General features: G+C 64.3%; 103 protein-coding genes (2 of these 103 cut by a window edge). 43 read left to right on the top strand and 60 right to left on the bottom strand.

All coding sequences use genetic code 11. The features are described from left to right. The 3 genes from QA645_RS20545 to QA645_RS20535 all read right to left on the bottom strand — a co-directional run. A protein-coding gene (locus QA645_RS20545) for an MFS transporter (RefSeq protein WP_283052647.1) crosses the window boundary here: on the bottom strand, positions 1-781 show its 5' portion. The gene continues 431 nt to the left of window position 1, outside the view; the window shows 781 of its 1212 coding nt (coding positions 1-781); its start codon is at positions 779-781; its stop codon lies off the left edge, out of view. Beyond that, entirely contained in the window at positions 781-1632 is an 852-nt protein-coding gene (gene kdsA, locus QA645_RS20540; RefSeq protein WP_283052645.1) for a 3-deoxy-8-phosphooctulonate synthase, read from the bottom strand. The genes QA645_RS20545 and kdsA overlap by 1 nt, the downstream gene beginning before the upstream one ends. A gap of 126 nt (positions 1633-1758) precedes the next feature. Beyond that, positions 1759-2085, bottom strand: coding sequence for an NIPSNAP family protein (locus QA645_RS20535; protein WP_254131747.1), 327 nt, complete (start codon positions 2083-2085; stop codon positions 1759-1761). 173 nt (positions 2086-2258) lie between these two features. Between QA645_RS20535 and QA645_RS20530 the strand changes: the two genes are divergently transcribed. From QA645_RS20530 to QA645_RS20515, 4 genes are all read left to right on the top strand, one after another. After that, positions 2259-2933, top strand: coding sequence for a response regulator transcription factor (locus QA645_RS20530; RefSeq protein ID WP_254131748.1), 675 nt, complete (start codon positions 2259-2261; stop codon positions 2931-2933). Next, entirely contained in the window at positions 2930-4306 is a 1377-nt protein-coding gene (locus QA645_RS20525; protein WP_283052643.1) for a HAMP domain-containing sensor histidine kinase, read from the top strand. Before QA645_RS20530 ends, QA645_RS20525 begins: the two co-directional genes overlap by 4 nt. Before the next feature lie 111 nt (positions 4307-4417). Next, complete coding sequence (locus tag QA645_RS20520) at positions 4418-5053, top strand: rRNA adenine N-6-methyltransferase family protein (protein ID WP_254131750.1); 636 nt, start codon at positions 4418-4420, stop codon at positions 5051-5053. A 206-nt stretch (positions 5054-5259) separates the two neighbouring features. Continuing rightward, on the top strand, positions 5260-6918 hold the full coding sequence (locus QA645_RS20515) for a hypothetical protein (RefSeq protein WP_283052641.1): 1659 nt from the start codon (positions 5260-5262) through the stop codon (positions 6916-6918). A gap of 45 nt (positions 6919-6963) precedes the next feature. Here the strand turns inward: QA645_RS20515 and QA645_RS20510 are convergent, their stop codons facing one another. The 3 genes from QA645_RS20510 to tpiA all read right to left on the bottom strand — a co-directional run bounded on the left by QA645_RS20510 (position 6964) and on the right by tpiA (position 10045). Continuing rightward, on the bottom strand, positions 6964-8595 hold the full coding sequence (locus QA645_RS20510; protein ID WP_254131752.1) for a CTP synthase: 1632 nt from the start codon (positions 8593-8595) through the stop codon (positions 6964-6966). 166 nt (positions 8596-8761) lie between these two features. Further along, complete coding sequence (gene secG / locus QA645_RS20505; protein WP_254131753.1) at positions 8762-9151, bottom strand: preprotein translocase subunit SecG; 390 nt, start codon at positions 9149-9151, stop codon at positions 8762-8764. A 138-nt stretch (positions 9152-9289) separates the two neighbouring features. Next, positions 9290-10045 (bottom strand): triose-phosphate isomerase, encoded by a 756-nt coding sequence (tpiA, locus tag QA645_RS20500; protein ID WP_283052636.1) that lies wholly within the window; start codon positions 10043-10045, stop codon positions 9290-9292. A 222-nt stretch (positions 10046-10267) separates the two neighbouring features. Between tpiA and QA645_RS20495 the strand changes: the two genes are divergently transcribed. Genes QA645_RS20495 through moaC form a run of 4 tightly spaced genes read left to right on the top strand, consistent with a single transcriptional unit; the run spans position 10268 to position 14564 of the window. Continuing rightward, positions 10268-12166 carry a SurA N-terminal domain-containing protein gene (locus QA645_RS20495; RefSeq protein ID WP_283052634.1) on the top strand — a complete coding sequence of 633 codons (1899 nt, stop codon included), beginning with the start codon at positions 10268-10270 and terminating at the stop codon, positions 12164-12166. Positions 12167-12180: 14 nt separating this feature from the next. Then, a complete protein-coding gene (trpD, locus tag QA645_RS20490) occupies positions 12181-13194 on the top strand; it encodes an anthranilate phosphoribosyltransferase (RefSeq protein ID WP_283052632.1) in 1014 nt (337 codons plus the stop codon). A 7-nt stretch (positions 13195-13201) separates the two neighbouring features. Then, a complete protein-coding gene (trpC, locus tag QA645_RS20485) occupies positions 13202-14023 on the top strand; it encodes an indole-3-glycerol phosphate synthase TrpC (RefSeq protein ID WP_283052630.1) in 822 nt (273 codons plus the stop codon). 1 nt (position 14024) lies between these two features. Continuing rightward, complete coding sequence (gene moaC / locus QA645_RS20480; RefSeq protein WP_283052628.1) at positions 14025-14564, top strand: cyclic pyranopterin monophosphate synthase MoaC; 540 nt, start codon at positions 14025-14027, stop codon at positions 14562-14564. Between the two features lie 9 nt (positions 14565-14573). Here moaC and QA645_RS20475 read toward each other — a convergent pair whose 3' ends face one another. Continuing rightward, positions 14574-14738 carry a Flp family type IVb pilin gene (locus QA645_RS20475; protein ID WP_283052627.1) on the bottom strand — a complete coding sequence of 55 codons (165 nt, stop codon included), beginning with the start codon at positions 14736-14738 and terminating at the stop codon, positions 14574-14576. 320 nt (positions 14739-15058) lie between these two features. Between QA645_RS20475 and QA645_RS20470 the strand changes: the two genes are divergently transcribed. Continuing rightward, positions 15059-17779, top strand: a complete 2721-nt coding sequence (locus tag QA645_RS20470; protein WP_283052625.1) for an EAL domain-containing protein — start codon at positions 15059-15061, stop codon at positions 17777-17779. A 44-nt stretch (positions 17780-17823) separates the two neighbouring features. Here QA645_RS20470 and QA645_RS20465 read toward each other — a convergent pair whose 3' ends face one another. Both QA645_RS20465 and QA645_RS20460 read right to left on the bottom strand, forming a co-directional pair. Then, on the bottom strand, positions 17824-18189 hold the full coding sequence (locus tag QA645_RS20465; RefSeq protein WP_283052623.1) for a hypothetical protein: 366 nt from the start codon (positions 18187-18189) through the stop codon (positions 17824-17826). Between the two features lie 68 nt (positions 18190-18257). Then, positions 18258-19850: a tyrosinase family protein gene (locus QA645_RS20460; RefSeq protein ID WP_283052620.1), complete on the bottom strand. Its 1593-nt coding sequence runs from the start codon at positions 19848-19850 to the stop codon at positions 18258-18260. A 430-nt stretch (positions 19851-20280) separates the two neighbouring features. Here QA645_RS20460 and QA645_RS20455 point away from each other — a divergent pair, with 430 nt between their 5' ends. Then, on the top strand, positions 20281-21036 hold the full coding sequence (locus QA645_RS20455) for an SDR family NAD(P)-dependent oxidoreductase (protein ID WP_283052615.1): 756 nt from the start codon (positions 20281-20283) through the stop codon (positions 21034-21036). Between the two features lie 80 nt (positions 21037-21116). Here the strand turns inward: QA645_RS20455 and QA645_RS20450 are convergent, their stop codons facing one another. Beyond that, on the bottom strand, positions 21117-22451 hold the full coding sequence (locus QA645_RS20450; protein ID WP_254131764.1) for a S41 family peptidase: 1335 nt from the start codon (positions 22449-22451) through the stop codon (positions 21117-21119). Positions 22452-22741: 290 nt separating this feature from the next. On the opposite strand from QA645_RS20450, the gene QA645_RS20445 reads away from it, so the two are divergent. The 8 genes from QA645_RS20445 to QA645_RS20410 all read left to right on the top strand — a co-directional run bounded on the left by QA645_RS20445 (position 22742) and on the right by QA645_RS20410 (position 29306). Further along, the gene (locus QA645_RS20445; protein WP_283052612.1) at positions 22742-23869 is read left to right on the top strand and encodes an alpha-hydroxy acid oxidase; all 1128 of its coding nucleotides are present in this window, start codon (positions 22742-22744) and stop codon (positions 23867-23869) included. Positions 23870-23873: 4 nt separating this feature from the next. Further along, positions 23874-24500 (top strand): HAD family phosphatase, encoded by a 627-nt coding sequence (locus QA645_RS20440; protein WP_283052610.1) that lies wholly within the window; start codon positions 23874-23876, stop codon positions 24498-24500. 135 nt (positions 24501-24635) lie between these two features. After that, positions 24636-24821 (top strand): hypothetical protein, encoded by a 186-nt coding sequence (locus QA645_RS20435; protein WP_254131767.1) that lies wholly within the window; start codon positions 24636-24638, stop codon positions 24819-24821. A 230-nt stretch (positions 24822-25051) separates the two neighbouring features. Further along, positions 25052-26263 (top strand): gephyrin-like molybdotransferase Glp, encoded by a 1212-nt coding sequence (gene glp, locus QA645_RS20430; RefSeq protein ID WP_283052607.1) that lies wholly within the window; start codon positions 25052-25054, stop codon positions 26261-26263. Between the two features lie 176 nt (positions 26264-26439). Next, positions 26440-27141 (top strand): transcriptional repressor LexA, encoded by a 702-nt coding sequence (lexA, locus tag QA645_RS20425; protein WP_014494969.1) that lies wholly within the window; start codon positions 26440-26442, stop codon positions 27139-27141. A gap of 177 nt (positions 27142-27318) precedes the next feature. Further along, positions 27319-27522, top strand: a complete 204-nt coding sequence (locus QA645_RS20420; RefSeq protein ID WP_283052604.1) for a hypothetical protein — start codon at positions 27319-27321, stop codon at positions 27520-27522. Positions 27523-27716: 194 nt separating this feature from the next. Then, positions 27717-28151, top strand: a complete 435-nt coding sequence (locus tag QA645_RS20415) for a hypothetical protein (RefSeq protein WP_254131770.1) — start codon at positions 27717-27719, stop codon at positions 28149-28151. A gap of 213 nt (positions 28152-28364) precedes the next feature. Continuing rightward, positions 28365-29306 carry a GAF domain-containing protein gene (locus QA645_RS20410; protein ID WP_283052602.1) on the top strand — a complete coding sequence of 314 codons (942 nt, stop codon included), beginning with the start codon at positions 28365-28367 and terminating at the stop codon, positions 29304-29306. A gap of 9 nt (positions 29307-29315) precedes the next feature. Here QA645_RS20410 and QA645_RS20405 read toward each other — a convergent pair whose 3' ends face one another. The 4 genes from QA645_RS20405 to QA645_RS20390 form a co-directional block, all read right to left on the bottom strand. After that, entirely contained in the window at positions 29316-31616 is a 2301-nt protein-coding gene (locus QA645_RS20405; protein ID WP_283052600.1) for a ComEC/Rec2 family competence protein, read from the bottom strand. A 98-nt stretch (positions 31617-31714) separates the two neighbouring features. Next, complete coding sequence (locus QA645_RS20400) at positions 31715-31948, bottom strand: DUF2171 domain-containing protein (protein WP_015685840.1); 234 nt, start codon at positions 31946-31948, stop codon at positions 31715-31717. Positions 31949-32036: 88 nt separating this feature from the next. After that, the gene (locus QA645_RS20395) at positions 32037-32423 is read right to left on the bottom strand and encodes a nuclear transport factor 2 family protein (RefSeq protein WP_283052599.1); all 387 of its coding nucleotides are present in this window, start codon (positions 32421-32423) and stop codon (positions 32037-32039) included. A 26-nt stretch (positions 32424-32449) separates the two neighbouring features. Further along, entirely contained in the window at positions 32450-34126 is a 1677-nt protein-coding gene (locus tag QA645_RS20390) for a glutamine--tRNA ligase/YqeY domain fusion protein (protein WP_283052597.1), read from the bottom strand. Positions 34127-34281: 155 nt separating this feature from the next. On the opposite strand from QA645_RS20390, the gene gltX reads away from it, so the two are divergent. Next, positions 34282-35721, top strand: a complete 1440-nt coding sequence (gene gltX, locus QA645_RS20385) for a glutamate--tRNA ligase (protein ID WP_283052595.1) — start codon at positions 34282-34284, stop codon at positions 35719-35721. 156 nt (positions 35722-35877) lie between these two features. Beyond that, the gene (gene gltA, locus QA645_RS20380; RefSeq protein WP_254131792.1) at positions 35878-37182 is read left to right on the top strand and encodes a citrate synthase; all 1305 of its coding nucleotides are present in this window, start codon (positions 35878-35880) and stop codon (positions 37180-37182) included. Between the two features lie 63 nt (positions 37183-37245). On the opposite strand, the gene QA645_RS20375 is transcribed toward gltA, so the two are convergent. Next, positions 37246-37722, bottom strand: coding sequence for an SgcJ/EcaC family oxidoreductase (locus tag QA645_RS20375; protein ID WP_283052592.1), 477 nt, complete (start codon positions 37720-37722; stop codon positions 37246-37248). Between the two features lie 200 nt (positions 37723-37922). Here QA645_RS20375 and QA645_RS20370 point away from each other — a divergent pair, with 200 nt between their 5' ends. From QA645_RS20370 to QA645_RS20340, 7 genes are all read left to right on the top strand, one after another. Next, positions 37923-38333, top strand: coding sequence for a GFA family protein (locus tag QA645_RS20370; protein ID WP_283052590.1), 411 nt, complete (start codon positions 37923-37925; stop codon positions 38331-38333). 107 nt (positions 38334-38440) lie between these two features. Beyond that, a complete protein-coding gene (locus QA645_RS20365) occupies positions 38441-39619 on the top strand; it encodes an ROK family transcriptional regulator (protein ID WP_283053273.1) in 1179 nt (392 codons plus the stop codon). 94 nt (positions 39620-39713) lie between these two features. After that, positions 39714-41000 carry an ABC transporter substrate-binding protein gene (locus tag QA645_RS20360; RefSeq protein WP_254131795.1) on the top strand — a complete coding sequence of 429 codons (1287 nt, stop codon included), beginning with the start codon at positions 39714-39716 and terminating at the stop codon, positions 40998-41000. Continuing rightward, entirely contained in the window at positions 40997-41926 is a 930-nt protein-coding gene (locus QA645_RS20355) for a sugar ABC transporter permease (RefSeq protein WP_283052586.1), read from the top strand. The genes QA645_RS20360 and QA645_RS20355 overlap by 4 nt, the downstream gene beginning before the upstream one ends. Then, entirely contained in the window at positions 41919-42776 is an 858-nt protein-coding gene (locus tag QA645_RS20350; protein WP_254131797.1) for a carbohydrate ABC transporter permease, read from the top strand. The genes QA645_RS20355 and QA645_RS20350 overlap by 8 nt, the downstream gene beginning before the upstream one ends. Before the next feature lie 10 nt (positions 42777-42786). Further along, positions 42787-43902 (top strand): ABC transporter ATP-binding protein, encoded by a 1116-nt coding sequence (locus tag QA645_RS20345; protein WP_283052583.1) that lies wholly within the window; start codon positions 42787-42789, stop codon positions 43900-43902. Next, a complete protein-coding gene (locus tag QA645_RS20340) occupies positions 43899-44666 on the top strand; it encodes an SDR family oxidoreductase (protein ID WP_283052582.1) in 768 nt (255 codons plus the stop codon). The genes QA645_RS20345 and QA645_RS20340 overlap by 4 nt, the downstream gene beginning before the upstream one ends. Before the next feature lie 37 nt (positions 44667-44703). Here QA645_RS20340 and QA645_RS20335 read toward each other — a convergent pair whose 3' ends face one another. Next, positions 44704-45255 carry a TetR/AcrR family transcriptional regulator gene (locus QA645_RS20335; protein WP_254131800.1) on the bottom strand — a complete coding sequence of 184 codons (552 nt, stop codon included), beginning with the start codon at positions 45253-45255 and terminating at the stop codon, positions 44704-44706. Between the two features lie 171 nt (positions 45256-45426). Between QA645_RS20335 and QA645_RS20330 the strand changes: the two genes are divergently transcribed. Both QA645_RS20330 and QA645_RS20325 read left to right on the top strand, forming a co-directional pair. Then, the gene (locus tag QA645_RS20330; protein WP_283052579.1) at positions 45427-46281 is read left to right on the top strand and encodes an oxidoreductase; all 855 of its coding nucleotides are present in this window, start codon (positions 45427-45429) and stop codon (positions 46279-46281) included. Positions 46282-46342: 61 nt separating this feature from the next. Continuing rightward, complete coding sequence (locus QA645_RS20325) at positions 46343-47347, top strand: NADP-dependent oxidoreductase (protein WP_283053271.1); 1005 nt, start codon at positions 46343-46345, stop codon at positions 47345-47347. 14 nt (positions 47348-47361) lie between these two features. Here QA645_RS20325 and lpxB read toward each other — a convergent pair whose 3' ends face one another. From lpxB to QA645_RS20225, 20 genes are all read right to left on the bottom strand, one after another. Then, on the bottom strand, positions 47362-48552 hold the full coding sequence (gene lpxB, locus QA645_RS20320) for a lipid-A-disaccharide synthase (RefSeq protein WP_283052577.1): 1191 nt from the start codon (positions 48550-48552) through the stop codon (positions 47362-47364). Then, positions 48549-49406: a UDP-2,3-diacylglucosamine diphosphatase LpxI gene (gene lpxI, locus QA645_RS20315; protein WP_283052575.1), complete on the bottom strand. Its 858-nt coding sequence runs from the start codon at positions 49404-49406 to the stop codon at positions 48549-48551. Before lpxI ends, lpxB begins: the two co-directional genes overlap by 4 nt. Positions 49407-49425: 19 nt before the next feature. Then, on the bottom strand, positions 49426-50217 hold the full coding sequence (lpxA, locus tag QA645_RS20310; protein WP_254193942.1) for an acyl-ACP--UDP-N-acetylglucosamine O-acyltransferase: 792 nt from the start codon (positions 50215-50217) through the stop codon (positions 49426-49428). A gap of 187 nt (positions 50218-50404) precedes the next feature. Next, a complete protein-coding gene (gene fabZ, locus QA645_RS20305; protein ID WP_018320213.1) occupies positions 50405-50866 on the bottom strand; it encodes a 3-hydroxyacyl-ACP dehydratase FabZ in 462 nt (153 codons plus the stop codon). Then, positions 50863-51930: a UDP-3-O-(3-hydroxymyristoyl)glucosamine N-acyltransferase gene (gene lpxD / locus QA645_RS20300; protein WP_254131805.1), complete on the bottom strand. Its 1068-nt coding sequence runs from the start codon at positions 51928-51930 to the stop codon at positions 50863-50865. Before lpxD ends, fabZ begins: the two co-directional genes overlap by 4 nt. A gap of 151 nt (positions 51931-52081) precedes the next feature. Further along, the gene (bamA, locus tag QA645_RS20295) at positions 52082-54640 is read right to left on the bottom strand and encodes an outer membrane protein assembly factor BamA (protein ID WP_283052570.1); all 2559 of its coding nucleotides are present in this window, start codon (positions 54638-54640) and stop codon (positions 52082-52084) included. Positions 54641-54814: 174 nt separating this feature from the next. After that, entirely contained in the window at positions 54815-55966 is a 1152-nt protein-coding gene (rseP, locus tag QA645_RS20290) for an RIP metalloprotease RseP (protein WP_283052568.1), read from the bottom strand. A gap of 44 nt (positions 55967-56010) precedes the next feature. Then, entirely contained in the window at positions 56011-57234 is a 1224-nt protein-coding gene (gene dxr, locus QA645_RS20285; protein WP_254193944.1) for a 1-deoxy-D-xylulose-5-phosphate reductoisomerase, read from the bottom strand. Positions 57235-57238: 4 nt separating this feature from the next. After that, positions 57239-58024: a phosphatidate cytidylyltransferase gene (locus tag QA645_RS20280; protein WP_283053269.1), complete on the bottom strand. Its 786-nt coding sequence runs from the start codon at positions 58022-58024 to the stop codon at positions 57239-57241. A gap of 53 nt (positions 58025-58077) precedes the next feature. Then, entirely contained in the window at positions 58078-58836 is a 759-nt protein-coding gene (locus QA645_RS20275) for an isoprenyl transferase (RefSeq protein ID WP_254131809.1), read from the bottom strand. Between the two features lie 12 nt (positions 58837-58848). Continuing rightward, the gene (gene frr / locus QA645_RS20270) at positions 58849-59412 is read right to left on the bottom strand and encodes a ribosome recycling factor (RefSeq protein ID WP_092229539.1); all 564 of its coding nucleotides are present in this window, start codon (positions 59410-59412) and stop codon (positions 58849-58851) included. Positions 59413-59480: 68 nt separating this feature from the next. After that, positions 59481-60197, bottom strand: coding sequence for a UMP kinase (pyrH, locus tag QA645_RS20265; RefSeq protein WP_283052566.1), 717 nt, complete (start codon positions 60195-60197; stop codon positions 59481-59483). 60 nt (positions 60198-60257) lie between these two features. Further along, complete coding sequence (gene tsf / locus QA645_RS20260; protein WP_254131811.1) at positions 60258-61181, bottom strand: translation elongation factor Ts; 924 nt, start codon at positions 61179-61181, stop codon at positions 60258-60260. Positions 61182-61318: 137 nt separating this feature from the next. Then, entirely contained in the window at positions 61319-62308 is a 990-nt protein-coding gene (locus tag QA645_RS20255; protein ID WP_254131812.1) for a 30S ribosomal protein S2, read from the bottom strand. A 209-nt stretch (positions 62309-62517) separates the two neighbouring features. Beyond that, entirely contained in the window at positions 62518-64926 is a 2409-nt protein-coding gene (locus QA645_RS20250) for a caspase domain-containing protein (protein ID WP_283052564.1), read from the bottom strand. Between the two features lie 195 nt (positions 64927-65121). After that, positions 65122-65892 (bottom strand): carbonic anhydrase, encoded by a 771-nt coding sequence (locus tag QA645_RS20245; protein WP_283052563.1) that lies wholly within the window; start codon positions 65890-65892, stop codon positions 65122-65124. Positions 65893-65991: 99 nt separating this feature from the next. Continuing rightward, a complete protein-coding gene (locus QA645_RS20240) occupies positions 65992-66525 on the bottom strand; it encodes a hypothetical protein (protein ID WP_283052562.1) in 534 nt (177 codons plus the stop codon). 108 nt (positions 66526-66633) lie between these two features. Continuing rightward, positions 66634-70137: a DNA polymerase III subunit alpha gene (gene dnaE / locus QA645_RS20235; RefSeq protein WP_254193948.1), complete on the bottom strand. Its 3504-nt coding sequence runs from the start codon at positions 70135-70137 to the stop codon at positions 66634-66636. Between the two features lie 489 nt (positions 70138-70626). After that, complete coding sequence (locus tag QA645_RS20230) at positions 70627-71346, bottom strand: outer membrane beta-barrel protein (protein ID WP_254193949.1); 720 nt, start codon at positions 71344-71346, stop codon at positions 70627-70629. Positions 71347-71704: 358 nt separating this feature from the next. Continuing rightward, a complete protein-coding gene (locus tag QA645_RS20225; protein WP_283052561.1) occupies positions 71705-72523 on the bottom strand; it encodes a transglutaminase-like domain-containing protein in 819 nt (272 codons plus the stop codon). A gap of 172 nt (positions 72524-72695) precedes the next feature. On the opposite strand from QA645_RS20225, the gene QA645_RS20220 reads away from it, so the two are divergent. Then, a complete protein-coding gene (locus QA645_RS20220) occupies positions 72696-73931 on the top strand; it encodes a hypothetical protein (protein WP_283052558.1) in 1236 nt (411 codons plus the stop codon). 70 nt (positions 73932-74001) lie between these two features. On the opposite strand, the gene QA645_RS20215 is transcribed toward QA645_RS20220, so the two are convergent. The 4 genes from QA645_RS20215 to QA645_RS20200 form a co-directional block, all read right to left on the bottom strand. Beyond that, entirely contained in the window at positions 74002-74934 is a 933-nt protein-coding gene (locus QA645_RS20215) for a dihydrodipicolinate synthase family protein (protein WP_254131819.1), read from the bottom strand. Positions 74935-75050: 116 nt separating this feature from the next. Next, complete coding sequence (locus QA645_RS20210) at positions 75051-76448, bottom strand: ABC transporter substrate-binding protein (protein ID WP_283052555.1); 1398 nt, start codon at positions 76446-76448, stop codon at positions 75051-75053. A gap of 211 nt (positions 76449-76659) precedes the next feature. Next, complete coding sequence (locus tag QA645_RS20205) at positions 76660-77718, bottom strand: LacI family DNA-binding transcriptional regulator (protein WP_283052554.1); 1059 nt, start codon at positions 77716-77718, stop codon at positions 76660-76662. A gap of 78 nt (positions 77719-77796) precedes the next feature. Next, a complete protein-coding gene (locus QA645_RS20200; RefSeq protein WP_283052552.1) occupies positions 77797-78570 on the bottom strand; it encodes a helix-turn-helix transcriptional regulator in 774 nt (257 codons plus the stop codon). A 109-nt stretch (positions 78571-78679) separates the two neighbouring features. On the opposite strand from QA645_RS20200, the gene QA645_RS20195 reads away from it, so the two are divergent. The 3 genes from QA645_RS20195 (at position 78680) to QA645_RS20185 (ending at position 81702) form a co-directional block, all read left to right on the top strand. Beyond that, positions 78680-79759 carry a zinc-binding alcohol dehydrogenase family protein gene (locus tag QA645_RS20195; RefSeq protein ID WP_283052550.1) on the top strand — a complete coding sequence of 360 codons (1080 nt, stop codon included), beginning with the start codon at positions 78680-78682 and terminating at the stop codon, positions 79757-79759. Positions 79760-79978: 219 nt separating this feature from the next. Next, positions 79979-80743, top strand: a complete 765-nt coding sequence (locus tag QA645_RS20190) for an aspartate/glutamate racemase family protein (protein WP_283052548.1) — start codon at positions 79979-79981, stop codon at positions 80741-80743. Beyond that, positions 80740-81702, top strand: a complete 963-nt coding sequence (locus QA645_RS20185) for an asparaginase domain-containing protein (protein WP_283052547.1) — start codon at positions 80740-80742, stop codon at positions 81700-81702. The genes QA645_RS20190 and QA645_RS20185 overlap by 4 nt, the downstream gene beginning before the upstream one ends. A 63-nt stretch (positions 81703-81765) precedes the next feature. Here QA645_RS20185 and QA645_RS20180 read toward each other — a convergent pair whose 3' ends face one another. Next, on the bottom strand, positions 81766-82626 hold the full coding sequence (locus tag QA645_RS20180; protein WP_283052545.1) for a helix-turn-helix transcriptional regulator: 861 nt from the start codon (positions 82624-82626) through the stop codon (positions 81766-81768). A gap of 550 nt (positions 82627-83176) precedes the next feature. Between QA645_RS20180 and QA645_RS20175 the strand changes: the two genes are divergently transcribed. The 5 genes from QA645_RS20175 to QA645_RS20155 all read left to right on the top strand — a co-directional run bounded on the left by QA645_RS20175 (position 83177) and on the right by QA645_RS20155 (position 88268). Beyond that, on the top strand, positions 83177-84361 hold the full coding sequence (locus QA645_RS20175) for a branched-chain amino acid ABC transporter substrate-binding protein (RefSeq protein ID WP_283052543.1): 1185 nt from the start codon (positions 83177-83179) through the stop codon (positions 84359-84361). Positions 84362-84478: 117 nt separating this feature from the next. Continuing rightward, a complete protein-coding gene (locus QA645_RS20170) occupies positions 84479-85444 on the top strand; it encodes a branched-chain amino acid ABC transporter permease (RefSeq protein ID WP_283052542.1) in 966 nt (321 codons plus the stop codon). 3 nt (positions 85445-85447) lie between these two features. Next, the gene (locus tag QA645_RS20165) at positions 85448-86722 is read left to right on the top strand and encodes a branched-chain amino acid ABC transporter permease (RefSeq protein WP_283052541.1); all 1275 of its coding nucleotides are present in this window, start codon (positions 85448-85450) and stop codon (positions 86720-86722) included. After that, entirely contained in the window at positions 86719-87531 is an 813-nt protein-coding gene (locus tag QA645_RS20160; protein ID WP_283052540.1) for an ABC transporter ATP-binding protein, read from the top strand. Before QA645_RS20165 ends, QA645_RS20160 begins: the two co-directional genes overlap by 4 nt. Beyond that, positions 87528-88268, top strand: a complete 741-nt coding sequence (locus QA645_RS20155) for an ABC transporter ATP-binding protein (protein WP_254131831.1) — start codon at positions 87528-87530, stop codon at positions 88266-88268. The genes QA645_RS20160 and QA645_RS20155 overlap by 4 nt, the downstream gene beginning before the upstream one ends. A gap of 47 nt (positions 88269-88315) precedes the next feature. Here the strand turns inward: QA645_RS20155 and QA645_RS20150 are convergent, their stop codons facing one another. The 11 genes from QA645_RS20150 to QA645_RS20100 form a co-directional block, all read right to left on the bottom strand. After that, positions 88316-89020 carry an ABC transporter ATP-binding protein gene (locus QA645_RS20150; protein ID WP_148773668.1) on the bottom strand — a complete coding sequence of 235 codons (705 nt, stop codon included), beginning with the start codon at positions 89018-89020 and terminating at the stop codon, positions 88316-88318. Between the two features lie 7 nt (positions 89021-89027). Then, positions 89028-90308 (bottom strand): lipoprotein-releasing ABC transporter permease subunit, encoded by a 1281-nt coding sequence (locus tag QA645_RS20145; protein ID WP_200467568.1) that lies wholly within the window; start codon positions 90306-90308, stop codon positions 89028-89030. A 73-nt stretch (positions 90309-90381) separates the two neighbouring features. Beyond that, the gene (gene proS, locus QA645_RS20140; protein WP_254193962.1) at positions 90382-91701 is read right to left on the bottom strand and encodes a proline--tRNA ligase; all 1320 of its coding nucleotides are present in this window, start codon (positions 91699-91701) and stop codon (positions 90382-90384) included. Between the two features lie 147 nt (positions 91702-91848). Next, complete coding sequence (locus QA645_RS20135; protein ID WP_283052537.1) at positions 91849-93411, bottom strand: CopD family protein; 1563 nt, start codon at positions 93409-93411, stop codon at positions 91849-91851. Further along, the gene (locus QA645_RS20130) at positions 93411-93929 is read right to left on the bottom strand and encodes a YcnI family protein (protein WP_283052535.1); all 519 of its coding nucleotides are present in this window, start codon (positions 93927-93929) and stop codon (positions 93411-93413) included. The genes QA645_RS20135 and QA645_RS20130 overlap by 1 nt, the downstream gene beginning before the upstream one ends. Before the next feature lie 20 nt (positions 93930-93949). Then, complete coding sequence (locus QA645_RS20125) at positions 93950-94384, bottom strand: hypothetical protein (RefSeq protein ID WP_283052533.1); 435 nt, start codon at positions 94382-94384, stop codon at positions 93950-93952. After that, a complete protein-coding gene (locus QA645_RS20120; protein WP_283052532.1) occupies positions 94384-94908 on the bottom strand; it encodes a copper chaperone PCu(A)C in 525 nt (174 codons plus the stop codon). Before QA645_RS20120 ends, QA645_RS20125 begins: the two co-directional genes overlap by 1 nt. Before the next feature lie 28 nt (positions 94909-94936). Next, the gene (locus QA645_RS20115; RefSeq protein ID WP_283052531.1) at positions 94937-95434 is read right to left on the bottom strand and encodes a TlpA disulfide reductase family protein; all 498 of its coding nucleotides are present in this window, start codon (positions 95432-95434) and stop codon (positions 94937-94939) included. Next, positions 95431-96642 carry a sialidase family protein gene (locus tag QA645_RS20110; protein WP_283052529.1) on the bottom strand — a complete coding sequence of 404 codons (1212 nt, stop codon included), beginning with the start codon at positions 96640-96642 and terminating at the stop codon, positions 95431-95433. The genes QA645_RS20115 and QA645_RS20110 overlap by 4 nt, the downstream gene beginning before the upstream one ends. Positions 96643-96668: 26 nt before the next feature. Continuing rightward, entirely contained in the window at positions 96669-99068 is a 2400-nt protein-coding gene (locus QA645_RS20105; RefSeq protein ID WP_283052526.1) for a TonB-dependent receptor, read from the bottom strand. Between the two features lie 94 nt (positions 99069-99162). Continuing rightward, positions 99163-99549 (bottom strand): DUF2946 family protein, encoded by a 387-nt coding sequence (locus tag QA645_RS20100; protein ID WP_283052524.1) that lies wholly within the window; start codon positions 99547-99549, stop codon positions 99163-99165. A 470-nt stretch (positions 99550-100019) separates the two neighbouring features. Between QA645_RS20100 and QA645_RS20095 the strand changes: the two genes are divergently transcribed. The 4 genes from QA645_RS20095 (at position 100020) to QA645_RS20080 (ending at position 104153) form a co-directional block, all read left to right on the top strand. Then, positions 100020-100424: a globin gene (locus QA645_RS20095; RefSeq protein ID WP_283052522.1), complete on the top strand. Its 405-nt coding sequence runs from the start codon at positions 100020-100022 to the stop codon at positions 100422-100424. Between the two features lie 139 nt (positions 100425-100563). Further along, a complete protein-coding gene (locus QA645_RS20090) occupies positions 100564-101586 on the top strand; it encodes a sugar ABC transporter substrate-binding protein (RefSeq protein ID WP_148753658.1) in 1023 nt (340 codons plus the stop codon). 23 nt (positions 101587-101609) lie between these two features. After that, complete coding sequence (locus tag QA645_RS20085; RefSeq protein WP_283052516.1) at positions 101610-103112, top strand: sugar ABC transporter ATP-binding protein; 1503 nt, start codon at positions 101610-101612, stop codon at positions 103110-103112. A gap of 12 nt (positions 103113-103124) precedes the next feature. Then, a complete protein-coding gene (locus QA645_RS20080) occupies positions 103125-104153 on the top strand; it encodes an ABC transporter permease (RefSeq protein ID WP_283052514.1) in 1029 nt (342 codons plus the stop codon). Between the two features lie 237 nt (positions 104154-104390). Here the strand turns inward: QA645_RS20080 and QA645_RS20075 are convergent, their stop codons facing one another. The 3 genes from QA645_RS20075 to QA645_RS43355 form a co-directional block, all read right to left on the bottom strand. Beyond that, positions 104391-104825, bottom strand: coding sequence for a hypothetical protein (locus QA645_RS20075; protein ID WP_283052512.1), 435 nt, complete (start codon positions 104823-104825; stop codon positions 104391-104393). A gap of 111 nt (positions 104826-104936) precedes the next feature. Further along, the gene (locus QA645_RS20070) at positions 104937-106163 is read right to left on the bottom strand and encodes an HlyD family secretion protein (protein ID WP_283052510.1); all 1227 of its coding nucleotides are present in this window, start codon (positions 106161-106163) and stop codon (positions 104937-104939) included. Next, entirely contained in the window at positions 106120-106572 is a 453-nt protein-coding gene (locus QA645_RS43355) for a DUF3302 domain-containing protein (RefSeq protein ID WP_349253186.1), read from the bottom strand. Before QA645_RS43355 ends, QA645_RS20070 begins: the two co-directional genes overlap by 44 nt. Before the next feature lie 635 nt (positions 106573-107207). On the opposite strand from QA645_RS43355, the gene QA645_RS20060 reads away from it, so the two are divergent. Further along, the gene (locus QA645_RS20060) at positions 107208-109997 is read left to right on the top strand and encodes a UPF0182 family protein (protein WP_283053268.1); all 2790 of its coding nucleotides are present in this window, start codon (positions 107208-107210) and stop codon (positions 109995-109997) included. Between the two features lie 55 nt (positions 109998-110052). Here the strand turns inward: QA645_RS20060 and QA645_RS20055 are convergent, their stop codons facing one another. The 5 genes in view from QA645_RS20055 to QA645_RS20035 are tightly spaced (at most 59 nt apart) and all read right to left on the bottom strand, a layout consistent with a single transcriptional unit that may run on beyond the window. After that, positions 110053-111102, bottom strand: a complete 1050-nt coding sequence (locus tag QA645_RS20055; protein ID WP_283052509.1) for an oligopeptide/dipeptide ABC transporter ATP-binding protein — start codon at positions 111100-111102, stop codon at positions 110053-110055. Then, entirely contained in the window at positions 111095-112075 is a 981-nt protein-coding gene (locus QA645_RS20050) for an ABC transporter ATP-binding protein (RefSeq protein ID WP_283052507.1), read from the bottom strand. The genes QA645_RS20055 and QA645_RS20050 overlap by 8 nt, the downstream gene beginning before the upstream one ends. After that, entirely contained in the window at positions 112072-112893 is an 822-nt protein-coding gene (locus QA645_RS20045) for an ABC transporter permease (protein ID WP_254193973.1), read from the bottom strand. Before QA645_RS20045 ends, QA645_RS20050 begins: the two co-directional genes overlap by 4 nt. Further along, the gene (locus QA645_RS20040) at positions 112890-113813 is read right to left on the bottom strand and encodes an ABC transporter permease (RefSeq protein WP_254196257.1); all 924 of its coding nucleotides are present in this window, start codon (positions 113811-113813) and stop codon (positions 112890-112892) included. The genes QA645_RS20045 and QA645_RS20040 overlap by 4 nt, the downstream gene beginning before the upstream one ends. A gap of 59 nt (positions 113814-113872) precedes the next feature. Further along, positions 113873-114116, bottom strand: partial view of an ABC transporter substrate-binding protein gene (locus QA645_RS20035; protein ID WP_283052505.1) — the 3' portion only. 1346 nt of this gene lie beyond the right edge of the window; the window shows 244 of its 1590 coding nt (coding positions 1347-1590); its start codon lies off the right edge, out of view — the gene reads right to left on this strand; its stop codon occupies positions 113873-113875.

Genomic DNA, 114116 nt, shown 5'->3' with positions numbered 1-114116 from the left:
CGATCACGATGCCCGCGATCGACAGCGAGGTCTCGCCGAGATCGAATAGCAAGGCGGCGATGAAGGGAAACAGGCCGAACACGCAGCAGCCCTCGACGAACACGGCCGAATAGCAATAGCGCGCGTTGGGATTGGCGAGGATGGTGCGATAACCCTGCCGCAAGGTCTTCAGATCGCTCTTCGGCGGCGCCGTCAGGGCGGCGCCACGAAAGCCCGCCGCGACCGCGACGGCGGCGATCAGCCCGAGCGCGCCGATGATCACGAGCACGCCGCGCCAGCCGACGAGATCGCCGATGATGCCCGAGGCGGTCGCGCCGAGCAGATTGCCGGTCATCGAACCCGCCAGCGTGCGCCCGATCGCCACCTGTCGCTTCGCCGGCGCGACGAGGTCCGCGGTGAGGCCGAGCGCAACCGGAAACACGCCGCCCGAGGCAATGCCGGCGAGCATGCGGCTCGCGAACAGGCCCGAGAAGGATGTCGAGAGCGCGCCCAGAATGCAGGCGACACCGAGCAGCGCCAGGCACAACGTCATCAGCCGCGCCTTGCCGAACAAATCGGCCGCAGCGCCGACGAGCGGCTGGATCAGCGCGTAGATCAGGGCATAGCCGGCCGCGATGCTCGCCGCGGTCGTGATGCTGATCGAAAATTCCTCCGCGACATGCGGCAGCACCGGATCGAGCGCGCGCGTGGACAACGCCGCCGAGAAGCTCGCAAGCGCGATGATGTTGATCGCGGGTGGAAACTTCTGGTCGGACGACGGCCTGGCCACGGGCTCGTGCATCAGTGCGCTTGGCCCTTGCTCACCGCATCGAACGCCATCAGCTTAGCGATGAGCCCTTCGAACTCGCGCAGCGGCACCATGTTCGGACCGTCGGAAGGCGCGCGATCGGGATCGGGGTGAGTCTCGATGAAGACGCCGGCGACGCCGACGGCGACGGCCGCGCGCGCCAGCACCGGTACGAATTCGCGTTCGCCGCCGGAGGAGGCGCCCTTCCCGCCCGGCTGCTGCACCGAATGGGTCGCGTCGAAGATCACCGGCGCACCGGTCGTGCGGGCCATGATCGGCAGCGCGCGCATGTCGGAGACCAGCGTGTTGTAGCCGAAGGAGGCGCCGCGCTCGGTGACGAGCACGTTGGGATTGTTGGCGCTGGTGATCTTGGCGACGACATTCGTCATGTCCCAGGGGGCGAGGAATTGCCCCTTCTTGACGTTGACGACCTTGCCGGTTGCGGCCGCGGCCAGCAGCAGATCGGTCTGCCGGCACAGGAAGGCCGGGATCTGCAGGATGTCGACGGCCTGTGCGACGTCGGCGCATTGCGCGGCATCGTGCACATCGGTCAGCACCGGCAGGCCGAGCGAGGACCGGATCTCGGCGAAGATCGGGAGCGACTGCACCAGGCCGAGGCCGCGCTGCGCCGAGGCGCTGGTGCGGTTGGCCTTGTCGAAGGAGGTCTTGTAGACGAGGCCGATCTTCAGCCGCGCGGCGATCTCCTTCAGCGCGGAGGCGACCTCGAGCGCGTGCTGACGGCTTTCGAGCTGACACGGCCCGGCAATGATCGAGATTGGCAGATCGTTGCCGAATTTGACCGTGCCGACGCTGACGACCGGAGCCGCGGATGATGAAGAGTTCAAGGCCAATTCCCTCGTTTCGCCGCGACCATAGCGGTGATGAGGGGCCGATCAACCCCATTCGGCCCGGGCTATCAGAATATCAGGGTTGCGCGGGAAGTCCCCGTCGCAACCCATGCCGGACGGGCGCTATTTCACCGACGAGAAGGCGGTCGGCGTCAGCAGCTGGCTGACGATATTGTCGATGATCTGGCCGTCCGCTTCGCTCTCGGCGCGGGCTTTCATCCAGTCGGGGTCCGTCATGAACTTGCCCCACTTCGCCTCACGGTCGGCAAGCGACTCCCAGGCCAGGAAATAGGTCAGCTGCTGGTTGGATGCACCGATCAGCGTCGTAAAGAAGCCGGCCTGCTTGATACCGTGCTTTTCCCACAGCTTCAGCGTCACCGTCTCAAACCGCTTCAGCAGCGCCGGCAGGCGGCCGGGCAGGCAGTGATAGACGCGCATCTCGTAGATCATTGTTGTTTTGCTCCCTGAACAGGTGCGGCGGTTATAGCGGCCGGCCCTGAGGCTGTCTTGGGCCCTGCCCAGCCGCCCCCCGCGGCGTTTCGCGCATGGCTGGATCATTTCCCGCAATGCTGCCGTAATGATCGGGCCGCTAGAAGGGCTCAATGCGGTTGAGGTGCCGGATCATGCGGATTTTGCTCGTCGAGGATGAGGCGGAGATGGCCACAGCGCTTTCGTCGGCGCTGCGGCGCTACGACATGGTGGTGGATCACGCCCCCACGCTTGCGGACGCCGAGGAAGCGATTTCCGCCGACGTCCATGCCGCCGTCCTGCTTGACCGCCAGTTGCCCGACGGCGACGGCCTCGCCCTGATCCCGAAGCTGCGGGCACGCGCCGACGGCGTGCCGATCATCGTCTTGACCGCACGCGGCGAGCTTGCCGACCGCATCGCCGGGCTCGACAGCGGCGCCGACGACTATCTCGCCAAGCCGTTCGCCGTCGAGGAATTGCTGGCGCGGCTTCGTGCCGTGCTGCGGCGGCCCGCGGGTCTGTCTCCCGACGTGATCCGTGCCGGCCGCATCGCCTTCGATGTCGGCCACCGCGAGGCCAGCATCGACGGCCAGCCGTTCGAGCTGCCACGTCGCGAGCTGCTGGTGCTCGAAGCCCTGATCCGCCGAATGGGCCGCACGGTGCTGCGCTCGGCGCTCGAAGAGGCCGTCTACAATTTTGACGACGAGATCCAATCGAATGCGCTGGACACGCATATCTCGCGGTTGCGGCGCAAGCTCAGCGATGCCGATGCCGGCGTGGAGATCCACGGCATTCGCGGCGTCGGCTATCTCCTGAAGAAGTTGCCATGAGCAGGCACGACGATCCCTATTGCCTGCGCTCGCGATTGAGCTGGCGCCTGCTTGCGCTCCAGGCCGCACTGTTGCTGGCGCTGGTTACCGTCGTCGTCGGTGCGCTCTGCGCCTCGGGCTTCGTGCTCGCCGAGCGCGACGAGGATCGCGTCATCGATGTCGTGCAGCGCGCGCTCGCGCATAATGCGGACGGCGACCTGATCCTGCGGTCGACGCCCGATTTGAAGCAGCTGCGTGCTGAAACGTCGGACCTCTGGTTTCTGGTCCGCGACCGGCAAGGACATTCCCTGACCGAAGGCGCCGTGCCGCCGGAATTCGCGGCGATCGGCGGCGGCCTCGACCAGATCAGCCAGGCGCGGCTCGGCTGGCAGATGTTCGAGGACGATCCACGCAAGCCGGCGGCGCGGCTGAAGCGCGTCGAGACCGACGCCGGCAATGTGCAGATCATCACGGCGACGCAGGGCCGGCTGACCGGGGCCAAGGCGCTGTTGATGACCTCGCTGGCGTTTCTCGGCATCGCCCTGCCCGGTCTGCTCGTGATGGGTACCGCGACCTTCATTGCGACGCCGATGATCGTGCAACGGGCCTTCAGGGGGTTGGATACCACCGCGGATCAGGCGCGGCGCATCGACATCCATCAGCGCGGCGCGCGGCTGTCGGTGGAACGAATTCCGCTGGAGGTCGTGCCGCTGGTCACTGCGGTCAACGACGCGCTGGCGCGGCTCGACCAGGGCTATGCCCGTCACAAGCGCTTTGTTGCGGATGCCGCGCACGAATTGCGCACGCCGATCGCGATCCTGAACACGCGGCTGGAATCGCTCCCCTCCGGTCCGGACAAGACCCGGCTGCTGGAGGACGCCGCGCGGCTGGCGACGCTTGCCGAGCAATTGCTCGACATCCAGCGGCTCGACCGCTGCGGTCATCCCTTCACGCGCATCGATCTCGTCGCGATGGCGCAAAGCGCGGCAGCCGACCTCGCGCCGCTCGCGATCGCCGCAGGCTACGAGCTGGCGCTCGATGCGCCCTCATCACCGATCGAGACGATCGGCGATGCCGCCGCGCTGGAGCGCGCGCTGACCAATCTCGTGCAGAACGCGATCCAGCACGGCCCTCGCCGCGGCACGATCGGCATCCGCGTGAGCAAGCCTGCCTGCATCGAGGTCACCGACGAAGGCGCCGGCATTCCACGCGATCAACGCGAGCAGATCTTCGAGCCGTTCTATCGCCTCTCGCCGCTCGATCGCGGCGCCGGCCTTGGTCTCAACATGGTGCGCGAGATCGTGCTCCTGCATGGCGGGCAGATCTCGGTCACCGATGGCATCGACGGCGGCACCTGCTTCAGAATGACGCTGCGGCCAGGCCCGCAGATTTGATTCAATCCGCGTTCGCGGCTCACTGCGCAATGCTGTCGCAATCTGCTCCCGCGACAGTGCATCCGCCTCACCTCTGATCCCAGGAGGCGCCATCGAGATGCCGGAGTGCGCATGCCCAACGATTTCCTCTCCTTCTTCCTGTCCTGGATGTCTTCCCCGCGTCGGGTCGGCGCCATCGCGCCATCGGGTGCGGCGCTCGCCGATCTCATCACGCGCGAGATCACCGAGAAGACCGGCCCGATCCTCGAACTCGGTCCAGGCACCGGCGCGTTCACCTACAAGCTCCTGAAGCGCGGCGTCAGGCCACAGGATCTCACGCTGATCGAATACGGCTCGGACTTCATGAAGCTCTTGCAGATGCGCTTCCCCGGCGCGCGCGTGCTGTGGATGGATGCGGCGCGGCTGGCGACGGAGCGGCTCTATGACGGCGCGCCCGTCGGCGCGGTCGTGAGCGGACTGCCGCTGCTCAACATGTCGACGCGCAAGGTCATTTCGATTCTCGGCGGCGCATTCAGCTATGTCCGCCCTGGCGGCGCCTTCTACCAGTTCACCTACGGAATGAGCTGCCCGATCCCGCGACCGGTGCTCGATCGTCTCGGCCTGCGCGCAACGCTGGTGGACCGCGCCTTCCTGAACGTGCCGCCCGCCGCCGTCTACAAGCTGACGCGTCGGCCGCAGATGACGCTCGTTGCGGGATCGCTGGCGCCGGCGATTTCACCGCCGGTCTCAGCGGAAGCGGATTGTTAAACCGGCCGCCTCCCCGATCGCAACGCTTCGCGCAGAGCTTACCCGGACGTGGGCGCGAAAGACGCAAGGCAAGCACGGGCTCAATAGCGCCCGGCCACTGTTCTTGATATTGTCGCGGCGCGGTCTTCCGTCGGCCGGCGCGGACGCCCAAGGTACGCCCAAGGCAAACGGCGGCGCGGCCGACACGATCAAGGGAGGCAAAACCAATGACCTATTTTGATCTCGGACCGTACAGCCGCAAAATCACCACGTCGTCCCCCGATGCCCAACTCTGGTTCGACCGGGGGCTCAACTGGGTGTTCGGTTTCAACCACGGCGAAGCGATCAAGTGTTTTCGCAAAGCGCTCGAATCCGACGGAAACTGTGCGATGGCGCATTGGGGCATCGGCTACGCCGCCGGCCCCAACTACAACCTGCCCTGGGTTCGCTATGACGCACACGGCCGGCAACTGGCACTCGCGGCATCTTACGACGCGACGCAGGGGGCGCTCGCGCATGCGGGCAAGGCAAGCGCGATCGAGCAAGCACTGATCCGTGCCTTGTCTGCGCGCTATCCCCAGCGCGATGCAATCGACGACATGGCGCCGTGGGACAAGGCCTTCACGCACGAGATGCGCAAGGTCTTCAAGACATATTCCGATGATCTCGATGTCAGAGCCATCCTCGCCGAAGCGATCATGAACGAGACGCCATGGCTGATGTGGGACCTCGCCACCGGAAAGCCCACCGCGGGAGCGGGCACCGAGGAATGCAGGGCGGTTCTCGAACAGGCTTTCGACAGGATGCCGGCTGCGTGGGATCACCCAGGGCTGCTGCATCTCTACGTTCATCTCATGGAGATGTCGCCGGTCCCGCAACGGGCGATGCGGGCCGGTGACCGGCTGCGTGCGATCATGCCCGACAGCGGGCATCTGATCCACATGCCGACGCATCTCGATGTGCTGTGCGGGCAGTATAACGACGTACTGCTCTATAACCAGAAGGCGCTGGCGACGGATCGAAAATTCCTCGCTTATTCGGACGATCCGGGTGTCTATCTGGTCTACGTCATTCACAATTTCCACTTCGCAATCTACGGTGCGATGTTCCTGGGCCAGTACGCTCCCGCCATTGCGGCAGCCGAGGAACTCATTGCGAGCGTGCCCGAGCCGGTGCTGCGCGTTCAGTCGCCGCCGATGGCGGACTTCCTGGAAGGCTATCTGACGATGAAGCAGCACGTTCTCGTGCGCTTCGGCAAATGGAACGACATCATTGCTCAAAAGCTGCCGGAGGATCGCGAGTTGTACTGCTCGGTGACCGCCATGATCCACTACGCCAAGGCGGTGGCTCACTCGGCGCTTGGCCACGTCACTGAGGCCGAAAACGAAAAGGCACTGTTCACGCAGGCGAAGACGCGGGTGCCGGAGAGCCGGCTCGTGCACAACAACAAGGTCGTGAACCTGCTCGCCGTGGCCGAAGCCATGCTGAATGGCGAGCTGGAATATCGCAAAGGCAACTACGACATGGCATTCGCGGAGCTGCGCAGTTCGGTCGCGCTCAGCGACGCCCTGCCCTATGACGAGCCCTGGGGATGGATGCAGCCGCCGCGCCACGCACTCGGCGCGCTGCTTCTGGAGCAGGGCCGGATCGAGGAAGCCGAAGCGGTGTACCGTTCCGACCTTGGCCTCGATGGAAAGCTAAGCCGTGCCTGTCAGCATCCGGACAATCTGTGGTCGCTTCACGGATTGCACGAGTGCCTAGTGCGGCGCGGCGACAAGGCCGAGACACCGCTGATCAGGCAGCGGCTTGATCTCGCTCAGGCGCGGGCGGAGTTCCCGATCAAGGCGTCCTGCTTCTGTCGCAGGATGGACATCGCGGCTGCGTAGCGCGACCGCGCGAGTCAGAATGGTTTTTGGGAACAGCGGAGCCGGCTACACCAGCCGGCTCTGCTTCGCCGCCGCTGCGATGAACGAGGCGAACAGCGGGTGCGGCTCGAACGGCCGCGACTTCAGTTCGGGGTGGAACTGGACGCCGATGAACCAGGGGTGATCCTCGTACTCGACGATCTCCGGCAGCACGCCGTCGGGCGAGAGCCCGGAGAATTTCAGGCCGTGCTGCTCGAGGCGGTCCTTGTAGGCGGTGTTGACCTCGTAGCGATGGCGATGGCGTTCCGAAATCTCGGTCGCGCCGCCATAGACCTGCGAGACGCGGCTGCCGCGATTGAGCGCGGCGGGATATGCGCCAAGCCGCATCGTGCCGCCGAGATCGCCGGCCTGCGAGCGCTTCTCGAGCTCATTGCCGCGCAGCCATTCCGTCATCAGGCCGACCAGCGGCTCCTTGGTCGGACCGAACTCGGTGGAGTTGGCCTCCTCGATGCCGACGAGGTTTCGCGCCGCCTCGATGACAGCCATCTGCATGCCGAAGCAGATGCCGAAATACGGCACGTCGCGCTCGCGCGCGAACTGCGCCGCCTTGATCTTGCCTTCCGCGCCGCGCTGGCCGAAGCCGCCCGGCACCAGGATGCCGTTGACGTGCTCGAGGAACGGCGCCGGATCTTCCTTCTCGAAGATCTCGCTCTCGATCCAGTCGAGATTGACCTTCACCTTGTTGGCGATGCCGCCATGCGAGAGCGCCTCGATCAGCGACTTGTACGCATCCTTCATGCCGGTGTATTTGCCGACGATGGCGATGGTGACATCGCCCTCGGGATTACGGATACGCTCGTTGATCTGGTGCCAGCTCTTGAGCACCGGCGGGATGCGCGATTCGATGCCGAAGGCGGCGAGCACTTCGTCGTCGAGGCCTGCCGCGTGATAGGCTTCGGGCACGGCGTAGATGCTGTCGGCGTCGCGCGCCTCGATCACGGCACTCTCGCGCACGTTACAGAACAGGCCGAGCTTGCGCCGCTCTTCCTTCGGAATCTCGCGATCGGTGCGGCAGAGCAGGATGTCCGGCTGGATGCCGATCGAACGCAGCTCCTTCACCGAGTGCTGCGTCGGCTTGGTCTTCAGTTCGCCCGCGCTCGGGATGTAAGGCAGCAGCGTGAGATGGATGTAGATGGCGTGATCGCGCGGCAGCTCGTTCTTGAGCTGGCGGATCGCCTCGAAGAACGGCAGGCCTTCGATGTCGCCGACGGTGCCGCCGATCTCGACCAGTACGAAATCGTAATCGTCATTGCCGGAGAGGACGAATTCCTTGATCGCGTTGGTGACGTGCGGCACCACCTGGATGGTCGCGCCGAGATAATCGCCGCGGCGCTCCTTCGAGATGATGTCCTGGTAGATGCGCCCCGTCGTGATGTTGTCCTGCTTTGTCGCAGGCCGCCCGGTGAAGCGCTCATAGTGACCGAGATCGAGATCGGTCTCCGCGCCGTCATCGGTCACGAACACTTCGCCGTGCTGATACGGCGACATCGTTCCGGGATCGAGGTTGAGATAGGGGTCGAGCTTGCGGAGGCGGACCTTGTAGCCCCGGGCCTGCAGCAGGGCACCGAGTGCCGCTGAAGCCAAACCCTTGCCGAGCGAAGAAACCACGCCGCCGGTGATGAATATGTACCGCGCCATGGGACCTAACCTCTAATCCCTCGAATCCGATTCGCCAAAGCGATTCGTATTCCGCCCCAAAGAATCTGCGGGCCTGTGGGTGAGCCAAAACTAAGTGTGGTGACAGTGCCTTGATGGGGATTGTTGATGCAGGACGGTAGCCTCCGCCCTGCATGGCCCCCCTGCTTTATTGCGAGCGAGGCACCTGCGGGCCGCTCGGCGCTGCCGGGGCCTGCTGCTGCTCGTCCGCCTTCTTCAGCGTATCCAGAATACCGCCCGACGTCGGCGCGGTGATCGGGTTGGCGCCGCCCGGCTGGGTCTGCGACGCCGGTGTGCCGATGATCGAGGACGGCGCGCGGTTGTAGCCGGCGTACCAGGACAGGAACAGGCTGGTCAGGAAGAACCCGGCAGCCAGGATCGCGGTGGTGCGCGACAACAGATTCGCGGTGCCACGGCTCGACATGAAGCCTGCGCCTCCGCCCATGCCGAGGCCGCCGCCTTCCGACTTCTGGAGCAGCACGGCACCGATCATGACAGCAACGATCATGAGGTGGATGACGATGACAACAGTCTGCATAGTATCCTTCCGTCACAAGCCGACAGCGCCGAGACGGCGGCCGATCGCGCTTCGCGGGTTTTCCTGAAGTTGCGCGGTGTTACACGATCGGAAGTGGCTTTGCCACCCCCGATCGGACACGGCCGCGCTTTCACTTAGCTAGGGGCAACCTTTGGCGATCGCAAGGAAATCGGCTGCTTTCAGGCTGGCACCGCCGACCAGCGCGCCGTTGACGTTTTTGACCGCCATCAGTTCGGCCGCGTTCGACGGCTTGACCGAGCCGCCGTAAAGAATCCGCATCGCCGCCCCATCCGCCCTAAACCGGGAGGTCAGGAGTTCCCGGATAAAGCCATGAATCTGCTCGACATCCTTGGCCGTGGGGGTCAGGCCCGTGCCGATCGCCCAGACCGGCTCATAGGCCACGACCAGGTTGGCGGCCGTGGAGCCGTCGGGAAGCGAGCCGTTGAGCTGGCCGCGGACGATGTCCAGGGTCTGGCCGGCATCGCGCTGGGCCTGCGTCTCGCCGATGCAGACGATTGCGACCGCTCCGGCACGCCAGGCCGCTTCCGCCTTCTGCCGGATCAGCGCGTCGCCCTCGCCGTGGTCGGCGCGACGCTCCGAATGGCCGACGATGATGGCGGTCGCACCCGCATCCGCCAGCATTTCGGCCGCGATATCGCCGGTATGGGCGCCGGAGGCCTTGGGATGGCAATCCTGGGCCCCTACGGCCACTTTCTTGCCGCGCGCCTTGTCCGCAAAAGCCGCGATCAGGGTCGCCGGCGGGCAGACCAGCAGGTCGGCCTTGCCGGCCACCTCTGCCGCGCCATTGAGCATGGCGTCGAATTCGGCGGCCGCGGCCTTCAGGCCGTTCATTTTCCAGTTGCCGGCAATCAGCGGTCGGATGGCGTCGGTCATGTCAATGTCCAGCAAATTGAGGTTTGTGCATGCGCTAGCAGAGGTACTGCCGCAGTTCCAGAGACCAGGGACCTTTAACCGCAGATTCGAAGGCCGGCCTGACCTGAGGTTGCGGGGGGAAAGGTGCCACTTTATGATGGCATATCAATTTGGTGACGCGCTTCTGCGGAATCTGCATTAAGACGCGCTCCCGTTCCCCTCCTGCCAAACAAGTTGGACCAAATGCTTCGAGGAATGCGCAAGGCCTCATCAAACTGGGTCGGCAAGACCATCATGGCCGTCGTGATGGGCGTGTTGATCATCAGCTTCGGCATTTGGGGTATCGCCGACATCTTCAAGGGCTTCGGCCAGTCCACGGTGGCCAAGGTCGGCCACACCGAGATTTCGCTGAACGAGTTCCGCCAGATCTACACCGACCGGCTCCAGCAGATCGGGCGCCAGTTCGGCCGCCCGCTGACGCCCGAACAGGCGCGTGCATTCGGCCTTGACCGCCAGGTGCTCCAGCAGACGATCGCGGAAGCCGCCCTCGACGAAAACGCGCGGCGGCTCGGGCTCGGCCAATCCGATGAGCAGATCCGCGAACTCATCATGAACGACCCGAACTTCAAGGGCGTCGACGGCAAATTCGATCCGAACCGCTTCCAGGGCCTGATCCGCAATTTCGGCTACACCGAGCAGCGCTACGTCGCCGAGCAGCGCAAGGTGGCGCTGCGCCGGCAGATCACCGGCACGATCGGCGCCGGCCTCGAGCCGCCGAAGGCCATGCTCGACGTCGCAACCCGCTTCCAGAACGAGCAGCGCGCGATCGAATTCGTCCGGCTCGACACCGCGCAGGCAGGCACGATCGACCCGCCCTCGCCCGAGGCCCTCGCCGCCTATTTCGAGGACCACAAGGTCCAGTTCCGCGCGCCCGAATATCGCAAGGTCGTCTTCGCCGTGATCTCGCCCGAGGAGATCGCCAAGTGGAGCGACGTCTCCGATGACGACGCGAAGAAACTGTTCGATCAGCGCAAGGACCAGCTCTCCACGCCGGAGAAGCGCCAGATCCACCAGATCGTGTTCCCGAACGTTGCCGACGCGCAGGCCGCGCGCGAACGCCTTTCCGGCGGCCTCTCCTTCGAGGACCTCGGCAAGGAGCGCGGATTGAGTGCCACCGACGTCGATCTCGGGCTCGTAGCCAAATCCGCACTCGAACCCGCCGTCGGCGATGCCGCCTTCGCGCTTCCCGCAGGCGAGATCAGCCAGCCGATCCAGGGCCGTCTCGGCGTCTCGATCGTCAAGGTCGACAAGATCGAGCCGGGTGCCGAGGCCGACTACGCCAAATTTGCCGCCGACGTGAAGCGCCAGATCGCGGCCGAGCGCGCGCGCGTCAAGGTCGGCGAGCTCCGCGACAAGATGGAAGACGAGCGCGGCGCCGGCACCAGCGTCGCCGATGCTGCGCAGAAGCTCGGGCTCACAGCCGTGACCATCGATGCCGTCGACCGCTCCGGCCGTGCGCCGAACGGGCAGACCGTTGCCAACATTCCGCAGGGCCTCGACGTGGTGTCGCAGGCCTTCAACAGCGACGTCGGCGTCGACAACGATCCGATCTCGTTCAAGAACGGCTATGTCTGGTACGACGTGCTCGCCATCACGCCGTCGCGCGACCGCAACCTCGACGAGGTTCGCGACCAGGTCGAGGCGCGCTGGCGCCAGGACCAGATCGCCACCAAGCTGAAGGCCAAGGCGACCGAGATGGTGCAGAAGCTCGAACAGGGCGGCAAGCTCGCTGACGAGGCGGCTGCGATCAACGCCAAGGTCGAGACCGCGAGCGGCTTCAAGCGCGACGACGCACCGGCCGGCGTGCCCGCGAACATCGTCGCGGCCGCTTTCCGCACCGCCAAGGATGGCGTCGGACAGGCGCCCGTGACCGGTGGCAGCGAAGTCATCGTCTTCCGCGTGACCGACATCGTCGATCCCGCGGTCGATACCGCCTCCGACGCCGTCAAGAAGATGAAGGACGGCATTGACCGCTCGCTGACCGACGAGCAGGTTGCCTCCTACGTCAACAAGCTTCAAACCGACATCGGGACCAGCATTAATCAGGCCGCCTTCGCGCAGGTGACCGGCGCGAACCAGTGAGTTGAAAGCACGCGATGGACGACCTGAAATCGATCATTGGAAAAGTGGCGACCGGCGCCAGCCTGTCGCGTGACGAAGCCGCATCCGCCTTCGACGCCGTGATGTCCGGCGAGGCCACGCCCTCGCAGATGGGCGGCCTGTTGATGGCGCTGCGCGTGCGCGGCGAGACCGTGGAGGAGATCACCGGCGCGGTCGCGGCGATGCGCTCCAAGATGCTCACAGTCGACGCGCCCGCGGACGCCGTCGACATCGTCGGCACCGGCGGCGACGGCTCCGGCTCGGTCAACGTCTCGACCTGCGCGTCGTTCATCGTCTCGGGCACCGGCCTGCCGGTCGCCAAGCACGGCAACCGCGCGCTGTCCTCGCGCTCGGGCGCGGCCGACGTGCTGGCCTCGCTCGGTGTGAAGATCGACCTCAAACCCGAGCAGGTCGGGCGCTGCGTGCGCGAATGCGGCATCGGCTTCATGTTCGCGCCAGCTCATCATCCTGCGATGAAGAACGTCGGCCCGACCCGGGTCGAGCTCGCCACCCGCACGATCTTCAACCTGCTCGGACCCCTGTCCAACCCGGCGGGCGTGAAGCGGCAGATGGTCGGTGTGTTCTCGCGGCAATGGGTGCAGCCGCTGGCGCAGGTGCTGAAGAATCTCGGCTCCGAATCCGCCTGGGTGGTGCACGGCTCCGACGGGCTGGACGAGATCACTCTCACCGGCCCGACTTTCGTCTCCGCGCTCCACAATGGCGAGATCCGGAACTTCGAGGTGACGCCCGAGGATGCCGGCCTGCCGCGCTGCGAGCCCGGTGCGCTGAAGGGCGGTGACGCCGATGTCAATGCGGTCGCGCTGCAAAGCGTGCTCGACGGCAAGCCGAGCCCCTATCGCGACGTCGCACTCCTCAACGCCGCTGCCGCACTCATCGTCGCGGGCCGCGCCAAGGACCTCAAGGAGGGCGTCGCCATCGGTGCGAAATCGCTCGACAGCGGCGCGGCAAGCGCGCGGCTGAAGCATCTGATCGCGGTCTCGAACAGCTGAGCCTGTCATGTCTGATATCCTGACCAAGATCGAAGCCTACAAGCGCGAGGAGATTGCCGCAGCCAAGCGTGCTCAGCCGCTCGCGGCAGTGGAGGCAAAGGCCAAGGCGCAAGGCGCGCCGCGCGGCTTCGTGCGCGCGATCAAGGCCAAGCATGCCAATGGCGACTACGCGCTGATCGCCGAGGTGAAGAAGGCCTCGCCGTCCAAGGGGCTGATCCGCGCCGATTTCGATCCGCCCCTGCTCGCCAAGGCCTACGAGGCAGGCGGCGCGGCTTGCCTGTCGGTGCTGACCGACGCGCCGTCGTTCCAGGGCCATCTCGACTTCATGGTGACGGCGCGCGCGGCGACCTCGCTGCCGGTGCTGCGCAAGGACTTTCTGTTCGACACCTATCAGGTCGTCGAAGCGCGTGCCCACGGCGCCGATTGCATCCTCATCATCATGGCTGCGCTCGACGACGCCACCGCCAAGGACCTCGAGGACGCCGCAATCGCCTACGGCATGGACGTGCTGATCGAGATCCACGATCGCGCCGAGCTCGAGCGGGCGTTGAAGCTGCGCTCGCCGATGATCGGCGTCAACAACCGCAATCTGCGCACCTTCGAGACGACGCTCGCGACCAGCGAGACGCTGGCGCCGCTGATCCCTGCGGACCGGCTGATGGTCGGCGAGAGCGGCATCTTCACGCCGGCCGATCTCGCCCGGCTCGAAAGCGTCGGCATGTCGACCTTCCTGGTCGGCGAGAGCCTGATGCGGCAGGCCGACGTCACCGCGGCGACGCGCACGCTGCTCGCGCGCGAGACCAAGGCCCGCGCCACGGGCACGCGCTGATATGGCGCGCAAGCCGTCCAAGACCAAACCGAAGACCAAACCGAAGGCCAAGCCGTCGGACAAGGCGAGCCCTGCCCTCACCCATATCAGCGCCTCCGGCGAGGCGCGGATGGTCGACGTCTCGGACAAGGCCGCGACCGAGCGGCTGGCCGTCGCCGAAGGGCGTGTCGTCATGGAAAAGGCGACGCTCGACCTGATCGTCTCCGGCAATGCCAAGAAGGGCGACGTGCTCGGCACCGCGCGTATCGCCGGAATCATGGCGGCGAAGCGCACTTCGGAGCTGATCCCGCTGTGTCATCCGCTCGCGCTGTCCAAGGTCACCGTCGACATCGAGCCCGACGCCAGGCTGCCGGGCTGCGTGGTGCGTGCCAGCGTCAAGGTGACCGGCCCCACAGGCGTCGAGATGGAAGCCCTGACGGCGGTCTCCGTCGCCTGCCTCACCATCTACGACATGATCAAGGCGGTGGAGCGCGGCGTCCGCATCGAGGGCATCCAGCTCATCGAGAAGCTCGGCGGCAAGTCGGGCCACTACCGCGCCTGACCAAGGTTGCTACTTCAGCGACGAGCTGATCGAGCCGAATTTTGCACTGAGCTTGCTGCCCATGCCGTTGACGACGGTGATGATGGCGAGCGCGATGCCGGCGGCGATCAGGCCGTACTCGATCGCGGTCGCGCCGGATTCGTCGGCCCAGAAAATGTTCAAAGTCTTTTTCATGATCGTATCCTCTCCGCGTCGCTGTGAGCGCGGTTCGCCGGTCAGTTTGCAAATCGCGCGCCAGCGCGGCAGCGAGGACCGTCAACACGTTAGATGGTTAAGCACGGGTTGACGTCGCCGTGACCGGCAAGAACTGTCCGGCATCCCGATCGGCGCAGGCAAAACCTGCACACCTCTCGCCGTGCGCATCGATCGCATTTGTATGTTGCGGTTTATGTCGCGTTAACCGCGCTTCCTAACGTCGCCTCCACATCGATCCCGTAAACCGACGGATGTTACGGGGGTCGTGAATTGACCCTGACGTGTGTACGGCAATCGACATGATAACGAGATACGGCAGTCGCCTCCTCGACCAGGCCTTCGTCCGCAGCGGACCGATCCGCTGGCTGGTGGTGGGCGGTACACTCCTGATCGCTGCGATCGCCGTCGGCGCGGTGCTGATGGCGCAGAATTTCCGCGAGCGCGCGCTACGCAATTCCGGCCGCGAGCTGGAAAACACCGTGCTGCTGCTCGCCCACCATTTCGATCAGCAATTGCAGGATTTCGCGGTCATCCAGAAGGATTTCGTCGGCCATGTGCGCGCGACCGGAATCACGACCGCGGAGGACTATCGCAGGCGCCTCGCCGGCCAGGATGTGCACCAGATGCTGCGTTCGAAGATCGAGGCGCTGCCTTACATCGGCGGCGTCAACATCATCGACGCCGATGGCAATGTGATCAACTCCTCGACGACATGGCCGGCCCCGAAGGTCAACGTGGCCGATCGGGCCTATTTCCGCACTTTCCGCTACGATCCGCAGGCGCCCGACGTGCTGATCGAACCGGTGTACAGCCGCATCTCCGGCGCCTGGACCATCCTGATCGTGCGCAAGGTCATGGGAGCGCACGGCGAATTCATGGGTGTTGTCGGGCGCGGCATCGAGCCGGCCAATTTCGAGAAGTTCTTCGGGTCCGTCGCGCTCGGCGAAAGTGCCACGATCTCGATGCTGCACCGGGACGGCACCCTGCTTGCCCGCTTCCCGCATTCCAACGAAATGATGGGGCACAATTTCAGGAACGGCACGTTCGAGCAGCAGAAGGTTTTCGCGCTCGATCACTTCGCCGGACGCTTCGTGAGCCCGGTCGACGGCGAGGACCGGCTGGTCTCGGCGCGGGCCCTGCCACACTTCCCGATCCTGATGATGGCGACGACCACGCGCGCAGCGGCGCTTGCCGACTGGCGCGAGCAGATCGGCATCCTGATTTCGGTCGCCGGCGCGTCTGCGCTCGCGATCGCCGGCCTCTTGATCGCGATCGTGCGCAAGCTGCTGGCACAGCACCGCATGTCCCGTGAGCGGCTGACGCTGGAGAAGCAGCGCCTCGACCGCGCCGTCAACAACATGACCCAGGGCCTGCTGCTGTTCGACGCCTCGCAAAAGCTCGTGATCTGCAACCAGCGCTACATCGAGATGTACGGCTTGTCGCCCGAGATCGTGAAGCCCGGCTACAGCTTCCGCGACATCATCCTGCACCGCAAGGCCACCGGTTCATTCCCGGGCGACGTGGAGCAGTATGTCGCGCGGGTGCTGCGTGACATCCACGTGCGCAACTCCATGGTGGTCGAGACCGGCGATGGCCGCGCGATCCAGATCGTCAACGAGCCGCTCGGCGACGGCGGCTGGGTCGCGACCCACGAAGACATCACCGAACGTCGCCGTATCGAGGAGCGCATCACCCATCTCGCGCACTACGACGCGCTGACCGACCTGCCGAACCGCGCCATGTTCCACGAACATCTGCGCGGAGAGCTTCTCGCCATCGTCGACGGCGAAGAGCTCGCAGTGCACTACATCGACATCGACGAATTCAAGGGCGTCAACGACGCGCTCGGCCATCTCGTCGGCGACGAGCTGTTGAGGTCGGTGGCGGAGAGCCTGCGCGCCTGCGCCGGCCCCTCCGATTTCGTGGCGCGGCTCGGCGGCGACGAATTTGCGATCGTGCAGAGCGCCGTGACCTCGCAGGACCAGGTCAACGAGCTCGTTGCCCGCGTCTTCGCGGCGATCCGCACGCCGTTCGACTGCATGGGCCATCATCTCACTACCGACGCCAGCATCGGCATTGCGCTGGCACCGGGACACGGCACCGCGCTGGACCAGATCCTGAAGAACGCCGACATGGCGATGTACGCCGCCAAGTCCGCCGGACGTCGCACCTTCCGCTTCTTCGAGCCGGAGATGGACGCCAAGGTGCGCGAGCGGCGCCAGTTGGAGATCGATCTGCGCCACGCCATCGCTTACGGCGGCCTCGAGGTCTATTACCAGCCCTGTCTCAGCCTCAAGGACGACCGCATCACCGGCTGCGAGGCGCTGGTGCGCTGGCACCACCCCGAGCGCGGCATGGTTTCGCCGGCTGAGTTCATCCCGATCGCCGAGGATACCGGGCTGGTCAACGAGATCGGCGAATGGGTGCTGGCGACTGCCTGCCGCGACGCCGCCGGTTGGCCCGACGATATCCGCCTCGCCGTCAACGTCTCACCGGTCCAGTTCAAGAGCGGCACGCTGGCGCTGAAGATCATGGCGGCGCTGGCCGCCTCCAATCTGCCGGCGAGCCGGCTCGAGCTCGAGATCACCGAAGCCGTGCTGATCCGCGACGACGAGACCGCACTTGCGATCCTGCACCAGCTCCGCGCCATCGGCGTCCGCATCGCGCTCGACGATTTCGGCACCGGCTACTCCTCGCTGAGCTATCTGCACCGCTTCCCGTTCGACAAGATCAAGATCGACCGCTGCTTCGTCAACGACATCGCCGGTCCCGACGGCTCCGCCAGCATCGTCCAGGCCGTGGTCAATCTCGCCAGCGCCCGCCGCATGGCGACCACGGCCGAAGGCGTCGAGACCGAGGAGCAGCAGCGGCTGCTGCGCACGCTCGGCTGCACCGAGATGCAGGGCTATCTGTTCAGCGCCGCAAAGCCCGCCGACAAGGTCATGGAGCTGTTCGCGCTCCATCGCAGCCGCCTCGCCCAGCGCGACGGCAACGAAGCCCGCCGCCGCGAGGCAAGCTAGCCGACCGGCGTGCCGCGGCGACCGCCGCAATTGCCGTCAGGCCATCAGGATATCTGCCTCATCGTCCCGTGGAATTTCGAGAAGTCAGGGCGAGCTTTGGCGTCTTTGGCATCCTTGGCGGGTTGCGTGATGTTCGTGATGATCGTGTTCAGCCTGTAGTCCTCGAGATGAACCACGGTCGTGCCATCGCGCTCCTGCCAGGTGACGAGGAAAAGCAGGTCGCGAATGGGTTCGACCGTTATGTCGACCGTCTCCGAACTGTCCGGGATCGGATTCCCGTTCGCGTCGAGGCCGACATAGGCCATCGACGTCTCGGACGTGAAGTCGAGTTGCACGCGAAAGTGACCACCGCTCGCCGAACTGAAGTCGACGATATACTTGTGACCAACCGCGGGAAAAACATCCGGCATCGTTCAATCCTCCGCAATGAGACATCGAGGCAATACCGCGATGTCTAAGCTGCCACGAAACCCGATAGCTATCGCAGCTCGACCTTGAAGGGCTTCTTCCCCGGAGCGGCCGTCAGCGATGCCATCGCGCGCGTCTGGGGACCGCTGCCAAGCAAGCCGTCGCGGGTGCGGACCTGAACCTCGATGTCGTCGGCGGTGATACGGGCTGCCGCCACGCCGAGCGACTGCGTGCTGATCGCCGCCCTGCCCTCGATATGGGTCTGGCAATTCGCGCAACCGTCGACGTGCCAGCGGCTCAGCACCGCTTCGGTCCCGATATGCTGCCGCTGTCCATCGACATTGGCGAATGCGCTGATCAGAAACGAGCCGCGGATGCGCGCACGATTGAGGCCGCGCACACTGATCGTTCTGCCGCTGCCGGCGGCGCTGGCGGCGGCCGCGAGCAAGGCATGCGGATCGAGCGAACCGGGGCCGTAAGTATATCCCAGCTGCGTCTCGATATTGATGCAGTCCTGCGACGTGTAGGGACGCTCCTTGCCGCGCTCGGTCAGCTTGAACGGATCCAGCGGGGATTCCAGCGTCAGCCAGGAATTGGCCGCCGTGCCCGGCGTCGGCCCCTGGCTGTCGACGGAATTGGTGCCGGGATATTGCGGGATGATCTCGAGTTTGTCGGTGAACCCGTTCTTCTTCTGCCACAGCCAGAACACGCGATCGACAAAGCAGTGATGGAAGAAGAAGATCGGATCGAGACCGGCGGTGTCGTTCTCGCCCATGTCGCCATTCGCCCCGTCGATCGGAGAGGCGTCGAAAATCTTCGGCAGATCGAAACCACCGACGGCGAGATGGATGCTGTTGTGCGGGCTCTCGATCGGAACGATGCGCTGCCCGTGGTCGTCGAACCATTGCGCCGCGGACGTCGTGTTGGAAAACACCGTGTAGTTCGGTGCGTTCAGACACGCCGTGTATTTGTCCTTCACATGCCCGCCGCCGACGGGCTTGCCATCGACGATGACGGTCTCGGACAGCCAATTGCGGACGTTGTCGTTGAGCAATCCCACATTGGTGTCGTAGTTGGGAAACTGCGCGTTGTGAGCCGCCGTCGCCGCCTTATCCGCGTCCGTCCCGACCAGCCCCGACAGCGGATAGCGCACCGTCTCGTATCCCTCGGGCTTGCTGTAATCCGCGTCAGGGATCGGACTGAGATGATCGACGATGCCTCGCGGAAACACGAACGAGCGCAACGGGTTTGGAATCGTCTGGCCGTCCAGGACGAAGTCCTTCTGGGTGAGCGCGCTCGGAATCCCGTTGGTCGTCGACGCGGTGCTGGTCTCGTCCCAGAACGGCAGCGTCACGTCGGCGCAGCCCGGAATGCTTCTCAGCGCCTCTTCCAGTTTCACCAGGTAGACACGGTGCCAGGTCGGAAACAGGATGTTGCCGTGATTGCAGTAGCCGCCCCAGTACTGCGAGTTGCCCCAGCCCGCGCCGCGAAACGGCTCGCCGTGATAGCCACCGAGCACGAAGAATGATCTGGGATCGTCGGGCGGCAGCTCCTTGATGCCCTTCCAGGCCCGCATCACGTCTTCAAGCGGCTTCTTGTTACCGTTGTTGTACTCGTCCTGGAGATCCTGGATCGAACGACGGACTCGCAGCGTGGCGCTCATGGCTTTTGCTCCCCAGACAGGCCAAGCGTTATCCTCGCACCTCGGATTGCATCGTAAATCATCTACTGAAGGTTGAATAGTAAATACTTCTCGACCAGAGAGCCGACGCGCCGTTCTGTCGCATCCGGCCTTCCCGCTTGACGACGAGGACCGGCCCGGATACGTCCGTCCCTGCAGCTGCCATCATGGTGCTGCCGTAGGCGTTACCGTCATCCAACGCGTCCTTTGTCGAGAGGATCCCAGCAGGGAGATCTCGATTCACGAGACGCCACGGTCATGCCATCACTTCCCCGCCTTGCGGTCGCTCAACCGTCCACGACGTCCCATCCTGCAGGGCTTGCCCGCGCCGGGATGTTTGCCGTCGTGCCGGGATCGTCCGCACGCGCACTTGCTGGATTGCCGTGGTCCTCAACTCCATTGAGAGGCAACCATGAAGATGACTGGCAATACGATCCTCGTCACCGGCGGCACCAGCGGCATCGGCCGCGCGCTTGCCGAAGCTTTCTACGACCGCGGCAATCGCGTCATCGTCGCGGGACGGCGACGGTCTCTGCTCGATCAGATCACGGCCGACCGTTCGGGAATTGTCGCCTTGCCGCTCGACCTCGACGATCCCGCGACGCCGTCGCGCCTTGCGGCTGAAGTTCGCGCGCGCTTCCCCGAGCTCAACATGCTGATCGCCAATGCCGGTATCTCCAAGGCGGAGGATATGACCGCCGATGACTGGAACGCTTCCGACGCCGAGGCGATGGTGGAGACCAACATCCTGGGCGTGCTGCGCGTGGCGGCGGCGTTTTTGCCGATCCTGAAGGCGCAGCGGAATGCGACGATCATGGTGACGAGCTCGAACCTCGCCTTCGTGCCGCGCGCCGACTTTCCGACCTACTGCGCCAGCAAGGCGTTCCTGCATTCCTGGCTCCAATCGCTGCGCCATCAGCTGCGCAACATCCCCGTCGATGTGCTGGAGCTTGCACCGCCCTATGTGCAGACCGAGCTCACCGGCGCGCAGCAGGCGAGCGACCCGCGCGCGATGCCGCTTCCCGCCTATGTCGCGGAGGTGATGCAGCTCCTCGAGCTCGCGGTTCATCCCCGCGGCGAAGTGCTGGTCGAACGCGATCGCGCGCGGCGCTGGGCCGAGCGCGAGGGCCGCTACGAGGCGACCTTTGCCGCGATGAACCCGAGCTGAGACGACGTCCCGAAACGAAATCGCCCGGGAGCGGCATCCGCTCCCGGGCGATCTCTGAAGGTCGCAAGGACCGTGAGAGATTAGTTCGGCACCGTGGCCTTCGGCGCCGGCTTCGCGGCCGCCGCGTTCACGGTGACGCCATGCAGGAAGTCATAGGCCGCGTGCAGCGCCTTGTCGTCCTTTTCTTCCGGCGGGACATAGGACTGCGATCCGGTCTGCTCGGTGCCGTCGGCGGCCTGCAGATGGCCGCGCATCTGCGACTCCGCGATAGTGTCGACGCGGCCTTTCAACTCGGGCGGCACGTCCTGGAGGATCTCGATGTCAGGCGCGATGCCCTGGGCCTGGATCGAGCGGCCCGACGGCGTGTAGTAGCGCGCCGTGGTCAGCGCCAGCGCGCCGTTGCCGGCGCCGAGCGGAATGATGGTCTGCACCGAGCCCTTGCCGAACGAGCGCGTGCCGATGATGGTGGCGCGCTTGTGATCATGCAGCGCGCCGGCCACGATCTCCGAGGCCGAGGCCGAGCCGCCGTTGACCAGCACCACAAGCGGCTTGCCCTTGGTGAGGTCGCCGCCATGCGCGGTGAAGCGCTGGGTCTCTTCCGGATTGCGGCCGCGGGTCGAGACGACCTCGCCGCGCTGCAGGAACGCACTCGACACCGACACGGCCTGGTCGAGCAAGCCGCCGGGATTGTTGCGCAGGTCCATCACATAGCCGGCCAGCTTCTCCTGCGGGATGTCCTTGGAGATCGAGGCGATCGCCTTCTTCAAGCCGTCGGTGGTCTGCTCGTTGAACGAGGTGACGCGGATGTAGCCGATGTCGCCTTCGACGTGGAAGCGGACCGGGCGGACATGGATGATCTCACGCGTGATCGCGACATCCATCGGCGCATCGGCGCCCTTGCGGATGATGGTCAGCTTGGTCTTGGTGTCGACCGGGCCCTTCATCTTGTTGACGGCCTGCTCGAGCGTCATGCCCTGCACGTTCTCGCCGTCGATCTTGCTGACGAGGTCGCCGGACATGAGGCCGGCCTTGGACGCCGGCGTGTCGTCGATTGGGGAAACGACCTTGACCAGGCCCTCCTCCATCGTGACCTCGATGCCGAGCCCGCCGAACTCGCCGGAGGTGGTCTCCTGCATCTCGGTCCAGGCCTTGTCGTTCATGTAGCGGGAATGCGGATCGAGCGAGGTCACCATGCCCGTGATCGCGCCTTCGATCAGCTTGGAATTGTCGGGCTTCTCGACGTAGCTCGCCTTCACCCGCTCGAAGACCTCTCCAAACAGGTTGAGCTGGGAGTAGGCATCGTCCGCGCCGGCTGCCGCCCGTGCCGCCCATAGTCCGCCCTGCGGACCGGATACGAGAAGGGTCAGGCATACTCCGGTAAGCGCGCCCAGGGGGAACAGCAGGGTTTTCCGCATGGAATGGTTGGCCTTTTCGCTTGGGACGGGACGCCACGCAAATGGCGATCCAGCCCGGTTCTCACAATACCATTCAGGTTTCTTCAAGGCCGGGCTGCCACGCCCGCGGGTATATCGCAAAAATCCCTTCGCCCTGGCCTAAACTTTTGGCAACGTTCCGAAACCATCGCCCGCCAAGCGGGAATCGATCGGCCGAGCCACGCTTCGCAGCTATGCGATTTTAGGATGGTTTTGGAGGGCCGAACGAGATACCCGATGACATAACGCTTCAAATTCTCGGGAGGATAACAATGAACGAAGCACTCCGGCCGGAACGGAATGTCGAACTCGGCGCCAGCAGCGAGCCGTTCCAGAACCTGCACGAATTCATCCGGAAGGCACGTTCCAACCTCAACCAGAACGCCTGGGACTACATCGTCGGCGCGGCCGAAACCGAAACCACGATGCGCCGCAACCGCATGGCCCTGGACGAGATCGCTTTCCGTCCGCGTGTGCTGCGCGACGTGCGCAAGGTCGACGGCTCGGTCGAGCAGTTCGGCCGCAAGATGCGCCTGCCCGTGGTGCTTGCGCCAGTCGGCGCGCTGGAAATCTTCGACCCGCACGGAGCCGCCAGCGTCGCGCGCGCGGCCGGCACCTTCGGGGCGTCGCACATGCTGAGCTCGGTCTCCGAGCCCGGGCTGGAGAAGACCGCCGAAGCCGCCCCCGACGCACTGCGCATGTACCAGCTCTACGTTCGCGGCGACGACGCATTCGTCGCCGACGTGGTCAGCCGCGCCGAGAAGGCCAAATACGCCGCCTTCTGCCTGACCGTCGACACCGCCCATTACAGCCGTCGTGAGCGCGACATCGCCAAGCGCTACGTTCGCGAGAGCCGGCTGCGCGCCACCGGCGGCGATTTCCAGAAGGGGCTGGAGTGGCGGACCGTGAAGATGGTCAAGGACAAGTTCAAGATACCGCTGATCCTCAAGGGCATCGCCACCGCCGAGGACGCGCAGATCGCGGTCGATCACGGCGTCGAGTGGATCTACGTCTCCAACCATGGCGGCCGCCAGCTCGATCACGGCCGCGGCGCCATGCATGTGCTGCCCGAGATCGTCGACGCCGTGAAGGGCCGCGCCAAGATCATGGTGGATGGCGGCATCTGCCGCGGCACCGACATCGTCAAGGCGATCGCGGCGGGCGCCGACCTCGTCGGCATCGGCCGGCTGCAATGCTGGGCCCTGGCGGCGGCCGGCGAGACCGGCGTGACGCGGATGCTCGAACTGCTCGAGGACGAGGTGCTGCGCTGCCTTGGGCTGCTTGGCGCCACCTCGTTCGCCGAGGTCAACAAATCCTGTCTGCACCAGGCCACCGCAACCAATGCACCGAGTGTGTTCAGCGCATTCCCGCTATTCGACCATGAACCCTACCGATACTGATAGAATGACATCGCTCTCACCCGGCAGCGCGGATGCGCTTCTGTTCGATCTCGGGCGCGTTGTGCTCGACATCGATTTCTCCAAGGCGATCGCCTGCTGGGCGGGACATGCAGGCCTCGAGCCCGAAGCCATCGTGACGCGCTATGAGCGCGACAGCGAGGCCTACCGGCTGCACGAGGTCGGCAGGATCAGCGACGAGGACTATTTCCAGTCGCTGCGCTCCTCGCTCGGCATCGGCATTTCAGATGCGCAATTCCTGGAAGGATGGAACGCGATCTTCGCCGGCGAGATGCCCGACATCGCGGAATTGCTGCCGCGCGCGGCGAAGCAGATGCCGCTCTACGCCTTCTCCAACACCAACCGCCCGCATGTCGACCATTTCTCGAAAGAGTATGCCGATCTGCTCGGTCATTTCCGCGCGCTGTACCTCTCCTCCAGCATCGGCCTGCGCAAACCTGATGCGGAAGCCTTCGACCACGTCGTCACCGCGATGGGGGTGCCCGCCAACCGGATCGTGTTCTTCGATGACCTCGCCGCGAACGTCGAAGGCGCCCGCGCCCGCGGGCTGAAGGCCGTGCATGTCACCTCGCCCCGCGACGTCGGCATGGCACTGAAGGCGCTGGGGATCTGACCGCCGTTTCCGGAGCAATTTCACCCGGACGAGGAACCAAACGGCTCTGTGCATTTTTATACGAAGTTCCGGGAACGGAATGCCCCCTTCCGGACTCTAGAGTCGGTTGGGAATTCTACGAACGGACGTATCATCGTGTTGGGCAAAACCTACCTCACCAAGCAGGCCTCCCTGCTGGTCAAATTCGCCAGGACCACCTCTGATTCCGAGCTTTCCGCCAAGCTGATGAGCAAGGCGGCTGATCTGAAGGCCCAGGCCGATCCGATGCCCGACAGGGATCAAGGGCCTCAAGCGCCCGACGTCAGTCCGGAGGGGACCTGAGGATGCTGGCCGTGGCTTCCATCATCCTCGTGCTTGCCATGGCTATCCTCCTGCCCGTCTATCTCGCCTTCCGGACCATGCCCCGGCGGACCTGATGCTCTCACTCCATCGCCGCGCGGGTGATGCAGGATCAATCATCCTGCGCGACCGTCGTTTTGCCTCCTTGCCTGCACTCGGCTAGAACTCTCGCCGCTGATTTGCCCGAACGGGCGTAGCTGGAGTTTTTCACCGTGGCCCTCATGCCGGTTTCTGACGCGCTCGCCGCGGTGCTCGCCGGTGCGGAGCCACTGCCTGAAGAGACGGTCGCGCTCGAGGCGGCCTTTCATCGCGTGCTCGCACGCGACGTCGCGGCGCGGCGGACGCAGCCGCCCCAGGCGATGTCGGCGATGGATGGCTATGCCGTCCGCGCAGCCGATGCGGCGAAGATTGACACGCAGCTTACCGTCGTTGGCGAGGTCGCTGCAGGACGGCCGTTTGCAGGAATGGTCGGCGCCGGTGAAGCCGTGCGGATCTTCACCGGTGGCGTCGTTCCCGAGGGCGCAGATGCGGTCGTGATCCAGGAAGACACTGTCGCTGACGGCAGGCACATCGCGATCAAGGAGGCAGCCCTCACCGGGCGGCACATCCGCCCGGCCGGCATCGATTTCTCCGAGGGCGACGTGCTCCTGCGCAAGGGCGCCAGGCTCACCGAGCGCGACCTCGCGCTCGCCGCCGGCATGAACCACCCGCAATTGGCCGTCCGCCGCCGCCCGAAGGTCGCGATTCTCGCGACCGGCGACGAGTTGGTGATGCCGGGCAGCACGCCGGGCCACGGCCAGATCGTCTATTCCAACGGCTACGCCCTGCATGCGCTCGCCCGCAGCGAGGGTGCCGACACCATCGACCTCGGCATTGCGGCCGACACGCTCGCCGCCACCACGGCCGGCATCCGCCGCGCGCGCGACTCCGGTGCCGACATCCTGATCACGACCGGCGGCGCCTCGGTCGGCGACCACGATCTGGTGCAGCAGGCGCTGAAGGACGAAGGCACCTCGATGGCGTTCTGGAAGATCGCGATGCGGCCGGGCAAACCGATGATGAATGGACAGCTCGGGGCGATGCGCGTGATCGGCCTGCCAGGCAATCCCGTGTCATCCTACGTGTGCGGCTTCCTGTTCATGGTGCCGCTGATTCGCGCGTTGTCCGGCCGTTCGATGGTTCATCACCGCCGCGAACGCGCCGTGCTCGGCCGCGACGTCGCCGCCAATGACCAGCGCGAGGATTATCTGCGCGCGCGCCTCGATCTGCGTGATGACGGCACGCTCGTCGCGCTTCCCGTCAACCACCAGGACTCCTCGCTGCTTGCAAATCTCGCTGCGGCACAGGCACTTCTCGTGCGCGCGCCGTTCGCGCCGAAGGCCGAAGCGGGCGCGCCTTGCGAGGTGCTGCGACTGCCCGCCTGAGCGCATCGTTCGCAACCGTTCCGCGAACTTTGCCGCGTTCACGGTAAATTAAGCAGTTGCGGAACATGTATCGAACATATAGTGTCCGTTCATGATTTGTTTCGAGCATGTAGCGGCTTATCGCTGAATTCAGCGTCTCGGAATCGAACGACATCAACCGGGGGATTTTGGTCGAGATGTTAACGCGCAAACAGTACGAGCTCCTGCGGTTCATCAGCGAGCGCCTGAAGGAAAGCGGCGTGCCGCCCTCCTTCGACGAGATGAAGGACGCGCTCGATCTGCGCTCGAAATCAGGCATCCATCGCCTGATCACTGCGCTCGAGGAGCGCGGCTTCATCCGCCGCCTGCCCAACCGCGCCCGCGCCATCGAGGTGATCAAGCTGCCCGAGCTCCAGGCCGCCGCCGGCAGCCGCCGCGGCTTCACGCCGAGCGTCATCGAGGGCAATCTCGGCAAGGTGCGTACGACGTCGAGCCCGCCCGCCGACGAGGGCGAGCGGCCCGTGGCGGTGCCCGTGATGGGCCGGATCGCGGCCGGTACGCCGATCGAGGCTTTGCAAACTCGCAGCCACACCATCAGCGTCCCGCCCGACATGCTCGGCTCGGGCGAGCACTACGCGCTCGAAGTACGCGGCGACTCCATGGTGGAGGCCGGCATTCTCGACGGCGACATGGCGTTGATCCAGCGCAACGAGAGCGCCGACACCGGCGACATCGTGGTCGCCCTGATCGACGACGAGGAAGCAACGCTCAAGCGTTTCCGCCGCCGCGGCGCCTCGATTGCGCTCGAGCCGGCGAATGCGGCCTATGAGGTCCGCATCCTGCCGCCCAACCGGGTCAAGATCCAGGGCAAGCTGATCGGGCTGTACCGGAAGTACTGAGCGCGTCGCAATCGGCGACCGCAATCAACGATTGGAGCGGACGATTGTCCGCTCCGGCTGGATAGTCTTTCTGGTTTTGCACAGATTATCCGGCCCCCTCTCCAGCGCTACATCCTCGGCACGCCGCAACGAAGCACGCATCGCTTCGCAGGCCTTTCAGAGACCGAGGAGATCACCTTGCGCAAGATCGTTTTGAGCGCCGTCACGATGGCGCTGATTGCAGCATCAGCGTCTCAGGCTTTCGCCGCACAGCAGCAGCACCGTGCCCGCAAGGAACCGCAAGCGACGAGCGCGCAATTCGGCGATGCCCGCAACGCGGTCGAGCGGCCATCACAACCGGCCTGGCCATACTCCGGTTGGTCGGCGCCCGCAGGCCGCTGAGGCAACGCGCTGTTCGAATGCACGAGAGCAGGCTTTGTTCCTCGCGCATTTGAAAAAGATAATGTGATCGCGCTCTGCGGATGCGAGCCGCAGATTTGCCCACAAACAAGCATAAGATCGCGGCCTTCCACTCTGATAGGGGCCTGCGCCTCAGCGGAGGCGCGGGTGCTCTATCCCGATTGAGGAGCACCCCGATGTGTGACTACAGCCTGCATGCTGTCGCGACGCGCCCCGCAGAAGTGGGCGAGACGATCGTCACGACAACCTTCCGCGGCACCTCGACGCGCGGCTTCGCCTCCGAAGCCGACATGTCCGTCGCGGTCTGCCTGCTTCCGGGAACGGAGCTCGCCTTCGCCGACAACGTCCGCTACGACAATCGCTGGATCTGGACCCGCACCGTCAATTCGCGCGTCGGCAAGTTCGGCAAGGTCGATCCGCACATTCCCGATCGTCATCACGACGCGATCGAATTCCCCGACGGCAAATACGTGCTGGTGACGCAGCTCGTCGAAGGCCAGCGCGCAACCGTCCTGCAACTGCCCGTGACGCAGCCGCTCGGCGAGCGCGAGCACAAGCCGCAGATCAGCGCCGACAGGCCGCCGACCATCACCCGCCTGCCGATCGGCTGACGACGCCATCCCCGGCCGACAGGTCGGGCCAGGATCGAGATGTCCATCGCCGGCCGCGGTCGGCGAGATGGATTGGTTTGCGTCTGTGGAAATCATGAGCTCATCGCGCCAGCAAGTCGCACGAAGTTTGCGCTGCCTTGCCTGAATTTTGAACGTCCGCTCCGCAAGCAAATGGCCGATGCTGTTTGCAGCTTGAGGCAGCGGACAGGCTCGATGAAAACCTTCATTCGCGTCGTTGAACTCTGGGTGCCTGATCCAACGCGGACGCGGCTGGAATTCGGCGGCGGCCTCTACAGCGAAGGCCTGTCCGCGTTCAAGGCTGGCAGCGAGGATTTGCGCTTCGGATATGACGAGGGCCTTCCCGGCAAGGCCTGGGCGAGCGGCCATCCCGTGATCCTCACAAAGTTCGCCAACTCCTATTTCAAGCGGACCGACCAGGCTCTCGAAGCCGGCCTGACCTGCGGGGTCGCCGTGCCGGTGTTTGCCGGCGAATTCCTGCAAGCCGTCATGGTGCTGTTCTGCGGCGACGACGAGGCCCATGTCGGCGCGATCGAGCTCTGGCACAACGATGCCGAACTCTCGCACGAGATCGCGCTCGTCGACGGCTACTACGGCAGCGCCGACATGTTCGAGTTCAACTCCCGTCACACCAGATTTTCGCGCGGCTTCGGCCTGCCCGGACGCACCTGGAAAGCGGGCCTGCCGCTGATCATCAGGGATCTGCACGACGCCAAGAGTTTCCTGCGTTGGGAGGACGCCGCCAAGGTCGGGATCAATCTCGGCGTCGGCGTGCCCTACCGCACCGGCACCGACCGGACCTGGGTGCTGACGTTCCTCTCCGCGCAGGCGACGCCCATTGCGCGCCGCTTCGAGATCTGGGTCCCGAACGAAGCCCGATCAGTGCTGGTGTTTCGCGCCGGCGATTGCAGCGCCCAGACCGACCTCGCCGCGCTCTATGCGCAGAGATCGATCGCCAGGGGCGAAGGCAGTATCGGCGGGGCCTGGGCCACCGGCATGCCCGCGCTCAACGACGACCTCGCGCATGACGGCTCGATCGCCGCCGTGGGGGCTCGCGCAGCCGGGCTGAGCCGGATGGTGGTCCTGCCGGTGATCGGCAACGGCAGGCTCGAAGCGATGCTGGCCTGGTATCTCTAGCCAGCCAGCTCAATCCTCGGCCTGCTGATCGGCCTCCGAGGGCGTTGCGTCCTTGCTGCGCGGCGCGGCCGTCTTCGGCGCAAGGCTTCCGTCGAAATCGTCCGCACCGGCCGCCGCCGGCGACCAGGGGCGGTTTGCGCCCCTCGCCCTCACGCCCTGAACCGCAAAACCGTCGCCACGCTGCGTTAGCGCCAGTGCGCCCTGGCGCGCGAGACGCGATCGATCGACCACCATCGCGGCGCAATCCGGCGGCGCCGGCCTTGCCGTCACGACCAGCGCGGCGCGACTGCAATCATCAGCCAGCGCGTCGATGCGCAGCGCCTGCGCAACCATGCGGCCGTCGGCGAGTGGCGTCACACAGCCGGACTCGTCGCACGACACGCCGTCACCGAGCGAGGCGCTGGCGGCATCGCGCGGGTCGGCGTCCGCGGCCAACCATTCCTTCAGCAGGAAGTTGTCCTTGTTGGTCCGCATCAGATGCAACTGGCCGTCCCTGCCCCGCACGGCGACGTTCTGGCCGTCACCGGCGATGAGGATGTCGGGTTGCCGGACCGACAGACCCCAGATGGTTGCCGCGGCGAGCACGAACGCGCCCGACCAGCGCAGCGGCGTGCGCAGCAGGCCCATTAGGACAAGGCCGAGGCTCGCGGCGATCAACGGCGCCATACCAAAGGCCGGGAGGCGGCCGATCGCGCCCGGCAGTGCCGCCACCCAGCGCGTGACCGCGATCATCCAGTCGATGCCAATCCCCATCAGCCACCAGAACACACCGTCGAGCCCGAATGGAGCCGCGAGCAATCCCAGTAGTCCCGCCGGCATCACCAGCGCCGACACCACCGGCATCGCGCCGAGATTGGCGAGCACGCCGTAGGGCGTGACGCGGTGGAAATGGAAGGCGGCATAGGGCGTGGTCGCAAGCCCCGCGATCATCGAGGCCATGAACAGCATCGCGATCTCGCGGCCGCCCCATAGCGCGATGCGCGCGGTCGTCGAATGATCGGGCGAGGCAAACAGGTTCGGCATGCCGATCTGCACCAGCGCGACCAGCCCAAGCGTCGCCGCGAAGGACATCTGGAAGCTTGGATGCACCAGCGCCTCAGGCGCGACCGCGAGCACGATCAGCGCGGCCACCGCCAGCGTGCGGAACGTGATGGCGCGGCGGTCGACCATGACAGCGATCAGCACCACGGCGGTCATGAAGAACGACCTTTGGGTCGCGACCTCCGCGCCCGAGAGCAGCAGATAGAACGCGGATGCGACCAGCGCCGCGGCCGCCGACCATTTCTTGATGGGGAAGCCCACCGCCAGCCCGGGGATCAGCGCCAGCAGCGCGCGAACCGCGAAGAAGACGACGCCCGCGACCACGGCCATGTGGTAGCCGGAGATCGACAGAACATGGCCGAGGCCGGAGATGAACATCGCGTCGTTGACGGGCGTGGTGATCGCATCGCGGCGCCCGGTCAAAAGCGCAGTCGCGATCGCGCGGTTGTCGCCATCGAGCGTGGCGCGGATGCGCGCATCGATCGCATCGCGCAGGCCTTGCATGACCGCCGCATAGCGCAACCGCAGGCCGCCGGCATCGGGCGGCGTCACGGACGCGATCGCTCCCATCACGAAACCGGAGGCGCCGATGCCCTGGAAGAACATGTCGCGCGAGAAATCGTAGCTGCCCGGCCGCAATGGCGACAGCGGCGGCATCAGCCGCGCCTTCAGCTGCACGAAGCTGCCGACATCGGGCGCCGTGCCCTTGCGCACGGAGAGACGGACGCGATCGAGCTTCACGTCGCTGCGCTGCGCCTCCATCGCGGTGACGCGCAGCACGAAACGGTCGGTGCGTTCGCGGATGTCGCGGGTCTCGACGAAGCCCGACAGCGTTACCGAATAAAGCGGCCTTGCGAGCACCGTGTGCGCGATGCGCGCCGTCTTCCACGTCGCCATCGCAAAGCCGGCCGCGACCGCCGCGATCATGATCGCGGGCGCAAACCACCGGCTTCGCCGCAACAGGACGGCACCGAGCGCAAGCGCCACCGCCGTCGCGGCAGCGACCCACAGCACCGGCTCATGATCGGCGGCGAAGTAGAGCGCGATGCCGCAGCCGAAGGCGGTGGGCACCCAGGGAAACAGTCGCCCGGCGCCGGCTTCGGCCTTTGCCCATTCGCGCAGCCGCCCGACTGCCGCAGGCCAAACGCCAAAGCCTGTCGGCGCAAAGCCGCCGGCCGACGCGGTCCGGCCGGTCGTCGGCCAAGTCCCTGCAATCGGGGCCCCGGCAATACCCTGCGAGGCACGCTGTGGCCGGCCCGGCTCCGCCATTCCTTGGCAACCCCTGCGATACGCGACGGGTGCAGATGCTACCGGAACGTGCAGTTACGCGAATAGCGGTACGGATCAGGAACGAAGGGGCCGCAGCCCTACTTTTCCTCTTCCATCGTCACGGCGACATCCGCCTTGGCCGAGAGCCGGACCTTGTTGCCCTCGACGCCGGCGACCAGACCCTTGTCGATGAAATGGTGATGGCCCTTGTGGCTGCCCTCGCCGCTGTCCTTCTTGGTCAGCTTGATGCGGTTGCCTTCGACCTTGTCGACCGTGCCGACATGGACGCCGTCGGCACCAATGACTTCCATATGCTCTGCGATGTTCTGCATCGTGGGATCCTTGTTTGGACCCACACAACGCACCGGGAGCACGTTCGTTGCTTCGCAGGAATGACGATGCCGTGTGGCAATGCGCCTGTCAGATCAACGGCGCCTTGGCCGACGCATGGTGATTGACGATCTTCCAGTCGCCATCGTCGCGGATGATGACCCAGCTCATCTTGACGACGAGATCGGGCCGCTCGCCGGCGAGGTCAAAATTGATGGTTGCCCCCATGTTGATCAGGTCCGGCCCAGCATACGACGCCTGGACCTCGGAAAAAGCCGCGCTCGGCTTGCGCCAGCGCGGCAGGCCGTTGAAATAGTCGGCGACGCCGTCCCTGCCCCGATAGAGTTTCGGGTTGGAGCCGAAGAAGAACGCATTGCTGGAGTACAGCGATGACAGCGCAGCCGCATCGAGGCTCGCGAAGCCGGCACACCATTTCGCGATGATGGCGGAAACGATGGTGTCGGCCTCACTGGTCATTTGTCGTCCCCTCAGCCCTTGTCGCTTCAGCCTTTGGCGACTTCCTTCGCGAAGGTGTCGCGCAGGCCGATGGTGCGTGAAAACACCGGCTTGCCGGGCGTCGAGTCCTTGTCGCGCACGAAATAGCCCTGGCGCTCGAACTGCATCGGCTCGGTGGAATTGCTCTCGGCGACCGATGCCTCGATCCGCGCGTCGGCCAGGATCTCCAGCGACTGCGGGTTGAGATCGGCCGCGAAGTTCGAGGCATCCGGGCTCGGATTGGCGAACAGCTGGTTGTAGATGCGGATCTCCGCAGGCACGGACGTCGCCGCCGGCAGCCAGTGCATGGTCGCCTTGACCTTGCGGCCGTCGGGCGCGTTGCCGCCCTTGGTCGCGGGATCGTAGGTGCAGCGCAGCTCCACCACGTCACCCTTGTCATTCTTGATCACGCCGGTGCACTTGATGAAATAGGCGTAGCGCAGCCGCACCTCGTTGCCCGGCGACAGGCGGAAGAACTTCTTCGGCGGGTTCTCCATGAAGTCGTCCTGCTCGATATAGAGCTCACGACCGAACGTGATCTTCCGCGTCCCCGCCGACGGATCGTCCGGGTGATTGATGGCCTCGAGTTCCTCGCTCTGCCCTTCCGGATAGTTCTCGATCACCACCTTGAGCGGCCGCAGCACGCCCATGCGCCGCTGCGAGGTGCGGTTCAGCTCCTCGCGGATGCAGAACTCCAGCATGCCGACATCGACCACGCTGTTGGCCTTGGCGACGCCGATGCGCTTGATGAATTCGCGCAGGGCGGCCGGCGGCACGCCGCGGCGGCGCATGCCCGCCATGGTCGGCATGCGTGGATCATCCCAGCCGGCGACGTGGCCGTCGCGGACGAGCTGGGTCAGCACACGCTTGGACAGCAGCGTGTAGGTGATGTTGAGCCGCGCCATTTCGTACTGGTGCGGCTTGGACGGCACCGGCAGCTTCTCGATGAACCAGTCATAGAGCGGCCGGTGGTCCTCGAACTCCAGCGTGCAGATCGAATGCGTGATGCCCTCGATCGCATCCGACTGGCCGTGGGCATAGTCGTAGCTCGGATAGATGCTCCACGTGGTGCCGGTGCGCGGATGGTGCGCATGCAGGATCCGGTACAGCACGGGATCGCGCAGGTTGATGTTGCCCGCGCCCATGTCGATCTTCGCCCGCAGCACGCGCGCGCCGTTCGGGAATTCGCCGGCCTTCATGCGCCGGAACAGGTCGAGATTCTCGTCGACGCTGCGGTCGCGGAACGGCGAGTTCTTGCCCGGCTCGGTCAGCGTGCCGCGCGAGAGGCGGATGTCCTCCTGGGACTGGTCGTCGACATAGGCGAGCCCGTCATGGATCAGCTTCTCCGCCCATTCGTACAGGCGATCGAAATAGTCCGAGGCGTAGAACAGGTTCTTGCCCCAGTCGTAGCCGAGCCAACGCACGTCGGCCTGAATGGAGTCGATATATTCCTGCTCTTCCTTGACCGGATTGGTGTCGTCGAAGCGCAGATGGCAGCGGCCCGGAAACTCCTGGGCGATGCCGAAATTCAGTGCAATCGACTTGGCGTGGCCAATGTGCAGATAGCCGTTCGGCTCCGGCGGGAACCGGGTGACGATCTCCTTGTACTTGGCCTGATCGAGGTCGGCCTGGATGATGTCACGAATGAAATCGCGCCCAACCTCAGTCGCCACCGGTTCTGTCATTACGAAAATCCTGTAGGGAAATCAGCGGCTCTTCTGCCAAATTCGCTTGGCTGAGCCAAGGGGTTAAGCGAGCCCTTGAGCGGTCGCTGCCGGGCTTTAGTTATGCTCCGGTCCTGTTATATACCACCGCCTCCAATGCATAGGCCCTGCCAAGAATGACCGATTCCGTCGTCACCCGCTTCGCTCCCTCGCCGACCGGCTTCCTCCATATCGGGGGGGCCCGCACGGCGCTGTTCAACTGGCTCTATGCGAAGAAGCACGGCGGCAAGATGCTGCTCCGGATCGAGGACACCGACCGGGAGCGCTCCACCGAGGCTGCGATCGGAGCGATTCTGGACGGGCTGAAATGGCTGGAGCTCGGCTGGGATGGCGACGTCATCTACCAGTTCAGCCGCGCCGCCCGTCACCGCGAGGTCGCCGAGCAGCTGCTGGCCGACGGCAAGGCCTACCGCTGCTACGCCACCGCCGAGGAGCTCACCGCGATGCGGGAGAAGGCGCGCGCGGAGGGCCGAACCCGCCTCTATGACGGCCTATGGCGCGATCGCGATCCGGCAACCGCCCCCTCCGACGTCAAGCCGACCATCCGCCTGCGCGCGCCGCAGACCGGCGAGACCGTGATCGAGGACCAGGTCCAGGGCCGCGTGGTCTGGCAGAACGAGAACCTCGACGACCTCGTCCTGCTGCGCGGCGATGGCAATCCGACCTACATGCTCGCAGTGGTCGTGGACGACCACGATATGGGCGTCACCCACGTCATCCGCGGCGACGACCATCTGATCAACGCCGCCCGCCAGAAGCAGATCTACGATGCGATGGGCTGGGCGCTGCCGAACATGTCCCACATCCCCCTGATCCACGGTCCGGACGGCTCGAAACTGTCCAAGCGCCACGGCGCGCTCGGCGTCGACGCCTACCGCGCCATGGGGTACCTCCCGGCCGCGCTCCGCAACTACCTCGTCCGCCTCGGCTGGAGCCATGGCGACCAGGAGATCTTCTCGACCGAGGAGATGATCGCCGCGTTCGATCTCGCCAATGTCGGCCGCGCCGCCGCCCGCTTCGACTTCGCCAAGCTCGAGAACCTCAACGGCCATTACATCCGCCACGCCGACGATCAATCACTCGTGAAGCTGTTCGAGGACGTGCTCGACCACGTCGTGCCCGCCCGCGACGAGATTAAGGCGAAGTTAAACGACACCACGCGCGGCCAGCTGCTCAAGGCCATGCCGGCCCTGAAGGAGCGCGCCAAGACGCTGATCGAACTGATTGACGGCGCCTATTTCATCTTCGCCGACCGCCCGCTGCAGCTCGATCCGAAGGCGGCAGCCCTGCTGACGCCCGAGAACCGCAAGCTGATCGGCCAGCTTCATTCCGCGCTGGAGAATGTCGAGACCTGGAGCGGCGCCACCACGGAGGCGGCGCTACGCGCTTTTGCGGAGGAAAATAGTCTCAAGCTCGGCGCGGTCGCCCAGCCCTTGCGCGCGGCGCTGACCGGTCGGACCACGTCGCCTGGCATATTTGAGGTTTTGGACGTGCTGGGGCGCGAGGAAAGCCTCGCCCGGCTTCAGGATCAGTCCAAGGACCAGACTAAGACGTAAGTAGGCCATGGGCAGACCATGGCTGCCATGATCTTGCAGCGCACACAGCAATAATATACCCATCTCCCCGTACATTCTGGAACATCCGGCCTGCCCCATCTTCTCGCTTGGGGGCCTCCGGCTCCGGCCCGTTTCACCATACATCGGGGACCTCTGATGGACGCAAAAGAAACCAACAAGACCGCCACGCTGACGGTCGGAAACAAGAATTACGATCTTCCGATTCACAGCGGCAGCGTCGGACCTGATGTCATCGATATCGGCAAGCTGTACGGCCAGTCCGGCCTGTTCACCTACGATCCCGGCTTCACCTCGACCGCGAGCTGCCAGTCCAAGATCACCTATATCGACGGTGACGCGGGCGTGCTGGAATACCGCGGCTACCCGATCGAGCAGCTCGCCGAGAACGGCGACTTCCTCGAGACCTGCTATCTGCTGCTCTACGGGAACCTGCCGACCGCCGCGCAGAAGAAGGATTTCGACGACCGCGTGATCCATCACACGATGGTGCACGAGCAGATGGCCCGCTTCTTCCAGGGCTTCCGCCGCGACGCCCATCCGATGGCCGTCATGGTCGCTTCGGTCGGCGCGCTTGCCGCGTTCTATCACGACTCGACGGATATCAACGATCCGAAGCAGCGCATGATCGCCTCCATGCGCATGATCGCGAAGATCCCGACGCTGGCGGCGATGGCCTACAAGTACACGGTCGGCCAGCCCTTCGTGTATCCGAAGAACTCGCTCTCCTTCGCCGAGAACTTCCTCAACATGTGCTTCGCCGTGCCGTGCGAGGAGTACAAGATCAACCCGGTGCTCGCTGACGCGCTGGACAAGATCTTCATCCTGCACGCCGACCACGAGCAGAACGCCTCGACCTCGACGGTGCGTATCGCCGGCTCCTCCGGCGCCAACCCGTTCGCCTGTATCGCCGCCGGCATCGCCTGCCTCTGGGGCCCGGCGCATGGCGGCGCCAACGAAGCGGCGCTGGCGATGCTTGCCGAGATCGGCACCGTCGACAAGATCCCCGAGTTCATCGCCAAGGTGAAGGACAAGAACTCCGAAGTCCGCCTGATGGGCTTCGGTCATCGCGTCTACAAGAACTACGATCCACGCGCCAAGATCATGCAGAAGATGTGTCACGCCGTTCTCAAGGAGACCGGCCATGGCGACGATCCGATGCTGAAGGTGGCGCTCGAGCTCGAGAAGATCGCGCTCAGCGACCCGTACTTCATCGACCGCAAGCTGTACCCGAACGTCGACTTCTATTCGGGCATCACGCTGAAGGCGATGGGCTTCCCGGTCTCGATGTTCACCGTGCTGTTCGCAGTCGCCCGCACCGTCGGCTGGATCAGCCAGTGGAGCGAGATGATCGAGGATCCGCAGCAGAAGATCGGCCGTCCGCGCCAGCTCTACACCGGCGTCACCCGCCGCGATTACGTCGCGATCAAGGATCGCAAGTAAGGTCGGACGAAAGTATCCAACGGAACGGCGCCATCCCATGATGGCGCCGTTTTTGTTTGCGGACTACTTCTCGGGCATCATGGACGAATGGAGATGGTCGATCTTCCACGCACCGTCTTCATAGCGATAGATGAACGAGTAGCGCGCCTTGACGTCCGACTTGCTCCCGCTGGCCGGGTCCGTCAGCGACACGGTCCACGTCCCGACGCGGCTTGCCGTGCGGCAATCGATCTCGACCGTGGACGTATCGATGCGGCCGACCGGGCTGCTCTTGAGAAACTTCACGAAGTAGTCGTTGACCTCGTCCCGCGTCGTCCTCGGCGTGTTCGAGACGGTCGCGAGCAAGACAGGATGCTTCGTGAAAAGGGCGGTGACCTTGGCAGGATCCTTTGTCGCCCATGCGCCATTGAACGTCGCAAACAGCGCCTCGATCTGTCCCTCGTTCGCGACAGGACAATTCTGGCTCTTGGCCTGCGCGCCGTTGGCGGCACCCGCAATCATGACAAGAGCAACGGACGCGAGCTTAACATTCCTTAACATAAACCTGCTGACTCCTCTGTTTCAGGCCAACAGCAGCTAGGAAGTTCCGGGCGGAACAAAAGAGCCGAAGGGCTAGACGAGTTGCGCATGCGTGATCTTGCCGCTCCCCTCTTGCAGCGATGACGCCCGCTCTCGTTTCGCCCGAGATATTGTAGGGTGAGCAGCGCAACGTGCCCGCCCGACAAATTTGGAGAATGCCGATGCTCAACGGAAGCTGCCTTTGCGGAGGCGTTGCCTACGAAGTCGACGCGGCCCCGGGCTCCATCGTCCACTGCCATTGCCGGACCTGCCGCAAGACGCACGGCTCAGCCTTCTCCACCGTCACCAACGTTCCTCGCGATCGATTTCGCTGGACGAAGGGCGAGGCGTTACTGCGCGGCTTCGAATCCTCACCCGGCAAGACTCGCTATTTCTGCTCGCAGTGCGGCTCGCACATCGTGGCCTCGCGCGAAGGCCGAGACACGGTGCTGCTACGGATGGGCTGCCTGGACACCCCGATTGCGGAACGGCCCGAAGTCCACATCTGGCGATCGGATGCGTCCAACTGGTACGACCCGAAGGACGAATTGCCGGAATGGTCGGAAGGCACGCGGCCCAAGCCTGCATCCTGATCTTGTTGCCCCGCACAACAACAAGTCCACGCATCACACCGACGAGCGCTTGACAGTTGAAACACTCCGCGCGCAAATTCTTACACTAAGTAAGAATGACGACAGGGATGGAAATGCCGGAGCAGCCGAGAAGTCGGCGGCAGACGCGCGCTGCCATTTTGACCCATCTGCTTCAGTCCGGCGGCTCGTTCCGGCCGCCGCTGGCAAAAGCCGTGCGCCTGTCCGAAGCGAGCCTGTCGCGCATCCTGTTCGACCTGAAAGCCGAAGGCCTGATCGAGGAAGTGCGGCGCCCTGCCCCTTATGTCGGCGGCCCGACCGGCCTGGTGTCGCTCGACCGCACCGTGGCACTTGGGGGGCTCGAGCTGACCGGCCAGTGGCTCAGCGTCGGCGTTGGCGGCCTGTCGGGCGAGTTGCATTACACCGAGCGTGTGTCGCTGCCGAAGAAGCCGACCGTCGAATCCGTCGGCCGCGTGTTTCACGAAGCGCTGGTATTGCTGCGCGACTGGACGCGCCGGCGCCGCATCAGGCTCGCACAGGTCGGCGTCACCGTTCCGGGCCTCGGTCGGCTCAGCGAATTTGGCAATCCGATCATTCCCTGCGACGTCGGACGTATCGGCGACATGTTCGGCGAATTGTTCGCGGGCGTGCCGGTCACCTTCACCAATTCGGTGGTGGCGCACGCCACGTTTCATCGGTGCCGCACGGAAGACTATCCGTTCAGCGACGCGCATCTGTTCGTCTTCGTCGGCCAGGGCGTCGCCGGCGCCTGGCTGGATGATCCGATCGAGGACGACGCGCTCGATCCGGTCGAGCTCGGCCACATGGTCTTCGGCGCTGACGGCCCACGCTGCCGCTGCGGACATCACGGCTGCGTCGAAGCCTATACGTCGCTGCCGGCGCTGGCCGCACTTCTGCGCGTCACCGAAGCGGAATTGGTCCGGCTCGGCAGTGAATGGGTGACCACGATCCCCCTCACGTCGCGGGTGCGGCAGGAACTGCGCCAGCGCCTGTTCAGGCTTGGCCTCGCCATCGGCAATACTTTGAACGTCAAGCCATGCCGCGGCGTTGTCGTCAGCGGGTGGCCATCGCTGCTCGCCGAGGAGGAGCGAAGAGCCGTGATCGAGGGGATCGATGCCTGCTTGCTCGGCGGCCGGAAACTGGCGCAGGTGTCGCTCGCTTTCGTTCCGCCGTCGACCGGCAATGATCCACAGGCCGCATTGGCCTTCGCTGCGCTCTGCCTGGCGAGAAGCGGCGGCATGCCGGCCGCATCGACGGAGGCCGCCTGACATGACCTAAGCCGCGTGCGGCTCACGCACGCCAAGAAAGCGTCAAGAACAGCGCAAAACAGCGCAAAGAACTTCAAACCGGGAGGAACTTGCCATGCCGATCACAACAACAAGGCGTCGTCTGCTCGCTGGATCTGCTGCCGCGCTCGCGCTGCCGGCCTTTGCCCGCGCGCAAGGCGCGGTCAAGCCGCGGCTGACCGCAATCTCGCAATGGTCCGCAGGCAGCGACGGCGCTGCGATCACCGCGCTCGGCAAGAAGTTCGAGGAGAAAGGCGGCGTCTGGCAGCACTCGCCCGTGCCCGGCTTCACCACCGAAATGATGAACAAGCTGCGCGCGCAGATCATCGCCGGCGATCCGCCGGCCTGTTCGCAGCTCAAGGGGCCTGAGATTGCGGCGTGGTCGAAGATTGCTCCGACCGTTGACCTCGACGCCGTGGTCGCCGCTGCCGGCTACGAGAAGGTCGTCGCGCCGGACCTCGCCAAATTGCACAAGCCAGGCGGCAAGTGGATTGCCTTGCCGCTGCAGATCTACGCCACAAACATGCTGTTCCTCTCCAAGCGCGGAATGGACAAGGCCAAGGCCGACAAGGTCCCCGTCACCTGGGCTGACTTCAATGCGCTTGCCGAGAAGATGAAGTCGGCCGGAATGGCCTATCCCATCGCCAACGGCGGCACCCGTCCCGATGACGGGCAAAAGTTCGAGGCATCGTTCGCTGGCATCAGCCCGACGGCATACCGCGCCGCGATCATGAATCTCGACAAGAAGGCGCTGGAAGGCCCCGAGATCAAGGCTGCCTTCGCACAGACACGTAAGATCTCCGAGTGGTGTGACCCCAATATCGGCGCCCAACCCTTTGCCACCAATGCGAAGCGTTTCATCGACGGTGACATGGGCATGTTGATCATGGGCGGCTGGGCGCAAGGCGTGTTGAAAAACGCCGGCTTCAAGCTCGACGACTTCATCATCACCCCCGGCCCCAGCGACAACAGCAAGCCGGTGTTCCTGTTGAATGCCGACGCCTTCATTTTCTGGCAGCGCAAGGAGGCCGATCTGCAGGCCGGCCAGATGCTGATGGCGCAGCTCGTGATGGATCCGGCGATCCAGACCATGTACTCGCAGATCACGGGATCGATCCCGGTCCGCACCGATGTCGATCTGTCCGGTGAAGGCTGGTCGGAAGGTCAACGGCGGACCGCTGCGGCCCTGAAAGACGCTGTCGCCAGCAATCAGGCCGTCCTGAGCGTTGCGCACAACATGGCGCAGGAAAACGGCCTCACCGCCGCAATGATCGACGTCATCACCGAATATGTGAAGAACAAGACGATCAAACCGGAAGAAGGCGTGTCCCGCCTCGCCGAGGCCGTCGAGAGCGCGCGTTGACCAACGCCGTCTCGAAAGCAGTGCAACCGGGCCGGGCGGCGACCTCTGAGATGGTGCGCCGGCTGCCCGAATTTCTGATGATCTGGGTGCCGCTGCTGTTATCAGCAGCGCACCTCATATCGTTTTCGATCTGGACGATCTGGATTTCGTTCACGCCATCCACCCTTATTCCGGTCTCCGGCTGGGTGGGCCTGCGCAACTACACCGCAGTCCTGGCGTCGCGAAACTGGCAGGTTGCCTTCGACAATCTGCTGCTGTTCGGCATCGCCTTCGTGGTGCTCAGCCTGTTCACCGGCCTCCTGCTTGCGATCCTGCTCGATCAGCGGATTCGCGCCGAGAACGTGCTGCGGTCCATTTTCCTCTACCCGCTGGCGGTCTCGTTCGTCGTCACCGGCACGGTCTGGAGCTGGTTGCTCAATCCCGGCATCGGAATCGAGAAGCTCGTCCATGACCTCGGCTGGACCGCCTTCCATTTCGACTGGCTGGTCAACCGCGACATGGCGATCTGGACCATCGTCATCGCGGCGGTCTGGCAATCCTCCGGCTTCGCCATGGCCCTCTTCCTGGCCGGCCTTCGCTCCGTCGATGCCGACATTATCAGGGCCGCGCAGATCGACGGCGCGGGGCCGATCCGAACTTATTGGCGCGTCATCCTGCCGACGCTCTGGCCGATCACCGTCACCGTGATCGTGATCCAGCTGCAATTTGCGATCTCGGCTTTCGACCTGGTCCGCGCATTGACCAACGGCGGCCCGGGAATCGCGACCCAGCTGCCGGCACTCGTCGTCTACGATCTGATGTTCCAGCGCAGCCAGCTTGGCCGCGGCGCCGCGGCGGCGGTTCTGATGTTGCTCATCCTTCTCGCGGTGCTGTTGCCTTATGCGGCATGGCGTTATGTCCAACGACGGCAGTCCACTCATGCGTGACCAAAGCTTCGCGCCGGGCCGCGCTCTGATCTATCTCGTGGTGTCGTTGCTCGCGGCCGCCTGGCTCGCGCCGCTGGTTGTCGTCATCCTCAACTCGCTGCGCACCAACGAGGAGATCGCGCAGGGCTCGATGATCGGTTGGCCGCAACATCTGGCCTGGAGCAATTACGCCATCGCCTGGAGCGGCTTCTGCGTCGCCGAGACCTGCAACGGCATCCGGCCGTATATGCTGAACTCCGCGCTCGTCACGATCCCCGCGACAATTCTTTCCACCCTGCTCGGCGCTGTCGCAGGTTACGCGGTGTCGCTCTGGCGCTTTCGCGGCGACAACTGGATCTACGGTATCGTCACGCTCGGCCTCTTCCTGCCCCAGCAGATGCGCCTGCTCCCCTGGACCATCGTGCTACGCGACATCGGCCTCATCAACTCGCTGACGGGCCTCGTGCTGATCCACACGATCCAGGGTCTCTCGTTCACTGTGCTGTTCTGCCGAAACTATTACGTCGCCATTCCGCATGAATTGATCCGGGCCGCGCGGATCGATGGCGCCGGTTTCTTTCGGATCTTCTGGCGCATCATTCTGCCGCTCTCGCCTCCGATCCTGATCGTCACCGTGATCTGGCAGTTCACCCATATCTGGAACGAGTTCCTCTACGGCGTGACATTCACGACCGGCCAGCAGCAGCCTGTCACGGCGGCGCTGATCGCATTGTCGGCCGCGGTCGCGGATATCCCGAAGCACGGCGTGCAGAGCGCGGCGGTGATCATCGCAGCGCTCCCCACTTTGTTGGTCTACCTCCTCGGCGGCAGGTATTTCGTACGCGGTCTTACTGCCGGGGCCGTGAAATGATGGATGGGTCATGGCAGCACTGAGCATTCGCGCCCTGTCGAAGCGCTACGCCAATCTTGAGGTGCTGCAAGGCATCAACCTCGACATCGAGAGCGGCGAATTCACGGTACTGGTCGGCCCCTCAGGCTGCGGCAAGTCCACGCTTCTCAACATCATCGCCGGACTCGATCGCGCCAGTGACGGCACGATCGAGATCGGCGGGCGCGTCGTCAACGACGTCCCGCCCAAGGACCGCGACATCGCCATGGTGTTCCAGTCCTACGCGCTCTATCCGTCGATGACGGTGCGCCAGAACATCACTTTCGGCATGGAGTGCCGGCACGTCGCCAAGGCGGAGCAGGAGAAGGCGCTGGCGAACGTGGCCAGGCTGCTTCAGATCGAGCCGCTGCTCGGCCGCAAACCGTCGCAACTGTCCGGCGGCCAGCGCCAGCGCGTGGCGATGGGTCGCGCGCTGGTGCGCGATCCCCTGCTGTTCCTGTTCGACGAGCCGCTCTCCAACCTCGATGCCAAGCTGCGCGTTGAGATGCGCATGGAGATCAAGCGGCTGCACCAGCGCATCGGCGCGACCATCATCTACGTCACCCACGACCAGATCGAGGCGATGACCATGGCAACGCGCATTGCCGTGATGCATCGCGGCGTGGTGCAGCAATTCGCCGACCCCGACACGGTGTACCGCTATCCGGCCAATCTGTTCGTCGCCCGCTTCATGGGCTCGCCGCCGATGAACACGATGCCGGCCCGGCTCGAGGCAGACAGCACCGGTCCTGTGGCGGTGATCGGCGCAGGCCGACCGGACGAGGTCCGTCTCCGCCTCCAGGACTACGACGCAGCGACCTCCTATGTCGGCCGCGAGGTGGTGATTGGAATCCGGCCGGAATGCATCGCCGAGGGCGATCGCGTGTTCTCTGGCGCCACGGGCGCGCCGGTCATCGTCACCGCGCCTGTCGAGCTGGTCGAGCCCACCGGCGCAGAGACCATTGTCCTGCTGCGGCTTGGCGGTGAGGCCGCGCAGGCGCGCATCTCGCCGGACATCCGCCCGACGCCGGGCGGGACCGCCTCTTTCGCCCTCGATACCCGCCGCATTTGCCTGTTCGACCCTGAGACGGAGCGACTGATCGCATGACCCAGACGACCTATGCCGACCTCGCCGATCGCGTGGTGGTGATCACCGGAGGCGCCAGCGGCATCGGTGCCGCCTTTACGCGCGCGTTCGCCGCTCAGGGCGCGCGCGTCGCCTTCCTCGACCTCGACACGCAGGCGGGCGAAGCGCTCGCGCGGGACGTGGCGAAGACCTCCGGCACGGCACCGCTGTTCGTGCCCTGCGATCTCATGGATATCGACGCCCTGCGCGCCGCGCTGGCGAAGGTGCAGGGGTCGCTCGGCGATGCCGCAGTCCTCGTCAACAATGCCGCGAACGATCAGCGCCAGGTGCTGGCCGACGTGACGCCGGCCGAGTTCGACTGGACGATCGGCGTCAATTTCAAGCACGTCTTCTTTGCCGCCCAGGCCGTGGTGCCGCAGATGCAGGCGCGCGGCGGCGGTTCGATCGTCAACATGTCGTCGGTCGCCTGGATGCGTGGCGCGCCGGGGCTGCCGGTCTACGCCGCGGCCAAGGCGGCCATCGTCGGCTTCACCAATTCACTCGGCCGCAAGTTTGGCGCCGACCGCATCCGCGTCAACGCGATTGCGCCGGGCATGGTGATCACCGAGCGGCAGCGGAAGCTGTGGTATCCGGACGAGAAGGTCATCACCGAGATGCGCACGCGCCAGGCCATTCCCGACGCGGTAACGCCCGAAGACATCGCGGACATGGCGCTGTACCTTGCCTCCGACGCGAGCCGGCGCATCACGTGCCAGTGTTTCCGGGTGGATGGTGGGCTGGCGTAGATCGTCCGTCGGGCCATTCACATCGCCACGCACGAGATCAGCTCTCAAGCCTTTTTCTGGTCGAGCGAAGGATATCGTCGGATAGCTTGGGATCGCTCACGGCGCGAGCAAGCACGAGCGCCCCGACCAGCGAAGCAAGAGTGGCAAGCGCCTCCTCGTCGCGCTGGCGTCGCTTGATGCCGCCACCCAGCCGCTCGCCGAGCCAACCGGCCATTCCCCTCACTCCAGCAGTGAAACGCTCTCGCGCCCCGTGGCCTTGGCGCGGCATCTCGCAGCACAGAGCCGCAAACGGACATCCGGTCCCGGGCTCGTCGCGATGCGTGGCCGACAGATATTCAGAACCGTAGTCGCCAAGACTCCACTCCTCGCGCAGCTCCATGCCCTTGGTGACAATCGCATCGGCGACCGCTTCCTCGACAAGCCGCTCCTTGGAGCCGAACTGGCTGTAGAGGCTGCCGTGGGTCATCCCGGCCGCTTCAGCCAGCGCATCAACGCCGACACCGGATATGCCGCGCTCGCGCATAAGGCGCGACGCCGCCTTGAGAATTCGGTCGCGGTTTTCAGCCGCCTTCTCCTTGGAAACTCGCATGCGTCAGATCCTGAACCAGAGTGATCTTGACAAATATAATTACGATCGTCATCTTATTAAATGATTACGACCGTAATCAAAAAAATCATCCGACCGGATCCGCGTGGCCGAAGCCCTCGCCCGCGGCGGATTTGATCGCGCAACCCCGTCCGGGGCCGCCAGGAGAAGCAGATGGCTCAGTTTAGAGGGAAGATTGCTCTGGTGACCGGCGCCTCGTCGGGCATCGGCGAAGCCACCGCGGAGCGGCTCGCGAAGGCCGGCTACAAGGTCTACGGCACCAGCAGACGGGGAGCCCAGACAGGCCAGCGATCGTTCGAGATGCTGCCCCTCGATGTGACCAGCGATGAATCAGTGGAGGCTGCCGTAAGCGAAGTGGTGCGGCGCGATGGCCGCATCGATGTGCTCGTGAACAATGCCGGCTTCGGCGTCGCCCCCGCCGGCGCCGAAGAGAGCTCGATCGATCAGGCGCGGTCGATCTTCGAAACCAACTTTTTCGGGCTGGTCCGGATGACGCGCGCTGTCGTGCCGCACATGCGACGCCAGGGCAGCGGTCGCATCATCAACGTCGGATCTGTCCTCGGCTTCCTGCCGATGCCTTACGGCGCGCTCTATGCCGCGACCAAGCACGCGGTGGAGGGATATTCGGAATCGCTGGACCACGAGCTACGCACCCGGGGCATCCGGGTCTCGGTCATCGAGCCCGCGTACACGAAGACGCCATTCGACACGAACTTCATGGAGCCGGATGCCAAGCTCGATGAGTACCGCGAAGCTCGTGCGGGCGTGAACAGGAGGGTGAAGGAGGTGATGGCGACGGCTGAGCTTCCGGGCGTCGTGGCCGAAACCGTGCTCACGGCGGCCGACGCGGCAAACCCGAAGGTCCGCTACGCGGCCGGCAAGCTCGCCAAGCGGCTGCGCTTCCTTCGCAGATTTGCGCCTGCCGGCTTGGTAGATGCCGGGATTCGAAAGGACCTGGGGCTCGACGCCAGGCATGTCGTGGCCTCCCGCCCCGCGCGAGCTTTCTGACGGGATGAACGAGCCACCGCCCCATACAGCCGCTCCCACAAAATCTTCGAAACAGCATCACATGAAAGCACTTGTCTTAAAGCGCTACGGCAAACCCGACCAAGTCACCTTCGCTGACATTCCCCGGCCACAGCCTGGACCGGACGAGCTTCTCGTTCAGGTCCACGCGGCCGGCTTGAATCCTGTCGACAACATGATTGCGAAAGGACTGTTCAAGCCCGTCCTCCCGCTTCAGCTACCAGCCACGATGGGCAGCGATCTGTCTGGTGTCGTGGTGGAAGTCGGAAGCCGCGTGACCCGCTTCAAGCCGGGCGATGCCGTGTTCGCCAGTATCTTCGACCGGAGCGGCACCGGCGCACTCGCCGAACTCGCGCGTGTGCCCGAAAGCGCCGCTGCGCCCAAACCGGCAAATCTGGACTTCGTGCAAGCGGCCTCGATCCCGATGGTCGGCCTGACATCGTGGCAGGCCCTCAAGGAGCGAGCACAACTCAAGCCCGGCCAGAAGGTGTTCATCCCGGCAGGCGCTGGCGGCATCGGCACGTTCGCAATCCAGCTCGCGAAATATTTCGGGGCAAAAGTCGGGACGACAACGAGCACCGGGAACATCGACCTCGTGCGGAGCCTCGGGGCCGACGAGGTGGTCGATTACAAGACGCATCAATTTGAGGACGTGCTCCGAAACTACGACGCCGTACTGGGCACCGTCAGGGGCGATGCGATCGAAAAATCGCTTCGGATATTGAAGGCCGGGAGCACCGTCGTCTCGCTGGTCGGACCGCCGGACGCCGCATTCGCGCGCGCCCGGGGCATGAACTTTCTCATGGTGCTGGTGTTCGGGCTTCTCAGTCGCAAGATCATTCGCCTCGCCAGCAGACGCGGCGTCGCCTATTCGTTCCTGTTCGTGCGTCCGGACGGCAGCCGGCTCGCGGAGATTGGCGGGCTTCTCGAAGCGGAAAGCATCCGGCCGGTGATCGACAAGGTTTTTCCGTTCGAACAGGCGAAGGACGCGCTTTCATACCTCGGCCAGGGACGAGCGAAGGGAAAGGTCGTCGTCCAGATGAGATAGTGGCGTCGGCGACTCTATCCCTGGCTCGCCTGCCGCCCCTTCCGCATCGTCGCGAGCACGATGTCGGCGGCGAGTACGCTCGGTGATTTATTGCCGGTCGACATGATGGTGTCGAGCTGCGCAAATGCCTCGACCTGTTGCTTGCGCATCGGTGTCCCCGCCAGCACCTCGGACAATGCGGCTGCGAGCTTCTCCGGCGTACAGTCTTCCTGCAAAAATTCGGGGATCACGTCCTTGCCGATCACGAGATTGGCGAGGATCACCGAAGAGACCTGGATCGCGCGACGCAGGATGAAGGCCTCCATCGCGCCGACGCGATAGGCCGTCACCATCGGAATGCCCGACAGCGCGAGCTCCAGCGTCACCGTGCCGGATTTCGCCAGCGCCGCGCGCGCGATCCGGAATGCAGCGCGCCTCTCGGCTTCGCCGACGACGATCTGCGGCTTGACCGGCCAGGTCGCCACGCCCGCGCGGACCGTGGCTTCGAGATGCGGCATCGTCGGCAGCATCAATTCGAACGCGCGGCCCTCGGCCTGCAATCGCCCGAGCGCGGCGCCGAACAGGCCGAGATGATGCCGGATCTCGCTGCGGCGGCTGCCCGGCAGCACCAGCAACACCGGCGGCTCGCCGGCGCGTCGCTTTTGCTCGTCGGGGTTCGGACGCAGCGACGGCAATTGCTCGATCAGGGGATGGCCGACATAGCTGCAGGGCGGCCCTTTCAGCTTGCGGTACTCCTCCGGCTCGAACGGCAGTAAACCCAGCACGTGATCGACATAGCCGAGCATCGCGCGCGCACGGCCCGGCCGCCAGGCCCAGACCGAGGGCGAGACGTAGTCGATCACGGGGATCGCCGGATTCTTCGCACGCACGCGGCGCGCAACGCGATGGGTGAAATCGGGACTGTCGATGATGACCAGCGCGTCGGGCGCGGACTCGGTCACGGCATCCGCGGTCTCGCGGATCAGTCGCAGGATCTTCGGCAGTTGCTGCATCACCGCGGCAAAGCCGACGATCGACAGCTCCTCGATGGGAAAGAGCGTCTCGAGCCCCTCGCGCGCCATGGTGCGGCCGCCGACGCCCTCGAACTGCACGCCGTCGCCGAGGCGCTGGCGCAGCACCTTCATCAGCGCCGAGCCGAGCCGGTCGCCGGATTCCTCCGTCGCGATCAGGAAGATCTTCCGTTTGGGATTGCGGGTTTGCATCACGCGGGCAGACCGACGACGAAGAGATATTTGGCGTCGGCGAGCCCGATCATCGCCTGCGGCTCGGCGGCGATGGTGTTGCCGGCGATGACGGCGACACCGGCAAGGCCGGCCTTGGCGACGCCCTCGATCGTGCGCGCGCCGATCGTCGGCAGGTCGAAGCGAAGATCCTGGCCGCTCTTCGGCGCCTTCACCAGCACGCCACGCCCCGTGGCGGCACGGATACGGCCCTCCTCACGCAGCCGCGCCACACGCGCCAGCAGCGCATCAGTGCCCTCGATGTCCTCGACAGCCACCACATGGCCGTCGATCACCACGGCGGCCTGCCCGATGTCGAACGGACCGAGCGCGGTAAGCACCGCGCGTCCGCGTTCGATGTCGCCCTTGGCATTGTCGGCCGGCCAGGCGCGCGTGATGCAGCCCTCGGGCATCAGCAGGTCGGGCGCGACGTCCTTGATGCCGACCATGCGAAAGCCGCCTTGCTCGAGAATGCGCCCGACACTGGACAGCAGATGATCGTCGCCGCCGCGGAAGGCGCGGATGACGTTGCCGAGCAGCCGCAACGTCGTGAAGTCGAACCGGATCTCCGTGAGCGACGGCCGCACCAGGGTGCCGATGAAGATCAGGTCGCGGCAGCCTTCTTCGCGGAACAGCCGCATGGCGCGGCCGAGCTGACCGACCGAGATCCAGCGATGGCGGAATTTCTCCGCCTGGACCGGATCGCAGGCGCCTCGCAACGGAAACAGCACCGGCGTAATGCCGCGCGCCGCGAGCGACTCGGCAACCGCGAACGGCATCGCGCCACCGCCAGCGACGACACCGACCGGTGATAAAATCCCTGGAGCCGCCGATGTCATGTCCGCGGCCATCCCGGCGTCACTTCTCGATGGTGGGAAGACAGAGCGGACGCTTGCCCTTGCCGATGAAGCCGAGGATTTCGGCGATCGCCGGATCTTCGCTCTCGAGGGACCGCACCGCCTCCAGCCGCTCGGCGAATGTGCCGGAGCCATGGAAGAGTTTCTGGTAGAATGCACGCACGGTTGCGAGGCGCTGCCGGGTGAACTTGCGCCGCTTCATGCCGATGAGGTTGAGGCTCTCCAGCACCGCATATTGGCCGTTGGCGAGCCCGTACGGGATGATGTCGTCGCGCACGCCCGAGAGGCCGCCGACCATCACATAGGAGCCGATGCGCGTGAACTGGTGCACCGCGGACAGCCCGCCGATATAGACGGCATCGCCGATCTCGCAATGGCCACCGAGCGTCGCCGAGGTCGCGAAGATCGCGTTGTTGCCGACCATGCAGTCGTGGCCGACATGGCTGTTGTTCATGAAGTAGCCGTCGTTGCCGACGCGCGTCTTGCCGCCGCCCTTGACGGTGCCGACGTTCATGGTCGCGCCTTCGCGGATGGTGCAGCCGGAACCGATGTCGAGCGTGGTCGGCTCGCCCTTGTAGCTGAGATCCTGGGGCGCGCCGCCGAGCACCGCGAACGGCGAGATCACGCAATTGTCCCCGACCGAGGTATGGCCGATGACGGTGACCTGTCCGAGCAGCTTGCAATTGGCCCCGATCCGGGCGTTGCGACCAATGATGCAAAAGGGCCCGATCTCGGTGCCCTCGCCGATCACGGCGCCGTCTTCCACCCGTGCGGTGGGGTCGATCTTACTCATCAAGCGATCTTACTAATCAAGAAGGTCTGACTATGTGTTGAACTTGCTCGGCTTTCCGGTGGTTAGCGCGACTGCGCCCGATCTGTCCAGTGACGTATGATCTCGGCGTGTTTCAGAGAGCGGCTGAAGAAGCCACGCCACTGCATCAACGACCTCATCCAACACTTGAACGGGCGGCGCGCCCCAATCAGTCGGTCAACATGGCGCCGACATCGGCTTCGGCGACGACTTGGCCATTGACCTTGGCATCGCCGTGAAACCACCACATCGCCTTGCGGCGGCCAACCGAGCGCATGTGATACTCGATGGTGTCGCCGGGCAGCACGGGCTTGCGGAATTTGCACTTGTCGATGGTGAGGAAATACACCGCGCGCGGCTTCTCGGTGCCCTCGACCGACTTGATGCCGATCACGCCGGCCGTCTGCGCCATCGCCTCGATCATCATCACGCCCGGATAGACCGGACGTTCGGGGAAATGGCCCTGGAAGGCCGGCTCGTTGAAGGTGACGTTCTTGATGCCGATGCCGCTGTAATCGGCGCGGATGTTGATCACCCGGTCGATCAGGAGCATCGGAAAGCGGTGCGGCAGCGTCTGGAGGATCGCATTGATATCCACCAGCTCGAATTTCACAGGTGATTCCGCCGTCATTCCCGTCCCTCGTCCTTCGGATCGGCCTTGCTGTCGCGTACCAGGCGCTCCACCGCGATAATTTCCTTGAACCATTGTTTGGTCGGCTTGGCAAAAAATCCGCCCCAGCGACCATTCGGCGGGATGTCGTCCTTGACCCCGCTCATCGCGGTGACCTGGGCCCCATCACCGATCTTGAGGTGATTGTTGATGCCAACCTTTGCTCCCAGCGCCACGTTGTCGCCGATCGTCAGGCTGCCCGCGAGCCCGATCTGGGCCGCCAGCAGGCAGTTCCGGCCGATCGTCACATTGTGGCCGATCTGGACCTGATTGTCGATTTTAGTGCCCTCCCCGATCATGGTGTCCCGCAGGGAGCCGCGATCGATGGTGGTGCCGGCGCCGACTTCCACATTGTTCTGGATCAGCACGCGGCCGGTCTGGGGCACCTTCAGATGCCCTTCGGGGCCGAAGAAGATGAAGCCGTAGCCGTCCTGGCCGATCGAGCAGCCGGGGTGGATCAGCACGTTGTTGCCGATCAATGCGCACTGGATCGCCGTGCGGGCGCCGACATTGCAGTCCCGCCCGATCTTGACGCCCGGACCAAGAACCACACCGGCGCCGATCACGGTGCCGCTGCCGATCTCGACATCCGGACCGATGACGGTCAGCGGCTCGACGATGACATCGTCCTCCAGCCGCGCCGACGGGTCGATGATGGCCGATGGCGCAATGCCGTCATTGCCGAACCAGGACTGTGGGCGCAGCGCATCGCCATGCCATTCCCGGGCGATCCCGACAAAGGCACGGAACGGCTGCGCCACCCGCAGCACGGCCACGTGCGCGGGCACCTGGGCCTCGAAGCGCGGGCTCACCAGACAGGCGCCAGCCTTGGTCGCCTTGAGCTCATCGGCGTATTTGAGGTTGTCGAAGAACGCCAGATGCATCGGGCCGGCTTCGTCCAGCGAAGCAAGTCCGGTGATGACATGACCGCCCCTGGCAGGGTCGACCAGTTGCGCCTTGGTCAGCGCGGCGATGTCGGCCAGCGTCGAGGCCGGCGGCTTTTTGAAGAAGGTCGGCTGCGCCATTCCACCCCGTCGCGGTCCGGCTTCGGCATGAAGCGATCAGGCCGCATCATGCCTTATCTCATGGATTGAGCGTGATCTTTTTGGCGATCAACCCCCAGGGAATTCCCGGAAAGGAACTCCCAAGGGGCCGGATCATGCCCTGTTGATCGGATTAGAACGAGGTGCCGCCGCCGAACCGGAATTCCTGCGTACGGTCATTCTTGCCCTTGGTGAGCGGCACTGCGTAGTCGAAGCGCAGCGGACCGAACGGCGAGGCCCAGATCAGACCGACACCGACCGACGACCGGACCACATTGCCATTGTCATACACCAGGCCGGTACAAGTTCCAGCCACTGCCGGGGTGATGCTCGATGGCGTGCAGCTCGAGTTCTTGGTCGTGGTCATTTCGTTGGTCACCGACCACGTCGTCGGGCCCTGATAGTCGAAGAGACCGCCGGCGTCGGCGTAGACAGCGCCCTTCAGACCCACTTCCTTCGGAAGGAACCAGAACGGCATCTGCAATTCCAGCGAAGCGCCCCAATACTTGGTGCCGCCAATCGCGTCCTGCGTACCGAAGGGATTCAAATCGCGCGGACCGATGCCGTTCGGCGCAAAGCCGCGGACGAGGTTCGGGCCCATCTGGAAATGATCCAGCATGCGCAGATCGCTGCTGCCGACCTTGTTCAGGATACCGCCCTGGAGATGGACGACACCGACGAGGTCCGAAACCAGCGATTGGTAGTATTTCGCATCGGCCACGGTCTTCAGGTAGGAGACGTCGCCGCCGACGCCGGCGAAGTCCTGCCTGAAGTCGACGAGCAGGCCGTCGGTCGGGTTCTTGTTGTTGTCGAGCGTGTTGTAGGTCAGCGTGTAGCCAAGCGCCGAGGTCAGCGTCTTGCCGCCCGCAAGCTCCTTGCGCACCGGCAGCGAGGCTTCGCCGTCGGCGTAGCAGCCGAGGCCGTTGGTGGACGCAGCCAGCGGGACACCGGTTGCATTGGAGAAGGCCGGGCTCGGGTTGAATAATGGATTCGGCGTCACGCCATCCGCCAGGAACTGGTTGTTGTTACAGTTCGCCAAGTTGGACGGCAGCGTGATTTCCTGCCGGTAGATCGAGTAGCGCAGCTGGAGCGAAAGATCCTCGCGCAGCTGGAAGCCCAGGCGCGGGCTGAAGCCCAGCGTCTTGGTGCCGTAGGAGATGTAGCTGTTGGACAGCTGGGTGCGCTGATAGAGGTCGAGGCCCAGCGCGACCCGGTAGTCGAGCAGGTACGGCTCGACGAACGACAGCGAATAACCGCGGGCGTACTGGCCGTAGGTGACCGAAGCCTTGGCGAACAGACCGCGGCCCAGCAGGTTGCGCTCGGAGACCGAGACTTCGGCCAGCGCACCGTCGGTCGTGGAGTAACCGCCGGAGACCGAGAAGTCGCCGGTCGACTTCTCCTCGAGATCGACGATCAGGACCACGCGATCGCTGGACGAGCCCGGCTCCGTCGTGATCTTCACGGTCTTGAAGTAGTCGAGGTTCTTCAGGCGGCGCTCGGCGCGATCGACCAGCGCACGGTTGTAGGCATCGCCCTCGGACAGGTCGAACTCGCGACGGATCACGTAGTCACGGGTACGGGTATTTCCGCGGATGTTGATGCGCTCGATATAGGTGCGCGGGCCTTCGTCGACGTTGAACACGACGGCGACGGTGTGCGCATCGAAATTGCGATCGCCGCCCGGACGCACCACTGCGAAGGCATAGCCGCGGCGCGACGCCTCGATCTGCATGTCCTCGACCGATTTCTCGACCGATTCGACGTTATAGAGCGAGCCGACATTGACGCGCGAGAAGCTGCGCAGCGTGCTCGGGTCGAAGTTCGGGATGCTGGTGCGGAAATCGACGGAGCCAACGCGGTACTGCTGGCCTTCCTCGATCTTGAAGGTGACGTTGAAGCCCTTCTTCTCCGGATCGTATTCGGTGAGCGCGGCCACGACCTGAACGTCGGCGAAGCCGTTCTTCAGGTAGAAGCGGCGAATCAGGTCACGATCGGCCTCGACGCGGTCCGGATCGTAGATGTCACCGCTTGAGAGGAAGCTCAGCAGGTTCGATTCGTGGGTCTTGATGACGTCCCGGAGGCGGTAGGACGAGAACGCGTTGTTGCCGACGAACTCGATCGACTTGACGCCGGTCTTGGCACCTTCGTTGACCGTGAAGACGAGATCGACGCGGTTGTTCGGCTGCTCGATGATCTCCGGCGTGACGGTCACGTCATAACGGCCGGAGCGGCGATAGATTTCGGCGATTCGCAGCGTGTCCGACTGCACCATGGCGCGCGAGAACGTGCCGCGGGCCTTGGACTGGACTTCGGCGGTGAGCTGCTCGTCCTTGATCTTCTTGTTGCCTTCGAACGCGATGCGCCCGATCACCGGGTTTTCCACCACGGAGACGACGATCTGACCGCCTGCGCCGCGGTTGATCTTCACGTCCTGGAACAGGCCGGTTTCGATCAGCGCCTTGAGGCCGTCATCGATGGCGCCCTGATCGAGGCGACCACCGGGGCCAGGCTTGAAATAGGAGCGGATCGTCTCCACCTCGACACGGCGATTCCCCTCGACGGAGATCGACTGCACGGTCTGAGCGAGCGCAGACGAAGACACAAAACCAGCCCCAACCGGGGCAAACACCGGCGCGCCGAACAAGATCAGGGTTGCGAGCAAGCCCCCCCGGAGTCGCAGTCCAAACTTCATGCGCAACGCGCCCTTATCAACGTACCAGACCCAACCCCAAAGCCGGTCTGGGAGATTCCCCAAGTTCTAGCCGCTTGTAGCCAATTTCACCGACGCCGCAAACGGCCGAGCGCGCCGCAATTTCAATTTCATTCCAAGACGTTGCTCAACAGCAACGCCACAAAAAAGCCCCTATCAGGAAGCCGCCATCCGCAGGATGTCGTTATAGGTCGCAAACACCATCAGCATCAGCACCAGGCCCAGTCCGATTCGGAAGCCCATCTCCTGGGTCCGCTCGGACAGCGGACGGCCGCGGACGACTTCGGCTGCGTAGAACATAAGGTGGCCGCCATCGAGCAGCGGGATCGGAAACAGGTTCAGAAGCCCGATCGAGACCGACAGCACGGCGCACAGATTGATCACAAACTGGAACCCGGCGCTCGCCGCCTGCCCCGACATCTTGGCGATGCCGAGAACGCCACTGACCTCGTTCGGATTGCCTTGGCCGACGAACAAGGAGCCCAGGAACTTGAAGGTGCTGGTGATGATGAACCAGACCTGCTCCACCCCGATCTTGAGCGCCTCGCCGACACCGACCGGCGCGGTCGAGGCCTCACCGGCCTGGGACTTGTGCTCGACGCCGAGCACGCCGACCTTGTGGCTGTTGCCGAACGGATCCTTGCGCTCGAGCAGCGCCGGCGTCGCGGTCAGCGACACGATCGCGCCATCCCGCTTCACCTGGAAGGCCAGCGCCGAACCGGCGTTCGTCGCGACAATCCGCTGCATGTCGGCGAAGCTCTCGATCGGCTTGCCGTCGATCTGCACGACGACGTCGCCGATCTTGAAGCCCGCAGTGGCCGCAGCACCGTCGGCGACGACGCCGTCGACGCGCGCGATCGTGCTCGGCTTGCCGTAATACAGGGCCATCCCCGCGAAAATCAGTGCGCCGAGGATGAAATTGGCAATCGGACCGGCCGCGACGATGGCGGCGCGCGAGCCGACCTTCTTGTGATGGAAGCTGCCGGCGCGCTCCTCGGCCGTCATGGCCGCGAGCGTCTCGGCCGACGGGGTCGAAGCCTCGCTCTCGTCGCCGAAGAACTTGACGTAGCCGCCGAGCGGGATCGCCGAGATCTTCCAGCGCGTGCCGTGGCGGTCGTTGAAACCAACCAGCTCAGGTCCGAAACCGAGCGAAAAGGTTAACACCCGAACGCCGGCCCAGCGCGCGACCAGGAAATGGCCGAGCTCGTGGAAGAACACGACGATGGTCAGGACAAACAGGAAGGGAACGACGTAGCCGAGGAGCCCATGGCTCAACGTATTGAAACTATGGGTAAAAAAGTCGATCATCGAATTCCCTCACCCAGCGCCGCTAGGCCCTGGCCCCGAACTACCTAGGATGCCTTTAAGGCAATTTGAGGCAATAGGGCGGCAGCTTTATTTCGAGAAACATGGTCAATGGATATTGCGTCGTCCGCCGAGGTCATGGGGCCCTGGTTCCCGCCCCGGATCCAGTCCTCCAGCGTCGCCTCGACCAGCCGGGCAATGGCGCCGAACCGGATCTTGCCGGCGATGAAGGCCGCGACCGCGACCTCGTTGGCGGCGTTGTAGACCGTGGTCGCGCCCTTCCCGTGCCGGAGCGAATCGAACGCCAGGCGAAGCCCGGGGAACCGCTCGAAATCCGGTGCCTCGAAGGTCAGCTGGCCGATCTTGGCCAGATCGAGCCTGGCCGCCGGTCCCTTGATGCGGTCGGGCCAGCCGAGGCAATGGGCAATCGGCGTGCGCATGTCCGGCGAGCCGAGCTGCGCCATCACCGAGCGGTCGGAGAATTCGACCATGCCGTGAATGATCGACTGCGGATGCACCAGCACGTCGATCTCGTCGGGCGCCAGCGCGAACAGATAGGACGCCTCGATCACCTCGAGCCCCTTGTTCATCATCGAGGCGGAATCGATCGTGATCTTCTGGCCCATGCTCCAGTTCGGATGCTTTAGGGCCTGTTCGAGCGTCGCCTGCTCGATGTCGGCCGGCTTCCAGGTGCGGAACGGACCGCCGGAGGCGGTGATGATGACGCGAACCAGCTCGTCGCGATTGCCCGATGCCAGCGCCTGGAACAGCGCGTTGTGCTCGGAATCGGCCGGCAAGATACAGGCGCCCGCTTTCGCCGCGCGCTGCATGAAGAAATCGCCGGCGCAAACCAGGCATTCCTTGTTGGCGAGCGCGACATGCGCGCCGCGATCGACCGCAGCCAAGGCCGGCTTTAGTCCCGCCGCGCCGCTCACCGCCGCCATCACCCAATCGGCCGGACGCGCGCCCGCCTCGATCACCGCGCTTTCGCCGGCGCCGCATTCGGTGCTCGTGCCGGCGAGTGCGGACTTGAGCTCGGCAAGCTTGGAGGCATCGGCGATCGCGACGAAGCGCGCGGAAAATTCCTTCGCAAGCTTCGCCAGCGCCTCGACATTGCTGTTCGCGGTCAGGGCCTCGACGCGATAGCGCTCGGGCGAGGCGCGCAGCAGATCCATCGTGCTGTCGCCGATCGAGCCGGTGGCACCGAGCACCGTGACGCTGCGGATGTCGGCCGCAGCCGGCTTGTTGTTACGCAAAGGGACTGCGCTCATATCCTCACCAAACCATAAGACCGCTTCCGGCGCTATGCACACCATGGCGGAGAAAGCCGATAATCCATGCCACCAGGATGGCGGCGACAAAGCCGTCCAGGCGGTCCAGAAGTCCGCCATGACCGGGAATTAAGTGACTGGAATCCTTGACGCCAAAGCGCCTTTTCACCGCGGATTCGAACAGATCGCCCGCTTGCGAGACCACCGACAGGATGCCGCTGACGCACAGCAGTGGAACCGCTTTTCCGAGGCCGAATGCGGCAAAACCGGCCGCAACCGCAAGGCTCGCGGCAAAACCGCCGAACGCGCCGGCCCAGGTCTTCTTCGGGCTGACGCGCGGCCACAGCTTCGGTCCGCCGATGCCGCGGCCGACGAAATAACCGCCGATATCGGTCGCCCACACCACGAGCAGCACGAACATCAGCGCGGAAAAGCCGTTGGCGAGATCCTTCCGCACCAGGATCGAGGCGAGCAGCGCCGCCGCCGCATAGGCAAAGCCGGTCGCGGCCCAGACGAACTTGCCCCGGGCGATCAGCGTCACGATCGCACCGCCGACACAGCCGGTGACGACGGCGGTTTTCAGTCCACCGAAGGCAACGCTGGCTCCCATCATGGCGATGACGATCGTCCCTGCCCCGGTCAGCGCGGCAGAGCCCGCGCCCACCACCATCAGCCACTCCGCGAACAGTCCGATCGACACCAGGGTGACGAGCAGCGCCCACAGCCAGCCGCCGGCGTAAGCGACCGCAATGGTCAGCGGCGCCAGGACCAGCGCTGCGAGGACTCGCATCACGAAATTGCTCGGGGCAGGCTTCGCGCCCGCGGCTTCGGCGCCGGGTTCGCTCACGAGACGGTTTTCGCGACCAGGCCGCCGAAACGGCGCTCACGCCTGGCGAATTCGGCGATCGCGCCTTCGAGCGCCGCCTTGTCGAAATCGGGCCAGTGGACCGGCACGAACACGAGCTCGCTATAGGCGGCCTGCCACATCAGGAAGTTGGACAGGCGCTGCTCGCCGCTGGTGCGGATGATGAGGTCGGGATCGGGAATGTCGGGCGCGTCGAGATGAGCGCCGAGCGCATCGGCATCGATCGAGGCAGGATCGCGGCTGCCGTCTGCGACTTCGCGCGCGAGCTTCTGCGCCGCCTTCGCGATCTCCTGCCGCGAGCCGTAGTTGAAGGCGACGACGAGCGTGAGGCGCGTGTTGTCGCGCGTCAATTCCTCGGCCTCGTTGAGCAGCGAGCAGATGTCGCCCTCGAGCCCGTCGCGCTCGCCGATGATGCGAACCTTGACGCCGTCGCGATGCAGGCTCGCGAGATCGTTGCGGATGAAACGCCGGAGCAGACCGAAGAGATCGCCGATCTCGCTCGCCGGGCGGGACCAGTTCTCCGAGGAGAACGAGAAGATGGTGAGATAGCGGATGCCGAGCTCGTGCGAGGCACGCACCACGCGGCGCAGCGCCTCGACACCGCGGCGATGTCCCTCCGCACGCGGCAGGCCGCGCGCAGCCGCCCAGCGCCCGTTGCCATCCATGATGATGGCGACATGCGCAGGCGCCTCGGACCGGTCTGGTCCTTCCGTTGCGGGCGCGGCGGCGTTAGACATGGAAAAGAAGCCTTAAACGGTGAGGATTTCTTTTTCCTTGGCGGCCAGCAGCTGGTCGATCTCGGTGATGGTGCCGTCGGTCGCTTTCTGCACCTCGTCGGCGTGACGCTTCTGATCGTCCTCCGACATCTCGTGATTCTTCTCGAGCTTCTTCAGGACATCGAGACCGTCGCGACGGACGTGTCGCGCAGCCACCTTGGCGGCTTCGGCGTATTTGTGCGCGACCTTGACCAGTTCCTTGCGGCGCTCCTCGTTCAGCTCGGGAATGCGCAGGCGCAGCACCTGGCCTTCGGTCGCGGGCGACAGGCCGAGATTTGAATCGACGATCGCCTTCTCGACCGGCTTCACCATCGTCTTGTCCCAGACCTGCACCGAGATCAGGCGCGGCTCGGGAACGCTGACGGTGGCGAGCTGATTGAGTGGCATGTGACTGCCATAGGCCTCGACCTGCACCGGATCGAGCATCGAGGCCGACGCGCGGCCCGTACGCAGGCCGCCAAGCTCGTGCTTGAGCGACGCCACCGCGCCCTGCATGCGGCGCTTCACTTCGTTGAGATCGAAATTACCCGTGGCCATCACGTTTCTCCTTCAATATCCCGGCGACCTCACCTCGCCGCCCTTCCCTCGGGCGCGCAGATGAGCCGTCAGCCGGCGACGATCGTCCCGTGGCCGGCGCCGCGTAGAATCGCGCCGATCGAACCGGGCTCCGCGATCGAAAATACGATGATAGGCAGCGACGTCTCGCGGGCAAGTGCGAAGGCGGTCGCATCCATCACCTTGTAGCCGCCCTCGATGGCCTGCGAATGCGTCAGCCGGTCGAATCGCGTGGCGGACGGGTCCTTCTTCGGATCGGCCGAGTACACGCCGTCGACATTGGTCGCCTTCAGCACCGCCTCGGCACCGATCTCGGCGGCGCGCAGCACCGCCGTCGTGTCCGTGGTGAAGAACGGATTGCCGGTTCCACCGCCAAGCAGCAGGATCCTGCCTTCGGCCAGGTATTTGTGCGCCGCCGCGCGGGTGAACAGCTCGGACACCTCGGGCATGACGAACGCCGAGAGAGCCCTCGCCGGCGTACCCTTGCGCTCGATCGTCGCTTCGAGCGCGAGGCAGTTCATCATGGTCGCAAGCATGCCCATGGTGTCGCCGGTCGGGCGCGACACGCCGCGGGAGGACACCTCGACGCCGCGAAAGATGTTGCCGCCGCCGATCACGACCGCAACCTCGGTGCCGAGCTGACGAGCGGCGATCAGATCGTCCGCAACCCGGTCCATTGTCGGCTGATCGATGCCAAAGCCTTGCTGTCCCGCGAGGTATTCGCCGGACAGCTTGATCACGACGCGACGATAGACCGGATCAGTCATGAGCACTTTCCTCGTCCGGGCGCCGCTTCCGGCGGCACGCCGGAAGGAACGTTCCGGCGCTTACTTCTTGCCGCTGGCCGCCGCGACCTCAGCCGCGAAGTCCGATTCCTGCTTCTCGATTCCCTCACCGAGAGCATAGCGCACAAAGCCCGCGATTTTCACGGCGCCGCCGACCTTGCCTTCGGCTTCCTTCACCGCCTGCGCCACCGACTTGCCGGTGTCGTGGATGAAGGCCTGCTCGAGCAGGCAGACTTCCTTGTAGTAGGTCTTCAGACCGGACTCGACGATCTTCTCGATCACGTTCTCCGGCTTGCCCTGCTGGCGATATTTGTCGGCGAGCACGTCCTTTTCGCGCTTGACGACGGCCGGATCGAGACCGGACGGCTCGAGCGCGAGCGGGTTGGCGGCAGCGACATGCATCGCGATCTGGCGACCGAGCGCTGCGAGCTCGTCGGCCTTGCCGGGCGATTCCAGCGCCACGATCACGCCCATCTTGCCGGCACCGTCGACGACCGCACCGTGGACGTAGCTCGACACCACGCCCTGGCTCACTTCGAGCGCAGCGGCGCGACGCAGCGTCATATTCTCGCCGATGGTGGCGATCGCGTCGTTGATCGCGGCTTCCACCGTGACGTCACCGACCTTGGCGGCCTTGATCTTCTCGACGTCGGCGCCGGCGTCGAAAGCGACCTGGGCGACCATCTTGACCAGGCCCTGGAACTGGCCGTTACGCGCGACGAAGTCGGTCTCGGAGTTGACCTCGACCACGACGCCCTTGGTGCCCTTGGTGAGCGCGCCGATGAGACCCTCGGCCGCGACGCGGCCCGACTTCTTGGCGGCCTTCGACAGGCCCTTCTTGCGCAGCCAATCCTGCGCCGCTTCCATGTTGCCGTCGTTCTCGGTCAGCGCGGCCTTGCAGTCCATCATGCCTGCGCCGGTGGACTCGCGCAGATCCTTGACCATCGCAGCAGTGATCGTTGCCATCGTTGAAAATCCTTCTTGCCTGCCGGTTCGCCGCGGCGCGGCTCCAATTGCCCCGCCGCGGTCCATCTCAGGAATTCGCGTCAACTGAATGAAAATGGTGGCCGGATCCTATCCGGCCAACCCATCGCTCTTTTTGACTATTCCGCTTCCGCGGTCAGCGCCTTGGCCTTGGCGACCCAAGCGTCCGCGCGGCTCGGCAGACCGACTTCTTCGCCGATCTTGTGCGCGGTGTCGTGATCGAGCTCGGCGAGCTGCCAGTAGTGGAAGATGCCGAGGTCGTTGAACTTCTTCTCGATCGCGCCCGACACGCCCGGGAGCTTCTTGAGGTCGTCGGCGGTGCCGCGCGGGCCGGCGAGGCCCTGGAAGCCGCCAGCAGCCGGCAGCTCTTCGGCGACCGGACGGGCCGAGGCACCGATGTCGATGCCGGAATCGCCCTGGGCGCGCGAGATGCCGTCGATAGCGGCGCGCGCGATCAGGTCGCAATACAGCGAGATCGCGCGACCGGCGTCGTCATTGCCCGGCACCACGTAGGTGATGCCCTTCGGGTCGGAGTTGGTGTCGACGATCGCAGCGACCGGAATGTTGAGCCGCTGGGCTTCCTGGATCGCGATGTCTTCCTTGTTGGTGTCGATCACGAAGATCAGGTCGGGCAGACCGCCCATGTCCTTGATGCCGCCGAGCGAGCGGTCGAGTTTGTCGCGCTCGCGCTGAAGCGTCAGGCGCTCCTTCTTGGTGTAGGAATTGGCTTCGCCGCCGGCGAGAACCTCATCGAGGTGACGCAGGCGCTTGATCGAGGCCGAGATCGTCTTCCAGTTGGTCAGCGTGCCGCCGAGCCAGCGCGAATTGACGAAATACTGCGCGCAGCGCTTGGCCGCGTCCGCGACGCCGTCCTGCGCCTGGCGCTTGGTGCCGACGAACAGGATGCGGCCGCCCTTGGCAACCGTGTCGCTGACGGCCTGGAGGGCCGTGTGCAGCATCGGCACGGTCTGGGCGAGGTCGACGATGTGGATGTTGTTGCGGGCGCCGAAAATGAACGGAGCCATCTTCGGATTCCAGCGGTGAGACTGGTGACCAAAGTGCACGCCAGCTTCGAGCAGCTGACGCATAGTGAAATCGGGTAGTGCCATCGTTCTAATTCTCCGGTTGGTTCCTCCGGAAGCGTGTGAGCAAGACGGAGCGTTGTCGCCCCGGCTGCCACCGGACGGCCTTGTGAGCCATGCTTCCGTGTGAGATGCGGCGCTATATAGCGCCATTTCGGCCAGAAGCAAGGAAATAAGGGCCTTTCGGGGCTTCTACCGCCCGCGAAAGGCCCATTCCGGGATTTCCGCCCTGTCCGCTAGCACTTTGGCTGGTTCGGCGGGCATTTTTTCGGGGCCGGGGCCGCTGGCCGCGGCGGCGGTGCCGGCGGCCGCGGCGGGGCCGCAGCCACCCGGGGCGGCGGTGGCGGCGGCGCCGGACGGGCAACAGGCGGCGGCGCCGGCCGCGCAGCGGCAACGGGCGGCCGCGGCGGTGGTGGCGGCGCGGCAACCCTCGGCGGAGGCGCGGCCACCCGCGGCGGCGGAGACGTTGCCGGTCTTGCGACCGCCTGCGGATGCGGTGGTGGCGGCGGTGGCTGCCTTGTGACCTGCGCGGGCGTTGGCGTTATTGGCCGCTGCCCCTGGGGCTTGAGCGTCTCCCGCACACCGACCGGCGGCGACGGCTGCGTCGGATTGCCATTGGTCACGTTGGTGGTCACCGTTGGCTTGCCCGCAGGGCTCGTGGTTGGCGAGGTCACCGCCGGCTCATGCGCCAGCGATTTTGCATGCGGATCCGTCACGCCGGTCACGGGCGTCTGTGTCACGGGTGGCTTGGCCGCGGCGTTGGCCGGAGCGGTCGTGTTGGTCGGCGCCGTTGCCGTATTGGGATGCATTTGCGGAGTGCCGCCGACCGGCGTCGTCGTGGTCGGAGCGCCCCCAACTTTCGGCGTTTGGACTCCCGGCTGCGCTCCGGTCCCGGACGATACGGGTGCCGTCTTCGTGTCGGGAAGCGGCAGCGCATGGCCCTGGAGCGGCGTTGACGTCGCCGCATTGTTCGGCGCGAGATTGGCCTTTGTCGGAACGATCGTTCCCGGCTTGGCCGTCGGGTTTTGGACGAAGGCCTGCTGGCTCGCGTTGAGCGGCTGGGTCGGGTTCTTCTGAAACGACAGTGCCTTGTCCTGAACGATCCTGGGGACATGGGTGACGGCGCCCGCGCTGGTCGTGCCCGCGGCAACGGATACGGCGGCCGTGACGTTACCGGCCGGCGGCGGCGGCACGGGCCGGTTGATCACGGTGTTGATGACCGTGGTGTTGTGGATGTTGTTGAAGATGATGTTGTTCGGCGGCGGCGCGACATAGACCGGCGGGCTGTAGAACGCCGGGATCGGCACGAACACCGGCTGCGGCAGCACGAACAGCCCGACGACGGCAAGCGGCGGTGCCAACACCACGAAATCCGGCGGCGGCGGCGGACAGAAATAGACCGGCGGCGGCGGCGGCGGCGCGAAGCCGAAATCGGGGTCGCTGAAATACAGCACCGGACGGTCGACATAGACCACCTCCGCCGGCGGCGGTGGCGGCACGTCATAGTCCATCATCGCAAAGGTCGGCGGCGGCTCGAGCGGCGCGGTCAGGATCGCCAGGCGCCGACGCGCATCACCCGCATGCGGCCCGCTCGGATAGCGGCGCAGATACGACCAATAGGCGTCCGGCGTGTCGGCGCGATAGGACCGCCGCCAGGTGATCGCCTCGCGGCGTGCCGCCACGATCGCCATCACGCGCTTGGCCATGGGATCACCGGGATAAGCGGCGAGAAATTCCTCATAAGCCGGCAGCGTGTCGCGCTCGAGTGCCGCCGCATAGGCGTCCTGCACGCCGAGATCGCGGATCGGCTTGTTGCGGATGGCGGCGACCTGGTCGGGCGCGGCCTGCGGCGGCGGCGCGTCCGGGGCGCGCTCGAAGAAGGCGAACTGCGCGGTGATCTTCTGGTCGTCCCACGGAACTTGCGCGCCCTTGGAGGTCTCGTTGACGCGCAGGCGAACGCGGTCGAACACTTCCGGCAACGACAGCCCGCCGGTGCGGATCATCTCGGCGAGCGATTGCGCATAGATGCCGTATGGCCCCGGCTCTTCCGGCGCCACCGTGCCGGGCGCGGCGTTGAAGGCGATCAGCATGTTCGGATCGGGCTCGACCAGCGCCAGGCCGCTCGCGATCGGCTGCTGGCCGCCCTCGATGAAGGGCTGCGCGCGCGCCGCGTCGAGCACGACGATGTTGGCCTTGAGCGGGATCGCGGCGAGCTGGCGGGCGTAGTCGCTGATGCGCAGTGCCTCGGTCGGAATGTCGGTGTCGCGCGCGATGTTGGAATCGACCGGGATGAAATAGTTCTCACCGGCGAGCTGCACGCCATAGCCGGACAGATAGATCATCGCGACGGTGCCGGGGCCCGAGGCCTGCGCCTTCTGGATGAAATCGCGCAAGCTCTTGCGCAGCGTGTCGCCGTCGAGGTCACGCGCGCCGACCACGTCGAAGCCTGCCGCCTGCAGCGTCTGCGCGATCAGGCCGGCATCGTTCGCGGTGGTTGCCAGCGGCGACTTCGAATAGGCGCCGTTGCCGACCACGAGCGCGATGCGCTTTTCCTGCTGCTGTGCAAATGCTGGCCGCGGCGCGCCCGCGGCAATGGCCACGATCGGAAGGAGAAGGCAGATAAAGATTCTGAGCGTCCCACGCATGGCTTGCCTGCCGTTTTTGTTGTTGAGGTGCCAACCCGTATGAAACGCGCTGCCAGCTGAATGGTACTTGAACGAAACACTTTGTCACGAAAGGCTCGGATTGAGGCGGCGGCATGACGCCCGCCGATCCCGGCTTGTTGCGTCAGCTCCGCGTAAGCCTTGCGGCCAAAACCGAGCGAGGGCCGGTCTATTCGTTCAGCCCTGCGCGATGAGATCGACCGTTCCCGTCGTCAGCCGGTAGATTCCACCGACGACCTTGAGCTTGCCCTGTTCCACCGCCGCATTGAGGATCGGCGCGGCCGACTTCAGCTTGCCGACATTGTCGATCACGTTCTGCCGGATCGCCTTGTCGAGCACGTCTCCACCCTGCTGCATCGCAGCTTTCGCCGCCGGCGCGATCGCATCGACCAGCGAAGGAATGTGTCCCGGCGGCGATGTGTTGTCCTTGAGTGCCTTCAGCGTCGCATCGACCGCGCCGCAGGCATCATGGCCGAGCACGAGGATCAGCGGCGTGTTGAGCACGGCGACCGCGTATTCCAGGCTGGCGATGGTTTCGGTGCCGGCAAAATTGCCGGCGACGCGGCAGACGAAGAGATCGCCGCGGCCGGTGTCGAAGGCATATTCCGGCGCGATGCGCGAGTCCGCGCAGCTCAGCACCGCCGCGAACGGATTCTGCCCGCCGGCCAGCGCCTCGCGCTCATGCTTGAAATCGTGGCGCCGCGCCACGCCCTCGACGTAGCGCGCATTGCCCTCCGTCAGCCGCTTCAGTGCCGCATCCGGCGACAGCACGTTCTGCGGTTTGGGCGGGGCCTTGTGCTCCTTGGCGAAGGCTTGGCTGACGAAGGCTTGGCTGGTGAAGGCTTGGTCGGCGACGGCGGTGCCCAGCGCAGCGACAGCGAGCTGCATCGCGGATCGGCGCGACGGCCCCGTGTGACTCAAGCGATCTTCGGAGCATTTCTCGCACATCGTTCGCTTCCTCGGCTGTTCCAGCGGGATCCGTGCAGACGCAATACTCTACATTCCGGCTGCGACGGCGTCACGAACTCTGAAGGCCCTGCTCCGCGCCTACTGGGCGTCGGCCAGCTTCAGCTCGGCGATCGTGGTTCGCGCGGCGGTTTCGTCCAGCGCCAGGAAATCCACGGGACCCTGGTTCTTGTAGCCGGAGGTCATCGCGAGCGTCAGACCATAGCCCAACACCCCCGTACTCGCATTTGCGATCACGGCATTCTTGCGCTCGCTCACGCGGGCGACAAAAAACAAGGTCTCGCCTGGCCGCGCGGAAAACTCGACATGCGTGACGCCGGGAAAGCCCGGCTCCTCCGCCACGAACCAATGCGGCCCTGCCGCCGGACGATCCGCATAAACATAGGTCCCGGTCTTGAGCCCCGAGAGCGGCGTGCCATCGAGCTTGAATCCCCAGCCCGCATCGGCAAGACCGCCAAAGCCTTTTTCACGAAGCACCACGATGCGCGTCTGACCCGCCTTCGGTGGCCCGATCTTCCGCAGCGTTTCCGAATAATCCAGCCCGCTTCTCGCAGTCGTCTCACAGCCGCACAGCAATGCCGCGGCCACGAGCAGCACCAGCCCACGCAATAGCATCACGCCCCCGAACTTCATTCCCCGAAAGGCATGCTAGCCGGAAACATCGCTTGGTTGCAATGGCAGGATCGGATCCACCAGACCGATCATACGGTCGCAGCAGCAAGGCTAGATCTGCTGCACGTCCACCACGCCGGCCACCGCCTTGATGGCGCCCGCGATCTGCGGCGAGACCTTGAAGCGGCCGGGCAGCTTCATCTCGACCTCGGTCTCGAGGTCGAGCATCATCACCAGCGAAACTTCACCGTCGCCGTTACCGCGCGGTGCGATGCCGGGACTGCCGACCTTTGGCGCGGCGCCGTTCGCGCCCGCAGCCTCCGGTCCGGCCAGGCGCTTGGCGATCGAATCCAGCGGCTTGGTGTCGCGCACGAAGATGCGCAGGCCCTTCTGCGTCTTGGCCGCGGCGTCGTCCAGCGGCTCGGCATGCAACACGCGGGCGCGGACATCCTCGCCCTGCAATTCGGCGCCGAGCTGCAGCAGCACGGCAGCGCCCGGCTCCAGCACGTCGCGATATTGCGCGAGGCCCTCGGAGAACAGCACGGCTTCGAAATGACCCGTGGGATCGGACAATCCCATGATGCCCATCTTGTTGCCGGTCTTGGTGCGCCGCTCCATGCGCGACACCACGGTGGCCGCGACCTTGCCGGCGGTCGCACCTGTCTTCACGGCGCGCGAAAATTCCGCCCAGCTTTGCACCCGCAGCCGCTTCAGCACCATGGCGTAATCGTCGAGCGGATGGCCCGACAGGAAGAAGCCAACGGCGTCGTATTCGCGACGGAGCTTTTCGGCCGGCAGCCAGGGCTCGATCTGCGGCAGCATGATGGTCGGCGCGTCCGCCGACATGCCGAACATGTCGTTCTGGCCGATGGTCTCGGCCTGATGCGCGCGCTGGCACGCCGCCAGGATCGAATCCGCACCGGCGAAGACCCGCGCCCTATTCGGCTCCAGCGTGTCGAAGGCGCCGGCGGCGGCGAGACTTTCGATGATGCGCTTGTTGATCGCACGCGGATTGACCCGCGCGGCGAAGTCGGCGAGCGAGGTGAACAGACCGCGCTTGGTCCGCTCCTCGATGATCTGATCGATCGCCTGGATGCCGACACCCTTCAGCGCGGCGAGCGCGTAGTAGATGACCTTGTCGCCGACCTCGAAGGTCGCGCCGGAGCGGTTGATATTCGGCGGCTCGACCTTGATGCCGAGGCGTTGCGCCTCGGAGCGGAATTCGGAGAGCTTGTCCGTGTTGTTGAGATCGAGCGTCATCGACGCTGCGATGAACTCCACCGGATAATGCGCCTTCATGTAGGCGGTGTGGTAGGACACCAGCGCGTAGGCCGCCGCGTGGCTCTTGTTGAAGCCGTAGTCGGCGAATTTCGCCAGCAGCTCGAAGATGGTCTCGGCCTGCCCCTTCGGCACACCGTTCTTCACCGCGCCGGCGACGAAAATGTCGCGCTGCTTGTCCATCTCGGCGCGGATCTTCTTGCCCATGGCGCGGCGCAGCAGGTCGGCGTCACCGAGCGAATAGCCCGACATCACCTGCGCGATCTGCATCACCTGTTCCTGGTAGATGATGACGCCGAAGGTTTCTTTCAGGATCGGCTCGAGCACGGGATGGAGATATTCCGGCTCCTCGTCGCCGTGCTTGCGCGAGCAATAGGTCGGGATGTTCGCCATCGGGCCCGGGCGATACAGCGCGACCAGCGCGATGATGTCCTCGAAACGGTCAGGACGCATGTCGACCAGCGCGCGCCGCATGCCCTGGCTTTCAACCTGGAACACGCCGACCACCTCGCCGCGCGCCAGCATCTGATAGCTTTCGGCATCGTCGATCGGCAGCGTCGCGAGATCGACATGGATGTCGCGCGGCTTGAGCAGCTTGCACGCGACGTCCAGCACGGTCAGCGTCTTGAGGCCGAGGAAGTCGAACTTCACAAGGCCGGCCGGCTCGACCCATTTCATGTTGAACTGGGTCACCGGCATGTCCGACTTCGGATCGCGGTACATCGGCACGAGTTCGCTCAGGGGGCGATCGCCGATCACGATGCCGGCCGCGTGGGTCGAAGCGTGCCGCGTCAGGCCTTCGAGGCGTTGCGCGATGTCGAAGGCACGCGCCACCACCGGGTCTTCGTCGCGGAACGCCTGGAGTTTCGGCTCGCTCTCGATCGCAGCCGCCAGCGTCACCGGCGCGGCTGGATTCTGCGGCACGAGCTTCGTGAGCTTGTCGACCTGGCCGTACGGCATCTGCAGCACGCGACCGACGTCGCGCAGCACGCCGCGTGCCTGCAACGTACCGAAGGTGATGATCTGCGCGACCTGGTCGCGACCATAGCGCTCCTGGACGTACCTGATCACCTCGCCGCGGCGATCCTGGCAGAAGTCGATGTCGAAGTCCGGCATCGAGACGCGCTCGGGATTGAGGAAGCGCTCGAACAGCAGGCCGAACTTGATCGGGTCGAGGTCGGTGATGGTCAGCGCCCACGCGACCAGCGAGCCTGCGCCGGAGCCGCGGCCCGGTCCGACCGGGATGCCCTGGCTCTTTGCCCATTTGATGAAGTCGGACACGATCAGGAAGTAGCCGGCGTACTTCATGCGCATGATGACGTCGAGCTCGAACGCCAGACGCTTGTTGTAGTCCTCCTCCGTCATGCCCTGCGACAGGCCGTGCACGCGCAGGCGATTGGCGAGCCCCTCCTCCGCCTGTCGCTTCAGCTCGGCCGCTTCGACCGAAGCCGCATCGGAGCTGCCGGCGGCACCGACGGTAAAGAACGGCAGGATCGGCTTGCGCGTCATCGGGCGGAACGAGCAGCGCTCGGCGATCTCCACTGTGGACGCCAGCGCTTCCGGAATGTCGGCGAACAGCACCGCCATCTCGGCGCGGGTCTTGAAGCGGTGATCGGGCGTGAGCTGCTCGCGCTCGGTCTCGGCGATCAGCCGGCCGCCGGCGATGCAGAGCAGCGCGTCGTGCGCCTCGTAGTCGTCGGTCGACGCGAAATACGGCTCGTTGGTCGCGACCAGCGGCAGGCCCTTCGCGTAGGCGATGTCGATCAGCCCGCTCTCGATTCGCCGTTCCTTGTCGATGTTGTGGCGCTGCAATTCGACATAGAGGCGGTCGCCGAACAGGCCGGCGAGACGCTCACAGCGCGTGGCCGCGATCTCGGCCTGCCCCGCCGCCAGCGCGAGCGAGATCGGCCCGTCCGGGCCGCCGGTCAGCGCGATCAGGCCCTCGGTCTCGCCGTCGAACCAGTCGAACTTGATGAACGGTGCGTGGCTGTCGGGTGATTCGAGGAACGCGCGCGAATTCAGCCGCATCAGGCTGCGGTAGCCGCGCTCCTGGGCGGCCAGCAGCACCACGCGCGAAGGCGGCAGCGCGTTGCGCGCGTTGGGATCCTGGTCGCCGAAATCGATCGCGAGCTCCAGGCCGACGATCGGCTGGATGCCGGACCCCGCCAGCTTGTCGGAGAATTCGAGCGCCCCGAACAGATTGTCGGTGTCGGTCAGTGCCAGCGCCGGCTGATGATCCTTCTTCGCAAGCTCGGCGAGCTTGGCGATCTTGATCGAGCCCTTGAGCAGCGAATAGGCCGAGTGAACGTGAAGGTGGACAAATCCGGCGCTCGGCATGGTCGCGTAACGGCCTCTTGTGAGATGCGTTGGAGCGGTCGCCGGCAGTGGAGGCATCCCCTGCATCGCCCGGCCGACTCGCCTCACAATGGTGGGGGCTCGCCGCGCCAGAGTCCACGCCGCAGCCACCGATCGGCCGCCTCATCCCGCTTTTCCCCAAGCCCGGACCTCAGGTTCCCGACCATCGGTTTACAGAACCGTAGGCCTAGAGCTGCGGGATGACTTGGGCCCAGATCGCGATCATCCCGACGAACAGCGCGATCGACGTCAGTGCAGCGGCTTCTTCCACGAAAATCCTGAACATGGCTTGCTCCATCACCAGAACGTATGAAGAACATTGTTCTCATTTCGTTCCGGGGAGTCAAGCCGACTCAGGTGCTTCAAATTGAAATGGTTAACTCGCTGAATTCGCACAACAAAAAAGCCCCGGCGCAAGGCCGGGGCTTTCGATGATCGCCTCTCTCGAAGCGATCAGTCTCGGTACTTTGCTCAGTACTTCGCGATGATCGGGCCGCCGAACTTGTAGTTCAGGCGGACGAGACCCATGTCGACGTCCTGCTTGATGTGGTCGGTCTGGACGCCGGTGAAGGTGACATCCTTGCCCGACAGGAAGATGTGGTTGTACTCGACGCCAACCGACCAGTTCGGAGCGAAGCCGAACTCGAGGCCAGCACCGACGGTGCCGCCCCAACGGGTGTCGTTGACCGAAGCAAACGTCGCGCCGGCAGCGCGCAGCTCGTTCTTGGTGCCAACCACAGCCGCACCGCCCTTCGCGTAGAGCAGGACGTTGTTCCAAGCGTAGCCGACCTGACCGGTGAGCAGACCGAACGAATCGATCTTCGAGCGATTGGTGAAGCCGGTCAGAGCGCTGAGATTATCGCCGGAGAAGTCAGCCCAGTTGCCCTGGCCTTCCAGACCGAACACCCACTGTGCCGACTGCCAGCGATAGCCGACCTGACCACCGACCGTGCCGCCCGTGGCGTTGTGGGAACCCTCGCCGCCAACCAGCGGAGCGGTCTGATTCCAGGTCGTGTGCGCGGAAGCGCCGCCGCCGTTGATACCGATGTAGAAGCCGCTCCAGTCGTAGACGGTCGCGATCATCGCCGGCGCCTTGGTGTAGGGCCGCGCAGCGAGGTCAGCAGCCAGCGCCGGTGCAGTCGCGCTGATCGCGACGAGGCTCACAGCAGCGAGCAACATGTTCTTGTTCATATTAATCCCGTTCCAGTTTCGTCATTAGGCCCCCGGGCCATGGCGTCGTCTTAACAGCCATCGTCGGAATTGCTGTAACCTCGACGCCACAGTTCACCTCAAAGGGCCGCGCTACATTAATGAAAGTTTAGCGAGGCGCGCGCGGAAACCCTTTGAAACAAGACTCTTCAGCAGTTCCAATGTCATCGACGCGACATGCACTGCGAACGCGCGAAACAACGTCGCGCGCACAATCCTGTGATCGGAACATTGATGAATGCGTGCTGCGTTTGCTTTCCGCATTGTCGCCACATTCTCACGCGCGATCGACACAAGCGCGTTCATGTTGGACGCAAGCGCTCCTGCGCGCACGCCTCTCTTAGAGCCAGGGCGGAGCGCTCAACGACGGCGCGATATCGACGGCGCCCTCCTCGCCCCGCTGCGCCAGACCATCCCAGAGCAACAGAGCGGCCTCATCCAGCTCGAGATGCGGTTCGCGCGCCGCACGCCACGTGTCCCATGGCGAGATTTCCTTCTTGGCGAGCGCGAGCAGATCGCGCGCCAGGTTGACGCGCGCGAAGAACAAACCGGAGGTCGTGCCATGGCCGAGCTGCGCGGGATCGATCGCGCCGGCTCGGCATCGTTGCCACGCCTCGATACCGGTGATGAACGCCGTACGCGGAACATCGGTTGGTTCAAAATCGAATTGGAGGAGGTTGCGGTGCGGCTCGTCGAGCTCCGCATCGACCAAGACCCAGCGTTGTTCATCCCGCGCCCAATACTCGCACACCCAGTGATCGTGATAGGGATGCCCTGTAAAGTAACTGCCGAAGCCGCAGCGGACGCGGGCCGGCACGCCGTGCTGGCGAAGAACGGCGCATAAGATCAATGCGTAATCCCGGCACGTCGCCAGGGCTCTCGACTCGCCCGGTCGCGCGATCGTCAGCGGTCCCGGGTCGATCGCCAGAAGTTGATCCAGACGTTTGGACACAGGCAGCGTGGCACGGCTTTGACCGGAGAACGCAGCAGGGTCGAAGCCCTGCCTCTCGATCCAGGCCTCATGGATCAGCAGTCCGTGCAGGATGCGACACAAGGCTGGAATATCCAGCGCGAGGCCGCCAATCAAATTGGCATAAGCGCCGGGATCGGTAAGCGCACTGTGGCCGGCGTAATAGTTGGAAGTCGCAGGTTCACGCATCACGGGCCTGTCGGCGGCAAATCCATGCGCGGGCTCGTCAACGGAAGGGATCGATCCCCGCTTGCGACACAATAAGCTCGCGGCATCCCAACATGCCACTAAAAGTTGTGACCTATCCGATCATCCTGTAACGTCGGCACGTATCTTTCACTGCGTCTGGTCCCGTCAGTTCATGCTTGCCCGCATTTTGCTCCTCGTGGCCGTGCTCTCGCTCCCCGGCACATCGCGTGCAGAACAGACACCGGCCGAGATCGCGGGGTTTGCCTCCAGGCTGACGATCTACCTTGCCAAAGGGTCCCCGGACGCGTGCGGGCCGGGCTGCGATCGCTGGATCGCGATCGAGGGCCAGGTCGATAATGACGCGGCATCCCGCGTTCGCCGCTTCCTCGCCGGCGTCAAGGACACGCAGCGTCCGATCTATCTCCATTCGCCGGGCGGCAATGTGGAGCAGTCCTATGTCATCGGGCGGCTGCTGCGCGCCCGCAAGGCGGTCGCGCGGGTCGGCCAGACCATCGCGACGGCCTGTGCAGCGGGCACGCAGGTGGACGCCGCATGTCTGAAGACGAAGAACGCAGCTGGCGAAGTCGAGGCCGAGTTGACCACCTACCATGCGATGTGCAACTCGGCCTGCGGTTACCTCTTCCTCGGCGCGACGTCGCGCGAGGTGGCCCCTGACGCTGCGCTGGCGGTCCATAACTCCAGGCTCGTCTTTGCCATTCACGGCCATCCGTCCCCGGAAGTGATCGCCGAGTTCAGGCGGCGTCGAACGGCGAGCGGTGACCGCGATCGCACCGCCTATGTTGCCGCGATGGGGATCAGCCGCGAGCTCGATGATCTGATCCGGACCGTGAAGTTCGAAAACCTGCACGTGCTGACGCGCGCCGAACTGTATCGGTTCGGGATCGACACGCGACCGCTTGCCGAGACGATGTGGCGGCTGGAGAAGGGAGCCCGGCCTTACATCAGCAAGTTCGCGACGCTGAAGAACGACAACGGCCCGCCGTTCCGAACGATGGAATGGCGCCTGTATTGCAACAACAAGAATCGCGTGCCGCTGATGTTCGCGGCCGAGATCGATGAGGCCGCGGTCGGCAAACGCACGATCATGATGGCAGCGGACGCGGCTCCCAACGAGGAAGCCGGAGGATTATCGGTGCGGGCCGGCAAATACGAAATGTGGAGCGGCTCGCTCGATTTCGGCACGTTCAGGGCGATCATGGCGTCCCGCTCCCTGCATGTCCGGGAGACCCTGCGGCAGCAGGACGAAACGGCGGACACGACCAAGTTCGACATCGACATGACGGGCCTGGCAACGGCATGGACGCAGCTCGAGGCAAATTGCCCGCCGGCGACGGCCGCCCCGAAGAGCCCCTGGCCATCGGTGCCTCAATCAGGGCGCGGCAGCTAGGGTCGCAGGCGCGTCGATATCATCGACGGCCTGACGTGACGATCGCGGTCCTTTCGAGAGCGCGTCGTGCTCAGCCCGCGGCTGCGATCTTCGCGCGGAACGACTGCTGCCCCTCGACGATCTTGTCGATCAATGCATCGAGCGCCCAGAAGCGCTCGCGAATGTCGAAATCGACCGCCCGGCTCTCGATGCAGGAAAAGGTGCCGAGCCGCTGATGATAGAGCTTGGCCAGTTTCGGATAGCCCATCGGCTCCGCCATCGCGGCCAGCGCGAGGTAGACCGACAGCTCATTCGCCAGCGACGGATGCTTCTGGTGCTGCGTCAGCAGCCATTTGTAGAGGTCGGGGTGGAAGTTCGTGAACACACCGGTGAATCCGGGAGCCCCCGACTTCATCGCGTCGAAGGCGATCGCGGCATTGGCGTTGACGATCCGGAGCGGCGAGCCGTTCGTCAGCTTGACCCGGCGCTGCACGGTCGGAAGGTCACACGAAACGTCCTTGAGAATTGCGAAGCGGCCGCTGTCTGCGCAAAAGGCCAGCTCATCGTCGGAGAGCAGCCGGCGGAACGGTGCCGGGCATTCATAAAGACCGAGGGTCATGTCCCTGGGGAGCCTGTCGAGCAGCCAGGCCACATTGTCGGTGAAATTCGCCCCCGCCAGATCGAGGGACGCGAGACGGTTGGTCACCAGCACCAGTCCATCGACGCCCGTCTTCGCGATCGACGTCAGCTCGGTGAGCTGGTCTTCCCTGGATTCGCTGATGTGGCCGGACGCGATGACGGGAAGCCGGCCGGCAGCCGTCCTGGCGACGAACCGCGCCAGCTCGACGCGTTCGTCCAGCGTCAGGAACTGCATTTCGCTCGACTGAGCGACCGCGAACAATGCGTCGGCACCGTTGGCGATATACCACTCGATCAGCCTTTCGAGGCCGGAATAGTCGATCGTCTTCGCCTCGGTGAATGGCGTCAGCATCACGGGAATGATGCCCTTGAGAGCGATGGTCACAGGCTAGCTCCAAAGAGTGGCGAGCATGGCAGCGGTTTCGCTGCCCGCTCGCGAGTATAGATCAATGGCAAGGGGGAGTCCGCAGCGGCAACACGCGCTGCTGCGGACGCCAGATGTCATTCGCTGACGATCTTCTTGATGCGGTCGATCATCTCGTCGACGGCCTGTTCCGGCGGCACCTTGTCGAGCACCACACGGATCGTGGCTTTCGCCCAGACGTTCTCGTTGTTAACCGTGGTGAACTTATAGTTCCGCGTCATCTCGTAGCCGCCGACGCCGGCTGCGAACTGGTCGCGCAGGATCTTGCGGTGCTCGTCGCCGTTCCAGAACGCCGACTTCACGGCAGCGGTCTTCACCGGGAACCAGCGGCCCAGCGCGCCTTCGACGTACGGCTGGAGGTTTTCGTCCTGAAGCAGGAACTGCACGAACTCCTTGGCGCGCGCCTTGTTCTTCGCCTGCTGGAAGATCACGCCGACCACGACCGAGCTGCGGGTGTGCATCGGCGTGCCGTCCGGCTTGCTCGGCCAGGGTAGCGTCCGGATGCGCTCTTCGTAGTTCTTCTTGGCCTCGTCCCGCTGCTCGGCGGTCAGGGTCTGGTTGGTCGAGTCATCCAGCCACTTGCCGGGGATCGAGATGGTCGGGTTGAAGGTCATCACCGTCGTCTTGTTGTGGAAGGCGACGTTGTTGTCGGCATCCTTCCAGCTCGTCGCGGACGACGGGACGCAGCCCTTCTTGTAGATATCGGTATAGTCCCTCAGCGCGGCAACGAGACCGGCCTTCACCTTGGGATCGTCGAGCAGCAGCTTGCCGCTGTCGTCGACCATGACGACGTTGTAGGCCTCGGCGAAAGTCAGAAAGCCGATCAGGCTGTCGCTGCTGTCCACGCCCATCGGCAGACCGATGCCGTAGACGCGCTTGCCGCTCGCCTTGCGGACCGCCGGCTGCGCCTTGTCGCACCAGAATGACCAGAAGCCTTTCCAGTCCTTCGGGATGTCGCTTTCCTTGAGACCGCCCTCCTCGAGCATGTCTTTCCAATAGTGCAGATGCAGCGTCGCCTGCTTCACGGGGAAGGCGTAATAGCCCTTGCTCTTGGTCTGCTCGTTCTGGAGCATCACCGTCTCGAGTGCGGTCTTGTCGAACTGGTCCTTGAGCGGCGTCAGCACGGAGCTGAGGTCTTCGAGCTTGCCTTCGGCCGCCCATTTGCCGACGCTCTGGAAGTTGAAAGTGTCGGCATAGGCGACATCCGGCACCGTACCGGAATCGAGCGCAGCGACGGTCTTCGGAATGATGTCCTGCGTCGCATATTGCGACAGCTCGACCTTCACGCCGGTCTTGGCTTCGAATTTGTGGATCGCCTGCAGCAGCGCGTCCTCTTCGGCCGAATAGAAGCCCTTGTTCCACCAGACCACGAGTTTCTCTTCGGCGTGCGCCGCCGGCGACGCCGCGAAGGAGCTCAGCAGAAGCGTCACTGCGACCGCGCAGCCGTTCAATGTTTTCGACAGACCAACCCGCATTCCCGCATGTCCTCCCGTGGCGCTTCCCTGCGAAACGCTCGTTACGCTTATGGCAATGAGCCGCGGCTTCTGTAAGCGCTTACATGCAGGGTGTCAATTTTGCCGGAAGAGCCGTTTTCCCCTGTCTTTCAATAAGATGCTTCGGCTTTAGCTTCGTGCAGACCAGCCATCTCGCGAGCCCACCAGCGGGGCACCCTTCCCCGGCCGGATATCACGCGCGATCTTCGGACCAGCGGCCGGAGCTGTCCCGCACCTGCAGCACGGGAACGACCTCTTCGGACTGCGGGCCAGCCTGGCGGCCGGCAACGACTGCGAGAAGCTGATTGGCGGCCAACGTGCCGATGGCCTGGTTGTCGACCTTCATGGTGGTCAGGCGTGGGGCGAAACGCGACGAGATCGCGAGATCGTCGAACCCGGTGATCGAAAAATCCCTGGGCGCTGTCAGGCCGAGCGTGTTGGCGGCCATCAATGCGCCGAGCGCGATGTTGTCGTTGCCGCAAACGATCGCCGTCGGTCGCGCCTCTCCTTGCCGTGTCATCAAGTGCGAAAAACTCTCGGCGCCGAATTCCAGGGTCGAAGGACCGATCAGCAAATTGTCGTCCGACAGTTGCAGACCCGCAGCCGCCAGCGCGTCCCTCACGCCGGCAAGCCTCGCCGCAACACGATCGTTGTTCGCCACCGGCTGGAAGATGCCTGCGAAGCGGCGATGGCCGAGCGAGAGCAGATGATCCGTAATCCGGGTGAAGGCGGCGCGATTGTCGAACCCGATGCAGGGGTGCTCGGACAGCTTGCTGTAGGAGTATGTGACGACATAGGGAATGTCGCGCGCCTTCAGCGCCGCGAACAGCTCCGCGGGATGGTTCTCGCCGACGAGCGCGATCGCCTCCACGCCCCGCGCGAGCATGGCCTCCGCCTGCCGCAAGCCTTCGAGCGGGTCGTAATTGGAGCAGCCCAGAAACAGCGTGAAGCCGGCATTGCTGAAGACGGCCTGCATGCCACCGATCTGACGCGCGAAGATCTCGTTGTCCAGCGTCGGGATGATCGCGCCCATGATGTGCGTCCGGCTCGACGCAAGCGCCCTGCCCGCCGCATTGGGAATCCAGTTGAGCGCGCGCGCCGCCTCCTTCACGCGCTCCCGGATCGCCTCGGAGACCTTGTCCGGCTCGTTGAACACCCGCGACACGGTGGCCGTCGAGACATTCGCAGCACTTGCAACCGCCTCGAGCTTGACCCGGCCGCTTCCCTCGCGCGTTCGTTTCGTGCCAGTCACTGTCCAAGCCCACCCCGGTGTATCCGATGACGAACCTACTCCGAAACTTCATCGTTTCGCAAAGCGGTTCACCCGACCCTACACCGGCGTGTAGATCACGAGCTTCAGCGCGGGATCATCATTGGCCTGAAAGCTGGTGTGCTCGAAATGCAGCACGCCCTTGGTCGGATGGGTCATGGTCTTGCGGCCCGACAGGGTGCCGTGCACCTCATGCGCGCCCCACCATTTGACGAATTCGGGACTGCCTTCGCGCAAGCGCGTCAGCAATTCCGCAAAGGCGGGATCGCCGGCCCAGACGTCGTGGGTGGCGCGAAACATCGCGACCATGCGCTTGGCCACATCGGCCCAGCCCGCGCCGTAGGATTTTCGCGTCTTCTTGTTGGTCATCATCTGGAGTAGCGTGTTGCGATCCTCTTCCGGCAGCCGGCCGAACGCGAAGATCTCCTCGGCGGCCGCGTTCCACGCCAGCACATCCCAGCGCCGCCCGGTGATGTAGGCCGGGTGCGGCAAGCTCTCGACCAGGCGCAGGATCGGCGGCGGCACTGCCTCGCGAGTGAAGGGACGCCTGTCGCCGTCGCGCGCGAGGTCCTTGAGGTGCGCATGCTCGGTCTTGCTGAGGCGCAGCGCGCGCGCCAGCGCATCGACGGTCGTGACCGACGGACTGACGGTGCGGCCCTGCTCGAGCCGGATGTACCAGTCGACGCCGATGCCGGCGAGCTGGGCGACTTCCTCACGGCGCAGCCCTGCGGTGCGCCGCCGCTGGCCTACGGGAAGGCCGACCGTCTTCGGCGACAGCTTTTCGCGGCGGGAGCGCAGGAAATCGCCGAATTCGACGCGGCGTGGGTCGGCCATGGATGTATCCCCGCGGATGGAGGGCTTATCGAGTACTAGGATAATACCAGGCCTTCCCGGCGCGCGACAAGCGGTCCATATGCCCATCACCCCACAATGAGGTGACCATATGAAAGCTGCCGTGCTCAAATCCTTCGGATCCCCGCTCGCGATCGAGAACGTGCCCGACCCGGTGCTCGGCACCGGCGAGGTGATCGTCGATATCGTGTCCACCCGCGTGTTGTCCTATACGAACGAGGTGTTGAGCGGCGAGCGCAAATACGCCCTCGACCTGCCGGTGGTCCCAGGCGCCGGCGGCGTCGGCCGCGTGCGCGCGTTCGGACCGGACGCGACCAAGCTTGCCGTCGGCGACTGGGTGCTGTGCGATCCAACCGTGCGCTCGCGCGACGACGCAATTGCGCCCGACATCACGCTGCAGGGCGTGAGCGCGCGCGGCGACGGCGGCATGCGGCTGCAGAAATATTTTCGCCACGGCTCCTTTGCCGAGCAGATGCGGCTGCCGACTGAGAACGTGAAGCGGCTCGGCCGGGTCACGGACGCCGAAGCCGCACAATGGTGCGCGCTCAGCACCATGCTCGTGCCTTATGGCGGCTTCCTGGCCGCAAAACTCCAATTCGGCGAGACCGTGCTGGTGAGCGGCGCGACCGGCAATTTCGGTACCGCCGCGGTGGCGGTGGCGCTGGCGATGGGCGCGGCCTGGGTCGTGGCGCCGGGGCGCAACGAGAAAATGCTCGCCGAGTTCGTGCGTCGCTACGGCGAGCGCGTCAAGCCGGTGAAGCTTTCGGGCAACGAGGCCGACGATCGCGAGAGCATGAAGCGCGCAGCACCCGGCCCGATCGATTGCGTGTTCGACATCATGCCCCCTTCGGTCTCGACGAATGTGGTGCGCGCCGCGATCATGACGGTGCGCCCCTACGGGCGCGTGGTGCTGATGGGCGGCGTCAACATGCAGGGCGGCCCGGGCCTGGAGCTGCCCTACAACTGGATCATGCGTGAATGCATCACCATCCACGGGGTCTGGATGTATCCGCCGGATGCAGCCATCCGCCTCATCGCGATGGTCCGCGCGGGGCTCCTGCGCCTCGATCAGTACGAGACGAAGGCCTTCGACCTCGACCACGCCAACGAGGCCGTCGCCTATGCCGCCGCCAACGCCGGCCCGTTCAACATGACGGTGATCAGGCCGTAACCGGCCTGCCCGCCGCGGCGATGCGCCGCCGCGGCAGGCGAGCCAGAACCAGGCTGGAGAATTGATCCCGTCGGGACTCTCGAGACCCGCTCTGCATGGCTGCGCTCTCTGGCGCGCTTCTAGCATCGTTTCGCATCATCAAGCGACAGAAAGCGAAATTGGCTTGGAGGTCGCGAAAGACGATCTACGAAGACAAACCATGCAAGCAAGGCCGACACTATGAAGCCGACGACAGAAGGGGCAACGCGCGCATCGATCGGGATTGTCGCCGGTTCGGGCCCAGAGGCCGGAATCGATCTTTGGAGCAAGGTTCTTGCCCGCAACCAGACGCTTTTTGGCGGCGATTTCCGCGGAGACCTCGACGCCCCGCGCGTGGTCGTCTTGTCGGAGCCCACACTGGGCCTGTCGATGGACCTCGAAGAAAACGAAGAAATCGTCTGGCACAGCCTGAAGCAGACGATCGCCGCGATAGCGGTCCAGGCGGATGCCTATACCATCGCCTGCAATACACTCAATCTGTTCGCTCCGCGCATCCTTTCGCTCGGCCTGCCGGGAGAGTTCGTGTCATTCCAATCCGCGCTCTCCGCCTGGGTCGCACGCCACCGTGTCGAGCGCATAGCCCTTCTGGGTGCCGCGCCGGTCACAAGCCTTGGACCGTGGTCTGCCTACCAGTCGCTCCAGGACATCGTCGCGGTCGAGACCCCGTCCAACGCCGCGGAGCTGCACAATCTCATTCTCGACGTGAAACGTCTCGGAAGTCGCGATCCCTCGCTGCGGCCGCGCCTCCAGACCCTCGTCGAGGGGCTGAAATCGGATCATGTCATTCTTGCCTGCACCGAGCTGCCGCTGATCTCGGATATCGAAACCGGCAAGAAACTCATCGACGTCACCGATCTTGTCGCGCACGAGCTGGTTGACCGTTCGCTTGCGGGAAGGCGCGGCGTGCCTCGACCGGGAAGTGCCGTCGCAGGCTTCCAGGCATGATGTCGGGCGTACCCAGCAGCACAGGCGGCTCGGCACCGACGAAGTTGGACCAAGATCGCCCAGCCGGGCTCTCGAACAAACGAAGCCCCGAAATCCTGCTCATTCATACGGGCGGAACGATTGCCATGCGCGGATCCTCCGACGGACTCGCGCCCGCCGCCGGCGTCTTGGAGGACGCCGCCGCCGCGCTAGGACCACCCGGGGCACGGTTGTCGATCTGCTCGTTCGACCCCCTTGTCGACAGCGCCGACATTGGCCACGAGCACTGGAACCGGATTATCTCACATCTCGAAGACTGGTCGGGCGACGGCGCTGTCGTCACGCATGGCACGGACACGATGAGCTTCACGGGAGCTGCACTCAGTCAGTCTCTGGCGGGTGCGCCCTTTCCGATTATTCTGAGCGGTGCGATGCGCCCGCTCGGGACGGGCGGGGACGCTGAATCGAATCTCGAGCTCGCATTGCAATCGGCCCTCACCGCGCCTCCCGGTGTCTGGCTTGCCTTCGCCGGGCGCACGGTCGCAGCGTCCGGACTGGTCAAGCGCCATTCCAGCGCACCGGACTCCTTTCGCGCCGTCACACCGCCGATTGGCGCTGCGCAGTTTCGCCCACGACGTTTCGGCGATGTTCGCGTGGCCATCCTGACGATCTCACCCGGCATGCCCGCCAGCATGGTCTCGGCGGCGCTCGCGGAGCTCGACGGCGCTGTCCTGCGGCTGTTCGGACCGGGCACGATCGTCAGCAATGCCGCTCTCCTCGACGCTCTCGATGCTGCACTTCGAAGAGGGTGTCGGTTACGCGCAGTCAGCCAGTGCGAGCAAGGCGGCCTCGCACCCGGCGCCTACGCGGCGGGCGCCCCGCTCTGGCGTCTTGGCGTGGAAAATGGCGACGCGGAAACGGCCGAGGCAGCGCTCGTCCGGCTTTGGCTGGAATTGTCGGAGGCGCGCCCGGAACAATAGTGACGGGCGGCAAAGGCCTTCAAGGCGCAATCGGCGCCGGCGTCGCGAGCCGCGCCGGCTACGTCATGCATCGACCGGGTAAAACAGCGGTGCACTCGGCTGCATGGTGTTGTCGATCATGTCCCGTATCGAACGCGGGATCGTCGGCGCATCGGGCGCAAACAGCCCGCAATTCGTCAGCGCGGGCCGGACTTCGATCTCCGCGCCCAACCATTCGAACACCACGCGGGAGCAGGCAATTCTGCGCTGGCTTCCGGACGACACCCCCATGATCAGCCCGGTCAACCGGGCGATCTTGTTGCGCCGCGAAGGAAACAGGATGGTCTGCGTGACCTCGTTGCCGGTCAGCGTCTCGTAGTCGATCAGAAATATCCGATCCTCGAGAAACAAGGCGGCGCCGGAATATCGGCACTTGTAGGCCGCGCCCCTCCGCTCCGGATCGGAGAAATGTTCGATACGCCGATAGTAGACCTGGTTTTGGTGCGTAAACAGGTGCGTGAGCCCGCGCAGGACCATTCCCGGCGAGCTCATCGAATAATAGTAGACGTGATAGTAGCCGACATAGCCGCGTAGCGCCGGAAGCGATGCCGCGCGCAGCCGGTCAATGCCATCCGCATAGGGTGGACGCGGCTTCGACGTCCGCCGCTTGAGCGCTATGATGCGCGCAAACTGCGCCGGTGCGAGATGGAATTCCGACGCCTCAACTCCAAAATAATCGCACAAGCGATTGAGGATGTTGGGCGACGGCCGCGCCGCCGCGCGCAGATAACGGTTGAACTGCGTGCGGTTGATGTCGAGACGACGACAGACCTCCGAAACGGACGGCGCGTAGCTACAGGCCAGACGAAGATTCTCCGCAAAGGATCGCTGCATCTCGCTGGCGGAGTCCTCCGCCGATTTCGTAATGACCTTCGCCTGGACCATTCGCCCCTGACGCTATTTGATGCTCCAGAAGCATATTATGGAAACGCCGCCGAGGCGCAAGCGGAGGCCCCCATAATCCGTGATCCCCCAGGCGTCATCGCGCCGATCTGGATGCCCGACCGACGGGGATGACCCCGGCAACAGAGCAGTGGCCGCCGAACCCGCACCGTTCCTGATCGCGACGCACAACCGAAATGTCCTTTTTTTAAGCTGCAAATGCCGCTCTGATCGGCAGGACAATCGGACGTCCTCGAACGTTGGCAATCACTCGCCGCGCCAAATCCCGCGCTAGCCCGCCCTGCTCGTCCAGCCGGGGCCAGACCGAGCCTCCGCCGCCCCACCCTCGGAATCCCGAGCCGATGGACAAGGCCTTTAGCCCTGACCATCCATCTCTGGTGCTATCTGATGCTGCGTGAGCATAAGCAAACGTCATGATGACGCAAGCCGCCAAATAGCCAGCGTAAATCCCCCAATCGATGATCCCTTCCCAGGCGTGTTTGTTCCGATCTGGGTGAGCCGATCGGGCGCTCTCGAGAAGGGGGAAGTCACCATGACATTGATGAAGACTCTGGCTGCGGCCACCACCGGCCTGATGCTGCTTTCCTGCGCAGCGACCGCTCAAGACAAAGGTGCAATCAAGATCGTCACGCAGTCGCCTCTCTCGGGACAGCAATCCGTCGCCGGCGAAGGCATCATGCTTGGCGCCCAGCTGGCCGTCGCCCAGTTCGCCAAGCAGCTGACCGACATGGGCTTCCAGCTCTCGCTCCAGCCGGAGGACGATCAAGCCACGCCGAACGTCGGTGTTGCCAACGCCAACCGGATCCTCAACGACCCCGCCGTGCTCGGCGTCGTCGGCCACTACAATTCCGGCGTGGCGATTCCATCCTCGGAAGTCTACGCCAAGGACAATCTCGCGATGGTCTCGCCGGCCAACACGAACCCGGCGATCACCGATCGCGAGACGACGCGCGCCATCGCGAACCGCATCTGCGGCCGCGACGACGTTCAAGGGCCGGCAGGCGCCAATTTCGCGACCGATACGTTGAAGGCGAAGAAAGTCTACATCATCAACGACAAGTCCGCCTATGGCTCCGGCATCGCCCAGACCTTTGAAGCGGCGATCCGGAAGAGCGGCGCCAACGTCATCCTGTCCACCGGCATGGACCAGAATGAGACCGACTTCTCTTCGATCCTCAATCGCGCCCGCGTCGACCAGCCCGATCTCGTCTACTACGGCGGCACCTACCCCCAGGGCGGCCTGATCATCAAGCAGATGCGGCAAAAGGGCCTGAAGGCAGCATTCCTTGGTGGCGACGGCCTGGATAGCGGCGATCTGCAGAAAATCGCCGGGCCCGAGAACATGACCAACGCCTATTTTACGACGACGGCCTTGCCGCTCTCGCAAATGCCGGCCGCCGCCGCCTTCGCGCAGGCCTACAAGGCCAAGTTCAACAAGGATCCAGAGGTCTACTCGGCTTACGGATACGACAGCGCGCGCGTGGTCATCGAGGCGATCGTCGCCGCAGCCAAGGCCAAGGGTGGTGCGATGCCCAGCCGCGCGGCGGTGGCAGCGGCGGTTCGCGAGGTCAAGTTCGACGGTGTCACCGGCCCGGTCGCCTTCAACAATCGCGGTGACATCGCGAGCGCGAAATACGTCGTGATCGAAGCCGGCAAGTCGGCTGACGCCAACAAGATCGTCAAGGTCATCGACGTCGCAGCCCCCGGCGGGTCCTGAACCGCTGCGATCGCGCTTCATGGCGGCCGCGGCGCCCCTCAGCTCCGCGGCCCGACAACCCCGATCCCTGCCTCACACCGGGCGCCCTCGCCGATTGCGCCTTCGGAAAGCCGCGACATGTCCTTTCAGCTGGTCCTCGAATTGCTTCCATCGACGCTGGCGGATGGACTCATCCTCGGTCTGCTCTATGCCACCATCGCGCTTGGTTACACGATGGTCTACGGCGTCCTCGGCCTGATCAATTTTGCCCACTCCGAGATCTTCATGGTGGGCGCCTTCGTCGCGGTCGAACTGCTCACCTATGTTCTGGCCGGCTCCCCGCTCCACCCCGTCATACAATTGGTGCTCGCCATGATCGTCGCGGCCGCTGTCTCGGCTGCACTCGCGGGCCTCGCGGAGCGCGTCGCCTACCGGCCCTTGCGGCGTTCGAATGCACCAAAGCTCGCTCCGCTGATCACGGCCATCGGCATCAGCCTTTTCCTGCAGGACGCCGTGCGGTTCGTCGAAAGCCTGTTCGGCCAGTTCATCCGGCCGTTCCCGTCGATGCCGTTCTTCGATATTCCGCTGCCGCTGACGCCCAATGACAGCGTTCCGATGAAATCGCTCGTCATCCTGATCGTCGCCGGAGCGATGCTGGCAGGGCTCCGATATACCGTCACTCATACGCGGCTCGGCAAGGCGATCCGCGCCGTCGCAACCGACCGCATGGCGGCCAGCCTGATGGGCATCGACGTCAACCGCATCGTCATGCTGACGTTTGTCATCGGCGGCGCGCTCGCCGGCGTCGCGGGAACGCTCTATGCGCTACAGTTCGGACGCGTGGATCCGTTCTCGGGATTCATTCCTGGCCTGAAAGCGTTCACCGCGGCGGTCCTTGGCGGCATCGGGTCAATTCCCGGCGCCATGGTCGGCGGCATCGTCCTCGGCTTGATCGAGATGTTGATCGGGACATTCGTTCCCATCCTGACGAACAACGCCATAGGCACCGAATACAAGGACATCTTCGCCTTCGGCATCCTCATTCTCATCCTGATCTTCAAGCCTACCGGCCTGCTCGGGCGTCCCTCTACGGAAAAGGTGTAGTTCATGGTCAGCCGCCCGTTTTCCAGATCTGCGTGGCTGATCGCCTATACGCTGGTCGTGACCCTGCTGTGTATTTTCGTCTTCACGGGCAACGGCCTGATGGACACGGTGGCGTTCGTCGCGCTGCTCGTCCCGCTCTTCATGGCGAGCGACTTCGACAAGACCGATCCGCGCGTCGGTGGGCTCGTGCTGGCCTTCGTGTTGCTGTGTGCCCTGCCCGTCATCGGAATGCGCAACACCTTCTATCTCGACGTCGCCATTCAGGTCGGCATCTTTGCGGTCCTGGCGCTGGGGCTGAACATCGTGGTGGGCTTCGCCGGTCTGTTGGACCTCGGATTCGTCGCATTCTTCGCGGTCGGCGCCTACCTCTGGGCCATTGTCAGCTCTCCCCACGGAGCCGCGTTGCTCGGCGCGGGATTCCCGCTGCAGGGTGATGCGTTCTTCGTCATCGTGATCGTCGCCATCTTTGTCGCGGCTGGCGCCGGCGCGTTGCTCGGATTGCCGGTGCTGAGGTTGAAAGGCGACTATCTCGCCATCGTCACGCTGGGCTTCGGCGAGGTCATCCGCGTTCTCGCCAACAACCTCGACAAGCCCGTGAACATCACCAATGGCCCGCAAGGGATCGCCGGGATCGCGCAACCACTCACCGAGGCCGCCCGCGTTCTCGCAACCGACACGGCGGTGCCCGCCTTCAGATGGCAGGCGCTGATCTATTACGCTGTCGTGCTCGCGCTGGTGCTCGTGGCCGTGCTCGCCAATCGCCGACTGGACAGCTCAAGTATCGGACGCTCGTGGGTCGCGATCCGCGAGGATGAGATCGCCGCGCAGGCCATGGGCGTTCCGCTGGTCAGAACCAAGCTGATCGCCTTCGCGACCGGAGCGGCCTTCGCGGGCACGATGGGCGTCCTCTTTGCCGCGAAGCAGACTTTCGTCAGCCCCGAAAGTTTTGATTTCAATCAGTCGATCGGCATTCTCGCAATGATCGTGCTGGGTGGGCTCGGCTCGATACGTGGCGTGATGATGGGGGCCGGGCTCGTCACGATCCTCAACCTGCAGATCCTCAAGTCGCTTTCGGCTGGATTAAACCACCTGCGCGCGACCGGATTTGAGATTCTCGGCTGGTCCTTCGCCAATCTGCCGACGCAGTTCGAACCTTCCAAATACGAACGGCTGATCTTCGGTCTCATTCTCATCGCCATGATGCTGTACCGGCCGCGCGGGCTGGTCCCTGCCGAACGGCGTCCCATCTCAGCGAGAGACGCCGGGAGAGCCTCGTGACCAGCAATCTCCTCCTGGATGTGACGAACCTGCGCAAGTCGTTCGGCGGCCTGACCGCGGTCGATAACGTCACGCTCAAAGTCGCGCGCGGGTCGATCATCTCGGTGATCGGGCCGAACGGTGCCGGCAAGACCACGTTCTTCAATCTGATCACCGGGATCTACCGACCGGACGTTGGCGTGGCGCTGCTCGATGGCGTTGACCTCGTCGGCCTCCGGCCCGATCAGGTCGCAGCCGCGGGCCTTGCGCGGACGTTTCAGAATATCCGCCTGTTCGCGGGAATGACGGCCCTCGAAAATGTCGTCGTCGCAAGATCGATGCATATGCGTTCGGGCTATTGGGGCGCCCTGTTCCGCACGCGCGCCTATGCAAATGAGGAGCATTCCGCGATTGCGGACGCCATTCAACTGCTTGCGTTTGTCGGCCTTGCCGACAAGGCGGACGTGCCCGCCGGCAGTCTTGCATATGGCGAGCAGCGCCGCCTTGAAATCGCCCGCGCGCTCGCCACGAGACCGAAGCTCCTGCTGCTCGACGAGCCGTCCGCCGGAATGAATCCGCAGGAAACGGAGGACGCCAAGGCGCTGATCCTGCGGATCCGCTCGGACCTCGGCATAGCGGTCGTGCTGATCGAGCACGACATGCGGCTGGTCATGACCGTTTCCGATCACATCGTCGTCCTCGACTACGGCAGCAAGATCGCCGAAGGCGGAGCAGACGATATCAGGACGCATCCCAAGGTGATCGAAGCCTATCTCGGACGCGGCGTTGCGGCGCGCACGGCCACATCGGAGAGCGGAAAGACGTCATGACGAATGCATCGGGTTCGGCCGGCCGACCTCTTCTTGAGGTCAAGAATATCGACGTGTTCTACGGGGCAATTCACGCGATCCGCGATCTTTCGGTGATCGTCAACGAGGGCGAAATCGTTACGCTCATCGGCAGCAACGGCGCCGGAAAGACGACGGCCCTTGGTGCGATCTCGCGCCTGCTGCCCATCCGCTCCGGCGAGGTCCTGTTGGACGGACGCTCCCTCGGATCGGTTCCGCCGCATGACGTCGTGCGCCTTGGTTTAGCCCACGTCCCGGAGCGGCGTCGCATCTTTGCCGACCTGACAGTGATCGAGAACCTCGAAATGGGCGCCTTCACAGTCAACTCGAAGGCCGATATCGCCAGCCGAATGGCCGAGATGCTCGAGCTGTTCCCGCGCCTTGCCGAGCGACGCAAGCAGTTCGGCGGTACGCTGTCGGGAGGTGAACAACAAATGCTCGCCGTGGCCCGCGCGCTGATGCAGCGCCCGCGGATACTCCTGCTCGACGAGCCATCGATGGGACTTTCGCCGCTCTTCGTCGAGCGCATCTTCGATATTATCGAGACGATCAACAAAAGCGGGGTCACGATCCTGCTCGTGGAGCAGAACGCCCATATGGCCCTGGCAATCGCCGACCGCGGCTATGTGCTGAAGAACGGTACGATCGTCGATCAGGGCAGCGGTGCCAACCTCATGTCGGACGAGAGCATCCAAGCGGCCTATCTCGGCGCGCACTGACACCCGAGACAATCGTTCTACTGTGCATGGGGTTGTTTTCGCGTTTTCTATTCGAGCTCGATGACCTGACCGTTGGACAGCGACACGCGCCGGTCCATCCGGCCGGCGAGTTCCATATTGTGGGTCGCGATCAGCATCGAGACCTTGGTCGCCTTGACCAGCTGCATCAGCGCCTGGAACACGTGGTCGGCGGTGTGCGGATCGAGATTGCCGGTCGGCTCGTCCGCAAACAGCACGCGCGGCGCATTGGCGACCGCGCGCGCGATCGCGACACGCTGCTGCTCACCGCCCGACAGCTCCGCAGGCCGATGCGTGATGCGGTCGCCGAGACCGAGATAGCCAAGGATCTCCTTGGCGCGCTTGACGCTCTCGGACTTCTTCAGGCCGCGGATCATCTGCGGCATCATCACGTTCTCGAGCGCCGAGAACTCCGGCAGCAGCCGGTGCGACTGGTAGACGAAGCCGATATCGGTGCGGCGCAGCTGGGTGCGCTCGATGTCGGGCAGTTGCGAGGTCGGCGCGCCGTTGACATAGACCTCGCCGGAATCAGGCGCCTCGAGCAGGCCGGCGATGTGCAGCAGCGTCGACTTGCCCGAGCCCGACGGCGCGACCAGCGCGACCGACTGGCCCGCCCACAGCGCGAGCTTGGCGTTGTCCAGGATAGTCAGCGCCGCCTCGCCCTGCAGGTACTGCCGTTTTATCTCGTGGAGATAGATGACCGGTACATCTTCCGCCCCCTGCTGCTGCTCCATCAGCCCCTCACTCGTACCGCAGCGCTTCGACCGGATCGAGGCGCGCGGCGCGCCACGACGGGTAGAGCGTCGCCAGGAACGACAGCGTCAGCGCCATGATGACGACGGCCGTGGTCTCGCCGACGTCGATCTCGGCGGGCAGTTTCGACAGGAAATAGAGCTCCGGCGAGAACAGTTCGGTAGAGGTCAGCCAGGACAGGAATTGCCGGATGGATTCGATGTTGAGGCAGATCACAAGGCCGACGAAGAAACCGACCAGCGTGCCGACCACCCCGATGGAGGCGCCCGTGATCAGGAAGATCCGCATGATCGAGCCTTGCGAGGCCCCCATCGTGCGCAGGATCGCAATGTCGCTGCCCTTGTCCTTCACCAGCATGATCAGGCCGGAGACGATGTTCAGCGCCGCGACCAGCACGATCATGGTCAGGATCAGGAACATCACGTTGCGCTCGACCTGGAGCGCGTTGAAGAACGTCGAGTTGCGCTGCCGCCAGTCGACCAGGAACACCGGCCGGCCCGCGGCCTCCGTCACCGACTTGCGGAAGGCGTCGATCTTGTCGGGATTGGTGGTGAACACCTCGATCGAGGTGACGTCGCTGCTGCGGTTGAAATAGGCCTGCGCTTCGGCAAGTGGCATGAAGACGAAGCCGAGATCGTATTCGGACATGCCGATCTCGAACACCGCGACGATCTTGTACGGCTTGATGCGCGGCGTGGTGCCCATCGGCGTCACCGCGCCCTTCGGCGCCACCAAGGTCACGCTGTCGCCCGCATGCAGCGACAGCTGATCGGCGAGCCGCCGGCCGATCGCGACGCCCTGCCCGTCGTCAAAGCCCTCGAGCGAGCCCTGCTTGATGTTCTTGGCGATCGAGGTGAGGTTGTTCAGGTCGTCGGAGCGGATGCCGCGCACCAGCACGCCCGAGGCGTTCCAGGGCGAGGACGCCAGCGCTTGGCCGTCGACGACGGGGGCAGCGAGCCGGATGCCCTGGACCTGGCTGATGCGCTCGGCGACGTCCTTCCAGTCGGTCAGCGGCGATTCCAGCGGCTGGACCAGGATGTGGCCGTTCAGCCCCAGGATCTTGTCGAGCAGCTCTTTCCGGAAGCCGTTCATCACCGCCATCACGATGATCAGCGTGGCCACGCCGAGCATGATGCCGAGGAAGGAGAACCCGGCGATGACCGAAATGAATCCCTCCTTGCGCCGTGCCCGCAGATAGCGGGCCGACAGCATCCACTCGAAGGGTGCGAACGGCGCAGTTTGAACGGTTTCGGTCATGGTTTCATCCATCGCTCGATAATCCCATGATTCGGGGTCAATTGTGGCCGGATTGGCGGCCGGGATATCGGGCGATGAACAATATTCAGCCGACCAGGCGCGCGACCACGTCCGCCGGCGACAGATTCTCGCGTGAGCCGTCGGCGCGGCGCTTGAGCTCGATCTTGCCGTCAGCCAGCCCCTTCGGCCCGATCATGATCTGCCAGGGGATGCCAATCAGGTCGGCGGCGGCGAATTTGGCACCGGCGCGCTGGTCGGTGTCGTCATAGAGCACGTCGACGCCCTTGGCCTGGAGCTCGGCATAGAGCTTTTCGCAGGCCGCATCGACCGCGGCATCGCCCTGCTTCAGATTGAGGATCGACACGCGGAACGGCGCCACCGCCTCCGGCCATTTGATGCCGGCATCGTCATGGCAGGCCTCGATGATGGCGCCCAACAGGCGCGAGACGCCGACGCCGTAGGAGCCGCCATGGATCGGCACGTCCACGCCGTCCGGGCCCGCCACCATCGCCTTCATCGGCTCGGAATATTTCGTGCCGAAATAGAAGATCTGGCCGACCTCGATGCCGCGGGTGTTCACGCGCTTGTCCGCTGGCACTTCCTGCTCGAACCGCGCAGGATCATGAACGTCCTCCGTCGCGGCATAGACCGAGGTCCACTGCTTGATGATCGGGGTCAGATCGCCCTCATAGTCGACATCCTCGCCGGGCACCGGCAGGTCCAGCACGTCGCGATTGATGAACACGCCGGATTCGCCGGTTTCGGCGAGCACGATGAATTCGTGGCTGAGATCGCCGCCGATCGGGCCGGTCTCGGCGCGCATCGGGATCGCCTTCAGCCCCATCCGCGCAAAGGTGCGCAAATAGGCGACGAACATCTTGTTGTAGGCGACGCGCGCGGCGGCCTCGTTGAGATCGAAGGAATAGGCATCCTTCATCAGGAACTCGCGGCCGCGCATCACGCCGAAGCGCGGACGCTGCTCGTCGCGGAATTTCCATTGGATATGATAGAGATTCAGCGGCAGGTTCTTGTAGGACTTCACGTAAGCGCGGAAGATCTCGGTGATCATTTCCTCGTTGGTCGGCCCGTACAGCAGCTCGCGCTTGTGGCGGTCGGCGATGCGCAGCATCTCTGGACCGTAGGCGTCGTAGCGGCCGCTCTCGCGCCAGAGGTCGGCGAGCTGGAGCGTCGGCATCAACAGTTCCAGCGCGCCGGAACGGTCCTGCTCCTCGCGCACGATCTGCTCGATCTTCTTCAGCACCCGGAAGCCCAGCGGCAGCCAGGCATAGATGCCGGCCGCCTCCTGCCGGATCATGCCGGCGCGGAGCATCAGCCGATGCGAGACGATCTCCGCCTCTTTCGGATTTTCCTTCAGAATGGGCAGAAAGAACCGCGACAACCGCATGGGAATACTCTGGGAATCAGTGATGGCCCGCAGTGAAACCGGATTGGGAGCGAAAACACAAGGCCGGGAATGAGGAAAAGCCGCTAACGCGGCGGAATTCCTGTCATTTTTCCGTTGCCTTCAGGTTCGACATGAACCGTGTTCGCCTTAAGGCGGTGCGACCTCGAGATCGTCCTCGAGCGTGATCTTCTCGAAATCGGTCACCAGCGCGTCGATCCGCACATGCCAGCGGCCGGCGAAGGGCAGCTCGACCTTGCGGACGTGCCAATAGCCGTCAGGCCCGAGTTCGGCGTCGCGCTCCATCGGTTCGATGCCGCGCTCGGGCAGGCTAAGCGTCAGAGTAGCCTCCTTGGCCTTCAGCGGCGTCGCCTCGCCGGTCATGAGCTGGAGCACGAAATCGTCAACGCCGGCCTTGCCCGGCGACACCAGCACCTGGAACATGGCTTTGTCGGTGTGGATGTGGATTGCCAGTGGCGTCTCCGGCACCATGGTCCGCGGCGGCGGCGTGAAGCGCCAGCCGGCGACGACGGCGAAGATACCGAGCGCGGCCCCACATTCGAGCAGGATCGAACGCTTGAGCGCAACCGCCGCACCCTGGCCTTTCGCCAGCGCCGGCGTCAGCCGAGTGCGATTGAGCCCGGCGAGCGCCAGCAGGGACAAGACCAGCGCCAGCTTGACCGAGAGAATGAGCCCATAGCTGGTCTCGACCAGCGCAGAAAGCTTTTCCAGCTGGATGATCGCAAGCGTCAATCCGGTCAACGCCAGCGCTGCGACCACCGGCATGGCGATGCGCGAGAAGCGGTTCAAGAGCGGCAGCACCGCCGGCGTCGGCTTCGACAGCAGCGCCGCGAGCGGTGCCAGCGCGCCGATCCAGAAGGCAACGGCGAGGCCATGGAGAAAGATCACCGGCCGCGTCAGTACCTCAGGCGACGCCGTTGCGGCGTGCCCGGTCATGGCAAGCGAGAGCCCGACGCCGGTGAATGCGATGACCGCAAGCGCGCGCGCATACCACGCGCGGCCCAGCGCCATCAGCGCGAGCAGCATCGCCGCGATGGCGACGAGCAAGGCGGGACCAGCGCTGGTCGCGAACGCGATTTTCCAAGGGGCCCCCGTCGTGATCGATGCCGGCGGCAGACCGAGGAGATCGAGCCCAAGCGCACCGAGAGAGACAATTGCACTCGGCAGACCAACAAGGAGCGCCGCGCGGGGCACTCTCATGCCCGTCATCGACCACGAAATCCAGCGGCCAAAGAATACCCCGCCCACACCGACAAACAATCCGAGATAGAGACCGATCCGCGACAGCCAGATCAGCGCGTTCAACCGGCCATCCTCATTGGGGGGAGGCTGCGTCGCCGTCGGCGTGCCGACCGAAAAGATCACCGAACCCGCGACGGGATGACCATCCTGCGAGATCACCCGGTAGCTCACGACTGCGGTGCCCTGCGGCAGGTCCGGCGGCATCGCGATCGAAATGCCCTCGCCTGATGTCGTGACGGGTGCGTCGTCGCGTGCCCTCCCCGCGCCATCGATCAGCTGGATCGCGCCAGGGGTTACCGCCTCGTTGAAGCGCAGCTCCACCGCCTTTGGCGCGCTCGCCAGGATGCTGCCACTCGCCGGCTCGACCGAGATCAGCGCCGCATGCGCCAACGCGCCGGTCGAAGTGCCGGCGACGACGAACAGCATCGCGAGCGCAGCGAGACGACGCATTACGGCTTGGGCAGAAGCTTCACGCCTGGCGCCGGCGACTTGTCCTCGTGCGAACGCGCGGCCCCTTCGGCCGGAATTTCGATCCAGCGGCTGACGCCTTTCTCGCATTCCTGCACCACCGGGAAATACAGCGTGGTGTCAGGCTTCAAGCTGTCGGTGAGGAAGCTGCTGACGACGAACTCGTCGTAATTGTGGTCCAGCAACTTGCCGCCGGACCAGACCACTTCCTTCACGCCCGAAGTCAGCTTGTTGCCGTGATAGTCGTAGGCGCTGCCATACTGCCCCTCGACGACATCGACGTTCCAGCCGGCCTTCGGCATCGGCTTCACGGCGATGACGCCTTCCGGAATCTGCACACGGATCTTGACCGTCGGCGAGCCGGAGCAGCCATGCGGCACGGCGAAGACGGCCTTGTAGGACGCACCGACCGTGGCCTGCTTGCCTTCCAGATAGACGTGGGCCGCCGCAGGCGATGCGGCAAGCGCAGCCATCACGATCAGCCAGATTCGCTTCGACATGTTTAGCCTCTTCGACACCGTCACTTGATCAGGATCGGTGATTCCACGTTGACATGATCAGCCTCGGAGATCGCAATTCCGAGGCCCAGCATCCAGCGCCCCGGCGTCAATTGCGCGACCTTCACGCGCCAGCCATCCTCGCCGTCGCGCGTAGCTTCGACCGGCGCGAGCTTCCTACCCGTCTGCGTGTCCACCAATGTCACCGACACGGCCTTTGCCGTGAGCGGCGCCTCGTCCGTCGTTTCGAGTTGGATCGCAATCTCGACCGGACCGGCGCGACCGGGCGAGACCGTGACATTGGCCATCGCCTTCTCGGTATGCAGATGGGTAAAGAAACTGTCGTCGTCGGTCGCAGCCGCAACGGGTGTTGCCGCGGCCGACAACAATGCAGCCGCTCCGAGCACCAGGCTCGTGATGGTTCGACGCAGGGTCATCTGGGACTTGATCAGCTTCATCACATCTTCATTCCCGAATGATCGGGCATTTTCTTCATCATCATGCTTCCGCCGCCGCCGGGCGCCTGCGCACCGACACCCTGGACGTCGAGCGACACCACGACCTTGCCGGCTTTCTCAAACTCGAGCGTGACCGGCACCTTCTCGCCCTCCTTGAACGCGCCCTTGAGATCCTGGAGCATCAGGTGATAGCCGCCCGGCGCGAGCTTCACGGTCTTGCCGGGCTCGATGACGAGCCCCTTGTCCAGCGGGCGCATCTTCATGACGCCATTGTCCATCGCCATCTCGTGGACCTCGGTCTTCCCGGCGATCTCGGCGGTCACTGCGACGAGCTTGTCGGGCGCCGAGCCCTTGTTCTCGATGGTCAGGAAGCCGCCAGCGACCTTTGCGCCGCCAGGCGTCGCCCGGCTCCAGGCCTGGGAGATCACGAGATCGCCCGCCTTGACGTCGTCGGCGCGGACGGGAGCCGCGCAAAGTACAAGAGCGAACGCCGCGAGCATCGCTTCTTTCAACATCGTCTTCATATCAGTCGTCCTGTTTGCAGTCTGGATTTCAGTGGGTGGAGAGCTGTTGGGCCGACCATTTTTCGAGATCGGCGATTTCGGCCGAACCTTCGATCGTCGTGATGGTCCCGTCCCGCGAGATGAGCATGGTCCGGGGAATGTCGCCTTGCCAGGCGGGATCGATCTCGAACCGCAGCCGCTCGACGAAGCCATCACTGAAGAGGAAGTTCTCAGTCGCCGACAGGCCCGCCTTGTCGAGCATCGACTGCGTCGCGGCAGGGAGGTTCGGCACGAGATCGGCGCTGATCGTGACGACGTCGATCCCTGGATGGTCTTTGGCAAACTGTCCGAGTTCCGGTAGCTCAACCTTGCAGGGTCCGCAGGTTACGCCCCAGAAATGCACGAGTGTCGGATGCCCCGCATGATCCTTGAGCACGCGTTGCCACGTACCCCGCTCGAACGGCTTGAGCGCCTGAGGCGCCCCGAGCGCAGACGCAGAAGCTATTAGGACGCCCAGCCCCAGAATGCAGGCAAATCGATGTCTCATGGCTGGTCCTCGATCGCTGTCAGACGATAACCGTCCGCCTTCGTCATCCATGACAGATAGATTTGTCGACCGTTGGAGACGAGCAGAGGATGGTCGGAGGTGTCAGTCGTACTCGATAGCGTCTTCGGCGGCGACCATGTCTCGCCATCGTCGCGGGAGATCATCATCTGGACCGAGGTCTTCTCGCCATCGAACTCCTTCCACACCATCACCGTTCCAGCGGGGCCAGCGAGCACGTAAGGGCGCGTCGGATTGCGGCCCGACTGGCCGAGCGCCATTGGCGCCGAGAACGTGCGGCCGTCGTCGCGCGAATGCGCGTAGAACAATCCCCTCCGAGCCTTGCCGTTCGTGTACCAGGCAACGTGATAGGTCCCGCTCGGCGCGACGGTGAGGCTCGGCCCGTGATGCGGACAGGCATTGATCTGCCAGTCATCGTTGCTGACGCGATAGACCTCCCCCGGTGTAGCGACGTCGGAGAAGGTCATGACCGCATGATCGCGCACGCCGCCGTCGAAAATGTTCCTGAAGATCACGACCGGCCGCCCGGGAGCGACAAACGTCAGCCCCAACCGGCAGCACTCGCAGGTGCCCTCGCGCGCCAGTCGAGCCTCTGCGTAGGTCGCGCCACCGTCCCTCGACGAAGCAAAGAACAACCCCGCTCCGTCGTACTTCCGTCCCGCCTCCTTTGCGGCAACGCGATTGCGTTTGTCGAGCCAAGCCGCGAAAACCGTTCCATCCTGATCGAGAGCCAGCGCCTCGAAGCGCTGGCTCTCATTGTTGGAGGTGATGGGCTTCAACTCCGCAAAGCTCTTCCCACCATCGGCCGAGCGCGTGTAGAGCACCTGACCGTTGAACGCTTCGTCCCTGAAGATCGAGAACGCAAGCGCGATGCCGCCCTTGCGGTCGACCACGATCTTCGGCCGGGCATCCGGGCCCCAATCAAGATTCAGCTGCGTCGTCGTAACCTGGGTCGGCGCCGAGAAGCTGCGCCCGACATCTCGCGAACTCGCGACGGACACCTGTCCTCCTGCCATCCAGGCGAGCCACAGGGTTCCGTCAGGACCGAAGGCAGGCGTCACCTTGGTGGCGCAGCGCAGCGTGGTCTCCTCACACGCCGCTTCGGACACATGCTGGCCGTGCATCTGTCCGAGTGCTGGGCCTTGTAGAAGCGCGAGTGTAGCTATCGCTAGCAAGCCATTTCGGATCATGACCCCAGTCCTTTCGGAAGTCCGGATCATTTGAATGCCACCTTCATACCCGCAACGAAGGTGCGCGGCGAGCCTGCGTAGATAGATCCCGTCGTATTTGCGAGCACGCTCGCAGGATTTTGAAGGCCGGCCGCTGTGACCGTGTTGCTGATGTTGTTTGCCGAAGCGACGTACGTGCGGTCGAAGACGTTTCTGACCTCGAGAAACAGATTCAGGGACTTAAACGAATCAGACACCAGGTCGGTCTTGTAGTGGACGTTCACATTGACCAGTTCGTAGCCGGGCGCTTTCAGCAGGTTTGCGTTGTCCATGTAGAAGGCGTCCTTCCACTGGACTTCTATAAAACCACCGAGACCGGCCAGCGCTCCGGCATACTCGTCGTAACCGATCCTGGCCGTCAGTTCGTTGGGCGAGATGCCAGGAATCTTGTTGCCCGCCCGATTGAAGCTAAACACTGTCCCGTTGGTGATATTCTCGACGTACTCAGTATAGACTTCGTCGAGATAGGTGTATGCCGCCATGAATCGCCAGCCGGGATGGAATTTCCAGTCGGCGGCGAGTTCGACACCGCGATGCTCCGATCGTGGGGCATTGAATGAATATGTTACGCCCGCAATCGGCGTTGCCTGGTTGACGATCTCGTTGCGAAAGAACTCGTAGAAGCCGGTTGCGCTCAGCTTGACTGAGTTGTTCGGCGTCCAATCGAAGCCGACATCGTAGCCAAGATTCTTTTGGGTCTGAAGCTGGGTGTTGTTGCCCGAAAGCCCGGTCGGGAGAACGAAGAGGTTCGAAACCTGCGGAGTGCCGTACCCGGTCGCAACCCGGCCGCGGAATAGCCATTCGTTGTTCAGATTGTACAACAGCGCGAGTTCCGGTGCCGTGTTCTCAATCTGGCGGTCCGCGGTCGTGATTGCCACCGTCGTGATGCCGGTGGGATCGGCGTAAGAATACGCCGTGTTTGTCCCCTTCAGGACGGTGGTTTCCCAGCCGACGCCCGCGACAGCCGTCAAGGATGACGTGAGCTTGAGCTCTTCTCGCGCACGAACGCCGTAGTTGGTTGTCTGGCTGTAGAGATTGCTCGACAGACTGCCGAGTGTGGCATTGCCTCCCGGCATGACGTTCCGCGTATCGTTCGACGCGGTCAGGGTGTTGTAGAAGGCGCCGAAGAACGCGGTCGACTCCAGTCCAACGATCTCGCCGCGCTTGGTCAGATCGCTCATGAAATTGTACGACGGAAAATCTCCAATTGCGCTCGTCGAGCCCGTCGGCTGGTTGATGTTTCGGTCGTCGAAGACGAACTGATTGCGCCAGGTCGTTGTGTTGTCGAAATCATGCTCCCATCGGCCGCCGACAATGGTCCGACGATCGTTGCGACCGAGACCCGCCTGGACGGCCGTCTCCTTGTCAGTGCCTGCGGCGGTATTGAACCCGTTGTTAAACAACGTCACAGTACCGCAGCCTGCTGCTGCGGTTGCACCGGTCGCACATCCTTGCTGGAAGGGATTCTGATAGTATTGGTTCAGCGACGAGCGGATCGGAAGCCGGGTGCTAAGATCGTTATTGATGATCTTGACCGTGAAGCGATCGTCCGGCGTCGCCTTGAGTGTCCCCAGGAAATTGACGGTCTGAGTATTGAACCAGCTATTGCCGATATAACCATCGCCTCGTGTGTCGCTTGCGAACAGCGAGCCTTCGAAGTTTCCGATCTTTTTGCCCGCGGCCAGGTAGTTGTTCAGGTATCCGTAGCTACCGCCGTCAACACCGTATTCGACACCGTCGATCGTGCCGCCCGGCCGTGTCCGGAAATTGAGAGCGCCGCCGGTCGCGTAGTTTCCGTAGAGCGCGGACGACGGTCCTCGGACGACGTCGATGGCACCGTAGGCGTGAGGATCAATCAGGTCGCTGCGCGACAGGCCGTCCGGCTGCGTCACCGGAAAACCGTCATCAAAGATCACGAGATTACGAATACCAAAGCCGTTCCGGGCGTTGGATCCGCGAATCGAGATGCCGAAATCGCGCGGGCCGTTTCCCTGCTTGATCGAAATACCCGGGCTATCCCGCAGGACATCGCTGACCGAGAATGCTGGACGGTTATCGAACTGGCTGCGATCGATGGTCGTCGCGGTTTGCCCTGCCGGTGCCTGATTGAGAGTGGCGCGGGCGATGCTCGCACTCACGGTCTGGCCTTGGGACGCGGCACCAACCGCGCTGCTCGGCGCGACTGGCCTGGTCGAACGGGCCACCGCCGTCGCGCGACGGTTCGAGGACCGGATTACCGGCTTAGCGCGGGGAGCCTGTGGAGCGTCAACCGTCACCGCGGGAAGCGCCTGCTGGGCGGCCTGGGCGAACGCGTCTGAGCCGATTGAGGACAGCACCCCACAAAGCACTGGCAGGCTCGCGCCGCGGATCGCACGAATACGTAACATCTCTGAATTCCTGACATCCGGCACGTTGGCCGGTTCATTGAACACGCCATCGGCGCAACAACGTCGTGCACCAGTGGTTCGGTCGGTCGCAACGTCAGGAGAAGTGGGGAGGTCCCCGCGCCTGGGCGCTTGAGCCTTTATGGGGACGGACAGCGGACGCATCCGCCTCGTGCCACACCACTCGCGCGGCGTCGCGCAAGGGAACGGAGAGCGTCGCGTGCGGCGGCGAATCGAAGGATGCGTTGGCCTGCGCCAGGCAACACAGCGCGCAGGCACCGGCATGCGCGGTCGGCGCTCCGTTCTGGTCGTTGGGTGTACCCTGCTCGCTGACGCTGTGGCAGATGACCCCCGCGCCAAGCGGATCGGCAACGGCCTGGCCGGCCGCCCAGCAGGCGGCGATCGGCGCCAGCACCTGCATCGCCAAAGCGAGCAGGACAACCGGTAAGAATTTTTGCAGCCGAGCGCGCATCCGCCGAACCATTCGTTCGTCTGCTAACTAAACACTGCGCCCGCTCCGAGTCGAGATCACATCGCCGCCTTGGTTGGGGAGGCGCAAACTCTCAAAAAATGTGATCAGCGGACCCCATTGAAGGCGGACCTCCAGCATTTGAGGCAGTTTGGCCACCCTCGCCAATCCACAGATTTCTTATATTTGTCATATGCTTATGGGACAAAAAGCCCGAACATTTCGTCAACTGCTCGAATTTTGAACAATCGTTGCCGAAAATGATGACAAGTGAGAAAAGTTGATCTAGCATCCCTCTTGCTCAGGCTAGCCGCGAGGTCAAAGTCTGGTGGTCCAAGTCTCGGGAGGAGCCCCTGGCGCGCAAAACGCAGCGTCGCCCCGCCAATCAAGATCAAATCTTAGAATCGGGGATAATAGGGTCGACACAATTTTTGAGCGGGGCTAGGGCCCCGCTCTTTTTTTTGTCTTTTGCGGCTGATCGGCCGATGAGTGCTTCTCCCAACCTGATCGAGCAAAGTTTTGAGCTTGCAGCCTCGCGCTGCGCCGATCTCACGCCCCTCATCTATCAACGGCTGTTCAACGAACGTCCCGAAACGCGGGCGATGTTCCGTTCGCAGGGCAGCGAGTTGGTGATGGGATCAATGCTTGCCCTGACCATCGAGGCGATTCTCGACTTTGCCGGCGAGCGCCGTGGCCATTTCCGGCTGATCGCCTGCGAAGTCGTCTCGCACGACGGCTATGGCACGCCGCGCGAGCTGTTCATCGCCTTCTTCGCCACCATCAGGGATACGCTGCGCGATCTGCACGGTGATGATTGGTCAGCCGGGATGGCGCAGGCATGGGACCAGCTGCTCGCCGAGATCGAGGTCTTCGCTGGCATCGCAGCGTAGCGCTTTGCGCTGCACCAACACGGGCCGCGACGATACCGACGTTGATTGTACGTTGAGTGGCATCAACTCTTGTGAGACACTTTCCGCCTCGGTAGCGCAATCAATGACGCGCCGACGATAAAATATATGGGAGCGAGCGATGTCCGGGACGAAAGATTTCTCGACGACGAGGCGCGATCTTCTTCAGGCGGCAGCAACCGCCGGCGCCGCGACTGCCATCCTCGGCAGCATGGGCATAAATCCAGCACTTGCAGCCGAAGTCGGACGATCCGAGAAGCCGCTGAAGGCGGCGTTCTCCAACGCAGGCCTCCAGGCGACCTGGTGCGCACAGGGCAAGCAGGCCGCGGAATTCTGGGGCAAGCTGTTCAATGTCGAGGTCACCTGGTTCGATGGCCAGCTCGACGCCGTGAAGCAGCGCGCGGCGATCGACAACATGGCCTCGCAGAAATGGGACTTCGTCGCCATCCAGGCCTTCGGTATCGGCACGCTCACCCAGCCCGTGCAGAAGATGATCGACGCCGGCACGCCTGTCATCGACATGGACACGCTGATTGCGCCGCTCGACCAGATCAACGTCCACTCCTTCCTCGCCCCCGACAACGAGTTCATGGGCGCCTCGGTGACGCAGGCGCTGTGCAACGCGATGGGCGGCAAGGGCAAGATCATCATGACCCAGGGCGCGCTCGGACACACCGGCGCGCAGGGCCGCGCCAAGGGCTTCAACAACGTCGTCAAGCAATTCCCCGGCATCGAGGTGCTCGACACCCAGCCGGCCGACTGGGACGTCTCCAAGACGGCACGGCTCTGGGAAACCTATTTGACCAAATACCCGCAGATCGACGCGGCGTTCTTCCACAATGACGACATGGCGCTCGCGGCCGCCAACATCATGAAGGCGCACAACCGCACCAATATCCTGATCGGCGGTGTGGACGCGATGCCGCCGGCAATCCAGGCGGTGAGCGAGGGCCGCATGTTCGCGACCGTGCGCAATCCGTCATGCCGCATCCATGGCGGCGCGATCATCGCGGGCGTCGCGGCCGTCGCCGGTGGCGAGAAGAGCGGCCAGGGCATCCCCAAGAACGTCGTCACCGACGGTCCGGTCGTGACCAAGGCCAATGCCGCCGGCATGCAGTGGATGCAGGATCACTTCCTGATCTGAAATCCTCCAAGATCTGATCTTGCATGCCTGAGGGTCAACAGCCCATCCTGGAACTCCAGGGCATCACGAAGAGCTTCGGCGGCGTCGAAGCGCTTCGTGGTGTCGACTTCGCGCTTCTTCCCGGCGAGATCCATGGTCTCGTCGGCGAGAACGGCGCCGGCAAAAGCACGCTGATGAAGATCATCGCCGGCGTGCACACCGAATTCTCCGGCCGCTTCCTGGTCGACGGGGCGGAGACCCATTTCCGCTCGGCCCGCGATGCGCACGCGGCCGGCATCGCCATGGTGCATCAGGAGCTCTCTGTCGCGCCCGATCTGACGGTCGCGGAGAACGTCTTCCTCGGCAACCAGCCGACCAACCGCCTCGGCCTCGTGCAATGGCGGCGCATGGCGCGCGAGGCCGGCGAGCAGCTTTCGCGATTCGGCATCGACGTCGATCCGATGAGCAGGCTCGGCGATCTGCCGATCGGGCTGCAGCAGCTGATCGAGATCGCCCGCGTGCTGTTCTCCGGCGCCCGCATCGTCATTCTGGACGAGCCGACATCGGCCCTCTCCCCGCCGGAGGTCGAGCGGCTGTTTACGACGCTGCGGCGGCTGCGTGAGCAAGGCACCGCCATCGTCTTCATCTCGCATTTCATCGAGGACATTCTTCGCGTGTCCGATACGGTCACCGTGTTCCGCAACGGGCGGAAGGTCGCGGAAACGGCAAGCACCGCGACCAGCAAGGGCGCGCTGATCGAGGCCATGATCGGCCGCGGCGGCGAAGCGCTCGAGCACAGCTACACGGACGATCTGATGCTGCCCAAGCCAAGCGACAGCTCCGTCGTGCTGAAGGTCGACCAACTGTCGCTGGCGCGCAGCCTCAACGACGTCTCCTTCGAGGCCCGCGCCGGCGAGGTGCTCGGCATCTACGGCTTCATGGGCTGCGGCCAGCAGGAGCTGTCGCGCATCCTGTTCGGCAAGCTGAAGCCGGACGCCGGAACGCTCGCCGTCGACGGCACGCAAAAATCCTTCGCGAGCACGGCGGCGGCGCGACGCGCGGGCGTGGCGCTGGTGCCGGAAAGCCGGCGTGCCATGCTGTTTCACCAGGAGCCGGTCTTCAAGAACATCTCGATCAGCATCCTGGACCGCATCTCCTCGCTCTTGCTGAAGCCGGCGCAGGAGCGCGACATCGCGCGGCGCCAGGTCGAGCAGTTGCAGATCAGGCCGCCGGTGGTCGGCCTCGATCTCGGCATGCTCTCCGGCGGCAACCAGCAGAAGGTCGCGCTGGCGAAATGGCTCACCTATCCGCCCAAACTGCTGGTGCTGTGCGAGCCGACCCGCGGCATGGATGTCGGCGCCAAGAATGACGTCATCAACATCGTCCGCGACCTCCGCGCCAAGGGGCTCGCGATCATCGTGCTGTCGACCGAGCCGGAAACGGTGCTGTCGCTGGCCGACCGCATCCTCGTGCTCAAGCGCGGCGCGGTGGTGCGGGAATTCAAGAACGAGCCGGTCAGCAAAGACCGCCTGCTGGAGGCGGCGTGACGGAGAAGCACCATGGCGAGCAGTGAGACGGCACCAGCGGCGGGTCACCGCGCAAAGGGCCTTGCGCCCTTCCTGCGCTCGCAGATGCGCAACATCGCGCCGTTCCTGACGCTGATCTTCCTGTCCGCCTTCTTCGCCTTCGCCAGCCCCTCTTTCGCGACGATCGACAATCTCGGCAACATCCTGACGCAGGTGTCGGTGACCGGTATCATCGCGGTCGGCCTCACCTTCGTGATCCTCTGCGCCGAGATCGACCTGTCGATCGCCAGCATCGCCAATGTCACCGGCATCGCGGTCGCCTACTTCACGCTGCAGGAATCCTACGTCAACATTCCCAACATCCCCCTTCCCGGTGTCGCCGCGATCCTGCTGGCGCTGCTGCTCTGCGCGGCTCTCGGCCTCGTCAACGCGCTGGGGCTGACCGTGATCGGCGTCCCCTCCTTCATCATGACGCTCGCCATGATGCAGATCGCGGCCGGCATCTCGGCGCTGCTGGTGCGCGGCCAGATCGCCTACAAGGTGCCGGGCCTGATCTCGACGCTCGGCTCCGGTTCGATCGGCGGCATCCCCTGGATCGTCATCGTCGCGGCCATCATGCTGCTCGGCGGGCACCTGGTGCTGACCTACACGCGCTTCGGCCGCTACGTCTACATGGTCGGGGGCAATCGCGAAGCGGCCGAATATTCCGGCCTCAACGTCAAGCTCATCCTCGGCGCCGTCATGGTGATCTCGGCGGTGTGCTCCGGCATCGGCGGCATGCTCGGCGTCGCCCATTTCGGCAGCGCCCAGCAGAACGAGTTCGACACCTATCTGCTCGACTCCATCGCCGCGGTCGTGGTCGGCGGCACCAGCCTGTTCGGCGGCCGCGGCGGCATCGGCAACACCATCGTCGGGCTTTTCGTTCTCGGTGTTCTCAATAACGGCCTCGACCACGTCAACATCGACAGCTTCCTGAAGATCCTGATCCGCGGCGTGATCCTGCTGGCGGCGCTGATCATCAACGTCTACGCGCAGCGCTTACGAGAAAAAGCGGCGGACTAGACGCCCTCAACGCAAAAGCGCGAAAACAACCCCATGCACAGTACAAATCATGGGGGACTTTCGCGCGAAGCGGTTTGAGCCGCCGCTTCAGCGGCGTTTGACACGTCGGGCAAAACACTGGCAGAATGTCAGAATCGATAATTCCGAAACGCCCGCGCGGAGAATTCCGCTGCGGGCTTTTTCATGCCCGCCCCTCGTCCTGGAATGAGGCCCGCCAATGCCCCAGTCAGACATCCGTCACATCGTGATGGTGACCTTGGCCAGATTAACCGACAGGCCCACACCCATCTTGGGGCCGCGAAGCACCAGGGTGACCCCTTTTGCGTTACGCAGGCGCGCAATGCCCGCTCCTCCGACCAGGGCCCCGCCAAGGCCAACCGCGATGTAGTTGCCGGCGAGATCCTCGGGACGACGCAGATTCCGGACCTCCCCGTCCAGCTCGCTCACGGCCTGCGTCAAGGTCGCGCCAAAGCTCGCACCTGACACCTCGAACGAATACGTCTTGCCTTCGAATGTGAGCGTACCCGTGCCGTTTCCAACGCCAACGACCACGGCCGCGGTGCCCAAGAGAATGCGCACGGTACCCGTGCCGGCTTGCGATGGGCTGCTCGGGGTCATGCAGGCCGCGAGCACCCAAAGCAAGAGCGCAACCAAATAGCGAAGAGGACCCATGTTTTCCGCCCTTCGATGACACCACCAAAGTGCAAGCGAACCAAGCCGGCGCCTATTGAGATAGATCAAGACAGCGAAAAGAGTTGGAGCGCCGCCAGCGTCGACGTTCGGCTACGCGGCTTCGAAGAAGGCATAGTTTTGCCAGCTCCGCATACGGAGCAGGATTTTGCGCAAAAGCGATAGCTCGTGAACGTGGCTGGTATAGATCGCGGCTTCGCCTGCCGACCCAAGTGGAATCTGATAGCCGGAGATGTCATCGACAACATCGATGACTGCCAAGGCCCGGTCTCCAGGTAACTCACCCCTGATCTCCTGCAACGAGCCCGTCGCCTGCAGCTGCCCGGCCGCAATCGCGTCGATGACCAGACGGACCTTGGCCTTGAACACCCGGCCAGGTATCCCCTTGAATAGAACTTCAGCTTCATCGCCCGCTTGGACGCGCTGTAGCGCGTTCTGCTGGAAAGCAGCCGCCAATGCGCGGTCCCGCAAGGTGTCATTGACGAAAATCATGACCGGCCGAACCGTTGTCGCTCCGACATACATGCCCGGCCGCAAGGAGACTTCGGTGACAAATCCGCTGGTCGGCGCCCTCACTACGGTCTCGCTCAGATGATATTCCGCTTCAGCGAGTTCGTTGCGTAGCCGGACCACGGCCGAGTGCTCGCCGTCGACCGTCGCGCCATAGGCCTGCCGCGCGCGGTCTTGCGCCGCACTAGCCGCAGCCAGTGCCTGGTTCGCCGCATCACGGTTTCGGGTCGCCGTATCGAGAGTCGCCTGGGCTACGACATTCTTGTCGAACAGCTCCTTCTGTCGCTCATAGTTGGTTTCGGCAAGGTCGCGTTCCGCCTTGACCTTTTCCGCCGTCGCAGTCGCCTGATCGACGGATGCCTTGAGCTGGGCAACGCTGGACTCCGCATCCGCAAGTCCCGCTCGCTTCTCGGCGACGGCGTATTCATAGGGCTTCGGATCGATCTTGAAGAGAACTTCGCCGGCTTCGAGGTGCTGGTTGGTCTTGTCCTCCACAGGCACTTCGATCACCCGCCCCCGAACGCCGGGAAGTATCGGCGTGACGGTGAAATAGATGCGGGCGTTGGTGGAGAACGGGTGATTGTAGGCCATCGTGATGAACAGCAGCGAAAGGCCGAAAATGCCGCCAAGCGCCGCGGTCGCAAGCGTCCACTGATTGACCGGAATCCGAAACAGTTTGAACACGGCATAACACAGCGCCACATAGGTCAGGGTGAGCAATATCTCCATCGCGGGCCTCCCGTTCGTGCTCCGGAGAGAAAACCGATTATCGCGATACCCCAAGACTGGTAGCAGGAGCTGCCGTTGCATCTGGAACGTTCTGTTTCTCGACCAACGAGACCGCTGGCTCGGACACAAGTTCGGGCCGCCGCTCTTCTCGAAGTCCGAGTTTGGACTCGACGACCGCAAGCCGACGCTTCAGTTCGTCGAGCTCCGCCACGGCTTGCGCCGGCGAAGCCGGTTCGCCCGGCTTTGAACCGAAGCCCCAGCCCCGGTCCGGCTTGTAGGCCATCGCCCAGATCCAAAGGAACGGCCACAGCACATGCAGCATGAACAGGCTGATCCAGCCGGCCGCATGAATGGCATCTTCGTGCGGGTGATGACGCGCCTTGGCAAGGCGTGCCGGAATGTCATGGATCGCGATGATGCCGTAGCACAGAACTATGATCACAAAGAACAGCAGACCGAGCGCGAAGTAGTTCAGGAATGGATCTTCCATGGGTGCTTCCCGCTCGGGCTGCCAAGCGCGCGTTCAGCAATGGTTGCCGGGCGTGCCAATACCATCCGCAATCGCAAAAGCTTGCCCGCCACGCCGACTCACGATTGATCTAGATCAACGGGTGTCCACCATTGCACCTGTGCGGCTCGATCAGCAGAGCAAACGCTTGCCCGGCCGATTGGTGTCGAGAGGCCAGTGCTACCGACACCTTCCCGCGTCAATCGGCGCCGAGGAGACGTGAGAACAGTTACTCCAACGAACACAAGCGCGACGTAGAGCCGGACTCCCTGTTCCCGTTTGTCCGTGATCCGAAATCCCGATCAAGCCGGCGAGCAGTCCGAGGACGAGATAGATCAGGGAGTCCATAGGCATTTGATTGCGTCGCTCGGACCCCAGAACCTTGATCCAGATCAAGATTCCGGTTCCTCGCAAGCCCGCGTGGCCGAGCGCATCAGCATTCTGCCGCTAGCGGCGGGGCGTCACGTCCTCGCAGCCCCCAAGACCTCGCGCGCCCTCCGAGTTCGACGCGCCGTCTGGTGTGGGTACCCACCTATTGTAGCTCGGCGGAGCAAAAAGCAGGTGCGGCGCCCCCCACGACAGGCGCGCCACGTCTGTCGTTCTGCTATAGTGTCATGATGACGATCGGGATTTCCGGACCCGAACGGAAGGCACCAGGGCGAGGCGCCGTGGTGGGATTCATCATCGCGGCCATCATCGCCGTAATCGGCCTGATCCTGCTCGCTCTCGCCGGCGACGTCCTGGTCGACTGGATGTGGTTCTCGTCGATCGGCTACAGGCAGATCTTCTGGACCACGATCGGCGCGAAAGCCGCCGTCTTCCTCGTTGTTTTCGCGGCGAGCGTCGCCATCTTGTGGACAAACGCGCGCCTTGCACTTGGCCTCGCCGGGCGCCGACGCCGGCCGCCGGCCGCCTTCGCCCCGACGTTTGCGGCCGCCGTGACGCCGCCCGATCCGCTGGAATTCCTGCGCGAGCGGCTGCCCTGGCGCATCGTGATCGGCGCGGGCAGCGGCCTCTTCGCTCTGTTCGTCGCCTGGGGCGAAGTCGGCAGCTGGAGCACTCTGCTGCGCTTCATCTATCAGGTGCCCTACGGCACCAACGATCCCTTATACGATAAGGATATCGGCTTCTACCTCTTCTCCCTGCCCGCCTTTGTGGCCGTGAAGAATTGGGCCTTGCTGATGCTCTTCACGGGCGCACTGTTCGCCGGATCGATCTACTGGGTGTTTGGCGACATCGAAGACAGAGCCCAACAAGTATCGCCAGCAGCGATCTCGCACGGTTCGGCGCTTCTCGGCCTCTTCTTTGGCGTGAAGGCGTGGTCCTACAGTCTCGACCGCTATCTCCTGCTGTACGGCGACAATGGCGTGGTGGTCGGGGCGGGCTTCACCGACGTCAATGTGGAGCTGCCGGTCCTGTGGCTGCTGATCGCACTTTCGATCGTCGCCGCCTTGGCGGCATGCGCGAACCTGTGGGTGCGAACCTACCGCCTTCCCACCGCCGCGATTGTGCTGTTGTTCGGCGGCGCCTTGCTGCTGTCGGGCATCGTCCCCGCGGTATTTCAGCGCTTCTACGTCGGGCCGAACGAGCTGGAGTGGGAGCGGCCCTACATCGAACGCAACATTGCCCTGACCCGCGAAGCCTACAATCTCAATCGGATCGTTCCGAAGCCGTTCCCTGCGGAACAGAACCTGACTTTCCGGACACTCGAGGCCAACAAGGCCACCATCGAAAATATAAGGCTGTGGGATTGGCAACCCCTGGCCGACACCTACGCGCAACTGCAGGAGATACGCACCTACTACAAACTGCGCGATCTCGATGTCGATCGCTACTGGTTAGGCGATACCTACCAAAGCGTGATGATCTCAGGCCGCGAGCTGAATTCTGCGCTGCTGCCATCCAACGCGCAAACCTGGGTCAACCGCCATATCCTGTTCACCCACGGCAATGGCGTGGTGATGAGTCCGGTCACCCAGAAGAGCGGTGAAGGACTTCCGCTGCTCTATCTGCACGACATTCCTCCGGTCGCGCACGGCGGTCCCGCCATTCACGAGCCGCGCATCTATTACGGCCAGCAGACCGAGGACTACGTCATCGTCAAGGGAACCGTGCCGGAGTTCGATTATCCCAAGGGAAAGGACAATGTCTACGCGTCCTATGACGGCTCCGGCGGCGTGCCGCTGTCGGGCATGGTGCGGAGACTGATCTTCGCCCACCATTTCAACGATGTGAACCTGGTGCTGTCAGACTACATCGGCGACGACAGCCGGATCATGATCCGACGCAACATCCAGAAGCGGGTCGGCACGATCGCCCCGTTCCTCGCGCTCGATCGCGATCCCTATCTGGTCGTCAGCGAGGGCCGGATGTTCTGGATGCAGGACGCCTACACGACGAGCGAATATTTTCCCTACGCACAGCCTGCGCCCGGCCTCAACCTCAACTATATCCGCAATTCGGTGAAGGTCGTGATCGACGCCTACAACGGCACCGTCGACTTTTACCTGATGGACCCGGCGGACCCGATCGCCGCGACCTATCGACGAATCTTCCCGGACCTGTTCAAGCCGTTCGCGGCCATGCCGTCCGATCTTCAGAAGCACATTCGCTATCCCGAAGACCTCTTCCTGATCCAGGCGCGGCTCTTCCAGACCTACCACATGGAAGCGGCCGATGTTTTCTATAACCGCGAGGACCTCTGGCAATTTCCGCGTCAGCCGGCCGGTGACGGCGTCTCTTCAATGGACGGCATCACCACGATGGTCCCTTACTACATCATCATGCGGCTGCCCGGAGAGGCACAAGCCGAGTTCTTCATCATGATCCCGATGGTGCCGAGCCGTCGCGACAACATGATCGCATGGCTCGCCGCGCGCTGCGACGAGCCCGGCTATGGCAAGCTGGTCGTGTACGAATTTCCCAAGGAGAAGCTGGTCTACGGACCGTTCCAGATCGAGGCGCGAATTCATCAGAACACCGAGATCTCCCAACAGATATCGCTGTGGAACCAGATGGGGTCGCGGGTGATCCGGGGAAATCTGCTCGTGATCCCGATCGAGAATTCGATTCTCTACGTGTCGCCGCTGTATCTGCGGGCCGAGCAAGGACATTTGCCGGAGCTCAAGCGGGTGATTGCCGCCGATGGCGAGCATGTCGTCATGAGGGAAACACTTGCTGAGGCCCTGTCGGCACTCTTCGTGGACGACGGAGCTGCGTCGGCGCCGGCTGCGACCGCGGAATCGCCCGGCGATGAGGCCGCGGCAAGGCGCGCACAGGAGGCGCTCGATCACTATAATCACGCCATGGAGCGGTTAAAATCCGGCGATTGGACAGGCTTCGGCAAAGAGATCGGCCTGATGCGCGGCATTTTGGAGGATATCCGCCGGCAATCGGGTAGCCGCTGATTGACCCATCAACGGCGGCACACGTGCCTCGCCAGAAATTCGCGTCGTCTGCATTCTACGGATGCGCGCCTTCAGTCGACACCGCCACCCGACCCGCAATCGCCTCAGCTCGCCAGCACCGCACCGCATGCCCATCGGGCCGCGTCTCCAGCACGGGCCCCGGCTCGTGACGGCACACATCTTCCGCATACCGACATCGCGGGCTGAACGCACACCCGTTCGGCGGATTGAGCGGGTTCGGCAGATCGCCGCCAGTCGTCGCCAGCGGGGCATGGTGCAAGGGATCGGGGATGGCCGCGATCAGGGCTTGCGTATAGGGGTGCGCCGGCCGTTCGAAAATTTCCCGCCAGTCGCCGTTCTCGACGATGCGGCCGAGATACATCACGGCGACCCGGTCGCTCATGTGCTCGACGACGCCGAGGTCGTGGCTGATCATGATGTAGGAGAGACCGAGCGTCTCCTTCAGCTCCAGCAGCAGGTTGATGATCTGGGCGCGGATCGAGACGTCGAGCGCCGAGACCGGCTCGTCGCAGATGACGATCCTGGGGTTGAGGATCAGCGCGCGGGCGATGCCGATGCGCTGGCGCTGGCCGCCGGAGAATTCGTGGGGGTAGCGGTCGGCCTGTTCGGGCCGCAGGCCGACATGGCGCAGCATGGTCGCGACGCGGTCCTCGATCTCGCTTCTCGCGGTCACACCATGCACGCGCAAGGGATCTTCCAGCGTACGCCGAACGGTCTGGCGCGGATTGAGGGAGGCGTAGGGATCCTGGAAGACGATCTGGACGGTCCGGGCGAGCGATTTGCGGTCGCCGGATTGCCTGTTGGTCACAACCTGCCCGTCCAGCACGATGCGGCCGCGCGTCGGGGTGAGCAGACCAAGGATCGACAGGGCGACCGTCGATTTGCCGGAGCCGGACTCGCCGACGAGGCCGAGGCATTCGCCGCGCTTCAGCTTGAGATCGACACCGTCAACGGCACGGAGCACCCGCCGGCCGCGGTCGAGCAGGCCGCCACCAATCGGAAAATGAACCGCGAGATCCTCGACGCTGAGGATGAGATCGTCGTCCGCCCTTCCCTCGCCGGGCCTGCTCTGGGGTTCATGCATGGTGATGACACCTCACCAAACCGCCCGACTCCAGAACATCCGCCGCCGGCACGACGCTCCTGCAAATCTCGGTCGCGTTGGCGCAGCGCGGATTGAACCGGCAGCCATCAGGGAAGTTCGTGATGGCCGGGACGACGCCCGCGATCTCCTTGAGCCTGCTGCGGCCAAGTGCTGCGCGGCTGCCGAGTCGCGGCAGCGAGTCGACCAGGCCCCGCGTATAGGGATGCGAGGGCGTGCGAAAAATGTCGGCGGAGCCGCGCTCCTCGACGATGCGGCCGGCATACATCACAGCGACGCGGCGGCAGACATTGGCGACCAGGCCGAGATCGTGGCTGATCATCAGGATGGCCGTACCGCGTTCGGCGCAGAGATTGCGCATCAGCTCGATGATCTCGGCCTGCACGGTGACATCGAGCGCGGTGGTCGGCTCGTCCGCGATCAGGAGATCCGGACCGCAGGCCAGCGCAATGGCGATCATGACGCGCTGGCGCATGCCGCCGGAGAGCTGGTGCGGGTAATCGTTCACGCGCCGCTCCGGCGCAGGCACGCGGACGCTCGCCAGCGCCTCGACCGCGAGCTGGTTGGCCTCGCGCCAGCTCTTGCCCTTGTGCAGCACGAACATCTCGGCGATCTGGCGTCCGACGGGCGAGACCGGGTTCAGCGCCGTCATCGGCTCCTGGAAGATCATGGCGATGCGATTGCCGCGCAGGTCGCGCTGGGCGGCAGCCGAGAGGTGCTGGATCTCGCGCCCGTCAAAGCGGATGACGCCGCTTCCGATCGACAAGGGCGGCCGCAGCAGGCCGATCAAGGCGAGCGCCGTGATGCTCTTGCCGCAGCCGGATTCGCCGACCAGGCCAAACGTCTCGCCGCGATCGATGCGAAACGAAATGCTCTCGGCCGCCGCAACGCGTTTCGTTCCATCGTCGAGATCGATGCGGAGATCCTCGACTTCGATCAGGGGCGCGCCGGTCATGTGCGCCGGCTCCGCGACTGGGGATCGAGGATGTCGCGCAGGCCATCGCCAAGCAAATTGAGGCCGAGCACCGTCAGGAAGATGGCCAGCCCCGGGAAGATCGAAAGCCACGGCGCCGTCGTGATCTGGTCGCGGGCATCCGACAGCATGCTGCCCCAGCTCGGAAACGGCGGCCGAACGCCGAGGCCGAGGAACGACAAGGCGGCCTCGGAGAGGACCGCGCTGCCCATGCCGAGCGTGCCGATGACGACGATCGGTCCCAGCATGTTCGGCAGCAACTGCGTGATCATGATGCGGAGATCGCCGTAGCCGAGCACGGTGGCGGCCTGAACATAGCCCTGGCTCCTCAGCGACAGCGCCGAGGCCCGCGCGATCCGGCAGGTGAAGGACCAGTTGGTCAATCCGAGTGCAATCAGGAGACTGGTCAGGCCGGGGCCAAGCACCGCCATGATGGCCAGCGCGAAGATCAGCGAGGGGATCGCCAGCATGACGTTGGTCAGGGCGTTGACGACGTCGTCCCACCAGCCGCCCCAATAGCCTGCGCTGAGGCCCAGCGCCACGCCGATGACGCTGTTGATGAGCTGCGAGACGATGCCGACCGTCAGTGAGACGCGGGCGCCGTAGACGACGCGGGAATAGATGTCGCGGCCCTGGTCGTCGGTGCCGAACCACCAGGTCCAGCTCGGCGGCTCCTCCGCATTCATGAGGTTGGCGTCCAGGACGGGATCGGTGTGCGCCAGCCAGGGCGCGAGCACGCCGACCAGGATGGCGAGCGCAAACAACGCGCCGCCAATGATGAGGTTGGCGCGCAGCTTCATGCGTATCTGATCCTGGGATCGATCACGCCGTAGAGCAGATCGATCAGCAAATTGATCGCGAGGAAGGCCAGCACGACCACGAGAATGGAGCCCTGGACGGCGGGAATGTCGCGCTGCAGGACGCTGTCGACCAGCAGCGAGCCGATGCCCGGCCAGGAGAACAGCTTCTCGACCACGACCGCCTGCCCCATCAGCCCGCCGAATTGCAGGCCGACGGTGGTGAGAATGATGACGAGCGCGTTGCGCATGACGTGCCACTTCACCACGCGCGTCTCGCTCATGCCCTTGGAGCGCGCGGTGCGGACGAAATCAGCCGTCATGATCTCGAGGACGGCGGCGCGCGTCGTCCGGGCAAACAGCGCCATCGGCGAGACGCCGAGCGTCAAGGCCGGCAGCAGCAGATATTTCAGGCCGCCATCGCCATAGCCGAAACTCGGCAGCCAGCCGAGCTTCAACGCAAAGACGTACATGATCACCAATCCGAGCCAGAATTTGGCGATGGAAAGGCCGGACACCGCCACGACCATTGCGAGCGTGTCGACGAGACCGCCCGGCCGCAATGCGGCGACGAAACCGAGCGGCACGCCGAGCAGAACCGCAAATGCCATCGCCGTGAAGATCAGCTGCAACGTCGGCCAGGCCCGCTTGGCAATCATCGATGTCACCGGCTCGCGCGTCCGGAACGAGGTGCCGAAATCACCGGTCGCGAGCTTGGCGATGTAATTGCCGAAGCGCACATAGACGGGATCGTTCAGGCCGAGCTGCTGCTTCAGGCGCAGCTCGACCTGGGGATCGACGTCGTCGCTCATGGTCGAGGCGATGCTGCCGGGAACGACGCTGAACAGCACGAAGACCAGCAGCACGACGGCCAGCACGGTCGGAATGGTCTGCAGAAGGCGACGGATCAGGAAGGAGAGCATCGGCACTTTCTTCCCTCCCTTCATCGCTCATGGCGATGAAGGGAGCACGAGAACGCGTGTTACTTTGCCGGCGAGGTCTCGTCGACCCAGAGCTCCTCGACGTTCTGATGGGTCAGCTCCGTCGCGTTGAGCTGAACGCCATGGAGCCAGGGCTGCACGGCCATGACGGCCTTGTTGTAGTTGAAGAACCAGACCGGCGCCTCCTCGTAGAGCAGCGCGTTGGCCTTTTGCAGCAGCTGGGTGCGCTTGGATGAATCGTCGGCCTGCCCTGCCTCGTCCATGATCTTGTCGAACTCGGGGTTC

The sequence above is a fragment of the Bradyrhizobium sp. CIAT3101 genome, from assembly GCF_029714945.1.
Taxonomy (GTDB): Bacteria; Pseudomonadota; Alphaproteobacteria; order Rhizobiales; family Xanthobacteraceae; genus Bradyrhizobium.
Note: the sequence above shows the minus strand (reverse complement) of the source record. Positions and strands in the feature narration are given on the sequence as shown.

What these genes read in the sequence shown, in the direction of transcription:
- QA645_RS20535 (WP_254131747.1), bottom strand. Translation starts at nt 2,085, where the DNA reads ATGATCTACGAGATGCGCGTCTATCACTGCCTGCCCGGCCGCCTGCCG.
- QA645_RS20530 (WP_254131748.1), top strand. Translation starts at nt 2,259, where the DNA reads ATGCGGATTTTGCTCGTCGAGGATGAGGCGGAGATGGCCACAGCGCTT.
- QA645_RS20525 (WP_283052643.1), top strand. Translation starts at nt 2,930, where the DNA reads ATGAGCAGGCACGACGATCCCTATTGCCTGCGCTCGCGATTGAGCTGG.
- QA645_RS20520 (WP_254131750.1), top strand. Translation starts at nt 4,418, where the DNA reads ATGCCCAACGATTTCCTCTCCTTCTTCCTGTCCTGGATGTCTTCCCCG.
- QA645_RS20515 (WP_283052641.1), top strand. Translation starts at nt 5,260, where the DNA reads ATGACCTATTTTGATCTCGGACCGTACAGCCGCAAAATCACCACGTCG.
- QA645_RS20510 (WP_254131752.1), bottom strand. Translation starts at nt 8,595, where the DNA reads ATGGCGCGGTACATATTCATCACCGGCGGCGTGGTTTCTTCGCTCGGC.
- secG (WP_254131753.1), bottom strand. Translation starts at nt 9,151, where the DNA reads ATGCAGACTGTTGTCATCGTCATCCACCTCATGATCGTTGCTGTCATG.
- tpiA (WP_283052636.1), bottom strand. Translation starts at nt 10,045, where the DNA reads ATGACCGACGCCATCCGACCGCTGATTGCCGGCAACTGGAAAATGAAC.
- QA645_RS20495 (WP_283052634.1), top strand. Translation starts at nt 10,268, where the DNA reads ATGCTTCGAGGAATGCGCAAGGCCTCATCAAACTGGGTCGGCAAGACC.
- trpD (WP_283052632.1), top strand. Translation starts at nt 12,181, where the DNA reads ATGGACGACCTGAAATCGATCATTGGAAAAGTGGCGACCGGCGCCAGC.
- trpC (WP_283052630.1), top strand. Translation starts at nt 13,202, where the DNA reads ATGTCTGATATCCTGACCAAGATCGAAGCCTACAAGCGCGAGGAGATT.
- moaC (WP_283052628.1), top strand. Translation starts at nt 14,025, where the DNA reads ATGGCGCGCAAGCCGTCCAAGACCAAACCGAAGACCAAACCGAAGGCC.
- QA645_RS20475 (WP_283052627.1), bottom strand. Translation starts at nt 14,738, where the DNA reads ATGAAAAAGACTTTGAACATTTTCTGGGCCGACGAATCCGGCGCGACC.
- QA645_RS20470 (WP_283052625.1), top strand. Translation starts at nt 15,059, where the DNA reads ATGATAACGAGATACGGCAGTCGCCTCCTCGACCAGGCCTTCGTCCGC.
- QA645_RS20465 (WP_283052623.1), bottom strand. Translation starts at nt 18,189, where the DNA reads ATGCCGGATGTTTTTCCCGCGGTTGGTCACAAGTATATCGTCGACTTC.
- QA645_RS20460 (WP_283052620.1), bottom strand. Translation starts at nt 19,850, where the DNA reads ATGAGCGCCACGCTGCGAGTCCGTCGTTCGATCCAGGATCTCCAGGAC.
- QA645_RS20455 (WP_283052615.1), top strand. Translation starts at nt 20,281, where the DNA reads ATGAAGATGACTGGCAATACGATCCTCGTCACCGGCGGCACCAGCGGC.
- QA645_RS20450 (WP_254131764.1), bottom strand. Translation starts at nt 22,451, where the DNA reads ATGCGGAAAACCCTGCTGTTCCCCCTGGGCGCGCTTACCGGAGTATGC.
- QA645_RS20445 (WP_283052612.1), top strand. Translation starts at nt 22,742, where the DNA reads ATGAACGAAGCACTCCGGCCGGAACGGAATGTCGAACTCGGCGCCAGC.
- QA645_RS20440 (WP_283052610.1), top strand. Translation starts at nt 23,874, where the DNA reads ATGACATCGCTCTCACCCGGCAGCGCGGATGCGCTTCTGTTCGATCTC.
- lexA (WP_014494969.1), top strand. Translation starts at nt 26,440, where the DNA reads ATGTTAACGCGCAAACAGTACGAGCTCCTGCGGTTCATCAGCGAGCGC.
- QA645_RS20415 (WP_254131770.1), top strand. Translation starts at nt 27,717, where the DNA reads ATGTGTGACTACAGCCTGCATGCTGTCGCGACGCGCCCCGCAGAAGTG.
- QA645_RS20410 (WP_283052602.1), top strand. Translation starts at nt 28,365, where the DNA reads ATGAAAACCTTCATTCGCGTCGTTGAACTCTGGGTGCCTGATCCAACG.
- QA645_RS20405 (WP_283052600.1), bottom strand. Translation starts at nt 31,616, where the DNA reads ATGGCGGAGCCGGGCCGGCCACAGCGTGCCTCGCAGGGTATTGCCGGG.
- QA645_RS20400 (WP_015685840.1), bottom strand. Translation starts at nt 31,948, where the DNA reads ATGCAGAACATCGCAGAGCATATGGAAGTCATTGGTGCCGACGGCGTC.
- QA645_RS20395 (WP_283052599.1), bottom strand. Translation starts at nt 32,423, where the DNA reads ATGACCAGTGAGGCCGACACCATCGTTTCCGCCATCATCGCGAAATGG.
- QA645_RS20390 (WP_283052597.1), bottom strand. Translation starts at nt 34,126, where the DNA reads ATGACAGAACCGGTGGCGACTGAGGTTGGGCGCGATTTCATTCGTGAC.
- gltX (WP_283052595.1), top strand. Translation starts at nt 34,282, where the DNA reads ATGACCGATTCCGTCGTCACCCGCTTCGCTCCCTCGCCGACCGGCTTC.
- gltA (WP_254131792.1), top strand. Translation starts at nt 35,878, where the DNA reads ATGGACGCAAAAGAAACCAACAAGACCGCCACGCTGACGGTCGGAAAC.
- QA645_RS20375 (WP_283052592.1), bottom strand. Translation starts at nt 37,722, where the DNA reads ATGTTAAGGAATGTTAAGCTCGCGTCCGTTGCTCTTGTCATGATTGCG.
- QA645_RS20370 (WP_283052590.1), top strand. Translation starts at nt 37,923, where the DNA reads ATGCTCAACGGAAGCTGCCTTTGCGGAGGCGTTGCCTACGAAGTCGAC.
- QA645_RS20365 (WP_283053273.1), top strand. Translation starts at nt 38,441, where the DNA reads ATGGAAATGCCGGAGCAGCCGAGAAGTCGGCGGCAGACGCGCGCTGCC.
- QA645_RS20360 (WP_254131795.1), top strand. Translation starts at nt 39,714, where the DNA reads ATGCCGATCACAACAACAAGGCGTCGTCTGCTCGCTGGATCTGCTGCC.
- QA645_RS20350 (WP_254131797.1), top strand. Translation starts at nt 41,919, where the DNA reads ATGCGTGACCAAAGCTTCGCGCCGGGCCGCGCTCTGATCTATCTCGTG.
- QA645_RS20345 (WP_283052583.1), top strand. Translation starts at nt 42,787, where the DNA reads ATGGCAGCACTGAGCATTCGCGCCCTGTCGAAGCGCTACGCCAATCTT.
- QA645_RS20340 (WP_283052582.1), top strand. Translation starts at nt 43,899, where the DNA reads ATGACCCAGACGACCTATGCCGACCTCGCCGATCGCGTGGTGGTGATC.
- QA645_RS20335 (WP_254131800.1), bottom strand. Translation starts at nt 45,255, where the DNA reads ATGCGAGTTTCCAAGGAGAAGGCGGCTGAAAACCGCGACCGAATTCTC.
- QA645_RS20330 (WP_283052579.1), top strand. Translation starts at nt 45,427, where the DNA reads ATGGCTCAGTTTAGAGGGAAGATTGCTCTGGTGACCGGCGCCTCGTCG.
- QA645_RS20325 (WP_283053271.1), top strand. Translation starts at nt 46,343, where the DNA reads ATGAAAGCACTTGTCTTAAAGCGCTACGGCAAACCCGACCAAGTCACC.
- lpxI (WP_283052575.1), bottom strand. Translation starts at nt 49,406, where the DNA reads ATGACATCGGCGGCTCCAGGGATTTTATCACCGGTCGGTGTCGTCGCT.
- lpxA (WP_254193942.1), bottom strand. Translation starts at nt 50,217, where the DNA reads ATGAGTAAGATCGACCCCACCGCACGGGTGGAAGACGGCGCCGTGATC.
- fabZ (WP_018320213.1), bottom strand. Translation starts at nt 50,866, where the DNA reads ATGACGGCGGAATCACCTGTGAAATTCGAGCTGGTGGATATCAATGCG.
- lpxD (WP_254131805.1), bottom strand. Translation starts at nt 51,930, where the DNA reads ATGGCGCAGCCGACCTTCTTCAAAAAGCCGCCGGCCTCGACGCTGGCC.
- bamA (WP_283052570.1), bottom strand. Translation starts at nt 54,640, where the DNA reads ATGAAGTTTGGACTGCGACTCCGGGGGGGCTTGCTCGCAACCCTGATC.
- rseP (WP_283052568.1), bottom strand. Translation starts at nt 55,966, where the DNA reads ATGATCGACTTTTTTACCCATAGTTTCAATACGTTGAGCCATGGGCTC.
- dxr (WP_254193944.1), bottom strand. Translation starts at nt 57,234, where the DNA reads ATGAGCGCAGTCCCTTTGCGTAACAACAAGCCGGCTGCGGCCGACATC.
- QA645_RS20280 (WP_283053269.1), bottom strand. Translation starts at nt 58,024, where the DNA reads ATGCGAGTCCTCGCAGCGCTGGTCCTGGCGCCGCTGACCATTGCGGTC.
- QA645_RS20275 (WP_254131809.1), bottom strand. Translation starts at nt 58,836, where the DNA reads ATGTCTAACGCCGCCGCGCCCGCAACGGAAGGACCAGACCGGTCCGAG.
- frr (WP_092229539.1), bottom strand. Translation starts at nt 59,412, where the DNA reads ATGGCCACGGGTAATTTCGATCTCAACGAAGTGAAGCGCCGCATGCAG.
- pyrH (WP_283052566.1), bottom strand. Translation starts at nt 60,197, where the DNA reads ATGACTGATCCGGTCTATCGTCGCGTCGTGATCAAGCTGTCCGGCGAA.
- tsf (WP_254131811.1), bottom strand. Translation starts at nt 61,181, where the DNA reads ATGGCAACGATCACTGCTGCGATGGTCAAGGATCTGCGCGAGTCCACC.
- QA645_RS20255 (WP_254131812.1), bottom strand. Translation starts at nt 62,308, where the DNA reads ATGGCACTACCCGATTTCACTATGCGTCAGCTGCTCGAAGCTGGCGTG.
- QA645_RS20250 (WP_283052564.1), bottom strand. Translation starts at nt 64,926, where the DNA reads ATGCGTGGGACGCTCAGAATCTTTATCTGCCTTCTCCTTCCGATCGTG.
- QA645_RS20245 (WP_283052563.1), bottom strand. Translation starts at nt 65,892, where the DNA reads ATGTGCGAGAAATGCTCCGAAGATCGCTTGAGTCACACGGGGCCGTCG.
- QA645_RS20240 (WP_283052562.1), bottom strand. Translation starts at nt 66,525, where the DNA reads ATGCTATTGCGTGGGCTGGTGCTGCTCGTGGCCGCGGCATTGCTGTGC.
- dnaE (WP_254193948.1), bottom strand. Translation starts at nt 70,137, where the DNA reads ATGCCGAGCGCCGGATTTGTCCACCTTCACGTTCACTCGGCCTATTCG.
- QA645_RS20230 (WP_254193949.1), bottom strand. Translation starts at nt 71,346, where the DNA reads ATGAACAAGAACATGTTGCTCGCTGCTGTGAGCCTCGTCGCGATCAGC.
- QA645_RS20225 (WP_283052561.1), bottom strand. Translation starts at nt 72,523, where the DNA reads ATGCGTGAACCTGCGACTTCCAACTATTACGCCGGCCACAGTGCGCTT.
- QA645_RS20220 (WP_283052558.1), top strand. Translation starts at nt 72,696, where the DNA reads ATGCTTGCCCGCATTTTGCTCCTCGTGGCCGTGCTCTCGCTCCCCGGC.
- QA645_RS20210 (WP_283052555.1), bottom strand. Translation starts at nt 76,448, where the DNA reads ATGCGGGTTGGTCTGTCGAAAACATTGAACGGCTGCGCGGTCGCAGTG.
- QA645_RS20200 (WP_283052552.1), bottom strand. Translation starts at nt 78,570, where the DNA reads ATGGCCGACCCACGCCGCGTCGAATTCGGCGATTTCCTGCGCTCCCGC.
- QA645_RS20195 (WP_283052550.1), top strand. Translation starts at nt 78,680, where the DNA reads ATGAAAGCTGCCGTGCTCAAATCCTTCGGATCCCCGCTCGCGATCGAG.
- QA645_RS20190 (WP_283052548.1), top strand. Translation starts at nt 79,979, where the DNA reads ATGAAGCCGACGACAGAAGGGGCAACGCGCGCATCGATCGGGATTGTC.
- QA645_RS20185 (WP_283052547.1), top strand. Translation starts at nt 80,740, where the DNA reads ATGATGTCGGGCGTACCCAGCAGCACAGGCGGCTCGGCACCGACGAAG.
- QA645_RS20180 (WP_283052545.1), bottom strand. Translation starts at nt 82,626, where the DNA reads ATGGTCCAGGCGAAGGTCATTACGAAATCGGCGGAGGACTCCGCCAGC.
- QA645_RS20175 (WP_283052543.1), top strand. Translation starts at nt 83,177, where the DNA reads ATGACATTGATGAAGACTCTGGCTGCGGCCACCACCGGCCTGATGCTG.
- QA645_RS20170 (WP_283052542.1), top strand. Translation starts at nt 84,479, where the DNA reads ATGTCCTTTCAGCTGGTCCTCGAATTGCTTCCATCGACGCTGGCGGAT.
- QA645_RS20165 (WP_283052541.1), top strand. Translation starts at nt 85,448, where the DNA reads ATGGTCAGCCGCCCGTTTTCCAGATCTGCGTGGCTGATCGCCTATACG.
- QA645_RS20155 (WP_254131831.1), top strand. Translation starts at nt 87,528, where the DNA reads ATGACGAATGCATCGGGTTCGGCCGGCCGACCTCTTCTTGAGGTCAAG.
- QA645_RS20150 (WP_148773668.1), bottom strand. Translation starts at nt 89,020, where the DNA reads ATGGAGCAGCAGCAGGGGGCGGAAGATGTACCGGTCATCTATCTCCAC.
- QA645_RS20145 (WP_200467568.1), bottom strand. Translation starts at nt 90,308, where the DNA reads ATGGATGAAACCATGACCGAAACCGTTCAAACTGCGCCGTTCGCACCC.
- proS (WP_254193962.1), bottom strand. Translation starts at nt 91,701, where the DNA reads ATGCGGTTGTCGCGGTTCTTTCTGCCCATTCTGAAGGAAAATCCGAAA.
- QA645_RS20135 (WP_283052537.1), bottom strand. Translation starts at nt 93,411, where the DNA reads ATGCGTCGTCTCGCTGCGCTCGCGATGCTGTTCGTCGTCGCCGGCACT.
- QA645_RS20130 (WP_283052535.1), bottom strand. Translation starts at nt 93,929, where the DNA reads ATGTCGAAGCGAATCTGGCTGATCGTGATGGCTGCGCTTGCCGCATCG.
- QA645_RS20125 (WP_283052533.1), bottom strand. Translation starts at nt 94,384, where the DNA reads ATGAAGCTGATCAAGTCCCAGATGACCCTGCGTCGAACCATCACGAGC.
- QA645_RS20120 (WP_283052532.1), bottom strand. Translation starts at nt 94,908, where the DNA reads ATGAAGACGATGTTGAAAGAAGCGATGCTCGCGGCGTTCGCTCTTGTA.
- QA645_RS20115 (WP_283052531.1), bottom strand. Translation starts at nt 95,434, where the DNA reads ATGAGACATCGATTTGCCTGCATTCTGGGGCTGGGCGTCCTAATAGCT.
- QA645_RS20110 (WP_283052529.1), bottom strand. Translation starts at nt 96,642, where the DNA reads ATGATCCGAAATGGCTTGCTAGCGATAGCTACACTCGCGCTTCTACAA.
- QA645_RS20105 (WP_283052526.1), bottom strand. Translation starts at nt 99,068, where the DNA reads ATGTTACGTATTCGTGCGATCCGCGGCGCGAGCCTGCCAGTGCTTTGT.
- QA645_RS20100 (WP_283052524.1), bottom strand. Translation starts at nt 99,549, where the DNA reads ATGGTTCGGCGGATGCGCGCTCGGCTGCAAAAATTCTTACCGGTTGTC.
- QA645_RS20095 (WP_283052522.1), top strand. Translation starts at nt 100,020, where the DNA reads ATGAGTGCTTCTCCCAACCTGATCGAGCAAAGTTTTGAGCTTGCAGCC.
- QA645_RS20090 (WP_148753658.1), top strand. Translation starts at nt 100,564, where the DNA reads ATGTCCGGGACGAAAGATTTCTCGACGACGAGGCGCGATCTTCTTCAG.
- QA645_RS20085 (WP_283052516.1), top strand. Translation starts at nt 101,610, where the DNA reads ATGCCTGAGGGTCAACAGCCCATCCTGGAACTCCAGGGCATCACGAAG.
- QA645_RS20080 (WP_283052514.1), top strand. Translation starts at nt 103,125, where the DNA reads ATGGCGAGCAGTGAGACGGCACCAGCGGCGGGTCACCGCGCAAAGGGC.
- QA645_RS20075 (WP_283052512.1), bottom strand. Translation starts at nt 104,825, where the DNA reads ATGGGTCCTCTTCGCTATTTGGTTGCGCTCTTGCTTTGGGTGCTCGCG.
- QA645_RS20070 (WP_283052510.1), bottom strand. Translation starts at nt 106,163, where the DNA reads ATGCAACGGCAGCTCCTGCTACCAGTCTTGGGGTATCGCGATAATCGG.
- QA645_RS43355 (WP_349253186.1), bottom strand. Translation starts at nt 106,572, where the DNA reads ATGGAAGATCCATTCCTGAACTACTTCGCGCTCGGTCTGCTGTTCTTT.
- QA645_RS20060 (WP_283053268.1), top strand. Translation starts at nt 107,208, where the DNA reads ATGACGATCGGGATTTCCGGACCCGAACGGAAGGCACCAGGGCGAGGC.
- QA645_RS20055 (WP_283052509.1), bottom strand. Translation starts at nt 111,102, where the DNA reads ATGCATGAACCCCAGAGCAGGCCCGGCGAGGGAAGGGCGGACGACGAT.
- QA645_RS20050 (WP_283052507.1), bottom strand. Translation starts at nt 112,075, where the DNA reads ATGACCGGCGCGCCCCTGATCGAAGTCGAGGATCTCCGCATCGATCTC.
- QA645_RS20045 (WP_254193973.1), bottom strand. Translation starts at nt 112,893, where the DNA reads ATGAAGCTGCGCGCCAACCTCATCATTGGCGGCGCGTTGTTTGCGCTC.
- QA645_RS20040 (WP_254196257.1), bottom strand. Translation starts at nt 113,813, where the DNA reads ATGCTCTCCTTCCTGATCCGTCGCCTTCTGCAGACCATTCCGACCGTG.